The sequence below is a fragment of the Nonomuraea gerenzanensis genome, assembly GCF_020215645.1.
Taxonomy (GTDB): domain Bacteria; phylum Actinomycetota; class Actinomycetes; order Streptosporangiales; family Streptosporangiaceae; genus Nonomuraea; species Nonomuraea gerenzanensis.
Window position 1 is genome coordinate 11,832,900 of the sequence record NZ_CP084058.1, and the last position, 112,072, is coordinate 11,944,971.

Consider the following 112,072-nt stretch of genomic DNA (forward strand, 5'->3'; position numbering starts at 1 on the left):
AGCGGCCCGCTCTCGAAGATCATGGACGTCTTCGGCAGTGCCGCGTCGACGTTCGGGATGACGAAGAAGTCGTAGTCGGTGCCGGCCTTCATGCTGCGCGTGGTCATGCTCGTGTTGAACCAGGTGCCGAACGACACCATCGCCGCCTTGCCGGTCTTCAGCACGTCGCCGGGGTCGGTCTTGTCGCCCGGGTTGATGAAGTAGCCGGCGTCGATGAGCTGCTTCCACCGCTCCATCACCTGCACCACGCCGGGGTCGGTGTACTTGGCCTTGCCGGTGGACAGGCGGTCGTACAGGTCGGGGTCGGTGCCGGCCATGAGCTGCTCGAACCAGACGAACGAGAACAGCACGCTGGTGTGGTAGAACGCCTTCACGCCGTTCTGCTTGAGCGTTTCCGCCGTCTTGACGAGGTCGTCCCAGGTCTGCGGCGGCTTCAGGTCGTACTTGTCGAAGATCTTCTTGTTGTAGAACATGCCCCAGTAGGCGACGTTCATCGGCACGCAGTACTGCTTGCCGCCTACCGTGTAGTAGGGCGCGAGGTCCTGCGACAGGTCGCCCGCCTTGATCGCCTCCTGCCAGACGGCCGTGGTCTCGGCCACCTGCTTCTGCTTGACGATCTCCTCCAGCATCCCCCCGGTCTGCCAGGTGAACAGGTCGGGCTTGACGTTCGTGCGGAACGACGCCTTGATGAAGGCCTGGTACTGCGCAGAGTCCGTGTATCCCGTCGGCTTCATGCCCAGGCCGATGCTCTGCTTGGACAGGGCGCCCATCTCGTCGAAGTACTTCGTCCAGGCACCCTTGTCGTTGTAGAGGGTCAGCTCCGTCTTCTTCTGCGGCGCCTCGGCGCCGTTGCCGCCGCAGGCGGCCAGGACGAGCGCCGCCACGCCGAGCGTGGCCACACGTGACCGGTACATGGGCCGGCCTCCTTGGTTCTCATCGGGGGGGTTGCATCCGGTGCTCGATCACCGTTTTGACGTCCACCAGGTGGGCCCGCATGCGCTGCTCGGCCTGCGCCGCGTCACGCGCCTCGATGGCCTCCAGGATGGCCAGGTGCTCCTCGTGGTCGCGGCGCCGGTCGTCGAAGATCTGCAGGATCTCGCGCTGCTCCGGCCCGTGGACCGTGAGCAGCGAGTCGACGACCTCGTGCAGCACGCTGTTGCCCGCCAGCCGGGCGGTGGCCCGGTGGAAGGTCATGTTCGCGTCGTGCAGCTCGGCGTCCTCGCCGCGCAGGTGCCTGCTCGCCTCGTCCAGCGCCTGCCGCAGCGCCGCCAGCTCCGCGTCGCCCGCCTGCTCGGCGGCCAGCGCCGCCAGCGGCGGCTCGATCAGGATCCGCGCGTCGAGCAGCTCCAGGAGCTGCGCGGTACGCACCTCGCGCATGTTGGGGTTGGGCAGGACCAGCCGCTCGATGGCGGCGCCGACGTAGATGCCGGAGCCGTGCCGCAGCTCGATGGCCCCGGTGGCCTCCAGCCTGCGTAGCGCCTCGCGCAGGGTCGGGGTGGTGACGGCGAAGCGCTGGGAGAGCTCCCTGGTCGAGGGCAGCCTGTCGCCGGGCCGGTGCCCTCCCGTACGGATGAGCTCCAGCATGCGCTCGGTCAGAGCGTCGGAAAGCGTCGGCCGCGCTACCTCGGACATATCAAGTGATCTAATCACTTAATGGGCACGGCGTCTATGCATCTTTTCGGCGGTGGCCGTCGCCTACTTCTTGATCAGGTCCATCATCATGTCGATCTGGCCCTTGCGGGAGCTCTGCACCTGGGCCGCCCACTGCTGCACCGTCGGGTTCGCCCCGCCCGCCACCTCGGCGGCGGCCATCTGCACGGCGTCGTCCTGGTGGGCGATGAGCAGGTTGCACAGGTCGTACTCGAAGTTCCTGGACTTCTGCAGCGACTGGATCTGCTTGAGATCCGTCTCCGGCATCCCGCCGTGGTGGTCGTGCGCGCCGGTGGGCGGGGTGAGCGGCTGGTCCCAGGAGTGCAGCCAGCGCAGCATCATCTCGACCTCGCTCTGCTGGGTGCTCTCGATGGCCGCGGTCAGCGTCTTGAGCTGGGGGTCGGTGGCTCTGGACGTGCCCACCTTCGCGATCTCGATGCCCTGGCGGTGATGTTGCACCATCATCTGGACGAACATCACGTCCTCGGCGTTGACCGGGGGGTCGTCGGTCGCCTGCTGGCCGCAGGCGGCGGCCGCCAGGAGGCTCAGGCCCGCCAGGACACGTCTTCCGCGCACCGGCCCTCCTCAACTGTTAGGAAACCTTCCTAAGAGTTGACCAAATCCACCGCAGGCGCAAGGGCCCGCGACCGGTTCTCACCTTACGACGATTGACCCCCATGTCTCGATATGTCGCCCCTTGACGTGAACCTAGGTCGAGGTTGCACCGTTGATCGCATGGACAGCTTCGAGATCGGCGTCATCCTGCCCGGGGTCGCCGTACAGCGCCGGGATGGTCTTACTCTCGCGGAGGCCGCCAGGCATGCCGAGCAGGCCGGGCTCGACGGGGTCTGGCACGGTGATCACCTGGCCGTGGGTGGTCCCGTTCTGGACGCGCCGATCGCCCTGGCCACCGCTGCCGCGGTCACCAGCCGGATCCGGGTGGGGACCAGTGTGTTCATTCCTGCGCTGCGGGCGTTGGTGTGGGCGGCCAAGCAGGTGGCGACGTTGCAGTACGTGTCGGGGGAGCGGCTCGTGCTGGGGGTGGGGTCGGGTGGCGGGGCGGCGCAGTGGGCGGCGGCGGGGGTGCCGTTCGGGGAGCGGGGGCGGCGTACGGAGGTGGCGTTGGAGGTGTTGCCGCGGTTGCTGGCGGGGGAGCCGGTGTTGTTGCCCGAAGTCGACGCGGTGGACGCGAACAGGGCCGGCCAGCCCGTTCAGCTCGCCCCCGCCGTCGCGATGCCGCCGGTGTGGGTCGGCAACGCCTCGATGGCGGCGATCCGGCGAGCCGCCCGGCTGGGGGACGGCTGGTTCCCGTCCCTGATCTCGCCGGAGGAGGTCGCCCGCGGCCGGGCCGGGCTGCACGAGCTGGCGGCCGGACACGGGCGGCCCGCGCCCGTCATCACCATCGGCGGTGCCGCGCACGTGGGCGGCGGGCCGGCCGCCCAGGCCGAGATCGCGGCCGGCATCAGCAGCGGCTACGGGCGCCCGCTGGCGGAGGTCGCCGGGATCCCGCTCACCGGGCAGCCCGCGGAGGTCGCCGAGCGGCTGGCCGAGTACCGCGCGGCCGGGGCGAGCCACGCGGTGATCGGGATCTCGGGCGGGGACTGGCGGGCGCAGGTGGAGCTGCTGGCTGAGGTCAAGGGGCTCCTGCTGCGGTAAGAGCACCGCCCGCTCGATCACCAGCGCCTGGAAGGCCCCTCCTGCTCAGCGCAGCTGGGCCGCGCTCCAGCAATCCATCGCCCCCGCCTGACCACACCCGGCCAGCCGATCCAGCACCCCCGCCAGCTCCCCCGTCCTGGGATGATCCGGATCGTTGGACTCCTGGTGCGGATCCGCCACGGTGTCGTAGTACTCCGGCCGCGGATCCCCTTCGTACTCCACGTACAACTCCCCGGCCGTCCGCACCCCCACATAACTGGGCGGCCCTGGGTTAGCAGGCGCCCGCACCTCCTCAGCATCGGGATCCGGCTCGCCGGGCGCGTTCGGATCGGGCCTGACGTGCTCGATCAACGCCACCTCCCGCCAGTCCTTCACCTGGTGCCCATGGATGAGCCGCAGCAGGCTCCGCCCGTCACGCACCTCACCCCGAACCCCCGCCATGTCGAGGAAGGTCGCGAACAGGTCCACGTTCTGCGCGATCGCCTCGACGGTGAAGTCACCGGGACGCCCCACCGTGGGCCGCTGGACCAGCAGCGGCACCCGGACATCATGATCGTAAGCAGTGCTCTTCCCCCGCAGCAGCCTGTGCTGCCCCAGGTGGAACCCGTTATCGCTGGTGAACACCACATACGTGGCCCGCCGCTCCTCGGGGCTCAGCGCCGCGAGCACCCGCTCCACCATGTCGTCCACCGACTGCACCATGCGGATCCGGTCGCGGAAATCCTTGCGCAACTCCTTGACCGCCTGCGCCCCGATCGGCTCCCGCCGTACCCAGGCGGGCTTGTCGGCGGTGTCCTCGTTGAACGCCGGCAGCTCCGCCACGTCAAGGGTGGTGCAGTCGGGCCCGCCGCAGTCACCGTGCGGGAACTCCCCCGCCGGGAACTGGTTCTTCGGCCGGTCCCGCCGTGCCGGCGGAAATCTCGGCTCCTTGTCCCCCGCCTCGGCGCCGATTCTCGAATGCGGCGAGAACGGCGAGACCTGCAGGAAGAACGGCTCCCCCGGCGCGTGCCGACGCGACCTGTCGATGAAGTCCACGGCCCGCTGCCCGAGCTCGTCCGTCAGATATTTCCCACCCGAGGGATCGAGCGGTTTCTCCTGCGCCGTCTCCTCCTTGATGTACCGGGTCAGCTGATACTTGAACTCGCTGTATCCGCCCCCGGCCGCCACGTGCCACTCGTCCCAGCCGACGGGCACGTGATAATCGGCCGACACGGGATATTCGTTGATGTACTTGCCCAGGTAACCCGTGCGATAGCCGGCCTGGTCCAGGGCCACCGCGTACGTCCGGCCCTCGTGTTTCTCGAAGGCCGCGTAACCGCCGCCGTCCGACCCCTTGTTCGTGGCCACTCCGGTGTTGTGCGGGAACTGGCCGGTGAACATGGAGGCCCTCGACGGGCAGCAGAGCGAGTTGGAGACGTAGTAGTCGCTGAACGTCGTGCCGTTCCTGGCCAGCCCGCTCACCGTGTCCATGTACGGGAGCAGGTCGGCCGACAGGTCATCGACGAGGAAGAAGATGATGTTCGGCCGCTTCGGCTTGCCGGCCGTCCCGGCCCCGGCCTGTGACGCCACCGAGGCCATGGCCAGGACGACGGCTAACGCCACCGCCACGGCCCTGCGAAAGTTCCCGGCCACGGACATGACCACCCCTTCTGACAGTGCTGCGAGATCGGAGTTGCGAGACGACGCTAATCCCCGCCCGCACGCCCCAGCAAGAACGGCACGTCACCCGAGTTGCGCCCGCCCACCGGCTCCAGCAGGATCTTCTCCTCCCGAGAAGAGGCAGCCGCGTGAACTTCACCGTTGCATACGAGCCCACCCCCGACGAAGTCGTCCGGGCGATGGAACGCGCCTTACGGCATCAACTCAGAGCCCTCTTCGTGCTCTTCCCAGCGTTCCTGGTGGTGTCCGGCATCGTCTTTCTCCTGCTCGACCTCTACAGCGTCGGCATCGGCATGCTGGTCGCGGCGGTCGTCGTCCCGTTCGTGGTGCCCTGGTCGCTGCGCCGGGCGGTGCGCAAGCAGGTGCCGCACATCTGCGTCCCCACCACGCTCCACGTGACCGACGAGGGATACGAGACACGCTCGGCGCAGCTCACCATGGAGCTGCGCTGGTCGCTGTTCTCCCGCGTCATTCCGACCCCGGAGTTCTGGCTGTTCTTCATCAACAAACAGGCCAGCGGCTTCCTCCCCAGAAGCGCCTTCACCCCGGAACAACAAGCGCAGCTCGACGCCCGCCTGTCCGCCTTGACCAAGCCCTAGAGGGCGCGCCGCAACGTCAGCGACTGGAACCGGTCCTTGTTCTCGCCGACGGGGTGGAAGTCCACGATCTCGAAGAACTCACGCGCGAACTGCCGCAACCGCTCGTCGTCACGGAAGGAGAAGAACCGGGGAGGCTCATGATGGTCCTCCTCGAACGTGCCTTCCCCCGTCAGGCCACCGCCGCCGTACACACCGAGAAAGAACAGCCCGCCGGGCCGCAGCACCGTGCGAATGGCGTCGAGCACCGCCGGGAGATCCCGGTCGGGCACATGCAGCAGGCAGTTGAACGCGTACACCGCGTCAAAGGACGCGGGCGCGAAATCGAGGCCCAGAAAATCCATGACACGGGCGTCGAGGCCCTTCTCCCGGCAACGATTCACCATGGCGGGCGAAAGATCGACGGCGACGACCTCCAGGCCGTTCTCCTGGAAATAGAGGCTGTCCTGGCCGGTGCCGGCGCCGACCTCCAGCAGCCGCCCGCCCCCGTGCTCCCGCAACCGCTCCAGGAACGCCTCCCGCTCCGCCAGCTTCCACGAGCTCTTGCCGGCGGAGTCCCGCCGCTCCACGTCCCCGTCGTAGGCCGCGCGGAGAGGGCCGATCACCTCGTCGTAACGCGTACTCATCCCGCCATCATGCCGAACCCGGCGGCCTGGCGGCGCAGCCGCGCATCGGTGATGCTGTGATGCGTGGAGTACGTGTCCCTGGTGCCGCGACCGCCGCTCGACGAGCTGATCGACGACCTCTACTACCTGGCGGGCACCCCGCCGTACCCCATGCTGATGTTGCCGCCGATGCCGTCGGCGCTGCTCGTCCTCAACCTCGGGGCGCCGTTCCGCATCCGTACCGGCGCCGAGACGAGCGGCTACGCCGACGGCTGCGTCATCACCACGCCCACCCGCGCCTTCGAGTTCGGCTACCCGCCGGGAACCCGCTCCGTCGGCGTGCACTTCAAGCCGTGGGGCCTGGCGCCGTTCGTGGGGATGCCCGCGGCCGAGCTGCGCGACCGGCCGGTGGCGGTGGAGCAGGTCTGGGGCCGCGCCGCCGCCGCCACGCTGCGCGACCGCCTGGCCATGGCGTCCGGACCGCACGAGATGCTCACGCTGCTGGAGGCCGAGCTGACCCGCCGGCTCAGCGAGACCGCCGGCCTGGCGCTGGTCCGCCACACGAGCGGCGTGATCGCCGCGGCCAGGGGCACGGTGCCGATCCGCGACCTGAGCATGGCGGCCGGCGTCAGCACCACCCACCTGGCCCAACGCTTCAGGGAGCTGATCGGCGTCACCCCGAAGCGGCTGGCCCGCACCTACCGCTTCGCCATCACCGTCCTGTCCATCGACCCCGCCGGCCCAGTCGACTGGACCGAGCTCGCCACTCGCGCCGGCTACTTCGACCAGGCCCACTTCGGCCACGAGTTCCGCACGTTCACCGGCCTCACACCGACCCGCTACATCGACGTCCGCCGCCGGTTCCTGCGCGAACACCCCGGCCACGTGCTGGACGGCTGGCCGCTGCCGGCCGATTGATTTCTTACAAGTGTCGCAGCCCTCGACCCGCTAACTTGGGGCACCCCTGAGCAGAGGAGAGCCCCGTGGGCAAGGTGGTCATGTACAGCTCGGTGTCGGTGGACGGCTTCATCGCCGACGACGACGACCTGCCCGGACCGCTGTTCGACTGGTTGTCCAGCGGTGACGTCCCGTTGGACGAGAGCGGCGGGCTGAAGGTGTCGCAGCCGTCCTACGACTACACCCGGCCGTACTGGAACCAGATCGGCGTCACGATCGTCGGCCGCCACGTCTTCGACCTGACGGACGGCTGGGACGGCAAGCCGCCGGGCGGCATCGATCACGTGGTCGTCGTGACGCACCGGCCGGCGCCCGACGGCTGGGACCCCGCGGCGCCGTTCCACTTCGTCGAAGGCATCGAGGCGGCCATGACCAAGGCGCAGGAGCTCGCCGGTGACCGCACGGTCGAGGTCGCCGCCGGCGACGTCGGCGGTCAGATGCTCGCCGCGGGCCTGGTCGACGAGGTGCGTATGGACGTCGTACCCGTCGTCTTCGGCTCCGGCAAGCGCTACTTCGGGTCGGTCCAGGCACAGCACCTGCTGGAGGACCCCGACGTGGTGATCCAGGGCAACCGGGTGCTCCACCTCCGCTACCGGGTACGCCGATGACCGTCGACCACTCCTGAGCCGATCACCGGCCCTTGATCACGGCAGCGACGAGAGGCGAGTCCAGCATCGCCCTGCAGAACGTCAGGCCGGTGATCCTCTTCGCCAGCGCGAAGCAGCGCGGGAACATACCGTCGATCCCAGGCCCGTCCCAGTCGTGCTCCGGATCCAGCCCCACCTCCCGCATCTCCCGCACCAACCGGTCCGGATCGGATCCCGCCCGCGTCTGAGGGCACAACGGGTCGAACCAGGTGACCTCTTCACCATCCACCACGTAGCAGAAGTAGTCGGTGGCATGGATGTTGCGGTGGACCACCACGAGCTCGCTCTCCCGCGAGAGGTCGCGCATCAGGTGGCGGTCCATGACGATCGATCCTGCCCAGAGCTGGATGAGAACCGTCCAGCCATGGGTCTCGATCGCCCCCACGTAGGTGCTGCGCAGGTTGTCGGTGTCGATCCACCACATCGTGCGCTCTTGGAATCTCTCGAAGGTCACCTGCTCCAAGTCGGCGACTTCCACGCCGAGGCGGGTCAACGCCTCAACCGGAGTGAGGGATCGGGCGAAGGACACACAGGAGATGTCGTAGAACGGGCCGAACTCACCGAGCCAGCGGAACTCTTCGCATGCGTCCGTCAGCGACTGCGAGCGCTGCAGACCATGTTCGTCAGGAATCCTCACGCAGCGCACCCCGTCCTGCCGCCGCACCAAGCGCAGCCATGGTATCCCCGACCGTTCGAGACGTGCTCTGCGGAGAACGTGACGTACTCAGCGACCCCGATGGACACCCGAAACAGCTGCCGGCGATACTCCGCCACAGCGGAGTCGACCCCGCCCGCAGCTCTTGCTTCATCTCCACCGCGTCGCCCGCTACTGGGTGATATCCGAGCACGCACAGCCGCTCATGCAGATCCGCGATTCGATGGGCAGATCGTCCCCTGAGGCGGGCGCCCGGGTCGGCGGTGGGGCCGGGCTCCCCGACAGATGGGTGCTTGTGTGATCGTGAACGCGATCAGAGCTTGCCTCTACAGTCCAGCTGAGTGCGTAGACAGCCAGTCTGCGTGGCGGTTCTTCAAGACGTCACGGTCGTGGGTGGTGGGGGCGATGACATCGGCTCCGCCGTCGTAGGGATGATGGAGCCACCGGAGATCCAATGGAGCGATGATCACGTCGAAGATCTCCCCGTCGGCCACACCCCGCAACAGCGGATCCAACGTCTGCCGGTCGAAGGAGGTCATGCTGACGTAGAGCCTCTGCGCGACCTCAAAGGGCGAGTCGTCGCCGGGCTCGATGGTCAGCCATGGGACGGCTCCCAGATGACGCGGATCGGGTGAGACCCTCCCCTCCTCATCCTCGAAGTAGGTAGCGATCACATAGAGATCCTCCTGCGCCCCGAGTTGGTCGAGCACCCGGTGATGACGATCAAGGATGATCTCGTATTCGTCCTCGGTGTCGGCGTACCGCTTGGATTCGGGAAGACTGTGGAAGCGGACCCAGCGGTCGGCATGCCAGCCGCGGAGCTGGTAGGCGATCGGGCTTCTGTCCCACCGCGTTCGCCATGCGGTGGTGAGCGACTCCACCTCCTCTTCCGTCACGAACGATCCCCTCTCGAGAGCGATGGCGGTGGCCCTATTCTCAGCCGCAGACGAACCATAGATCATCTAGCCTGAGTGCCGCCCACCTCCCGAGCCGGATCTGTCGCACGGATCCTGAGACCTGACACGGACGGCGCCTGTTCTGATCACACTCGGTGGGATGGCCGCTCTACCGTACGTGCCTCTGCAGCAGCGCCAGCCTTGACGGTGGAGAACCTGCATCTGTACGCCCATGCAAAAGGCCCTCCCGGATCATCCGGGAGGGCCTTTGAACTGGGAGCCGCCTTGGGGATTCGAACCCCAGACCCCTTCATTACGAGTGAAGTGCTCTGGCCGACTGAGCTAAGGCGGCGTGCGCTGTGCAGCTTGAAAGAGTCTACAGGAGCCGGAGAGGTTCTCGCTCCCATCGATCACCCGATGCCTGGACAGACCGCCCCATCCTCCGGCACCACCCCCGCCACCAGATACTCCTCCACCGCCTCATCCACGCACCTCGACCCGCTGGCGTAGGCGGTGTGACCATCGCCTTCGTACGTGAGCAACACCCCCGACTCCAGCCGCCCGGCCAGCCTGCGTGCCCAGGCGTAAGGCGTGGCCGGATCGCGGACGGTGCCGACGACCAGGATCGGCGCGGCACCCTTCGCGGTCAGCGGTCCGGCGGCGAGCGTCGGCGGATGCGGCCAGTAGGCACACGGCAGGGACGCCCACACCATCGACGCCCCGAACCGCGGCGCCCGCTCGCGCGCCACCGCCGCACTCCTCCCGTACGCTGCCGCCGTTCTCGGGTAGGCGCCGTCCACGCAGGTGACAGCCAGGTTGGCCGCGGTCTCACCGGAGTAGGTCCCGTCGTCACGCCGGCCGGTGAGCTGGTCGGCGTTGCGCAGCAGCAGCGCGCCATCGCCCTTGAACGCCCGGCGCAACGCCTCGGTCAGCTCCGGCCACAGGGCACGATCGTGCAGCGGCCCCAGCAACCCGAGGACGGCCACCGCCTGCGTCACCTCCCGCCGGCCGTCGCCGCGCAGCGGCCGCTTGTCCGTACGCCGGAGCAGACCGCTCACCTCCTCCAGCGCCCCGTTCACCGTGCGGCTCCGGAACGGGCACCCCGCCATCGCCACGCACTCCCCCGCGTACGCGCGCAGCGCCCGCTCGAACCCCACCGCGTGCTCAACACTGAGCCGCAACCGCGACGCGCCCGGATCCATCGCCCCGTCCAGCACCATGGCCCGCACCCGCCCCGGGTACAGCTCCGCGTACACCGCACCCAGCAGCGTGCCGTACGACTTGCCGAGGTAGGTCAGCCTCCGCTCCCCCAGCGCCTGGCGCAGCAGGTCCAGGTCGCGTGCCGCGTCCGCCGTGCCGAGGTGCGGCAGCAGCCCTCCCGAGTGTCTGCGGCAGCCCTCCGCGAAACGCCTGGCCGCTCCCTCCAGCGCCGACCGCTCCCGCGCCGAGTCGGGGGTGCCGTCGCTCATGAGGTACGTGTCCAGCTCCGCGTCGCTCAAGCACTCGACGGGGGCCGACCTGCCCACACCACGCGGGTCGAAGCCGACGATGTCGAAGCGCTCGCGTACCTTCTCGCCCAGGACGACCCGAGCCGCCCTCACGTACTCCACGCCCGAGATCCCGGGCCCACCCGGGTTGACCACCAAGGACCCGATTCGTGGCCCGCCGCCGGCAGGAAGCCGGATCACGGCCAGCTCCACCTGCTTCCCGGGCTGCCCGGCCGCCATCGGCACCCGCAAGGTGGCGCACTCGAACCCGTCACCACAATCCGTCCAGGCCGGCCCACCGACCGGCGCTCCCGCCCCTCCACCTCCAGCCAGCGCCCCCTCCACACCGGTCTGCCCACCCACCGGCGCCCCCTCCACACCGGTCCGCCCACCCACCGGCGCCCCCTCCACACCGGTCCGCCCACCCACCGGCGCCCCCTCCACACCGGTCCGCCCACCCACCGGCGTCCCTGCCGCGCCGGTTCGCCCACCACCGGCCAACGCCAGAGGCGGCTCCGAGCGCTGGCCGGCAGCGCCCGCCGGGCACGCCGCAGCCATCACCAGCACCCCGAACACAGCCGCCGCCCGCAGCCGCCTTCCCCGCATCAGCCGAGCCACGCCCTCAGGGGACCCCTGCAGCTCCCGCATCAGCCGAGCCACGCCCTCAGCGGCCCCTGCAGCCCCTGCGCCACGAACACGTCACACCGGCACCGCCGCGCCACCCCGGCGTCAGACCGCGTCTCCGTCCGTTTCACCCCCGTATGTGGTGTCGTACGCCTTCCGCGGCCCGCACACACTCGCCTTCGAGCACGAGCACCGCCGCCCTCCGTCGTTGAGCCGCACCACCACGGAGTCGGACGGCACGTTGTGCCCCACCACCGTCCCGGCCCCCTGCGGCGTCTCCACACTCGCCCCCACGCGCGGAGCCGAGGCGCGGAACTCCTGGTAAAGCGGGTGCTCGTACTTCAGGCAGCACATGAGCCGCCCGCACGCCCCCGCGATCCGCAGCGGGTTGACCGGCAGGTCCTGGTCCTTGGCCATGCGTACGGACACCGGCTCGAAATCCTTGAGGAACGTGGCGCAGCACAGGTCGCGCCCGCAGGGGCCGATGCCGCCCTGGAGCCGCGCCTCGTCCCTGGGGCCGATCTGCCGTAGCTCGACCCTGGCCCGGAGGTTGCGGGCCAGGTCGCGTACCAGGGCGCGGAAGTCCACCCGGTGCGGTGCCGAGAAGTAGACCGTGTAGACGTTGTCCTGGTCGAGGTAGTCGATGCCGACGACCTTCATCGGCAGCGTGTGCCGTTTGATCAGGCGCTTGGAGACGCTGCGGGCCTCGGCTCTGCGGCGCTTGTTCGACTCGTCGCGGGTGAGGTGTTCCTCGCCCGCCATTCCCGCGCACACCGGCAATCCGTCGATGTCCTCGCTCGTGTACTGCGGCGCCCACACGCACTCCGCCACCTCCGGACCGGAGTCCGTCGGGACGAGCACCTTGTCACCCACCTTGGGGCTGTGCTCGCCGGGGTCGAGGTAGTAGAGCCTCCCGTAGCGGGTGAAGCTCACGGCCATGATCATTCCCATGGGCTCGAGCTCGCCTCCTGACGGCCTAGGGGGTACGTACGGCCTTCCTTGCCAGATTACGTGTGTCCGAACGCCCGAAGTCAGAGGGCGGGAACGTGGATGCCACACGGTCACCTGCCTCAGGGACATACCTCTTTTTCATTGAGTAGCAACCCGAAACCGTCATAAACCTTCGCCACCTCGGTCGCGCACCGGTTGTTGACGACCTGGGCCACGCCTGGCTGCCTCTGGAGCCGGCTGGTCAACTCGCCCGCCGCGGCATCGTCCTCCAGCTTGATCCTGAACGATCGCGGCATGTCCCCCACCCGGGTCGCCTCCATGAGCGTCTTGTTGTCCTTGAACGCCTCCTTGAAGTTCTCGTACGCGGCCGCCTCGTCCTCGAAGACGACCTCCTCCACCCCCGGTGATTTCTGGATCAGCTCCTGGACCGCCTTCACCTGGGCGGGTGTCGCGGCTCGCCCTTCCTTGACCAGCTTGGTGTCGCCTTCCTTGTCGACGAGCTTCCCGCCGCATGCGGAGACGGCGCTTGCTGCCTTGCACAGGAAGACGCTGACGTCCCACTTCTGGCGCTCTTGCACCGCCGCCTGGGTGTAGGGGCTCGAAGCGTGATCGATGACAGTCAGCACCCCGGCCACCCCATGGAACGCCGCCATCACCTGCCGGCGGTCGGCCCCCTCCCGCAGCTTGAGCCGGTACGACGACGGCATGTCCGCGCTCTTGACCTCCTCCAGCACGGCCTGATTGTGGGCGAACCGCTCGCGGAAGTCGTCGTAGGCGACGGCCTGGCTCACCCACTGGCCGGCGGCGATCTGCTCGGTCTGCTCCAACAGCACCTGCTCGATCGCCTGGCGCTGCTCCGAGCTCACCGCCCCCTCGCAACGCGACTCCTTCGCCACGGTCGCCGTACACAGGAACACGGTCATGTCCGCGTCGTCCCGCCCGAACACCTCCGCGGCCGTCGCCGCCGTCACCCGATCCTGGTCGCCGGCTCCACCCGCGCCGCCGCCCACCAGCACGGCGGTCGCCGACCCCACGACCACCACGGCCGCCGCCGCTGTCAGCATCCGGAGATCCACCCGGAACCGCCTGCGCTCCGCCACCCGCAAGGGCCGCAGTGTGCTCGCGTCCACCGTCGCCCCCGCCTCGGCGAGAGCCTCCCGCAGTCTGTCTTCCACCGGGCTGCTCATGAATCCTCCCCAAGCGCTCTGGCGAGGGCCGCCAGCCCTCGCGCGATCGTCGATCTGGCCGTGCTGGCGCTGATCCGCATCGTGTCGGCGATCTCCTGGTCGGCGAGATCGAAGTAGTAACGCAGGGTCAGCGCCTCGCGCTGCCTGCGCGGCAGCCCGCGCAGCGCGAGCAGGACCTCGCGCCGCTCCTCACCCATCAGCACGGCGCTCTCCGCCGACCAGACCGGCGGCTCGTACGGCACCGCCCGTTTGAACACCGTCGCCCGCCTGCGCAGCACCGACCGGCATCCGTTGAGCACCGCCGAGCGCACATACGTCAGCATCTTGTCGGCGTCGCGCAGCCTGGCCCGGCCAGCGTGCGTGCGCTCGAAGGCCTCCTGCACGACGTCTTCGGCGGTGGCCTGGTCGCCGACCATGAGGAGGGCCAGGCGCACCAGGCCGACGTGGTGCTCGGCGAAGATCGACGCCACGTCGACCCGTTGCCGTGCCAGGGCTTCTTGCTGGGTGAGTAGTTCGACTTCCACGTATCAGAGACGTTTCAGGGTCTCGTCTGCTGCTTCGGGCACTGGGCTATCTTCTGCCTTGCGCCGCATCCGTTCACGGCCATGTCCACAGGCTGTGGATAACCGCCGGGGGTGCCATCGGGCGCCCGGGCGCCTCGCGCGTCAGTGCGGGTGGGTGGCAGCTGATCGCGAGGCCTGACGCAGCGCCGGCACGCCCCTCGCACATGGTCCGGTGGCGGGCCGCACGCAGTCCGGAGGCGGGCCGGTGGCGGTACACACACGCACCGGAGGCGAGCCGCACGCGAGCAGGAGGCGGACCGGACGCGGACCGCACAGGGCCAGAGACGCGGACCGCACAAGGCCAGAGACGCGAACCGCACAGGGCCGAACGCGAACCGCAGCACAAGGCCGGTCGAGAGCTAGAGGCGAACCGAAGGCGAGCGCGCCACATCAGGCGCCATCACGTCACAGCAAAACACGCCGCCCACCGAACCCAGCCCCCGAGACCACCTAAGCCCGCAACGCCAACATCATCGCCTCAACAGCCATCTGCGGATTCACATTCGCCGCCAACCGCTCCCGACACACCATGATCGCATCAACCCGCCGCACCGTCTCCTCAGCCGTAGACGACTTGGCAACCTGATCCAGATCAAACCGCAGATCATCATTGGCCAGCTCCACCCCAGCCGCCCCGAACTGCATCGCCAACACATCCCGATAGAACGACACAAGCTCCAGCAACGCCGCATCCAACGAATCCCGCTTGATCCGCGTGGCCCGAGACTTCTGCCGATCCTCCAGCTCCTTCAACGCCCCGGCCCCACCCCGCACCAACCCCCGGTTGAGCCCCTTCCCACTGGACCCCTCCCCGTACAGCTTGCGCAGCTCCGACGTCTCGTTCTCGTTGAGCGCGGCAGTGGCGGCGGCAGCCTCCTCCTCAGCGGTCTTCACCAGCCGCTCGGCGGCGGACACGCACTCGCCGACACCGGTCAGCGAGCGCGGGATGCTCAGCACCGCCTCGCGCCGCGCCCTGACGCCCTCGTCCAGCGCCAGCGCCCGCGCCCGGCCGATGTGCCCCTGGGCGGCCCGTGCCGCGAACCTGGCGGTCTCCCACGGCACGCTGTCACGGGTGGCCAGCACGTGGGCGACGGCCTCGGTGCCTGGGGTGACGAGGTTGACGACACGGCAGCGCGACCTGATGGTGATCATCAGGTCGTCGGGCGCGGGCGCGCAGAGCAGCCACACCGTACGCGGCGGCGGCTCCTCGATGGCCTTGAGCAGGGCGTTCGCGGCCGACTCCGTGGCCCGATCGGCGTCCTCGAACAGGATGACCCGCCACCGCCCCTGCGTCGGCGCCCCGGCCGCCCGCAGGATCAGCTCGCGGGTCTGCTTGACGCTGTAGGACAGACCCTCGGGACGTACGGACTCAAGGTCGGGATGGGAGCCGATGAGCGCCTGGTGGCACTGGTCGCAGTGGCCGCAGCCGCCGTCGGGGCACAGCAGCGCGGCGGCGAAGGCGCGCGCGGCCTCCTCCCTGCCGGAGCCCGGCGGGCCTGTGAACAACCAGGCGTGCGTCATGCCGGCGCCGCGCCCGCCCGCGACGACCTCGCCGGCGGCCGCCGCGGCTCGCGACAGCACGGCTGTCGCCTGGTCCTGCCCCACGAGGTCATCGAAAACCGTCACGCCCGTAAGGCTAGTCGCGCTTCACCCTGCGAGGGACGCCAAAGCCGGGATCACGGGAGGCTAGTCGCGGATGGCGGGCATCGTGCCTGTGATGTCCTCCGACTCGCGCGGCACCGGGTCAGGCAGGATCTCCCTGATGCGGTCCTGGACCTGCCGGGTGATCACGTCCTGCGGCAGCGTGCCGTCCACCACGAGGTAGCGCTCGGGCGCCGCCGCCGCCAGCGCGCGGAACTCCTTGCGCACCCGCTCGTGGAAGTCCATCGGCTCGGACTCGATCCGGTCGGCCGCTCCGCCCAGCCGGGTCAGCCCCACCTCGGGCGGCGTGTCGATGAGCACGGTCAGGTGCGGGACGAGCCCGCCCGTCGCCCAGGCGTTGATCTTGGAGACGTCTCCGGCGTCGAGGGCCCGCCCGGCGCCCTGATAGGCCAGCGACGAGTCGACGTAACGATCGGTGATCACGATCGAGCCCCGGTAGAGGGCCGGCCTGATCACCTTCTCCACGTGCTCGGCCCGGTCGGCGGCGTACAGCAGCGCCTCCGAGCGCGCCGACAGCCCCCGCTCGGCCGCGTCGAGCAGGATCGCGCGCAGGCGCATGCCGACCTTGGTGGAGCCCGGCTCGCGGGTCTGCACCACGTCGTAGCCCTGGTCGCGCATCCAGATGGCGATCATCCTGGACTGGGTGGTCTTGCCCGAGCCCTCGCCGCCCTCGAAGGCCACGAACAATCCCGGCACGTGCTCGGCCGCCTGGGCGGGGAACCGCTCGCCGCGCACCGCCGCGATCAGGTCGGCCGCCAAGGAGATGCCCTTCCTGTCGTCCATGTGCCGCAGCGCCAGCACCCCGACGCCCACCGCGAGCGCCCCGCCGATCACCAGCACCAGGTTGGTGCCGTCGAAACGGTAGCTGAACTCGCCCAGCCCCAGCACGTGCACCCCGAAGATCGCGGCCAGCGGGTTGGCCAGCGAGACCACGAGCAGCAGCGTCACCCGGGCGGTCGACTGCAGGAAGGAGAAGGTGCGGCCGCGCAGGGCGTCCTCGACCTCCAGGCCGATCAGCGTGTAGCCGATGATCCAGGCGATGCCCGCGCACGCCCCGAGCACCACGGTCAGCATGACCACGATGACCAGGTTGTGCACCAGCGCGATCGCGATCAGCACCAGCCCCGCCACGGTGATCGCCAGCCCGAACAGCCGCCGCCGCGACAGCTCGCGCAGCAGCCTCAGGCCGAAGAACATGCCCAGCGCCATGCCGACGAAGACCGCGCCGAACACCACGCCGTAGGCCGCGTCGCCGCCGCCGAGCGCCTCGACGTAGACCCGGGCCACGCCCACCACGGCCCCGCCCGCGGCGAACGCGCCGAGCATGCCGATGACCAGGCCGCGCACCATGCGGTTGCCGCCCACGAACCGCCAGCCCTCGACGATCTGCTTGAGCACGGAGGGCGTGGAGATGGCGCCGTCACGCTTGGGGATGTCGCGCAGGGTGAAGATCAGGAAGGCCGACACGAGGTACGCGCAGGCGTTCACGACCAGGGCCAGCCCCGTCGCGTCGCGCCCCAGCGGGAACGGCACGATGCCGGCGACCAGGTCGCCCGCCACCGACAGCGCGGCGAAGAGCATGGCCGCGATGGGCGCGGTGCCGTACGTGACCAGCAGGTTGAGCTGGTTGGCCGACTCGAGCTGCGCCTTGGGCACCAGGTTGGGGACCGTGGCCTCCTTGGCCGGCACCCAGAACAGGTTCACGCATTCGACCAGGACGGTCGCGATGATGACCCACTGGTAGCTGTCCACGAAGGGGATCGACAGCACCACGGCGAACCTGGCCAGGTCGGCGCAGAACATCGTCAGCCGCCGGTCGAACCGGTCGGCGAACACCCCCGCCAGCGGCCCCAGCAGCACGGCGGGCAGCATCTTGGCGAGGAAGACCCCGCCGACGGCCAGCGACTGCACGCGGTAGTCACCCTGCGTGAGGTTGCCCGCGAGGGCGGTCAGCGCCAGCAGGTTGAGCCAGTCGCCCAGGCTGCACACCGACATCGCCGTCCACAACCGACGGAACGGCGCATTGGCCAGCACATGAGTCGGGCGGCCGCGGCCAAGGGCAGTCATGATTTCAGCGTATCCAGGTGTTGACCAGAAGTGGGGCAGACAAGAGACGAGCCGGATATTCCCGGCTGCTCGTGGCCGAGGGTATTACGCGAACGGCCCCGGGCGCAGGTTACACACCTCGAATAGGCCCCCAAAAACATCATCAATTCATAACTCCGGACTCTTGCCGCGCCTCTTCCACCAATGGTCGCCACGCGCCCCTGATCTCGTCGGGCAGCACCAGCTCGTCCCACAGGTCGATGAGCAGCACCCCGTCGACGTGACCGAGCACCTCCTGCGGCCCTCCCGCGCACAACAACGCGGTGTAGGCCGAGCGCCGCTCGTCGCGGTCGGACAGGTCGTAGACCCGCTCGCCGAGCCGCACGACGCCCAGCGCCGCCGCCACCGGCAGCCGCCGCAACCTGCTCGGCACGTGGTACACGCGCCCGTCGCCGCACTCGTGCGCCGCGCACTCGACCTTGGCCTCCAGCACCAGCTCGAACCCGGCCGCGTCGAGGATGCGCCCCGCCGTCTCCAGCGTCGGCGACTTCCTGCCGTGCTCGTAGGCCGACAGCGTGGTGCGCGACGTGCCGCTCACGCTGGCCAGCGCCTTCTGATTGAGGCTCGCGGCGTGCCTCGCCTGCCTGAACAGCAGCCCGCCGCGCCTGGCCCAGAAGGCGACCTCCTGACCCAGCATCCGTTCCACAGGCGACGAGACCACGTACCACCTCCGCAAAGTATCCGGACGGATACTCTACGCCATCATGGCGCCCCGTGACCACCGGATTACCTCTAGTCAAGCACGCAATTCCAGCAAGGTGATCTCGGGCGGCGCCCCCACGCGCACCGGAGGCCCCCAGAAGCCCGCGCCCCTGGTCACGTACACCTGCGTGCCGTCCACCGTGGCCAGCCCCGACACCACCGGCTGCTGCAGCCCCACCACCAGGTTGAACGGCGCGATCTGCCCGCCGTGCGTGTGCCCGGAAAGCTGCAGGTCGACGCCGTGCCCGGCGGCCTGGGCCACCTGGATCGGCTGGTGCGCGAGCAGCACCGTGGAGCGGCTGGTGTCGCGCCCGCCGAGCGCCTTGGCGAAGTCGGGCCCGTCGCCGCCGGCGGCGCCGCCGACGTCGTTCACGCCCGCCAGATCCAGCACGGCTCCCTGGTGAGCGATCTCCACCCGTTCGTTGCGCAGCGAGCGTACGCCGAGCTCCTTGAGCTCCTCGATCCACTCGCCCGGGCCCGCGGCGGTGAAGTACTCGTGGTTGCCGGTCACGAAATAGGCCCCGTAGCGGGACTCCAGGCTCCGCAACGGCCGCGCCAGCGCACCGAGCTGGGCCACCGTCCCGTCCACGAGGTCGCCCACGATCGCCACCACGTCGGCCTCCAGCCCGTTGATCATCCGGACGATCCGCTCGGTGTGGCCGATCCCCGTGAGCGGGCCCAGGTGGATGTCGCTCACCACGGCGAACCGCAGGCCGCTCAGCCGCGGGTCCAGCTTCGGCAGCGTGACCTTGACCCGTTCGATCACCGGGTCACCGAGCGCGCTCGACATGCCGTACCCGACCGTGCCCAGCGCGCCGACCCCCGCGACGGCGGCGGTGGCCCGCCCGAGGAAGAGCCGCCTGCTCAGGGCCGGCGGCTCACCGCCCGCCACCACCGCGATCGGCTCAGCCGCCGTATCCGCCACCACCGCGACAGGCGCCGCGACCGCCGCCACCGGCTCGGCCGGCTCGGCCGGCTCGGCCGGCTCGGCCGGCTCGGCCACCGTACCCGCCGCGACGGGCGCAGGCGGCGCGACCGGCTCGGACGCCCGCTCGCGCCGCTCCACCCTGCGCAGGAGGTACGCGGCCACCCCGCGCGGCACCTCCAGCACCACAAGGATCACGACCAGGTAGAACATCACCGCCAGCCAGATGTACCCCGGCCAGGCCACCCAGCTCTCCAGCCCCATCCTCGTGCCCACGAACGTCGTCACGAGCACCGCGAGCAGCGCGACCAGACTCCAGGTCAGCACCTTGCGCACCCGCCCAGGACGGGTCGCCTGGCGCACCAGCCGATGCCACAGGTACCAGTGCGCCAGCAACACCAGAGCCACGAAGATCAGGACGAACACACCCACGATGCTACTTCCGGAAATTCCGGAAACAGCGCCCCACGTCCCTGTTCAGCGCGTGACCACGGCCACTCAGGACTTCGTCGCAGGTTTCTTCGCCGGAGCCTTCTTGGCAGGCGCCTTCCTCGTGGTGCTCTTCGTCGTCGTCTTCTTGGGCGCCGGCGCCCGCTCACGCCGCTCGGCCAGCAGCTCCGCCGCCCGCTCGATCGTGATGTCCTCGACCGTGTCACCCTTGCGCAGCGACGCGTTCGTCTCGCCGTCGGTCACGTAAGGCCCGAAACGCCCCTCCTTGACCACGACCGGCTTCTTGGAGTTGGGGTCGTCGCCCAGCTCGCGCAGCGGCGCGGCAGCCGCCGCCCGGCCCCGCCCGCGCTGCTTGGGCTGCGCGAACAGCTCCTTGGCCTGCTCGATCGTGACCGTCAGCAGCGCCTCCTCCGAGGCCAGCGAGCGGGAGTCGGTGCCCTTCTTCAGGTACGGGCCGAACTTCCCGTTGTGCGCGACGACCTCCTGGCCCTCCAGCTCACCCACGACCCGCGGGATCGACAGCAGCTTGAGTGCGTCGTCCAGCGTGATCGTGTCCAGCGACATCGACTTGAACAGCGAGCTGGTGCGCGGCTTGGGCGCGTCGGCCTTCTTCGTCCGCCGCTTCGGGGCGTCCTCGTCGGCGGCCGGCTCAGGCAGGACCTCCGTCACGTACGGCCCGTAGCGCCCGTCCTTGGCCACGATCATGTGCCCCGTCACCGGGTCCTGACCGAGCTGCCGGTCACCGGTCGGCCGCGAGAACAGCTCCTCGGCCTTCTCCGCCGTCAGCTCGTCGGGCGTCATGTCCTCGGGCACGTTGACGCGCGCGCCGTCCCTGTCGAGGTACGGCCCGTACCGACCGACCCGCAGCACGATGTCGGTGCCCTTGACCGGGAACGAGCTGATCTCCTTGGCGTCGATGTCACCCAGGTCGGTGACCATCTCCTTGAGACCCTCGTCGCCGTCGGCGCCGTAGTAGAAGCGCTGCAGCTCCGGCACCCGCTCCGCCCGGTCGTTGGCGATGTCGTCGAGCACCTTCTCCATCTCGGCCGTGAAGTCGTAGTCGACCAGGTTCCCGAAATGCTGCTCCAGCAGGTTGACCACGGCGAACGCCAGGAACGACGGCACCAGCGCCGTGCCCTTCTTGAACACGTAACCGCGGTCGAGGATGGTGCCGATGATCGAGGCGTACGTCGAGGGCCGGCCGATCTCCCGGTCCTCCAGCTCCTTGACCAGCGACGCCTCGGTGTAGCGCGCCGGCGGCTTGGTCGAGTGGCCGGCCACGTCGAGCCGCGTCACGCTCAGCGCGTCGCCCTCCGCCAGGTTCGGCAGCCGCTTCTCGGAGTCGTCGCGGTCGGTCGAGGGGTCGTCGGCCCCCTCCACGTACGCCTTCAGGAAGCCGTAGAACGTGATCGTGCGACCGGACGCGCTGAACTCGACGTTCTCGCCGGCCGACGACCTGCCGCCCACCTTCACCGTGATCGACTCGCCGACCGCGTCCTTCATCTGGGACGACACGGTGCGCTGCCAGATCAGCTCGTACAGCCGGAACATGTCGCCCGACAGCCCGGTCTCGCCCGGCGTGCGGAACTCCTCGCCCGACGGCCTGATCGCCTCGTGCGCCTCCTGCGCACTCTTGACCTTGCTGGCGTAGACGCGCGGCTTGTCGGGCACGTACGAGGCGCCGTACAGCTTGATCGCCTGCGACCGCGCGGCCGCCACCGCCGTCTCCGACAGCGTGATGCTGTCGGTACGCATGTAGGTGATGAACCCGTTCTCATACAGCCGCTGCGCGACCTGCATCGTGTACTTGGCGGAGAAGCCCAGCTTCCGGCTGGCCTCCTGCTGCAATGTGGTCGTCCGGAACGGCGCGTACGGCTTACGCGTGTACGGCTTGCGCTCGACCGACTTGACCGCGAACGAGACCCCCTGGAGCCGCCCTGCCAGCTCGCCCGCGGCGGCCTCCGTCAGGTGCAGCACGTCGGCGCCGCTCTTGAGCTGCCCGGTGCTGGCGAAGTCGCGCCCCTGCGCCACCCGCTTGCCGTCGACCCCGGTCAGCGTGGCGGTGAAGTCGCGCGGGCGCTCCTCCGGCTTGTTCGTGTCGAACAGCGCCTGCAGGTCCCAGTAGTGGGCGGGGGTGAACGCGATGCGCTCCCGCTCGCGCTCCACCACCAGCCGCGTCGCCACCGACTGCACCCGGCCGGCCGACAGCTTCGGCTTGACCTTCTTCCACAGGACGGGGCTGACCTCGTAGCCGTAGAGCCGGTCGAGGATGCGCCGCGTCTCCTGGGCGTCCACCAGGCGGAGGTTGAGGTCGCGCGGGTTGGCCACGGCGTCTCGGATCGCCTGCGGGGTGATCTCGTGGAACACCATGCGGTGCACGGGCACCTTGGGCTTGAGCACCTCGCGCAGGTGCCAGGCGATGGCCTCGCCCTCGCGGTCCTCGTCGGTGGCGAGGTAGAGCTCGTCGGCGTCCTTGAGCAGCTGCCGCAGCTTGGCGACCTGCGAGCGTTTGTCGTGGTTGACGACGTACAGCGGCTCGAACCCGTGCTCGACGTTCACCCCGAGGCGGGCCCATGGCGCGCCCTTGAACTTCTCGGGGATGTCGTCGGCCCGCTCCGGCAGGTCGCGGATGTGACCGATGCTCGATTCGACGATGTAGCCGCGCCCGAGGTACCCGGCGATGGTCTTCGCCTTGGCCGGCGACTCGACGATCACCAGGCGTGTTCCGCCGGCGCTGCCGTTCTTGGCTGGCACGCTGCTTCCTACCTCGCTGTTCGCTTGCAAATCCCCCTGCCGGGAGTCGGCACAGACTGAAAGGTAACCCGACTCGCGGAAATTTCCTTCCCCCGGGCTACCCACTCGCTTCCGGGTCCACCCACAAGCACGCAGAATAAGGCCCATCGAGCGGCATGGCGCCCTGACTCACCCTGGAGACTAATCGTTGTGCTCGACTACTCCTACATGGATATCTTCATTCCACGCGATCTCACTCGCGAAGCAGCACGTCAACTGCTCACCGAACACGCAGAGTACGGGAAGTGGGAGCTCGCGCGCGTCCGCGTGCACCCCGACGGCAGCCGCCACGTACGCCTGCGGCGTAAGATCATGCGAGTACGCAGCACCCTATGAACCCCGGACATGGCTTTGCCCGCCCCGGGCCGCGCCCCCGGAACGGGCAAAGCGTCTACGGCGGGCTACTCACGGACGGTGAGCAGCAACCGGATCGTGTTACGTATGCGCTGATTCCTTACTTACGGCCGAACCGGAACCGGCGGGCCGTCGCGAACATCGTCGCCGAGGCGGCGAGCATCGAGCCGAGCAGAAGCGCGAGCACCGAGCCGGTGTTCATGCCGGTCACGCCGGCGGGCTGCGCGGCGCTCATCAGGCCGACGTCCGGCACGGGCAGGCTGCGGGTGGCCGAGGACACCGCGCCGCCGGCCGGGGTGGAGGCGACCAGGTCGGTGGCCGGGGCCAGCGGGGAGGCCGAGCGCGAGGTGGCGCGGCCCTTGCCGTCGCTCGGGGCGGACATCGCCGTCCGCTTCGGCTGCTCGGGGCTCACGGGCAGGCCGGGCAGCTCGGGGAGCTGCGGCAGGCCGAACGTCCTGGAGGCGTCCTCGACGGCGGGCAGCTGCCCGGTGACGTTCCCCACCCCTTCGAGCTGCTTGGTGACCTCGGCGACGTTGCCGTAGCCCTCCGCCTGCTTGGCGACGGTGCTCACGCCCGGCACCCGCTTGGCCAGCTCGGCCGCGCTGCCGAGCTGCTGCACCTGCTGGGTGACCTCGCCGACCTTGCCGCCGACCTCCTGGGCGCCGCCCAGCACCGGCAGGCTGGGCGTGATGGGCAGCAGCCCGCCCTTGGCCGCCGCGACCTTGCTGTTGGCGCGGGCGAAGCGCTCGAACCCGTCAGGGCGCTCGAACCCGGGCGTGCCGACGTGCGAGCCGCCGAGGCATCCGGCGGCGGCGTCACCCAGGACGGCCGCCGCGTTGCCGCAGATGTTGACCGGCGCGGCGATCGGCGCGACCGCCTGGTTGCCGCTCAGCACGCCACCGGCGCCCGAGGTACGGTTGCCGCCCCCGCCGATGCCGTGGTGCGCCCAGACGCCCGCCCCGCCCCTGCAACGGGCGTGGGAGAGGCCGAGCACCGCCGCCGCGTTGCCGCAGACGTTGATCGGCGCCGCGATCGGCGCGACCGCCTGGTTGCCGCTCAGCACGCCACCGGCGCCCGAGGTGCGGTTGCCGCCCGCGTTCCTGCCGGACTTGCGGACGGTCGCGCCGCCCTTGCATCCGGCGAACGCGTGACCGAGCACGGCCGCGGCGTTCCCGCAGACGTCGATGGGGGCGCTGATGGGCGCGACCGCCTGGTTGCCGCTGAGCACGCCGCCCGTACCGGAGGTGCGGTTGCCGCCGGAGCCCGAGTGCTCCACCTTCGAGCCGCCCTTGCACCCGGCGGACGCGTTCCCCGCGGCGTTCCCGCAGACGTCGATCGGCAGGCTGACCGGGGCGACCACCTGGTTGCCGCTGCCGGCCCCGAAGCGCCCGTCGGTGTCGTTGCCCGTCGATCCGGCGGCCTGGTGGCGGGCGAAGTAGCGCTGGCCGGGGCCACCGTTGTTGGTGACGGTCGAGCCGCCGCGGCAGCCGGAGAAGGCCCGCCCGACCACCGCGACCGAGTTGCCGCAGATGTTGATCGGCGCCGAGATGGGCGCGACGACCTGGTTCCCGCCGAGCACACTGCCGTTGCCGGACGTACGGTTGCCGCCCACGCCCTGCCCGGTGTTGTGCACGGCCGAGCCGCCGACACACCCGGCCGTCGCGTCACCGAAGATCGCCAGTGCGTTGCCGCAGGCGTTGATCGGCGCGGAGATGGGCGCGGAGATCTGGTTGCCGCCGAGCACGCTGCCGTTGCCGGAGGTCTGGTTGCCGCCCGCGCCGCCCCTGCCCTGGGTACGGACGGTGGCCCCGCCCTTGCAGCCCGCGTCGGACTTGCCGATCAGCGAGACCGCGTTGCCGCAGGCGTTGACCGGGACGCTGATCGGCGCGTTCACCTGGTTGCCGCCGCCGACGGAGCCGTTGCCCGAGGTGTCGTTGGGGATGCCGGGACGGCCCTGGTTGATGACCTCGGCGCCGCCCTGGGAGGTGGCCTCCGACTTGCCGATGGCGGCGGCGGAGTTGCCGCTGATGTCGATCGGCACGGAGATCGGCAGGTCGACCTGGTTGCCGCCGGCGACGGACCCGTTGCCGGAGGTGTCGGCCAGCGCGGTGCCGCCGGCCCCGAACGACATGACGGCCACGGCCAGCAGGGCCGCGGGGCTCGTTGCCTTTGCCCACGTACGCATGATGAATGCTCCTAGTGGTTCTTGGGGGGATTACCTGAACGGGTCCGCGGGCAGCCCGAAGGCACGCGTCGAGCACGTGCACAGCGGGTATCGGGATGCGCGAACCGGTGGAACGAGGACTGACGTGTGTCACCCGCGGGCGGAGGGATCGATGCCGCACTCCGCCGCTCTACCGTTGACGATCGGACCACCGGAGGCTCGGGCCCCGGGCCGGCTGCTCTGGTGTGCGCAGGCCCGCTGAGGCGTCGCCCTGATGGGCGCCCTGAGCCGTCGTCGCCCCGGCCGGCTCGCATCGAGCCGAGGTCCAGGTGCGGGGATCAGTCAGGTGAGAAGGAAGGGTCGTCCGCCGCTGTGCGGACGACGGGGGGAAGCAGGCGCGCCACGGGGACGCGCCCGGCCTGGAGCCGCGGGTCGTAAGCAGACCGCACGGCATCCCCTGTCGCAGGCCCGAAGGGACCGCTGCCGCCGCCGTTGGGCACCAGACCATCGGTGTCCAGGATCTTCCCGGCGGAGGAAGGTGCGGGCAGGCCAGGGTCCCGCTGACTGTTGAGGCCGTCGACCGTGCGACCGGCCATGGCCTCGGCGTTGTCCGACGCCGAGACGGGGGCGGTGAGCCCGTGCTGCGCGGTGCCGCCCGAGCTCCCTGCCGCACCTGTCACGGCGGTGGCATCCGCCGTGCCGGTGTCGGTGGACCCGGTCGTGCCTGTCGCCGCGGTGGTATCCGCCGGGTTGGTGCCCGTGCTCCTCCCGGCCGCACCTGTCGCCGCGGTGGCATCCGCGGCCGCCGGAGCGGCGGCGAGCGTACCGAACACAACAGCAAGCAGCCACCCGGCGGCCACCAGGGCGCCAATCGCGACTGCCCGCACGACGACCCGCCGGGCACCGGCCGCGAACCGCGCCATCCGGTCACCCAGCCCGGTGGTCGGGCCCTGAGCCGGGACAGCCTGGACAGTCACGCGCGGGCGGCGCGCAGCACGGGCCTTCGCCCTCAGCCGCTGCACCGCCACGCGCGTCACTTGCCCTCCCGAGCTCCAGAACCGGCCTCACGTCGTGAGGCCGGTCCGTGGACTCACCCCTCAACGATCCGTAACCGTAGCAGCACCCAAAGTTGTCGCAAGGCCTTTTCCCCTGAGTCCCAGAAATTCACCAACTCCCCGGGCCGCGAACCCTCCCCAACCCCCACAACCCGTCCCCCTCGTCCCCACGCCGGCCCCATCAGGAGCCCCAGACGGGGTATCGGGGGGTGGTGAGAGGTCTCTCTGGCGGGGTACGGATTCTTGGTATGACGCACTCCTCAGAGTTTGCTAACCTTACGGAGCCGACGCGAGATGACGGTCTCGCGTGCAGGCACCAAGTCCGGGTGGCGGAATAGGCAGACGCGCTAGCTTGAGGTGCTAGTGCCCAGTGATGGGCATGGGGGTTCAAGTCCCCCCTCGGACACCATGAAGGCGCCAGGTCTCTGACCTGGCGCCTTTGCTTTCTCTCGGCCATGAGCCGTTCATCCGGGGCTGTCGGCTTGGGGCCATGGGCTCAACATGCAAGTCGCAGAGGAAGATGACGCATCTGGTACGCCATCGACGACACCGAAACGACCATCTGGCTCACCAAGGTCGCAACCGGTCACCTCAGGACGTCCGAGCGACGAAACCGCCAGGCACCGCGGAGAGGGCGGCGTCGGGAGAGACGGGATGACGGCAAGCCGGTCGTGCGCCCATGGTCGTGTGCAGTCGTTCCAGTGTCGCGACAATCGAGCCCTGTCTCGCGCGAGAATCTCCCGGTAGGCCCACCTACGAGGAAGAGGGCCCTACTTGCGGTGAGGAGGATTCCGCCGGCGAGCACGGCTGCCAGGGCCGGACGGCCGAGGTGCAGGTAGTGATTTTTCATGATCGAAGACCGTACGGTCCTTGATCGGGGTGGTCGAGCGGTTCCTGAAGGCTGGCGCATCCGCCACCGGCGACCTTACGCACCGCAGTGAAGGAGTGGCTCGCTGCGCGGACGCGAGCAAGGTCGCGGCGCGGAGATGAGCGACTCGCGACGCGGCGCGGAGGCGAGCAAACTCGCGACGCGACGTGGGCGGCTCACGGCACGCACGCGGCCGAGCTCGTCGCCCGGATGAACCGGTCGACGACCGCGGCGAGCTCCACCCCCGCATCCTCCTGCAGAAAGTGACCAGCACCGGCGATGGTGGGATGGACCAGGCCACGAGCACCGGGGATGCGCCCGCTGAGCGCGCTGTGGTCCCCGCGGGTGACGTGGTCCTGATCGCTGAACGCACACAGAAACGGCAGCTCCAACCTTTCCAGCACCTCCCAGGCCGCCCGCAGCACCGGCGTGTACGCATCCTCCGGAGAAATCGGGATGAGCAGGGGAAACTGCCGCACCCCCGTCACATACGACTCGTCCGGATAGGGCGCGTCGTAAGCAGCCAGCACCTCGGGGCCCGACTCGGTGACAGTCATCGCCTGCACGATGGCCGACGGCAGGAACGGATAGGTGCGCTGGCTCGACTGCAGCCAGGAAGCCATCATCGGCCAGCCGGCCCCGAGGTCCTCATCCCCGGTGCTCAGTCCGGTGTTGCTGGCAACCACGCGCCGGAACCGTTCCGGATGGGCGGCCAGCAAGGGGAGGCCGAGCGCCCCGCCCCAGTCGTGGCAGACCAGGGTCACCTCCCGCAGGCCCAGCCGGTCCAGCACGGCCTCCCGCAACCAGCCCAGATGCCGGTCGTAGGTGTACACGTGCCGGTCCACGAGCTTGTCCGACTTGCCGAACCCGATCAGGTCGATGGCCACGCAGCGGTGCCCGGCCTGGACGAGCGGCGGGATGACGTGCCGGTACAGGTAGCTCCACGACGGGTTGCCGTGCAGCAGCAGGACGGTCTCGCCCGAGGGGTGCTCGGGCGACTCGTCCAGGTAGTGCATCCGCAGCCGGCCGCCGTCCACGGTGAGGTAGTGCGGTTCGAAGGGGTAGTCAGGGAGGTCGGCGAAGCGCGACTCCGGGGTGCGCAGGATGCGCAGGTCCTGGGGGTCTGTCGTGGTCATGCCTCATGAGAGGGAGCACGGCAGCCAAGTGTGACGTTCAGGCGGACGGGCTCGTCCCGGACGTCTCGCGCAGGAACGAGACGATGAGGTCGGTGACCTCGGCCGGTCGTTCCATGCTCGGCAGATGACCGGCCCAGGGCAGCTCGACGTGGCGGGCGGCGGGCAGGAAGGTGGCGGTGTCGCGGAAGTCGGGCAGGTCGTGGGCGCCTGACACGGCCAGGCACGGCATCGTGATGCCCGCCGGGTCGACCTCGGGCTTGACCGGTCCTGCCACGCCCTCGGCCAGTTGCAGCTCGTAGGCCCGCAGCTGCATCTCGCGTACCAGTCGCTTGGCGTCTTCGCCCGCGTCGGGGCCGAGCGAGGTCTCGACCATGAGCTGCGCGGCCGCGGCGAGGTCGCCCGCCTCGACGAGCGCGTCCTCGCGATCCCCCAGCGCGCGCCGCTCGGGGGTGGGCTCGCGGCCGGGCAGGGCGGCGGCGAGCAGGATCAGTGCCGCCACCCGGTCGGGATGGGCGGCTGCGGTCTCCACGGCCACCTTCCCGCCGTAGGAGGAGCCGATCAGGGTCACCTGGTCGAGGCCAAGGCTGTCCAGCAGGTCCAGCAGGTCGCCCGAGTTGCTGTACGGCTGCGCCGGCAGCGGGCTCTGGCCGAAGCCGCGCAGGTCGCAGCGGATCACCTGGAAGCCCGCATCGGCCAGGGGCTGCCACTGGGGATCCCACATCCGCCGGTCGCACACTCCGGCGTGGAGCAGCAACACCGCAGGTCCGTGGCCGTTGATGTCATAGGGGAGAGTCATCCGGCAGACATTACCGGGGCGCAGGGGCCGATGCGCAGGGCGAGCAGGGCCACGTCGTCGGTGAAGTGGTCGCCGCGGTGGCGCAGGAGCTGGTCGCACATCTCCTCCAGGGGGAGGTGGCGCAGGTCCGAGGCTCGGTGGGCCAGGCTGTCGAGGCCGTCGTCGAGGCTGTGCGCGGGGTCTTCGACGAGCCCGTCGGTGTAGAGGAGCAGGGTGGAGCCGACGGGGATGAGCTGGGCGTGGTCCGGGCGGGACAGGTCGGTGGTGACGCCCAGCGGGTGGCCGCCGTCGGCGCGCAGGTAGTGGGCGGGGCCGTCGGCGGGGACCAGGAGCGGGGGCGGGTGGCCGGCGCTGCTCCAGCACAGCCGCCTGCCGGAGCCGGGGCACGGCTCCAGGCGGCCCAGCAGGACGGTGGCCATCGGGCCGCCGTGCAGGCCGTGCAGCACCTCGTCCAGCCGGCGCAGGATGTACGAGGGCGGCTCGCACTGCTCGTAGGTGATCACCCGCAGCATGGTGCTGATCCGGCTCATGATGGTGGCCGACTTCAGGTCGTGCCCCATCACGTCGCCGACCATGAGGCAGGGGACGCCGTCGGGCAGGATGATCACGTCGTACCAGTCTCCGCCGATCTTGGGCAGGGAGCTGGAGGGGCGGTAGCGGGCGCAGGCGTGCAGGCCGGATGGGTCGGGCATGTCCGGCAGGTCCGGGAGCAGGCTGCGCTGGAAGTCCTCGGTGCTGCGGCGGAGGCGGTCGTAGAGGCGGGCGTTCTCGATGGCGACGCCGGCCGCGCTGGCCAGGGCCGCGATGATGCGTTCGTCGTCGCCGGTGAACGGGCCGCCGGTGCGCTTGTCGGCGAAGTACATGTTGCCGTAGACGGTGCCGCGCACCAGGACGGGCGTGCCCAGCAGCGTCCGCATCACCGGGTGCCCGGCGGGGAACTCGCGGAAGGCCGGGTGGGCCTGCAGGTCGTCCACGCGCATGGGGCGGGGGTGGGCCACCAGCTCGCCGAGCAGGCCGTGGGTGGTCGGCATGCGGCCGATGGCGTCATACACCTCCTGCGAGACTCCGCATGTGAACAGGTCGGCGAACTGGCCGTCCTCGTCCAGCACGCCGAGGGCGCCGTAGCGGGCGTCCACCAGGTCGGCCGAGACCTCCACGATGGTGCGCAGCGCCGCGTTCAGCTCCAGCTCCGAGCTGATCGCCAGCACGGCCTCCAGCAGGTGCTTCATCCGGTCGTGCAGGTCGCGGATCTGGCCGAGGCTCTCCTGCAGCCGCTGCAGGTCCTCGGCGCCCAGCCGCCCCAGGAATCCGTCGAACGCGCCCTCTTGCGGCTCCCCTCCCACGTCAACCCCCGATGCTCTCGCCTGCCTCATGCCCCCCGGTCATCCGCATGACACCTGGCCGGACGGCAGGCTCTGGACAACACGCGCGTGACGTGATCTGACGGAAGTACAGCGCCGACGATCACAAACGGGAGCACTGGAACATGAGTGACACGCCGCGACTGCACAGAGCCGGCACGACCCTGCTGGATCGGGCTCGCGACCTGCGTACGCTGATCGAACGCGAGGCGGGCCGGGCCGAGACGGAGGGGAAACTGACCGCGCCCGTCGTGGACGCCCTGCACGAGGCGGGCGTCTACGGCTGCTGGGTGCCGGAGCCGCTCGGGGGCGCCGAGCTGTCCCCCCGGGAGCTGCTCGGCCTCTTCGAGGAGCTGACGTACGCCGACGCCTCGACGGGCTGGGTCGTCATGGCCACCACCCTGGAGAACGGCACGGCGGGCGCCTACCTGGGTGAGGACGCCGTGGAACGCCTCTTCAAGGGCCCCCGCATGCCGCTGATCGCGGGCCAGGGCACCCGGCCGGGCCTCGCCGTACGGCAGGAGGGCGGGTTCCGCCTGAGCGGGCGGTGGAGCTTCGCCTCGGGGATGTATCACGCGCAGTACGCCCACAGCGCCGCCGCCGTCGAGGGCACCGACGAGGTACGGATCTTCATCACCCCGATGGAGGACGTCACGATGCTCGGCAACTGGGACGTCCTGGGCCTGCGTGCCACGGGCAGCGTCGACTACACCATCGACGGGGCGTTCGTGCCGGAGTCGCAGTCCCACGACTTCCGCACGACCGAGCCGCTGCGCGGCGGCGCGATCTACCGCCTCGGGCTGCTCGACCAGGCGCTGATCTGCCACTCGGGCTGGGCGCTCGGCATCGGGCGGCGGCTGCTGGACGAGCTGGCCGGGTACGCGGCCGCGCGCAGCGGGCGGCCCGGCCAGCTCGCCGGCAGCGACGCCTTCCACGCCGGCTTCGCCCGCGCCGAGGCGAGCTTCCGCGCGGCTGCGGCGCTGATCAGGCAGACCTGGGACGGCGTGGAGCGCACGCTGGACGAGGGCGGGCGGCTCAGCACCAGGCAGGAGACGATGGTGCGGCTCGCGCTCAACCACATCACCTCGACGGTGACCGAGGTGGCCGGGTTCGTCTACGCCTCGGGTGGCACCACGGCGCTGCGCGACGGGCTGATCCAGCGGCTGTTCAGGGACGCGCAGGCGGGTGCCGCACACGTCCTGTGCGGGCCGCAGGCGCTGCGGGAGTGCGGGCGGGAGCTGGCGGGGCTCGCCCAGGGCCAGTCGTGGGCGGTGCTCGAGCTCTTAGACATTTAGCTAATGTGCTAAATATAGAGCCATGACCGGATCTCACGACGAGACGGGGGTCTTCCGGGCGCTCGCCGACCCCACCAGGCGCCAGATCCTGGAGGACCTGCGGGGCGGCGAGCTGGCCGCGGGGGAGATCGCCGGGCGCTTCTCGATCAGCGGGCCGTCCATCTCGCGGCACCTCGGCGTGCTCAAGGGAGCCGAGCTGGTCACCGAGCGGCGTGACGGCAACCGCATCCTCTACTCACTGGTCGAAGAGCGGCTGGCGAGCTGTGTCGGGCGGTTCCTCAGCGCCGTGTGCCCGGAGCAGATCGTGCTGCGCCACACCAGGTGGCGCCGTCCGCAGGAGAGTGAGGACTCATGAGACAACCCCGCCTGTCCAGTGTCGTCGAGCGCCGCCTGCTGGTGAACTACCGGGTCGATCCCGAGGCGGCGGCGCGGCAGCTGCCCGCGCCGCTGCGGCCCCAGCTCGTCAACGGCTACGCCGTGGCCGGCATCTGCCTGCTGCGGCTGGGCGGCATGCGGCCGGCGTGGGCGCCGCGCGGGGTGGGGCTGCGCAGTGAGAACGCCGCACACCGGTTCGCCGTCGAGTGGGACGGGCCGCGCGGGGTGGAGACCGGCGTCTACATCCCGCGCCGCGACACCGCCTCGCTGGTCAACGCCTGGGCCGGGGGCCGGGTGTTCCCCGGCGAGCACGGCCGGGCCGACTTCTCGGTACGCGAGACGCCGCACGAGCTGCACGTCGCCTACGCCACCCGCGACGGCGGCACCCGGGTCAGCGTCGAGGTGGAGGTGACGGCGGAGCTGCGCGGCAGCGAGCTGTTCGAGGACCTGGAGCGGGCTTCGGCGTTCTTCCGCGGGGGCGCCAAGGGATACTCGGCGACCGCGTCGGGGGTGCGGCTCGACGGCATGGAGCTGCGTACCGAGCGGTGGGCCGTGGACGCCTGCCGGATCCGCTCGGCCGGTTCCTCGTTCTTCGAGGATCCCGGCCGCTTCCCCGGCGGCAGCGCGGTGCTCGACTGCGCGCTGGTGATGCGCGGGGTGCCGGCGGTGTGGCAGCCGCTGCCCGCCATGGCGGCGTCCTGAGCGATGAGTTCCGGCGGCGGGCCGGGTCTGAACCTGCGACAGACGTACTCGGAGAGACGAGGTTCCGACATGACCGCCACCCACATCCTGCGGCGACCGGACGCGCGGCTGCGTTACGAGGTGCGCGGCTCGGGGCCGCTGCTGGTGGTGACCGGCGCACCGATGGCCGCGGCGGACTTCGCGCCGCTGGCCGAGGCGCTGGCCGCCGAGTTCACGGTCGTCACGCACGATCCCCGCGGCATCTCCGGCAGCGTGCTGGACGACCCCGAGCAGGACTCCACGCCCGAGCTGCGGGCCGACGACCTGGCGGCCATCCTCGACGACCTCGGGGCCGAGTCGGCCGACGTGTTCGGCAGCAGCGGCGGCGCGGTGACGGGGCTGGCGCTGGTCGCCCGGCATCCCGCGCGGGTGCGTACGCTCGTGGCGCACGAGCCGCCCTGCGTGGAGCTGCTGCCGGACGCCGCCGAGCAGCGGGCCGCGGTGGACGACATGATCGAGACCTTCCATCGCGACGGGCTCTGGGCGGCGTTCGCGAAGTTCATGGGCAACGCCGGGTTCGAGCAGGACGAGGCCGCGGGGCCGCCGCCGTCGGAGCAGATGGTGGCCGACAGCTCCCGCTTCTTCGCGCACGAGCTGCGGGGCACCACCCGATACGTGCCCGAGGTCGAGGCGTTGCGGGCCGGCCGGGTGGTCGTGGGGGTCGGGGCCGAGTCGGGGCAGCTCGTGACCTATCGGACGTCGGTGGCGCTGGCCGAGCTGCTCGGGGTGACGCCGGTGGAGTTCCCCGGGGAGCACGGGGGGTTCATGGGGCATCCGGAGGAGTTCGCGCAGGTGCTGCGCAAGGTGTTGTAGGCGGTCGTTCGGCTGCGCGAGGCGGTCATTCGATCGCGCGAGGTGCTGTAGGCGGTCATTCGCCGGGCAGACCGCGATCCGGTGACTCCCAAGTGACTTCCAAGCCACCGCTCCTAGGTTGGCGGCCATGAAGCTGATCTACCGGGAGCAGGCGCTGCGCGAGCGGGCCAGGGGGCGTGCGCCCGTACGGATGCCGCTGGTGATCAGCGGGCCGTCGTTCCTCGTCCTGTGGATCGCGGTGGCGATCGTCGTGACGGCCGGGATCGGCGTGACCGCGCTGGCGCTGGGGACGGTGCGATGAGGCGGCGCGTCCCCGTCGTGCTGCAGAACACCGACACCGAGTGCGGCGCGGCCTGCCTGACCATGGTGCTGGCCTGCCACGGCCACCGCACCACGCTGCACCAGGTCGCCGACCGGCTGGGGGTCGGCAGGGACGGGCTGAGCGCCAGGGCGCTCGTGGACGGCGCGCGCGAGCACGGCCTCCAGGCGCGGGCCTTCTCGCTGGCGCCGGAGGATCTGGCGCGGGTGCCGCTGCCGGCGGTGGCGCACTGGGAGTTCGGCCACTTCCTGGTGGTGGAGCGCTGGTCGCCCGACCGGGTGGACGTGGTGGACCCCGGGCAGGGGCGGCGGAGGCTGACGCCGGAGGAGTTCGGGGCGGGGTTCACCGGCGTGCTACTGGTGTTCCAGCCGGGCGAGGGGTTCCGGCGGGGGTCGTCGTCGATGGCGGGGGCCTGGCGGCGGGAGTTCGCGCGCACGCTGCTGCGGCGGCGCAGGGGGCTGCTGGCGCAGATCGTGGCCGCCTCGCTGCTGCTGCAACTGCTCGGGCTGGCGCTGCCGCTCTTCTCCGAGCTGCTGGTCGACACCATCGTCCCGGCGCGGGCCGAGCAGGTGCTGCCGCTGCTCGGGTTGTCGATCGCGCTGGCGGGGGCGGCGCAGTTCGTGATCGGGTACTTGCGGGCGGCGCTGCTGGTCGCGGTGCGGGCCAGAGCCGACAGGGAGCTCACCGAGAGCGTGGTGGGGCATCTGGTGGCTCTGCCGTACCGGTACTTCACCCAGCGCGCCAAGGGCGACCTGGTGACGCGGGCGGCCGGGGTGTCCACGCTGGGTGACATCCTGACGGGGCAGGTCGTCGCGGCGCTGCTGGACGGGCCGCTGGCCGTGGGCTACCTGGTGCTCGTCCATCTCTGGGATCCGGTGTTCGGGCTGGCGCTGACCGGCGTGGCCGTGGCGCAGTCGGTGTTGCTGCTGGCCACCACGGGCCGGATCGCCACGCTCACCCACCAGGAGCTGGCGGCGCTGTCGGCGGCGCAGAACAGCCTGATCCAGACGATCACCGGCATCGAGACGCTGAAGGCGTCGGGGGCCGAGCGGCAGGCCGTGGACCAGTGGTCGGCGCACTTCGCCAGGCAGCTCAACGCCGACGTGCGGGCCGGGCTGACCAGGGGCCTGCTGGAGGCGGCGCTGTCGGCGATCAGGGTGACGGCGCCGCTCGGCCTGCTGTGGCTGGGCGCCTGGCGGGTGCTGGACGGCCAGCTCACGCTCGGCACGCTGATCGCGTTGAACGCGGTCGCGCTCGGCGCGCTGACCCCGCTGGGCTCGCTCATGACGGGGCTGCAGAGCCTGCAGCAGGCCGGGGCGCACTTCGACCGGCTCTCGGACATCCTGGCCGCCGAGCCCGAGCCGAGCGACGGCATCGAGGTGCTGCGGCTGCGCGGCGCGGTGGAGCTGCGCGCGGTGAGCTTCCGCCACGGCCCCCGCGCCCCCTGGACGGTACGGGACGTCTCCGTCTCCGTCTGCCCCGGCCAGAAGGTCGCGCTGGTGGGCGCGTCGGGGTCGGGCAAGAGCACGCTGGCCAGGCTGCTGCTCGCGTTGCACGACCCGGTCGAGGGTGAGATCAGGTACGACGGCGTGCCAGCCGCCGAGCTGAACCTGCGCACGTTGCGCCGCCAGTTCGGCGTGGTCACCCAGGAGCCGTCGCTGTTCAACGGCTCGATCAGGGAGAACATCGCGCTGAACGATCCCGCCGCCACCATGGATCGGGTGGTCGCGGCGGCCCGGCTGGCGGCGCTGCACGAGGAGATCGCGGCCATGCCCATGGGGTACGAGACCGTGCTGACCGACGGCGGCGGCCTGTCGGGCGGCCAGCGGCAGCGCCTGGCCCTGGCCCGCGCCGTGCTGTCACGCCCGAAGATCCTGCTGCTCGACGAGGCCACCAGCAACCTCGACAGCGCCACCGAGGCCGTCATCGAGGCCAACCTCGGCACGCTCGCGCAGACCAGGATCGTGATCGCGCACCGGCTGAGCACGGTCAGGGACGCCGACCTGATCCTGGTGATCGACGGCGGCCGGGTCGTGCAGCGCGGCACCCACGACGAGCTGATCGCGGCAGGCGGCAGGTACGCCGAGCTGGTCGCCGCACAGACGGTGCTGACTTGATCTTCGTCTAGGAGAACACTGACGGCAAAGGCTCTCGGGGGACCCATTCCGTCAGGGGCACACGATGAAGAACATTCACCCCAAGGTCGAAGAGGCGCTCGACACCCTCCACCTCACCCCCGTCGCCAGGAGGCGGCTGCTCACCGGAGCCGGCCTGGCCAGCGCCTCGGCCGCGGCCACCGCGCTGCTGAGCGCCTGCTCGTCCGGGCAGAACCAGCCGGCGGCCACCGGCGGGGCGGGCACGGCCGGGGACTTCCCGGCCACGCCGAAGTGGAAGTTCGTCCTGGTCTGTCCATCGTGATCATCGCGCACAACCACGCCCAGGTCCTGGAGGTGTGCGACCGGGTGAACCTGCTGCAGCACGGCACGATCACGTTCGACCGGCCCACGGCGCAGACCTCGCTCGCCGAGCTGACGGAGCTGGTGGTGGAGGAGTATCGAAGAGCGCGGATCCGGGGCCGATCCCCGTGACGCGGTAATCCTGGGGCGTTCGGAGGGACTACTGGGTGTGGACGATCCCGAAGAACGATTCACCGACCTCTACGACCGGCACTACCGCAACGTGCTGGGCTACGCCCTGCTGCGGGCCGACCGGGACGTGGCCGAGGACGTGTCGAGCGAGACGTTCCTCGTGGCCTGGCGGCGGCTGGCCGACCTGCCGGAGCCGCCGCTGCCCTGGCTGCTCGGGGTGGCGCGCAACCTGCTGGCCAAGCAGCGCGACTCGCGCCACCGGCGGCAGGCCCTGGTCGATCGCATCGCCGCGCTGACCACCGCCCGCGACCACGAGGCGTGGGACGTGGCCGAGCACGTCGTCGACAGGGAGACCGCCCTGGCCGCGCTCTGCGCGCTGCCGGAGCAGGACGTGGAGGCGATGGTCTTCGCCACCTGGTACGGGCTGCCGCCCGAGCAGGCGGCCGGCGTCATGGGCTGCTCGGTGCGCACGTACAACGTCCGGTTGCACCGCGCCCGCAAGCGGCTGGCCCGCGCGCTGAGCCTCGGCGGCGGCCCGCGTCCGCGACTGCTCGACACACCCTTGGAGGACCCCCGATGACTGACCGTACGTTCGCCAGGCTCAAGCCCGAAGGGCTGGACGAGCTCGCGGAGGACGGTTACCGGCGACGCCGCGCGGCCGACCTGGCCCGCGCCTTCGCCACCCCGCGCACCTTCGCCGCCCCGCGCGCCTTCGCCACCCCGCGCGCCCACCCCGGGTCCACGCACCCGCGCCTGCGCCGGCGGCGCCCGTTCGTCCTGGCGGCGGGCACCGTCGCGGCCGGGCTCGCGGCCGTCGCGGCCACCTTCACGGCCACCTTCGTGGTCACCGGTGACCCCGCGCCCCGCCAGGCCCCGCCGTCCGCCCGGCCGGTGCTGGATGCGCGCTCGTTCCTGCTGGCCGCCGCCACAACCGCGCGCCGCGAGCCCGCCGAATCGGGCCGCTACTGGTACGTCAACGAGCGCGTGCTGCAGAAGGTGCACGTCGCGCCCGAGGAGTACGCGGCCGAGATCAAGAAGCTGGCCGCGACGTTCGAGCAGCGGGAACGGGAGCTCAAGGGCGACCTGAGGCGGCTCGAAGCGGCACGCGAGGAGTTCGAGCAGCAGGTCGGCGAGCTGAAGAGGCGCGAGCTGCCGTACACGGCCTACGCGGCCGACACCACCGAGAGCTGGCGGGCCATGCGTCCCGGCGAGGCCGGCCGCAGCGTGCGCGGGCAGGACGTGGCGGTCACGTTCGGCTCCCCGCAGGACGAGGCCGATTGGCGCGCGGCCGGCTCGCCCGCGCTGGTGGAGCGGGGGAAGCGGACGCACGAGGACAACACCCCCCGGGTGTTGTCCATCGACAACCCCGGCCTGACCCTCCAGAACGTCTCCGCGCTGCCCACCGGCAAGGACGAGCTCAAGCGACGCCTGGACGAGCTGTGGCGGCGCAGCCCCAACACGGCGGGCGCCGACAAGGCCGGCTACCTGTGGCAGACAGGCGTGGACCTGATGACCGCGCCGATCAGGCCCGGCACCCGCTCCGCCCTCTACCAGGTGCTGGCCGACCAGCCGGGCATCACCGCCCAGGGCGAGGTCACGGACGCGCTGGGGCGCGCGGGGGTCGCCCTGTCCTCGTCCACGGCCGACGGGGTCTCCTTCCGGCTCGTCATCGACCCGGAGACGGCCGAGTTGCTGGAGTACGACGTGGCGGATCAAGGGGTGACGCAGCTGCGGGTGGCGCTGGCCGGCATGGGCTTCACCGACGAGCTGGGCCAGCGGCCCTGACCTTCCGGGCTCAGCCGAATCGCACCGTGACCGTCACCGAGGCGCCCTCCTGATCGGCCGGCCGCTCGAACCTGAGCCCGCCGCCGGTCAGGAGCGCGGCGCCGTCCAGCAGCTCGGCCACCGGCCTGGCCCAGGTCAGCGTCAGCTCGTCCAGCTCGCAGCGGGGGTCGGCGACGGTCACGGCCGCGGTGCCGCCGGGCCGCTCGCGCACCAGGACGGCGCACGGGGCGGACGCGGTGAGGCCGCCCACCGTCCCGGCGTTCCAGAAGCAGGCGGACAGAAGCCCCAGCCCCGGCACCTGCACGGCCTGCAGCCGCGCCGTGTTGGCCAGCACCCGCACCAGACCGTCGGCGGGCCTGGGCTCGCTCGCGTCCGGCAGCACCAGGGCTCGGGCCTGGGTCTCCTCCCTCCCCGCACCCGGCAGCAGCAGGTAGGCGTAGGACGCCGCGCGCGGATCGACGCCGTGATCCAGCCACAGCGTCACGTAGTCACGACTCACCCCGCCACCGTCCCGCCGCTCCCGCGACGTACGCAGCTCCTGGCCGGGCACCACATAACCCCCGTGCCCTTCGAGATGCGCCCACCCGGCCCCCACCGTGAGCCGCGCGGCGGTCCTGCGGTTGTCCACGACGGTCTCGACAGCCACCCCGTCCTCCCCGGAGATCCCCGCACCCAGGCACACGATCGCGTCATCCAGGAAGAACCACGACTTGAACGCCTCCATCGTGCTCTCCAGCCCGCTCAGGTGCTGCCCCACCGCCGCGTACGTCCCGTCGCAGGCCCCGCCGACCCACCGCCACGGCGTGCGCGTGTCACCCCACCCCGCACCCGCCCCGTCGGGCAGCCGCAACGTGGACACGGTGGTGCCCGGCAGCCGGTAGGGGTCCACGGTCGGCCAGAAGGAGTCGGAGTACTGGTCGCCGTGCCCCTCGGCCCACCAGTAGAGCATCCCCGAGCCGGTGTGCCAGCCGCGCAGGTTCTCGCCGTTGCCGTGCTCGTAGTGGCCGACGCGGTGCGAGGCCATGCTGAGCGCCGCGCACCAGCCGGGCCGCCGGTGCACGGCCCTGGCGCTCATCGGCAGCAGCCGGTGCCCCACGGGCTCGGCCGCCGCGGCTACGGCGCCGTCCGCCATGACCGCCGCCAGGCGGGCGTGGAAGGCGGGCTCTGCGGCGTGCTCCAGCATCGGCCGGTACGTGCCGCGCACCGCCCACCCCTTGACCATGGCCTGCCAGCGCGCCCGCTGCTCCCCGGTGGCGCTCTCCCCGAGCAGCAGGACGGCGGCGGCGATCTCCCGCCCGCGCTCGTGGTCGCCGAACGGCCGCCTGCCGACGCTCCGCCCGCGTACCAGGTCCATGCAGGCCCCGTCGTGCACGAAAGGCGCGAACGAGCGCTCGACCGTCTCGAAGATCCGCCGGTCGGCCGGCTCCCACGGCGAGCCGCGCAGGACCGCGTACAGCGTGGCCAGCCCCGACAGCAGTGTCACCCCGTACGCGCCCTGGTAGGGCACCCACGAGTGCTGGATGAACGACCCGTCCCGGTAGAACCCGTCACCTTCCGAGACCGTCGCGAACACCGGCGACAGCGCCGACACCGCCAGCGCCGCCCTGCCGTGGTCGTCGTCCAGCATGGCCCGCAGCAGCGTCACCACACACAGGTCCACCCGGTTCGCGGCGGTGCTGTTGCCGGAGTAGCGGTGCAGGCGGCTCGGCGGCACGTAGTGATCCACCGACTCGGCCAGCGCCTGGCTCCACGTGCCCGCCAGTACGCAGGCGTCCATCAGCGCCTTCGGCACGCCGATCTGCCAGTGCCACCAGTTGCCCGGGGCGTCGCCGCCCGCCGCGTACACGTGCCGCCGGTAGTGCTCCACCCCGGTGGCGACGGCCTCGGCGAGGCCCGCGTCCGCGAGGCCCAGCGCGTACGCCTGCGCCATCACCCGCAGCCGCCTCGGCGTGGCCACGAACGACGGGAACGCCTGGTCGGGCCAGAGCGAGTCGGGCCCGGTCGCCATCGAGGCGCGATACCGCGCGGCCGCCCGGCCCAGCGCCGCCAGCCGGGCCCGGTAGCGCTCGGAGTCGTGCCCCGGCCCCGCCGTCACCTCCCGCCAGCGGCGGCGCAGCAGGACGAACGTCTCGTCGGGCGTGTGCGCCGCCCGCGCCGGCGCCAACGCGCCCGCCGTTCCGGCCACGGCCACGCCGCCGAGCCGGAGGAATAATCGCCTGGTTGGCAGCGGCACGCCCCGATTATCACGCGCCGGGCAACACGATCACCACGCCCGGCAAGCACCCACCCGCGCGGGGCGTGACACGAGCACCGGCCTCACGCCCCGCGCAGGGCGACGAACCAGTCGAGCACCTCGGGCAGCGACCGGCGGGCGGTCGTCGTGTGATCGACGTCACCCACGTCCTTCAACGCCGCCTTCACCCCGCTCACCCGCAGCTCCCGCAGGCAGTACCGCGAGTTGTCATAGGCCACGTCCTTGTCACCACGCCCCGCGTACAGCCGCACCGGCACCCCGGGACGCCACCCCGCGCACGTCACGTCCTTCACCTTCATCGCCCGCAGCAACGCCCCCGACGGTTTGGTGATCCGCTCCAGGTAGGCGGCGGTGACGAGATCGCGCGGCGAGCCCGGCAGCCCGGCCGCGATCTGCTCGAAGCTGTGGTCCCCCGTCGAACAGCTGCTCCACGGCCGGGTCACGGAACACCTCGGACGGCGAGCCGTAGAAGTGGTGCAACCGGTTCATCGAGACCGTCCCGTACGCCAGGTAGAAGGTCGCGCTGTGCGGATCGAGCCGGTCCTGGAGCAGCGCGGGCAGCTCGGCCGCGCGCACGTGGTACGGCCCGGAGATCGGCGCGACCCCCCGCAGCCGGTACGCCGGGTCCCCGCGCAGCGCCTTGCCCAGCGCCATGGCCGCGTGCCCGCCCTGCGAGAACCCGGTGACCAGCACGTCCCCGCTCAGCGACCGCCCCTGCCGCCCTGGCCAGCTTGCCGAGCAGCAGCGACTCGCGTTCGCGCGCCGTGCGTTGCAGCGTGCCCGCGGAGATCTCCGTGCCGCCGGACAGCAGGTGCACCCGGAACGTGTCGGGACCGCGCCGCGCGTGAGCCCGTCAGAGAAGGCGGCGGATCTCCCCGTACGCGCGGTAGAACCCGCCGCGTCCGGCCGAGCGCACCCCGTCCACCAGGTAACGGGCGCCCGGCTCGCGGATGTCCTTGGGGAACTGCACGTTCCACGACTCGTAGCCGGGGCTGATCACCCGCACCCGCAGCCGCTCGCCCTCCCTGACGCACTCCACCACCACGCCGTCGCCGGCCTCGCCCGCCGCCGCCGTAACGGTCTCCAGCACGACGGAGGGCTCGACCGCCTCCAGCGTCGCCGCCGCCTTGACGTCCACCGGCTGCGGCACGCTGCCGGTGCGGGCGGCGGCGATGGCGGCCTCTCCGGCGTCGATGCAGGCCAGTGTGCCGTCGGTGGTGACGATGTAGAGCCGCTCGTCCAGGTACTGCATGGAGAAGGCCGAGCCGCAGCCGGTGCCGAGCTTCCACAGCCGCTCGCCCGAGGCGTCGAAGCAGTAGACGGAGGAGTGGTTGTCACCGGCGAAGACGTGGCGGCCACCCGGCGAGGTGGCGCAGGAGTAGACGGCGCCGTCGCACTGGTAGACGGCCTCCACCCGGCCGTCGCCCTTGGCCAGGCGGTGCACGGTGCGGCGGGCGGTGCCCGCGTAGACCGCGTGCTCCTCCTGCCAGCCGAACAGCACCGCGTCGGCGACCTTGGTCTCCCAGATCGGGGTGCCGTCGGAGACGTCGTAGCGGGCGACGCCGCGCGAGTGACCGAAGTAGACGGAGTCCGCGTCGCACCTGACCATCCAGGCCGAGTCGCCGCCGCCGTTGCGCGCCCACTGGAACTCGTCCTCGTAGTCGATCGCGGTGACCCGGCCCGCGCGGTCGGAGACGCCGAGCACGCCGTCGTGGATGTCGAGCCAGTAGATGTCCACGTCGGCCGCGATCTCGTAGGCGGACCTCGGGACCTTGCCGCTCAGGTCGTACACGCGGCCGTCGTCGCAGCCGGCGTAGATCCAGAAGTCGTCGGCCACGATGCACTTCACGCCGTCGGGCAGCCGGAAGCGGCCGGTCACGGTGCCGGAGTGGCTGAGGGTGTAGACGTCGCCGCGCTGGTTGCCGACCCAGCAGCGCTCGCCGTCCACGAAGATGCCGAACGCCGAGGCCCCGCTGTCGAAGCGCCACAGCACCGGCGCCTGCTGGGCGGTCGAGCGGGTGCTGGTGATGGCCCTGCGGGTGATGGCCCGGCGCTGGCGCACGCCGCGCACGGCGGGCGCGTAGCCCTTGCGGGCCTTCTCGGCGAGCTTCTTGGCCGCCGCCGCTTGGGCCTTGGCCTCCGTGGGGAAGGCGGTGACCTTGGTCTGACCTGCCTCGCCGATCCGTCCGTACGTGATGGTGACCTGCGTGCCCGCCACGGCCACCTCGTAGAACTTGTGCGATCCGCCGCCGTCCTCAGACAGCTCCAAGTAGGTCATGTCCGCGCTTCTCCAGAAATCGGGCCGTGATCAATTGCTGGGGAGCGTAGAGGACAGCGGCGACAAAAGTCAGACGCCCGCCCTGATCGGCACCACGTTGCCGGTCGTGCGGGCGCGCGGCAGCGCGAACCAGGTGGCCTTGCCGACCAGGTCGGGCTGCGTGACGTAGCGCTGGGGGTGGCAACCGTAGAAACCCTCGGAGAGCCTGGCCACGATGCGCAGGCCGCGCCCGTGCTCGGCGCCGAGGTCGTGGGGCGCGGGGGCGGGCAGGATCGGGCTGCCGTCCACCACCACGAGCATGATGTCCCTCTCGTCCACATGAAGGACGAGTTCGTAGGGGTCGTCGCCGTACAGGAACGCATTGGTGATCAATTCGCTCACCATGAGAACGGCGTCGTCAACGAGATCGGAAGAAAGGGAGAGTTCTGACAATTCCGTGCGGATGAGGGCGCGAACCTGACCGACCGTCCGCGCGTCCGCGCGCAGCGGCCAAGCGTACTGCTTCCGGCTCGGGCGAGTCGATCGCAGCCTGGTCATGGCGTCTCTTTCCTGTGCTGAGGGGCAGCGGATGCGCCTTTCGCTTAACAAGAGGACCTGCCTATGGTTTGACGTACAACGCTGTCGAAACGTGTACGCACGAGAAGGCCCTCCGGGTCGAATTTCCGATGAAATATCACTCATTCTTTTAGAGTGATGTCCGTAAATCGGGAAACTGCGCGACCCCGGTCAGGGATGGCCCAGGCCGGCGCCGATCTCCTCGATCAATTCGTCCACCCGCCTGGCCAGCTCCACGTCCAGCGACGTCACGGCGCCCACCGACACCGTCCGCACCAGCAGGACGAGCCCGTCGGGGCGGTCGTGCAGCTGCGGCTGCCTGCCGTAGGTGATCTTGAGCCGGTCGAGTGCGCCGCGCACCGCGTGCAGGTTCTCCCTGGGCAGCGAGACTGCGCGGCGCAGCCCCGACCGGTCGCCGCTCCATCGGGGCAGCGTGCGCAGCGCCGCGGCGAGCTCGGCGTCCGTCAGCGGCGTGCTGTGCCTCTTGGGGCCTGTGACGCCACCGCCGCCGCCGGGCCGCTCGAACAGACCCGTCATGCGGCCGATGGCGTGCAGCAGCCCCCGGTGTTCGCCCATCGTCTCCCCCGATCCCCCTGGCTCAGCCTTCCCGTTCCCAGGCCGCCGGCCTCGACACCTGCAGCAGGGACCACACGGCGGCCGGGGTGAGGGGCACGTCGGTGATCCGGTCGGCGATCTCCGGCAGGGCGGCGGCGACCGCGTTGGCGATCGCGGCGGGCGGGCCGATCGTGCCCGCCTCCCCGACGCCCTTCATCCCGCCCGGCGTGACCGGCGAGGGCGTCTGCAGCAGCACGACCTCGATGTCCGGCACCTCGCGCGTGGTCGGCGGCAGGTAGTCGACGATCGGCTGGCCGTCGTCGGTGTAGACGATCTCCTCGGTCAGCGCCTGGCCGATCCCCTGCGCCACGCCGCCCATGATCTGGCCCTCGACCACGGCCGGGTTGACCAGCACGCCGGCGTCGTTGACCACCCAGTAGCCCTCCAGCTCCACCGCGCCCGTCTCCGGATCGACGGCCACGGCCGCCGCGTGCGCCCCGTAGGCGTAGGTGTAGCCGGGCGGGTCGTAGCTGTCGCGCTCCTCCAGGCCGGGCGCGACGCCCTCGGGCAGGTCCCAGCCGCGCCACGCCGCCGTCGCCAGCTCGCGCAGCGGCACCGCCGCCTGCGGGTCGCCCTTCACCCGCACCGCGCCGCCGGCCACCTCCAGGTCGCCGGGCGCCGCCTCCAGCCGGTGCGCGGCCAGGGCCAGCAGCTTGTCACGCAGCTTGCCGGCGGCCCGCGTGAGCGCGCCGCCGCCGACCACCAGCGAGCGGCTCGCGATCGACCCGATCGACGAGTACGGCGTCACCGCCGTGTCCCCCAGCACCACCCGCACCCGCTCGATCGGCACCCCGATCCCGTCGGCCGCGAGCTGCGCCAGCGCCGTCTCGATGCCCTGCCCGATCGCGACCACCCCCGCCGAGACCACCACGGACCCGTCCTGCTCCATCCGCAGGGCCACCGTCTCGTAGCCGCCCGACTCCGCCCCCATGGCCTTGAGGTCCATCGAGGGGCCCAGCCCGGTGGTCTCGACGTGGCAGGAGTAGCCCACGCCGCGCCTGCGGCCGTCGTCCGCGCGGCCGACCGGCCGCACCATGTCCAGCACCGTGCGCAGGGCGCGCGGGTAGTCGCCCGAGTCGTAGGTCTGGCCGACCGCCGTCGTGCACGGCAGCTCCTCCGGCCGCAGCATGTTGCGCAGCCGCAGCTCGATCCGGTCGAGGCCGAGCCGGCGCGCCGCCTCGTCGATCAGCCGTTCCCTGGTCAGGGTGGCCTCGGGCTGGCCGAAGCCGCGGTAGGAGCCGAACGGCGCCGTCGTGGTGACCACGCCGCGCACCCGCACGCCGAACTTGCCGAACCGGTACGGCCCCGGCAGCAGCGTGGCCGTGACCGCGAACGTGGAGGCCCCGGTGTTGGCCGGGTGCGCGCCGAGATCGCCGACCACGTCCACGTACATGGCCAGGAACCGCCCGTCACCGTCCAGCGCCAGCCGCGCCCGGTGCACGGCCTGCCGCGCCGGCAGCGTCGCGAACAGCCGGTCGCCCGGCGCCTCCATCCAGCGCACCGGACGGCCCGCGCGCATCGCGGCCAGGCAGGCGAGCGCCTCGTCGGGGTAGACGTGCTCCTTGGCGCCGAACCCGCCGCCCGTGTCGCGGCTGATCACGCGGACCCGGTCGTGCGGCAGCCCGAAGGTGTCCGCGAGGTGCTCGCGCACGTGGTGCGGCGCCTGCGAGGAGGTGTGCACGGTCAGCTCGCCGTCGGCGTAGGAGGCCAGCACGCCGCGCGGCTCCAGCGGGTACGGCGAGACCCTGCCCATCCTGAACACCATCTCCACCACGTGCTCGGCCCCCTCGACGGCGGCCAGGCAGTCCTCGTCCCCCATCCCGAAGTCGGTGATCACATTGCTGCCCAGCTCCGGGTAGAGCGGCTGGGCGGCCATGGCCCGCTCGGCGCCGACGGTCGCGGGCAGCTCGTCGAGGTCCAGGTCGAGCAGGTCGGCGGCGTCCCTGGCGGCCTCCGGCGTACGGGCGACGACCAGGGCGAGCGGCTGGCCCGCGTACCGGATGGTGTCGTCCAGCACCGGGTAGGAGGTGAGGCGCTGGCCCGGCAGCACGTTCACACAGGGCAGGCTGAGCCCGGCCGCGTCGGCGGGGGTGATGACGTCCACCACCCCTTCGACGGCCCAGACGGCCTTGGCGTCACAGCCGAGCAGCCGGCCGTGGGCGATGGGGCTGCGGACGACGTGGGCGTGCAGCGTGCCCGGCAGGCGCACGTTGCTCACGTACCTGCCCTTGCCGGTCAGCAGTCTGGCGTCTTCCCTGCGTGGCGTCCGTGCGCCGACATAAGGATCTCCCATGGCCCTGATTGTGAGCTTCGTATGCCGGGCGGTCTATACGATCCGGCGAGAAGGAGCACGTCAGCGGGGGTACAGATGCAAACGTTCCTGCCATATCCCGACTTCGCGGCGACAGCGGCGGTCCTCGACCCGCTGCGCCTGGGCAAGCAGCGCGTCGAGACCCTCCAGGTCCTGCGCGCCCTCACCGTCCCGAACTACGGCTGGCGGCACCACCCGGTCGTCAAGATGTGGACCGGGTACGAGGAGGCGCTCGTGCGGTACGGGCTGGAGATGTGCCGCCACTGGTGCTCCCTGGGGCGGGCCGACACCTGCGCCGGCACGATGACGGCCGAGCTGACCCAGCTCCGCGGCACGCCCGACATCCGGGTGCAGAACGAGCTGGCGGCGGCCGGCGAGCTGCCGCCGTGGCTCGGCGACGAGCGCCTGCACCTCAGCCACCGCTCGGCCCTGCTGCGCAAGGACCCGGGCTTCTACCGGCCCGTCTTCGGGGACGAGGAGCCGGACGACCTCGACTACGTCTGGCCCAGGTCCGACCGCCTGCCCGCCTGAGAGCCGGGTCAGACGACCTCGAACGCGGCCATCATGGCCATGTCCTCGTGCTCCAGGTTGTGACAGTGCAGCACGTACCGTCCCCGGTAGTCGGTGAACCGGGTGACGATCTCGACGGTCTGGGCGTCGCGCAGCTCCACGGTGTCCTTCCACTCCGGCGCCCCCTGCCGCCGCTCGCCGTTGACCGACAGCACCTGGAACTGGTCGAGATGCAGATGCACCGGATGCGCCACGTCGCTGGTCAGCCGCCAGACCTCGATGTCGCCCAGTTTCGGCCTGGCCTCCATGCGGGCGGCGTCGAACGGCCGGCCGTTGATCAGCCACCCCGTGCCCCCGTGCATGCTCCCGCTGCTGAACGCGAAGTCCCGCGTCACCGTCGCCCTGGCGGGATCGAGCGGCTCCACGGTGGACAGCCGCGCCGGCACCGCGGAGTCGTCCGCCTCGTCCCGGTCGACCGCGAAGCGCATCACCCGCGCCTGCGCCCCCTCCCCCGCCAGGTTCCGCAGCTCCACGTGCTGCCCCACCCGGTACGCCGAGAAGTCCACGACCACGTCGGCCCGCTCCCCCGGCGCCAGCCTGATCTGCCGCACCGTCCTCGGCGCGGCCAGCAGCCCCCCGTCGCTGCCGATCTGCACCATCGCACCCCCGGTGGACAGCTCGTACGCCCGCGCGTTCGAGGCGTTGCACAGCCGCAGCCGGTACCGCGCCCTGGCCACCCGCAGCTCCGGCCACGGCGCCCCGTTGACCAGGATCACGTCGCCGAGCACCCCGCCCATGTACGCCTCCCGCACCCCCGGCCGCCCCTCCAGCGCCGGGTACAGCAGGGTGCCGTCGGCCGCGAAGGACCGGTCGCAGATCAGCAGCGGCAGGTCCCGCTCCCCCGACGGCAGCGGCAGCGCCTCCTCCTCCGCGTCCCCGACCAGGAACATCCCGGCCAGCCCGCGCCAGACCTGCGGCCCGGTGTAGTCCATGCGATGGTCGTGGTACCAGAGCGTGGCGGCCCGCTGCTCCAGCGGGAACACGTACTCGCGCGTCGCGCCGGGCGCCACCAGGTCCGTCGGGAAGCCGTCCGACTCCGGCGGGGTGTGCCCGCCGTGCAGGTGCAGGACGGTCGGCTCGCCGAGCTGGTTGATCAGCTTGACGGCCGTGCGCCGCCCGCTGCGCGCCCTGATCGTGGGGCCGGGGAACGTGCCGCCGTACCCCCAGACGGGGGTGCGCAGGCCGGGCAGCAGCTCGGCCTGCGCTGCCCGCTCGGTCAGCTCGTAGTAGTCCACCTCGCCCGTGCTGCGGACCGGCCTGGCCACCTCGGGGATCGGCAGCGGCACCGCGTACGGCTGGGGCAGCGGTGCCGCGCTGGCCAGGAGCTGCGGCTGCGGGGTGCCGGCGAGCAGCGAGCACCCCTGGGCCCCGGCGGCGGCGACCGCCCCGAGCCCGAGCAGCCGCAGCACCTCGCGCCGGGTCGGGCTCATGCCCGTCCCGGCCGGGCCATGACGCGCAGGAGCTGGACCACCCCGCCGCCGAACAGCAACACCCCGAGCGGCAGGTGAACGGTCTTCACGTGCGCGACGCCGAGCACCGCCGCCACGACGGTGAACACCAGCAGCCCCGCGGCCGGCCCGATGAACCTGGCGGGCCCGCCGCCCGGCCGCCAGACCAGGATCGCGGCGACGAGGTGGAGCAGCCCGATGACGAGCAGGGCCATGGCCGAGGCCGCGTGCAGCGCCCGCCCGCCCGGCGAGGACAGCAGCATGCCCGCCGTGATCGCCTGGAACAGCAGCGCGACCACGTGCAGGACGGCCACGGCCTTGAGCGTCTGGATGGGCCAGGCCGCCGGGCGGGCGGCCGTGGTGGGGGTAGCGGTCATGATCGGCTCCTGGGACGGGTTCTCTCCATGGCCGCCATCGTGGTCCGCGGCCCGGCCCCCGGTCGTCGTGCGGCGGTCGAATCCTGCCGCTACGACAGGGGACGCAGCATCGGCACCTCTACTACGCCGGGAGTAGTAGCGGCGTCCGCCTCAGCGCCGACGACCGCCGCCGGACCAGGCTCTAATGTGCAGGAATGAGCTTCGTGCCCGGTTGGCGCTCCTTCGCCCTGGACGGCGTCCTCGCCGCCGTGGTGGCCGCCCTGCTCTCGCTCACCGTGCTGGCGACCCCCGCCGCAGGCGTCCTGGACCTGGTCGCGGTGCTCATCGCCGCGGCCTCGCTGGTGCTCTGGCGCCGGGCGCCCCTGGTGTCGCTGCCGATCAGCACGGCCTGCATGCTCGTCTACGCGGTGCACGCCCAGCCGGGGCCGCCCGCAGCCTTCCCCGTGCTGGTGTCGGTGTACGGCGCGGCCAGGGCCGGGCATCGCCTGCTCCCGGCGCTGGCCGGGCTGGTGTTCCTGGGCTCGAGCCTGGCGGCCGGGTTGAGCGGCGCGACCGGCGCGGACCAGGAGCAGCAGGTCTTCCAGGGCACGACGCTGCTGCTCGGCTGGTTCCTGGCCGCCGGGGTGGCGGGGACGGTGAGCATGCACCGGCAGGCGTACCTGGAGCAGGCCGAGCAGCGGGCCGCCGAGGCCGAGCGCACCCGCGAGGAGGTCGCCCGCCGCCGGGCCGGCGAGGAGCGGCTACGCATCGCCCGGGAGCTGCACGACTCGCTCACCCACAGCATCTCGGTGATCAAGGTGCAGGCGGGGGTGGCGGTGCACCTGGCGCGCAAGCGCGGCGAGGAGGTGCCCGCCTCGCTGCTGGCCATCCAGGAGGCGAGCGGCGATGCCATGCGCGAGCTGCGCACCACGCTGGAGCTGCTGCGCGACACCGGCGACGAGGGCGGCGCGGCCGGTCCCAGCGGCCTGGACAGGCTCGGCGACCTGGTGGAGCGGGCCCGCTCGACCGGGCTGCCCGCCACGGTGACCGTCTCCGGCACGCGCAGGGAGCTGCCTGCCGAGGTGGACAGGGCCGCGTACCGGATCGTGCAGGAGGCGCTGACCAACGTCTCCAGGCACGCGGGCGCGGCTGCCGCGACCGTGCGCATCGACTACGGCGGGCAGGAGCTGGTCGTGCAGGTGGACGACGACGGCGCGGCCACCAGGGCCGCCCCGCCCGTGCCCGGCGTGGGCCTGCTCGGCATGCGCGAGCGCGTCACCGCGCTCGGCGGCCGGTTGCTGGCCGAGCCCCGCGCCGAGGGCGGCTTCACCGTACGCGCCGAGCTTCCCCTTGGAGGACCCTCATGATCCGCGTCCTGCTGGTGGACGACCAGGCACTCATCCGCGGCGGCTTCCGCGCCCTGCTGGAGGCCGAGGACGACATCGAGGTGGTGGCGGAGGCGGCGAACGGGGAGCAGGCCGTCGCCCTCGCCCTGGCGCACCTGCCCGACGTGGCCCTGGTCGACGTCCAGATGCCCGTGATGGACGGCATCGAGGCGACCCGCCGCATCGCCGCCGACGACCGGCTGAGCGGCGTGCACGTGGTGATCCTGACCAACTACGGCCTCGACGAGTACGTCTTCAACGCGCTCAGGGCGGGCGCCGGCGGCTTCCTGGTCAAGGACACCGAGCCCGCGGACCTGCTGCAGGGCGTCAGGGTGGCGGCCAGGGGCGACGCGCTGCTGTCACCCGCGATCACCCGCCGCCTGATCGGCGAGTACGTGGCCCGCCGCCCCGAGCCCGAGCCCGAGGGCCTGGACGTGCTCACCAACCGCGAGCGCGAGGTGACCGCCCTGGTGGCCCGCGGCCTGTCCAACGACGAGATCGCCGCGCACATGGTGATCAGCCCGATGACGGCCAAGACGCACGTCAGCAGGGCGATGACCAAGCTGCGGGCCCGCGACCGCGCCCAGCTCGTGGTCTTCGCCTACGAGTCGGGCCTCGTCGTGCCACGGGCGGGCCGTTGACCGTGCTGGAACGGGCGCGTGGTGAAATGGCCTCGGGAGGGGTACATGAGCATCATTTCGCGCGGTTTCCGCGGGAGACGCAGAGACGACGGCGGCCGGGTGCCGCCGGGGCAGTACCTGGCCGACGACTTCCCTGTGCTGTCGGCGGGCCCGACGCCGCGGGTCCCGCTCGACCGGTGGGAGTTCGCCATCGACACCGAGGCGGAGCAGACGCACCGGTGGTCGTGGGAGGAGTTCATGGCGCTGCCCGCCGAGACTCCCACGGTCGACATCCACTGCGTCACCAAGTGGTCGAAGCTGGACACCACGTGGGAGGGCGTCTCGCTCGACGTGCTCTTCGAGGACGTGGAGACCGCCGCCGAGTACGCGCTCGTCTACTCCTACGGCGGTTACACCACGAACCTGCCGCTGGAGGACCTCCTGGACGGCAAGGCGTGGATCGTGCACCGCTTCGACGGCGAGGAGCTGGAGCCGCGCCACGGTGGCCCGGCCCGGCTGATCGTGCCGCACCTGTACTTCTGGAAGTCGGCCAAGTGGGTGCGCGGCATCAGGTTGCTGAACGAGGACTGGCCGGGCTTCTGGGAGACCGCCGGCTACCACAACTACGGCGACCCGTGGCGCGAGCAGCGCTACGAGGGCGACTGAGGTGCGCCGCCTGGCGTGGCGGCCGGCCGAGCTGGTGCACGCCGCCGCCGAGACCGAGACCGCCCGCACGCTGCGCCTCCGGGTGCCCGACTGGCCAGGTCACCTCGCGGGCCAGCACGTGGACGTGCGGCTGACGGCCGAGGACGGCTACACCGCGCAGCGCAGCTACTCGGTGGCGGGGCCCGCCGACGGTGACCTGATCGAGCTGACCGTGGAGACCGTGCAGGACGGCGAGGTGTCGCCGTACCTGACGGAGGAGATGCGGGTCGGCGACCAGGTCGAGATCCGCGGCCCGGTGGGCGGCTGGTTCGTGTGGCGGCCGGAGAGCCGGGCACCGGTGCTGCTGGTGGGCGGCGGGTCGGGGATCGTGCCGCTGATGGCCATGATCAGGACGCGCCGGCAGGCGGGCAGCCGCGTGCCGTTCCGCCTGCTGTACTCGGTGCGCGACCCCGGCCGCCGCTACTACGCCGAGGAGCTGCGCCGCCCCGAGCCCGGGCTGGACGTCTCCTACCTCTACACCAGGTCGGCGCCCGAGGGCCTGTCGCGGCCGGCGCGCCGCATCATGCTGGACGACCTGGCCGAGGGCGGCTGGCCGGCCTCGTTCGAGCCCGACTGCTACGTGTGCGGGCCGACCGGCTTCGTGGAGGCGGCTGCCGACCTGCTGCTCGCGCTGGGGCACGCGCCCGAGCGCATCCGAACCGAACGTTTCGGTCCCACCGGAGGCTGACATGACCGAACACCTGGACGGCAACGCGCTGGCGGGCCCGCTGGGCGAGCTGTTCGCCGTGGACGTGACCGCCGCGACCGGCCGCTGCGCGAGCTGCGGCCTGGCCGGGCCGGTCGCCTCGCTGCGCGTGTACGGCCCGGACCCGGGCCTGGTGGCCCGCTGCCCCGGCTGCGAGGAGGTCGTGCTGCGCCTGGTGCGCGGCCCGGGCACGGCCTGGCTCGACCTGCGCGGCACGGTGTCCCTGCGGGTGAACCTGCCCGACTGAGGACACGGCTGCCCGTCCGACTGAGTACACTCAGGCTCGATCAACGGCCGAGATCTGTACGGCGAGGCTCTTGGCCCTGGGCGGCGGCCCGCGGCCCCGTCCTGTGGGAGTCACGTGAGCAGCGGGCTTGCCGACGCGCCGCCCTCCGAGTCCGGCGCGCCGCCGCGGCGGCGACGCCGCTGGCTGCGCTGGGTGATCGCGGTCACGGTGACCGTCGTCCTCCTGGTCACCGGCGTGGCCGTCGGCGTGTACGCGCGCCTGACCGGCAACATCGAGCACGAGGACGTCACCGCCGAGGACCTCGGCGCCACCCGGCCGCCCAAGGTGGCCGGCACCGCCATGAACGTCCTGATCGTCGGCTCCGACCAGCGCAACGGCAAGAACGCCAAGTACGGCAGGGTCGCGGGCGAGCGCACCGACACGATCATGCTGGCGCACGTGTCGTCCGAGCGCGACAACGCGATGGTGATCAGCTTCCCGCGCGACTCGGTCGTCCAGCTGCCCGCCTGCCGCGCCACCAAGGGCCTGCCCGGTCAGCAGGCGCACGTCGGGATGATCAACGAGTCGTTCAACTCGGGCGGCATCGCCTGCACCTGGAAGACGATCGAGTCGCTCACCGGCATCCACATCGACCACTTCGTGAAGGTGGACTTCACCGGCTTCAAGGGCATCGTGAACGCCATCGGCGGCGTCGAGGTGTGCCTGCCCGAGGCGATCGACGACAAGAAGGCCCTGCTGCACCTGCCCGCCGGCCGGCAGACGCTCAACGGCGAGCAGTCGCTCGGCTACGTGCGCGCCCGCTACAGCCTCGGCGACGGCTCCGACATCGGGCGCATCCAGCGGCAGCAGATGTTCATCGCCTCGATGGTGAAGAAGGTGATGAGCAGCGAGACGCTCACCGACCCGGCCAAGCTGCTCGGCACCCTCGACGCCGCCACCCAGGCGATCACCACCGACCGGGGCCTGACCACCGGCGTCATGCGGGACCTGGCGGGCAGCCTTCAGGGCCTGGACATCAGCAAGATTCGCTTCATCACCACCCCGTGGCACTACTCGCTCACCCAGCCCGGCCGCGTGGAGTGGGTGCCCGACCAATCCAAGCGGCTGTTCCAGATCGTGGCCAGGGACCAGAGCGTCGACGGCGTCAAGGGCGGCCAGGCCAAGGTGGGCCGCTCGAAGATCCAGGTCGAGCTGCGCAACGGCACCTGGCGCGGCGGCCTGGCCACGGAGGTCGCGGCCTTCCTCGAACAGCGCGGCTACCACATCGCCAAGATCGGCGACGTGGCGACCAAGCCGCAGCCCAAGACGACGATCTTCTACGGCCCGAACGGCGAGACCCGGGTGCCCACGCTCGCCAACGACCTCAAGGGCTCCGCCACCCGCTCCGTGCCCGCCGCCAGGACCAACCGGCTGATCCTGGTGATCGGGGACGACTGGAAGGGGCTCAAGCCGCTGCGTACGGACGACACGGAGGCGATGAAGGGCTTCGACGCCACCCACGACTCCTGCGCGGCCTGACCGGGGGCGACGCGGGCGGCCCGGTCAGAGCGCGTCCGACAGGCCGCCTCCGTCGATGGCGGTGAAGCCGGCGTCCTCGATGAGCGGCACCACGGCCTTCTTGGCCTCGTCGTCGTCGCCCCAGTAGGGCATGTCGGCCCGCGCGCCGCCGCGCTGCCCCGCGATGCCCAGCTCCAGCAGCTCGTTGGGGTACTTGGTGTTGAACGTGCGCACCAGGCGCACGTCGGCGCCCAGCACGTGCTGCTGGTACTGGGGGCTGGTCAGCCCGCCGGGCACGGCCATCACGACCGCCGCGCCGTCACGCTCCCCGATCGGGTTGCTCGGATCCACGACGATCTTGCCGGAGAGCGAGCCGTCTAGCTCCGCCACCACCGCCGGGAACTCCTCCCAGCCGACCGCCATGATCACCACCTCGCCGAACCGCGCCGCCTGGCCCGGCTCGCCGTCCTGCGCCTGGCCGTCGGCGGCCCGCGCGGCGGCGTTCGCGCGGGCGGGATCGGCGTCGCTGAAGAACACGTCATGGCCCGCCACCGCGAGCAGTCGGCCGAGCGGCGAGCCCAGCCTTCCGGAACCCACGATTCCTACGCGCATGTCTTGATCTCCTCGTCATCCGGGGATGTGCCCACAGCCGCCGACGACATGCGCGTGTTCGCGGACCTTTGCCAGTTGATCAGGCGATGAGTGCCCCGAGGGTGGCGAGGGCCTCGACGACCTGCCGCGCGTCGGGGGTGGCGTCGGGGTCGAGCAGCCACTGCAGCATCAGCCCGTCGGTGATGGCCACCACCACCGACACCAGCACCTCGGGATCCAGCGGCAGCTCCACCCCCAGCTCCCGGCTCACCCGGCGCAACATGTCGGCCCCGGCCACCCTGGTCCTGGCGTAGGCGTCGGCCAGCTTCTCCCGCAGCACGGGCGCGCGCAGCGCCGCCGGATACCCCTCCACGCACAGGACGAGCACGGGCCGCAGCTCGTCGAAGACGTCCACCAGCTCGGTCATGGCCCGCTGCAGCATCTCGCGCGGGGAGCCGGGCGCGGCGCCGAACATGGCCCGCTCCACCCGCTCGGTCCACTGGTCGAAGACGGCCGCGATGGCCTCGTTGAGCAGCGCGTCCTTGCCGCCGAAGTGGTAGCCGATGGAGGCCAGGTTGGTGCCGGAGGCGGCCACGAGGTCGCGTGCGGTCGTGCGGGCGTAGCCCTTCTCCTGAAGGCAGCTCACCGCTCCGGCCAGCAACCGTTCGCGATATCCACCGGCGTCTGTTCGTGCCACGGGTCTATGCTACTGACGTATACGAGCGTCTATGACGTACGTACATTTACTAGGAGATACCACAATGATCCCTCCTGGCCCGAAAATGCCGGTGCTGGCGCAGACGGCCTGGTTCATGGCCGACGCGCCGGGCGCGTTCGAGAGCTACCACCGCCGGTACGGCCCGATCTTCACGGTCCGCAACTCCGGCTTCCCGCCCGAGGTCTTCGTGACCACCGCGGAGCTGGCCGAGCAGGTCTACCGCACCGACCAGAGCGGTCACGGCAGGGCCGGCGAGGCCCGGCGGGTCTTCCTGCAGCACATGGTCGGCGCGCACTCGGTGCTCACCCTCGACGGCGAGGCGTGGTGGCACCACCGCAAGACACTGAACCCGACGCTGCGCGCCAGGCAGGTCGCCGGCTACGAGGACGACATCGCGGCGATCGCGGCCGAGAAGATCGCGACCTGGCCGCTGCACCGGCCGTTCGGGCTGCGTGACCATCTGCAGGAGATCACGCTGGAGATCATCATCCGGCTGATCTTCGGCATCACGGACGCCGGGCGTGTCCAGCGGCTGCACGCGCTGCTGCCCGAGCTGATCGAGGTGGGCGGCTCGATGTCGGTGGTGATGCTGCCGGAGCGGCTGCGCGGGCTCGCGGAGCGGGCGCCGATCGGGCGTTACCGGAGGTTCGTGCGATTGCGGGCCGAGGTGGACGCCATCCTGTTCGACGAGATCCGCCGCCGCCGCGCGGCGCCCGGCGGGAGCGACGTGCTCGGCCGGCTGCTGGAGACGGAGCTGGGCGACCAGGAGCTGCGCGACGAGCTGATCACCATGCTCTTCGCCGGCCACGAGACGACCGCGACCGGGCTGGCCTGGGCCTTCGAGCGGCTCCTGCGCATGCCCGAGGTCCTGGAGCGGCTGCCGGACGACGAGCCCTACCTCGACGCGGTGGTCAAGGAGGTGCTGCGCGTGCGGCCCGTCGTCTTCGAGGCGCCGAGGCTGCTCGACGCCCCGCTACGGCTGGGCGGGTACGAGATCCCGGCCGGATGGTACGCCGGGCCGTACATCCCGCTCGTGCACCGTGACCCCGCCGCCTTCCCCGCGCCCGGGGAGTTTCGTCCCGAGCGCTTCCTGGACGGGCACCAGGGCAAGGCCTGGATGCCGTTCGGCGGCGGGCGGCGCTTCTGCGTAGGAGCGCAACTGGCGCTCCTCGAGATGCGCGTCGTCATTCGCGAGGTGCTGCACCGCCTGGAGCTCACGGCGCCCGATCAGGCGCCGGAGGCCAGGCGGCTGAAGAACGTCACCCTCGCCCCCGCGAAGCTGACCCGCGTCATCGCCCGCGCTCGGACTCCTGCTCGGACGGCGTAGGAGGGTACATCTCCTCGCGTCGCTCGTCTGCGCCCAGCTCCTCGCGGAGCCGGTCGTAGTCGATGTTGTGGTTGGCGTACTTCAGCTGGCGAGCGACCTTCGTCTGCTTCGCCTTGGCTCTTCCTCGGCCCATGGCAACTCCCTAGTCCCCGCTGTCATGCTATCCGACAACCTAGCGACTTGAAGAATTATGCAACTGCACTGGATTACTCTGACAATATGCACGTGGAGGTCTACCAGGCCAAGGCCGACTTCTTCCGAACCCTCGGCCACCCCGCTCGCATCCGAGTGTTGGAGCTACTCCAGGAAGGGCCACTGCCCGTAAGGGATCTACTGGCCCAGATCGACATCGAGGCTTCGAGCCTCTCACAGCAGCTCGCCGTCCTGCGCAGGGCGGGGATCGTCAGCGCGATCCGCGAGGGCAGCACCGTGGTCTACACCCTCGCCACGCCCGAGCTGGCGGATCTGCTGGGCGCCGCCCGGCGCATTCTCACCGACATGCTGGCCGACCAAGGAGAGCTGCTCGCGGAGTTGCGGGCCGAGGTGACATAGATCACGTACTTGATCAGCACTATTTGATCAGGGCTCGCCGCGCCCGCTTCGGATACCAGGCGGCGAACAGGGCGGGAAGGGCGAACGAGAGCGCCTTGATGGCGATGACCAGCGCGGTCGCGTGCGGCGCCGCGGCCGGCACGAACGCCAGGCAGAGCGCGGCGACGGTGAAGGCCGCCGCCCAGACGGTCGTGATGACCGCGTTGACGCGGTGGAACCACGGGCTCTCCCAGATGTCCCTGGGCGCCATCGTCCGCGCGATGCCGAGCGTGAACGGCCTGCGGATCACCAGCGAGCCCCACGCCGTGCCGGCCAGCCACAGGTTGACCAGCGCCGGCCCGTACGGGGTGAGCGGCGAGTGCGGCACCACCAGCGCGAACACGGTGAGACAGGCGAAGAAGACCGCGGCACTCGCCTCGATCACGATCTCGTCCCAGCCCTTGCCCGCCCTGCGGTCGAGGCCCACGAGCACGACGGCGATGACCAGGCCGGTGATGGCGCCCCAGCGCCACTCGTCGCCGGTGGCGACGAACGCGTAGACGATCCAGGGCAGGAAACCGAGCAGGCCGCGCATGCGGGAGCACCTCCGATATTCCAATTATGACATGTCGAAACTAGAACCTCCTGTAGAGATATGTCAACATAGGAACATGAGCCTTCGACACGCCGTGCTGGGCCTGCTCTCCGAGGGGCCCGCGAGCGGATATGACCTGATGAAGACGTTCGACGTCTCGCTCGCCAACGTCTGGCCGGCCACCCAGAGCCAGCTCTACTCCGAGCTGGGCAAGCTGGCAGAAGCGGGGCTCGTGGACGTGGCCGCTGAGGGGCCGCGGGGCCGCAAGGAGTACGCGATCACCGAGGAGGGCCTGGCCGAGCTGCGGCGCTGGGTCACCGAGGTGGAGCCGACCAGGGTGGCGCGCAGCGACATGTTGCTGCGGGTGTTCTTCCTGGCCCAGGTCTCACCCGAGCAGGCCCGCGACTACCTGCGCAGGCAGGCCGACGAGGCGGTCAAGGAGCTGGAGCACCTGGAGAGCATCCGCGAGTTCGTCGAGAGCGGCACCGACAACCTCTCCGTCTACGGCCGCCTCGCCCTGGAGTACGGCCTGCGCCTGGCCAAGGGGCAGCAGGAGTGGGCCGAATGGGCGCAAGGACGCATCCACTAGGCTCTGGCCCATGGTCTCCGAGCTGTTCGATCCCAAGGCGTGGCAGCCGGTCGAGGGATTCGACTTCACCGACATCACCTACCACCGGGCGGTGGACCAGGGCACCGTACGCGTGGCCTTCAACCGCCCGGAGGTGCGCAACGCCTTCCGCCCGCAGACGGTGGACGAGCTCTACCGCGCGCTCGACCACGCCCGGCAGACCACCGACGTCGGCTGCGTGCTGCTCACCGGCAACGGCCCCTCGCCCAAGGACGGTGGCTGGGCCTTCTGCTCCGGCGGCGACCAGCGCATCAGGGGCAAGGACGGCTACCAGTACGCCGACGGCACCCCCGCCACCGGCCGCCTGCACATCCTCGAGGTGCAGCGGCTCATCCGCTTCATGCCCAAGGTCGTCATCTGCGTGGTCCCTGGCTGGGCCGCGGGCGGCGGGCACAGCCTGCACGTCGTGGCCGACCTGACGATCGCCAGCGCCGAGCACGCCCGGTTCAAGCAGACGGACGCCGACGTGGCCAGCTTCGACGGCGGCTTCGGGTCGGCCTACCTGGCGCGGCAGGTCGGGCAGAAGTTCGCCCGCGAGATCTTCTTCCTCGGCGACACCTACAGCGCCGCCGACGCGCACCGGATGGGCATGGTCAACGCGGTGGTGCCGCACGAGGAGCTGGAGAGCACGGCGCTGGAGTGGGCCCGCAAGGTCAACGGCAAGTCGCCGACGGCGCAGCGGATGCTCAAGTTCGCCTTCAACGCCGTGGATGACGGGCTGGTGGGGCAGCAGGTGTTCGCGGGGGAGGCCACGCGGCTGGCTTACATGACGGAGGAGGCGGCCGAGGGGCGCGACTCGTTCCTGGAGAAGCGCGAGCCCGACTGGTCGCCGTTCCCCTGGCACTACTGACCGCGCGGGCCGTTAGGCGCAGGCGCGGCCGATGGGCCCGGCGACGGTGAGGTGGCGCAGGTAGCGGTCGATGGCGTGCGGGGTGTCGCGGTTCTCGACCTCGACCTGGCTCAGCGGCGTCCCCCACCCCCGCTCCAGCGGATGCCCGATCGCCACGATGTCGTTCAGGTCGTACGTGGTCAGCCACCGCACCCCCGGATGCCGCGTCCCCCGGGCCAGCAGGTTGCGCTGGATGGTGGGCAGGCCGAGTGGCGACCCGGCCGTCACCCAGAGCAGCACCCGCCGCCGCACCGCGTCCTCCACGAGCAGGTCCCTGGCCACGACCGTCCCCAGGCTGTGGGAGACGAGCACGAGGTCGCCGGTTGGGGGCAGGTGGCGGCGCACCTCGTCGAGCACCGGTCTGCGGCCGTGGCTGAGGTAGACGGCCACGTCCTGCAGGAACATCTTGATGATCTCCTTGTCCACGCTGGTGTTCTTGGAGACCCAGGTGAGCAGGCGCCGGGCCAGCGTCCAGGACAGCAGGTCGGAGATGCCGAGCATCTCCTGCGGCACCCCCGTGCCGGCGGCCAGGTCGGCGACCAGGCGGCGCTCCAGCTCCCCGACGTCCTCGGGCAGGAACGGGTGGAACGGCACCTCCTCGGCCCCGTCGGCGGGCGTCGTCAGGACGTCGGACTGCTTGGCCGCCTGGGCGGTGACCCGGTGCAGGACGTTGCCGTAGTAGGGCAGCACGCACTGCGCGGTCAGCCTGGGGACGCGCAGCCCGGCGGCCAGGGCGGTGCACCACTCCCCCAGCAGCACCTTCGGGTCCTTGCCTTCCTGCCCCCGCCCATGGATGAACACGATCGTCGCCGCCATGGCCGCCTCCCTGACTCGGGCCGCCAGCGTAGGCACGGCTCAGCGGCCGAGGCGTCAGGGTGTGCCTCAGGGGAAGCCCTAGACTGCCGCCCTTGGCAGACTGGGGTCATGAGGATCAAGGTGCCGGAGGCGCTGACCGAGTCGCACATGAAGTTCGAGGCGGATGCCGGGCCCGGCTGGAACGCCGCGCTGCCCGCGCTGGCCGAACGTTACCTCAACGAGTGGGAGCTGCGGCTGGACGGCGAGCCCAGCCACGGGATCGTCGCGCTGGTGCTGCCGGTGCTGCGTGCCGACGGCACCCCCGCCGCGCTCAAGCTGCAGCCCGTGACCAGCGAGACCGTGGACGAGGCGCTGGCCCTGCGCACGTGGGCGGGCGACGGCTCGGTGCTGCTGCTCGACGACGATCCGGAGACGGGCAGCATGCTGCTCGAACGGCTGGACCCCGACCGGTCCCTGTCGGCCGTGCCGGACGTCATGGAGTCCCTGGACGTGCTGGCGGGCCTGCTGCGCCGGCTGTCCGCCCATCCCGCCCCCGCGGGCATGCGCCACCTCGGCGACCTGGCGCGGGGCATGCTGGAGCGGGTGGACGACGCCGTGGACCGGGTGCACGGCGAGCGTGACCGCTACTGGCTGCGCTGGTGCGCGGGGGCGGTCGCCGAGCTCGTCCCCGAGCCCGGCGACCGGCTGCTGCACTGGGACCTGCACTACGACAACGTGCTCGCGGGTGAGCGCGAGCCGTGGCTGGCCATCGACCCCAAGCCGCTGGCGGGCGATCCTGGGTTCGAGCTGCTGCCCGCGTTGTGGAACCGGTGGGACGAGGTGATCACGAGCGGCGACGTGCCGCGCGCGGTGCTGCGGCGCTTCGACTTCCTGGTGGACGCCCTCGGCCTGGACCCACGCCGCGCGGCCGGCTGGACGCTCGGCCGGGTCCTGCAGAACTTCCTGTGGGACGTGGCCGACGGCGACCGGGTGCTGGCCGAGATCCTGGTGCGGGTCGCGGAGGCCGTCCGCGCTAGGTGGTGAGGACGACCTTGCCCTGGCCGTGGCCGGTCTCGATCTCCCGGTGCGCGTCCGCGGCCTCCTCCAGCGGGTACGTCCTGCGTACCGGGAAGGAGAAGGCGCCCTCGGCGTACAGGGCGGCGTAACGCCCGAGCCGCTCGGCCGAGCGCTCCCCCTGGACCAGCCGCACCCCCAGCTCGGCGGCCCGGCCGTGCTCGACCAGCGTGACGATGCGGGCGCGGTCGGGCACCAGCTCCAGGGAGACCTCCAGCGCGTGCCCGCCGGCGCCGTCCAGGGCCGCGTCCACGCCGCCCGGCGCGAGCGCGTGCACCCGGTCGGCCAGGCCCTCGCCGTACGCGACGGGGACGGCGCCCAGCTCGCGCAGGTAGTCGTGGTTCACCTCGCGGGCGGTGCCGATCACGGTGGCCCCGCGCCTGCGCGCGATCTGCACGGCCGCCGTGCCCACCGAGCCGGCGGCGCCGTGCACGAGCAGCGTCTCACCCTCCGCCACGCCGATGCCGTCGATGGCCAGCTCCGCCGTCTGCACGCCCGAGGTGAGCCCGCCGGCCACCTCCCACGGCACCCCCGCCGGCTTGGCGGTCACATCGGTCGCGGGCACCACGATGTACTCGGCGTAGGCGAACAACCGGGAGAACCCGAGCACCTCGGCCCCCACCGCGATCCCGGTCACGCCCTCGCCCACCTGGTCCACCACACCCGCGAACTCGTTGCCGGGGATGCGCGGGTAGGGCACCGCGTCCAGGTAGGGCGGCAGCCACCCGGCCCGCACGGCCGTGTCGAACGGTTGCACCCCGGCCGCCCGCACCCGCACCCGTACCTGGCCCGGGCCCGCCTGGGGCGCCGGCACCTCCATCACCTTCAGCACTTCGGGGCCGCCGGGCTCGGCGAAGGCCGCCGCTCTCATCAGTTCGCTCATGCGGCCAGCCTGCTACCTCAACCAGACTTGAGGTCAAGTCACCAACCGTTTCGGGAACTTTCTCCTTTAGTCGCGCTTTATCTGTATATAGTCCGACAGGACACACAGGGGGATAGGTAGTACGAGGCGGGATGACCGACTTCTTACACATCGCACTGAGCTTTCCGACTGTCATTTTCACTTTCCTGCTCGTGGTGGTCGCCGGTTATTGGCTGACCGTCATCACCGGCCTCTTCGAGGCGGATGACGACGCCACGTGGCTGGGCCTCGGGGGAGTCCCAGCGGGGATCACGCTGTCGCTGCTCATCGCGCTGGCCTGGCTGCTCTGCCTCATCGGCAGTGTGCTGGCGCCCACCGGCGCGCTCATCGCCGTGCCCATCGCCGCTGCGGCCCTGGCCTGGCTGGCCGTGCGCGGCCTGCTGACGCCGCTGCGCAGGCTGTTCCCCGAGGGGGACACGCGCTCGCGCGGCGACTTCGTCGGCCAGATGTGCGTGATACGCACCGGCACGGCCACTCCGGACTTCGGCCAGGCCGAGGTCACCGCCGCCGACGGCTCGTCCGCGGTCGTGCAGGTCCGCACGACCGGCCAGGACCGCCTCGTCCGCGGCGACGACGCCCTCATCTTCGAATACGACAAAGACGGCGAATTCTTCTGGGTCATGCCGTACGAAAGTGAGCACTGATGGACGTCATCTCCACAGGTTTCGGGATTTTCCTGGCCGTCGTCCTGATCATCGTGATCGGCCTGCTGTTCGTCATCGGCCGCCTTTTCCGCAAGGTCGAGCAGGGCAAGGCGCTGATCGTCTCGAAGGTCAACAAGGTGGACGTGACGTTCACCGGCGCCGTGGTGCTGCCCGTGGTACACAAGGCCGAGATCATGGACATCTCGGTCAAGACCATCGAGATCGAACGAACCGGCCGCGAGGGGCTCATCTGCCGGGACAACATCAGGGCCGACATCAAGATCACGTTCTTCGTCCGCGTGAACAAGACCGCCGAGGACGTCATCAAGGTCGCCCAGGCCATCGGCACCGCCCGCGCCAGCGACGAGACCACGCTGCAGGAGCTGTTCAACGCCAAGTTCTCCGAGGCGCTCAAGACCGCGGGCAAGCACCTCGACTTCGTGGACCTCTACACCAAGCGCGACGAGTTCCGTGACGAGATCGTCCGGCTGATCGGCACCGACCTGAACGGCTACAGCCTTGAGGACGCGGCCATCGACTACCTGGAGCAGACCTCGCTCGCGCAGCTCGACAAGAGCAACATCCTCGACGCGCAGGGCATCCGCAAGATCACCGAGCTGACGGCCATCGAGCACGTGCGCACGAACGAGTACCGGCGCAACGAGGAGAAGGAGATCACCCGCCAGAACGTGGACGCCCGCGAGGCGATCCTGGAGCTGGAGCGCCGCCAGGCCGACGCCGAGCTCAAGCAGCGCCGCGAGATCGAGACCGTCAAGGCGCGCGAGGAGGCCGAGATCGCCCGCGTGCAGGCCGAGGAGCGGCTGCGCGCCCAGGCCGCGCACATGAAGACCGACGAGCAGCTCGGCATCCAGAACGAGAACAGGGCCCGCGAGATCGCCGTCGCCGAGAAGAACCGCGAGCGCGTGATCGCCATCGAGACCGAGCGCATCGAGAAGGACCGGATGCTGGAGGTCATCGCCCGCGAGCGGGAGACCGAGCTGTCGCTCATCGCCAAGAACAAGGAGGTCGAGACCGAGAAGCGGTCGATCGCCGAGGTCATCCGCGAGCGCATCGCGGTCGACAAGACCGTGGCCGAGCAGGAGGAGTCGATCAAGCGGCTGCGCGTGGTCGAGGAGGCCGAGCGCACCCGCCAGCAGGTGATCATCGCCGCCGAGGCCGAGGCCCAGGAGAACCTGGTCAAGGACATCAAGGCGGCCGAGGCCGCGGAGGCCGCCTCCAAGTTCAAGGCCCGCGAGGAGCTGGTGCTGGCCGAGGCGCGCCAGCAGGCCGCCGAGCTGGAGGCCAGGGCCAAGATGCGGCTGGCCGAGGGCATCCAGGCCGAGTCCGCAGCCTCCGGGCTGGCGCAGGTGCAGGTCAAGGAGCGCGACGCCGAGGCCATCGAGAAGGTGGGCCGCGCCGAGGCGCTGGTGCTGAAGGAGAAGCTGGCCGCCGAGGCCGACGGGGCCAGGGCCATGGCGCTGGTCGAGGGCGACCGGCTCAAGGCGCAGGCCGCGGGCGAGCAGGCGATGGCCCTGGCGGGCGCCGCCGCCGTGGGCGAGAAGCTCAAGGCCGAGGCCGAGGGCCTCACGCAGAAGGCCGCCGCGATGGCCGCGCTGGACGAGGCCAGCAGGGCGCACGAGGAGTACCGCCTGCGCCTGGAGGCCGACAAGGAGATCAGGCTCAAGCACATCGACGTCAACCGGCAGGTCGCCGAGTCGCAGGCCAGCGTGCTGGCGGCCGGGCTGGCCAAGGCCAACATCGACATCGTCGGCGGCGACACGATGTTCTTCGACAAGGTGGTCGGCTCGATCACCGCGGGCAAGGTGGTGGACGGCTTCGTCGGCCACTCCCAGGTCGCCGGGGCGATCGTGTCGCCGTACGTCAACGGCACCGCAAGCCTGGCGGCCGACCTCGCGAGCGTGGTCGGCGGCGTGCGGACCGAGGACCTGAAGAACCTGACCGTGTCCGCCCTGCTCATGCGGCTCATCCAGGACGGCGGCCCGCAGACGACGGCGCTCGGTGAGCTGCTGGAGACGGCCCGCAGGCTCGGCGTGGCCGACTCGCCGGTGGCGGCCCTGGCCGGCGCCAAGTGAGCGTGGTGACGCCCGAGCTGGAGGCGGGGACGTACGAAGTCCTGCGCAACCGCCTCCAGGCCCAGGCCAAGGCCCTGGAGGCGGCGGCCGGCACGCTCAACGACGAGCGGCTGAAGGTCTTCGGCGGGGCGGAGCTGCGCCTGCTGGGCACCGAGCGGATCAGGACGGAGAACAACTGCGTCCCCAGGGACATCGTCTCCGTGGGCGGCGTGATGCTCTTCGGCTACAACGTCTTCATCGGGCTCAAGCCGGAGACGACGGTGGCGGACGTGTTCGCGGTGCACCGGTTCGCCAGGGACGGCGAGCACTTCCGCTTCGACGCCGACAAGCTGGAGGCGCTGGACGACCCGGCGTTCAGGAAGGACTTCGCCGAGCTCTACCGCTACTACAAGGAGACCAGGCTCCAGCAGTTGCGGCGGGTCGAGGGCAAGCTGCTGGCCGTGTTCCAGACGGGCCCGGCGGACACGCGGGTGCTGCGCTGGACGGTCAGCAACAGTGGTGTCCCGAGATATCAGGACAATCGTGGGGAGCGGGACCACACGTTCCCCCCGTCCCACGACTTCGAGTGGACGCCCACCACCCGCGACGACCACGTACTCGGCCGCCACCCGCACATCTCCATCGGCGGCGAGGTGTTCGTCGAGACCGTCGGCGGCGACCTCACCATCAAGATCGAGGACAACACCGAGAGCGGGGCCGGCATCTACTCCGAGCCGGTCGCCGAGCCGTTGCAGAGCCTGGCGGACGCCGACGTCGAGTACGCCCGCGTGGGGCCGCTGATCCTCATGCGGATCAGGCCGTACAAGGAGACCGACCGGCGGCACCTGGTCTTCAACACCCGCACCAGGGCCGTCGTCCGGCTCGACGGCATCGGGCAGGCCTGCCAGCGGCTGCCCGAGGACCAGGGGCTGATCTTCCCCGGCGGGTACTACCTGGCCACGGGCGTCAGCAAGACGTTCGACACGGACGTGAGCGACCTGGAGTTCGAGCGGGTGGTCCGCTCCCCCAACGGCGAGGACGTGCTCTACGTCTTCCACGCCAGGGGTGACGGGCGCTCGTTGCTGCTGCCGTACAACGTGATCAGGAAGGAGGTGGCCAACCCCATCGTCTGTCACGGGTACTCACTGTTCGACGACGGCACGATGGTGGTCTTCCGGGCCACCTCCGACGAGCCGACCCGGGTGCACCCGATGCAGGTCTGGCAGACGCCGTACGTGTCGGACACCTACGCCGCCGCGCAGCCCGCCGGCACCGGGCCGCTGGAGCGCATCGGCAACGCCGAGCTGGTCCGCGGCATCTCCGACTGCCTGTCCGTGGCGCGCATGGTCGAGGAGATGGCGCCGTCGGCCGGCACGTTCGAGGGGCTGATCGCCGCCTGCACGCGGGCGTTCGACTCCTACCACTGGCTCGGCGAGCACGGCCTGCGCGGGCCGCTCTCCGACGTGCGCGCCACCGCCGAGCAGGTCCTCGACGAGTACGAGAACGTCGAGCAGCTCACCCGCCAGGCCGCGCAGACCCTGGCCACGGCCACCGAGGAGACCACCCAGCTCGTCCGCCACGCCAGGGCCGACACCCCGGCCACCGCCGACGCCTGGGTCACCCTGCTGGCCACGCTGCGCCGCGCCCAGGGGCACCTGGTGACGCTGCGCGAGATCCGCTACCTCGACCTGGACGCCCTGGCCGCGCTGTCCGCGTCCGTGCAGGAGGAGCTGGAGTCGGCGGGCAGGCGCGCCGTGGCGTTCCTGTCGGGCCAGGACGCCTTCACCGCCTACCACGCGGCCGTCGAGGCGCTGGCCGGCGACGCCGCCGCGATCGGCACCGTGGCCGAGGCCGAGCCCGTCGCGGACCGGCTGGCCGCGCAGGCCGAGGGGCTGGAGGTGGTCACGGAGGTCGTCGGGTCGCTGGACATCGCCGACGCCACCGTGCGCACCTCGATCCTGGGCCGCATCGCCGAGGTGCTCGGCGGCGTGAACCGGGCCAGGGCCGTGCTCGACGGGCGGCGGCGCGAGCTGCTCGGCGCGGAGGGGCGGGCCGCGTTCGCCGCCGAGTTCGCGCTGCTGGGGCAGTCCGTCACGGGCGCGCTGGCGATGGCCGACACGCCGCAGAAGTGCGACGAGCAGCTCGGGCGGCTGATGCTGCAGGTGGAGAACCTGGAGGCGCGCTTCGGCGAGTTCGACGACTTCGCCGCCCAGCTCGCCGCCAAGCGGGACGACGTCTACGAGGCGTTCTCCGCCCGCAAGCAGACCCAGCTCGACGACCTGGCCCGCCGCGCCGAGCGCGTCTTCGCCTCCGCGGAGCGCATCCTCGGCAGCATCACCCGGCGGCTGGGAACCCTGTCCTCGCTGGACGAGGTCAACACCTACTTCGCGACCGACCCCATGGTGGCCAAGGTGCGCTCGGCCGCGGCCGGGCTGCGGGAGCTGGGCGACGCCGTACGGGCCGAGGAGCTGGACGGGCGGCTCAAGTCGGCGCAGCAGGAGGCGGGGCGGGCGCTGCGGGACCGCCTCGACCTCTTCTCGGACGGCGGCGAGACCCTCCGGCTGGGCCACCACCGCTTCGCCGTCAACCAGCAGCCGATCGACCTGACGCTGGTGCCGCACGACGGCGGAATGCACTTCGCGATCACCGGCACCGACTACCGCGCGCCCGTGCCCGCCTCCTTCGACGACACCCGGCCCTTCTGGGACCAGGTGCTGGTCTCCGAGACCGCGCAGGTGTACCGGGCCGAGCACCTCGCCGCCTCGCTCCTCGACTCGGTCACGCCGGGCACGCCGCTGGAGGAGCTGGTCCGCCGGGCGGCCGAGCAGCGCTACGACGAGGGGTACGAGCGCGGCGTGCACGACCACGACGCCACCCGCATCCTCGACACGCTGGTGCGGCTGCGGGACGGAGCCGGGCTGCTGCGCTACCCCGCCGCGACCCGGGCGGCGGCGCAGCTCTTCTGGGCCTTCGGGACGGACGAGGTTTCACGTAAAACATTGGCCGCCCGCGCCACGTCGCTGGTCAGGGCCCGGACGGTCTTCGGGATCACGCCCGCCCTGGGCTCCCTCGCCGACGAGCTGGACGGGGCGATCACCGCGTTCCTGGCGGGCCTCGGCCTGCCCGCCGCGGACCTCGCCGGCGAGTACCTGGTCGAGGAGGTGGGCAGCGCGCCCGCCGGCTTCGTCACCGCCAAGCCGGCCCTCGACCTGCTCGACGGCTTCCGGCACGCGCTCGGGCCGGTCAGGACCCGCGAGTTCGAGGAGGACCTCAAGGCGCTGGCCCTGCCCGAGCGGGTGCAGCTCGCCCACGCCTGGCTCACCGCCTACCACCAGGGGCCGGAGGTGGCGGAGGCGCTCGCCGTCCAGCTCTGCGACCACCTGACGCGCTACGACTCCAGCGCCACCACCGCCGAGACCGTGGACGGCCTGCTCGGCGCCCACCCGCGCGTCCAGGACCGCAAGCTCGACGTCCGGCTCGACGAGATCCTGCCCAGGACCAGGCAGTTCGCCCGCGAACGGGTGCCGGCCTACCGGGCCTACCAGCGCCGCAGGAACGAGCTGGTCGAGGCGGAGCGCCGCCGCCTGCGGCTGGAGGAGTACCGGCCGAAGGTGATGAGCGCCTTCGTCCGCAACCGGCTGCTCGACGAGGTGTACCTGCCGCTCATCGGCGACAACCTGGCCAAGCAGCTCGGCGCGGCGGGAGCTGGCAAGCGCACCGACCAGATGGGCCTGCTGCTGCTCATCTCGCCGCCCGGTTACGGCAAGACGACGCTGATGGAGTACGTGGCCAGCCGCCTCGGCCTCGTCTTCGTCAAGGTGAACGGCCCGGCCCTGGGCCACGAGGTCACCTCGCTGGACCCGGCGGACGCGCCCGACGCGACGGCCAGGCAGGAGGTGGAGAAGATCTCGTTCGCGCTGGAGACGGGCAACAACACCCTGCTCTACCTGGACGACATCCAGCACACCTCGCCGGAGCTGCTGCAGAAGTTCATCTCGCTGTGCGACGCCCAGCGCCGCATCGAGGGCGTGTGGAACGGGCGCACGAGGACCTACGACCTGCGCGGCAAGCGGTTCGCGGTGTGCATGGCGGGCAACCCGTACACCGAGTCCGGTCAGCGCTTCCGCATCCCCGACATGCTGGCCAACCGCGCCGACGTGTGGAACCTGGGCGACGTGCTGTCGGGCAAGGAGGAGCTGTTCGCGCTCAGCTACGTGGACAACGCCCTCACCTCCAACCCGGTCCTCGCCCCGCTGTCCGGCCGCGACCGGTCGGACGTGGCGCTGCTCATCCGCCTGGCGAGGGGCGACACGACGGTCCGGCCCGACCAGCTCGCGCACCCCTACACCAAGCCCGAGCTGGACCAGGTGCTCAGCGTGCTGGCCAAGCTGGTCCGGGTGCAGGAGGTGGTGCTGGCCAACAACCGGGCCTACATCGCCTCCGCCGCCCAGTCCGACGCCGCCCGTACGGAGCCGCCGTACCGGCTGCAGGGCTCCTACCGCAACATGAACAAGCTGGCCGAGCGCATCGTGCCGGCCATGAACGACGACGAGCTGGAAGCGGTGATCGACGACCACTACCTCGGCGAGGCGCAGACCCTGACCTCCGACGCCGAAGCGAACCTGCTCAAGCTCGCCGAGCTCCGCGGCCGCCTGACCCCCGCCCAGGCGGAGCGGTGGGCGGCGGTCAAGGCCGCCTACCTGAAGGCGAAAGCTCTGGGCGGGGCGGAGGATGATCCGGTGGTGCGGGCCGTGGGGGCGATCGGGCTGCTGGCCGACCGGGTGGGCGAGGTCGGCACGGCCATCAGGGAGTCGGAGCGCTGAGCTCCAGGTGGGAGCCGATGAAGGCGGCGCGCATGCGGCGGTCGTGGGTGACGATCACCAGCGCGCCCCGGTACGTGGTCAGCGCCTCCTCCAACTGCTCGACGAGCTGCGGCGACAGGTGGTTCGTCGGCTCGTCGAGCAGCAGCAGGTCCACCGGCTCGCTCACCAGGCGGGCCAGCTCGACCCTGCGGCGCTGCCCGTACGACAGCTCGCCCAGCCGCAACCGCAGGTCAGAAGGCCGGAACAGGCCCAGGGCCAGCAGCGCGTCCGCGTGCTCGTCCAGCGAGCCCGGCCGGCCGGCGGCATAGGCCCCCAGCACGGTGCGATCCGGTGGCCCGACCTGCTCGTCCTGCCTGAGGTGGCCGACCCGGCCCGAGCGCCGTACGGTGCCCGCGTCCGGCTGCAGCTCCCCGGCCAGCACGCGCATCAGCGTGGTCTTGCCCGCCCCGTTCGGCCCGGTGACGAGCAGCCGCTCACCGAAGCGCACGGTCAGCCCGTCCAGCCGCAGCCGGCCCGCCACCCGCACCCCTTCGAGCGCGGCCACCACACCATCCATCGCGCGATCCACCGTGTCAGTCATCGCGGGGCCGGGCTCGAAGGCAGGGGTGAAGCGGAGCGGGTCGGGCGGCCGGGACGCCGGGTTGTCCCTGAGCCACCGCATCCGCTGCTGCGACTGCCGCACCCGCCCAGCCGCGCCGTGCGTACGGGACCGGGCGCGCCAGGCCCCGGTCCCCATGCCCGCCTGGGCCATCTTGCGCGGGATGGCGGCCATCCGCCCGGCGTTGGCGGCGACCAGCCCCGAGTGCCGGGCCAGCTCCAGCTTCCACTCCTCGTACGCCCGCAACCGCGCCGCCCGCTCGGCGGCCTTGGCCACGAGGTACCCGGAGTACCCGTCCCCGTAGCGGCGCACCCGCCCCTCCTCGACCTCCAGCACGGTGGACGTCACCCGCTCCAGGAACACCCGGTCGTGCGTGATCGCCACCACGGTGCCCCGGTGGGCGCGCAGCCGCTGTTCGAGCCAGGCCACGGCCCGGTCGTCCAGGTCGTTCGTGGGCTCGTCGAGCAGCAGCAGCTCCGGATCGGCGGCCAGGGTGGCGGCGAGGGCGAGGCGGGCACGTTCGCCACCGGAGAGCGTGCCGACCGGGCGCGCCCGGTCGAGCCCCGGCAGCCCGAGCCCGTGCAGCGCGGCGTCCACCCGCGCGTCGGCCTCGTACCCACCGCGCGCCTCGAACTCCGCCACCAGCCGCGCATAAACCTCCGCCGGCCCGGCGCCATCGCCGGCCCGCGCGGCATCGTCGGCCCGCGCGCCACCGTCGGCCCGCGCGGCGTCCGCGTTCTGGTCCAGCTCCGCGAGCGCCTGCTCGGCGGCCCGCATCCGGGCCTCCAGCTCACGCAGCTCGCCCAGCGCCAGATCGACGACCTCCGCCACCGTGGCGTGCGGCGGCAGCTCCAGCGACTGCGGCAGGTAACCGACGCCGCCGGGCGCGACGACGGTGACCTCGCCGTTGTCGGGCCGCTCGACGCCCGCCATGAGCTTGAGCAACGTGGACTTGCCTGCCCCGTTGTCCCCGATCACGCCGATCCGATCACCCGGTCTGACGGTGAAGGACACGCGGTCCAGGACGACGCGGGTGTCGTAACGCTTGGTGATCTCGTTGAATGCCAGTTGGGCAGCAGCAGTACGCATAAAGGGCCCACCCCCTCTTCTCGGCTCGGAAAACGACCGGTACGAGGCGGCACAGGCGGAGCTACCGGCTCAACGCGTGTGCGCCTCTGGCGCGAGAATCACAGGGAACCCATATCGCGAGAGAACCTAGCCCCTGACCGGACTTTCTGTCCAGCCCTATTTCACGGCGAGCGCCCGCGACACCGCGCCGGCGCTCGCGGGCAGGAGCGGCAGCCGCACGTCAGGAGTGGGAATGAGCCCCCGCGCGTGCAGCACCCCCTTGAGCACCGTCGGGTTGGGCTCGGCGAACAACGCCGCCGACAGCCGGGCCAGCCGGTGCCCGAGCGGTCTGGCCCGGGCGACGTCGCCCGCCTGCCAGGCCTCGGCCAGCTCCACGAAGCCGCCGGTCTCCACGTGCGCGGAGGCCAGGATGCCGCCGGCGGCTCCCAGGGCGAGCAGGGGCGAGATGAAGGGGTCGTCCCCGCACAGCACCTCGAACCCCTCAGGCAGGTCCGCGAGCAGTTCGACCGTCTCGGAGGTGATGCCGCCGGCCGCGTACTTCACCCCCGCGATCATCGGATGCGCGCCCAGCTCGCGCAGCGTGGCGGCGCCGACGGCCTGCCCGGTCCGGTAGGGGATGTGGTAGATCACCAGCGGCACCGGCGTCTCCTCCGCCAGCGCCGCGAAGTGCGCGACGACCCCGCGCTCGCCGGGCCGCAGGAAGGACGGGACCGTCACCAGCGCCGCCCCCACCCCCGTCGGCAGCTCGCGCAGCGCCCGGGCCGTGGAGCGGGTGTCGCCGCCCGTCACCCCCACCGTCAGCAGCGCCTGCCGCTCGGCGCAGACCTGCGCGCACACCTCGATCACCCGGGCGCGTTCGCCGGGGTCGAGCGCGGCCACCTCACCGGTGGTGCCCAGCGCCACCAGGCCGGCGGCGCCCTGGTCCAGCACCTGCCGGCCGAGCTTGTCGACCGTGTCCGCGGCCACCGCGCCCGACGCGTCGAACGGCGTGACCAGCGGTACGTGGATTCCTCTCAGCATGCTCCGAGCTTGACCGACGGAAACCCGTTAGCACCAGCGCGGATTTCTACGTTCGAGCTTAAGCTGAACTTATGCTCGACCCTCGCAAGCTGCACCTCCTCCGCGAGCTGGCCAGGCGGGGCACGATCGCCGCGGTCGCCGAGGCGGTCACGTTCACGCCGTCGGCCGTCTCCCAGCAGCTCAGCGCGCTGGAGCGGGAGGCCGGGGTGCCGCTGCTCGAACGCACCGGCCGCACCGTGTCGTTGACGCCCGCCGGGCACCTGCTCGTGGAGCACGCCCAGGCCGTACTGGAGCAGCTTGAACGGGCCGCGGCGGCGCTCGCCGCCGCGCGGGGCGGGCCGTCGGGGCCGCTGCGGATCGGCGCGTTCCCCACGGCGGCGCGCGTGCTGCTGCCGCCCGCGCTGGCCGGCCTGACCGGCGCCCATCCCGGGCTGGAGCCGATGGTGGCGGAGATCGACCCGGCGGACGTCTCCGCGGCGCTGCGTGCCGGGGAGCTGGACGTGGCGCTGGTGCACGAGTACGACTTCGTGCCGCCGGTCACCGACGCGTCGATCGAGACCGAGCCGCTGTTCAGCGAGCCGATGTACCTCACGGACCGGCCCTCGATCGCGGCCGCCAGGGCCGACGCGTGGATCACGAACAAGCCCGGCACGTTGTGCCACACGATGGCGATCAGGGCCTGTCAGGCGGCCGGGTTCGAGCCGGTGGTGCGGCATCACCTCGACGACTTCGACACCGTGCTCGCCTTCGCCGCGGCCGGCCAGGGGGTCGCGCTGGTCCCCCACCTGGCGGCGGCGAACCCGCCGCCCGGCGTACGGCTCACCCGCCTGCCGCTGAGCCGCCGCACCCTGGCCGCCTACCGGAGGGGGAACGGCGCCCACCCGGCGATCGTCGCCGCCGTCACCGCCTTCCGCACCGCCGTCGCCCACCTCCCCCTCTGACCGCCCGCACGCTCCCCCTGGCCCAGGCCGCGGACGCCCACCGCCTCCTGGAGAGTCGCACCCTGATCGGCCACGTCCTCCTGACCCCGTGAGAGCGGGCCGGCGTCACAGTAGTGCCACCGCATGCCCGCCTCCTCCAGCACGAACCGGTGCCGTCGGGCGCCAACTCCATCGCGATCTCGCTGTTGGCGGGGTCGGTGCAGGGCAGCGTCTCGTCACACTCGATGCCGAGGGCCACGAGCCACCCTCACACGGTGTCAGCCGCAAGTCAGGCACGCAGCTCCGCCAGCGCCCGCCGCCAGGGGTCGTCGCCGGGGTCCAGCACGACCCGCACGCCGTCGGCGCGCAGGTCCTCGATGCTGCGACGGTACGGCGTGCGCGCGGCCAGCGCGTCGTTCACGAACGGCAGCACGACGACGGGGATGCCCAGCCCCGGCGCCTCCGCCAGCACGCCCAGCGCGTAGGTGTCGGTGATGCCCTGGGCGAACTTGTTGATCGTGTTGAACGTGGCAGGCGCCACGATCATGGCGTCGGCCCTGGGCGGCTTCGGCTCGTGCGGCTTGCGGTAGCGGCTGCGGATCGGCCGCCCGGTCCGGCGTTCCAGCTCGGCCACGTCGATGAAGTCCAGCGCGGAGGGGGTGGCCACGATCTGCACGACCCAGCCCTCGTCCTGGGCCAGGGAGACGAGCCTGCCGACCTCCGCCGCCGTCTCCGCGGCACTGACGACGACGTAGAGGACCTCGCCGGATGATTCGGTCACGCGATGCACTCCTCGGGAGGATGGTTCACTGCGGTCAAGCATTCCCGTACCCGAATCCTCTGTGACGGCCGGCGCCTCTCATAGGTGTCGAAACGCGAAACAGGGAGGTTGTCGTGTCCGTTGCCACCATCGCCGTCGCCGTCGTCGTCGCCGTCGCGGCCGTGCTCGTCTGCGCCTACGTCGTGGCGCTGCGCAGGAAGGGCCGGTCGCGTGGCTGAGGGGAGCTGGCCGGGCGAGCGGCTGATCGTCGGGGCGCAGCGCGGGGACGTCGAGTCGATCTCCGCGCTGGTGTCCGGCTCGCACCCGCACGTACGGCGCTTCGCCCGTACGTTGTGCGCCACGCCCGAGGACGCCGAGGACGCCGCCCAGGAGGCGCTCATCATCCTCTACCGGAAGATCGGCACGTTGCGGGCCACCGGCGCGCTGGCGTCGTGGATGTTCCGCATCGTGCGCAACGAGTGCCTGCGCCGGGCCCGCCTGGCGCTGCGGCCACCGGAGCCCGCCGGTGAGACGCGCACGCTGTCGGCCGAGGACGAGGTGATCCGTCGGCTGGAGGCCGACAGGGTCGCGGCGGCCGTCGCCGCGCTGCCGGCCGATCAGCGCACCGTCCTGGTCATGCGCGACATCCAGGGGCTGAGCGGCCGGACGGTGGCCGCGGCGCTGGGCCTGAGCGTCGCGGCGATGAAGTCGCGGCTGCACCGCGCCCGCGCGGCGGTGCACCGCTCGCTCCAGCACGGGGCCCGAGGGGGCGACGATGGCTGACGACCGGGGCTTCGCCGCCGCGTCCCTGCCCCGGCACCTGCTGCGCGGCGCCGCCGGGTTCGGCGCGCTGATCGGCGCGCTCGCGCTGATCCCGGCGCTGGGCCCGGTGAGCCTGGTGCTCGCCCCGCTCGGCCTGTGGGCCCTGCGCGGCTGCCCGGCGTGCTGGGTGATCGGGCTGGTGCAGCTCCTCTCGCTGGGCCGGTTGCGGCGGCGGTGCGTGGACGGCAGGTGCGAGCTCACCCGGGCACCGCGTTCCGGTGGTTCCGGTACGCGCTGAGAGCCTCCTCAGAGTTTCTCAGGGCCCACACAGCCGCCGGGACGCAGGCTGAAGGCCATGGATCAACTACTGCGCAACCCGGCCGTCGCCGCCGGGCTGGCCAAGGTCGAAGCCAGGATCCGGCGGCTGAGCGGCTCGTCCGCGCTGCCCGCCATCAACGCCGGCGCCGGGCGGGTCGTCTCGGCGGGCGGCAAGCGGCTGCGGCCCGCCCTGACGCTGGCCGCCGCGCTCGCCCTCGGCAGGACGCCCGACCGCCGCCTGATCACGGCCGCGGCCTGCGTCGAGCTCATCCACGCGGGCTCGCTCGTGCACGACGACCTCATGGACCGGGCCACGGAGCGCCGGGGCGCCAGGACGCTCAACGCCGAGCTGGGCGACGGCAAGGCGCTGGTGATCGGCGACTTCATGCTGGCCAGGGCCGGGCTGGCGGCGATCACGCAGGTGTCGAGGCCGGTGGCCGAGGTGCTGGCGGCGACGGTGGTGGAGCTGGCGGAGGGGCAGTACCTGGAGACGGCCGACCTGTTCGACACCACGCGTACGCCGGAGAGCGCGCTGCGCTCGATCACCGGCAAGACCGCCGCGCTCTTCAGGGCCGGTTGCCTGGTGGCGGCGGTGTGCGCGCACGCGCCGGCCGAGGACAGGGCGCGGATGGGGACGTACGGGGAGAAGTTCGGGCTGATCTTCCAGGTGCTCGACGACCTGCTCGACCTGACCGCCACCAGCGAGCAGCTCGGCAAGCCCGCCGGGAACGACCTGCGGCAGGGCGTCTACAGCCTGCCCCTGCTCCTGTCGGGGATCGAGCCGGCCGAGCTGCCGGGCCGGGGCAGCACGGACGAGCAGGTGGCGCAGGTGCTGCGGCGGGTGCGGGCGAGCGGCATGACGGCCGACACGATCGCGTACTGCCGGGGGCTGGCGGCCGACGCGGTGGCCGCCCTGCCGGTGATCCAGGACCCGGAGATGGCGGGCCTGCTGCGCGGCCTCCCGTCGGCGTACATCGACCAGGTGGCACGTCTGACGCACCTGACTTCGGTGAGTTGAGATTTGTTGGAACAATTGGTAGAAATCCCGGCCCCATTCCCGAAAAATGCGCTCATACTGGAGTTACAGCTACCAGGAGCACGCACATGCGGAAGATCCCCCAGCGCATGGTCAAGGAGGAGGACGACCTGGCGCCGAGCCAGTTCCTCCAGCTCGCCGCAGTGGACTTCAACGGTGTCTACGCGGTCCACCTCGCCGCCAAGGAGGAGCGGCTGAAGATGACCAGGCTCGCGCTGAGCCTGCTCGCCGGCCCCTTCTTCGCCGCGATCGCGCTGGCCAGTGCCAAGGTGGTCGATCCGCAGCGCCTGACCGAGTGGCAGTCCGTGCCGTGGTATCTGTTCGCCCTGGTCATCGCGTTCGGGGTGCTGAGCGTGCTGCCGTTCCTGCGCCTCATCGAGGCGGTGGACGCGCACGCCCGCACGGCCCGCGCGATCAACAACTTCCGGCTGCTGTACTCCACCAGGCTCAGGGACGACCTCGACTGGAGCCCCAACCTGCCGGTCGATCCGCGCTTCCCCGAGACCTACGCACCACTCGCCTGGCCCGGCATCAACGTCATGGTGCTGGCCACGGTGAACTCGACGTACCTGACCGTCGGCGTCACCGGCCTCAGCGGGCAGGAGCCGAACCTGCTCCTGCTCCTGACCGGCATCCTGCTGGTCGCGCTGGTCCACTACGCCGTCTACTACATCCGCTGCAACGTCTCCAGGCGGCGGCGGCTTCCTCGCAACCGGTACCAGATTCCGACTATGGAGGGATAAATGCCCGGCCCAGCACTTTGGGCGTCGTGTGGGGAGGCGTGGATCAGGTTGATGCGCCATGTCTGGTCGGCGGGGACCCTCGCCGACGACGATCGGGGCCCCGTCATAGAGGCGCCGTCCGTGCTGTTCGAGATCGCGAGGGTCAGCGGGGACGATCCGATCATCGCGCGGTACGGCGACGCGGACCGGCTGGCGCTCTACCGCAGGAAGTTCAGCGAGCAGACGGTGGTGCCACCGTTCAAGTACAGCTACGCGGCCAGGATCGGCGGCCAGCTCGGCTGGGCGGCCGACCTGCTGCGGCTCAAGCCGTACAGCAAGAGCGCGTGGATCTCGCTGACCACGCCGGGCGAGGCGTACGACGCGGTGCCGTGCCTGATCGGGCTGGCGTTCCGGATCAGGGAGGGCGCGCTGCTGATGACCGCGACCTTCCGCTCCCAGAACGCCTACACCAGCTACCTCAACTACCTGCCGCTCGCCGACGTGCACGCGGCGATGGCCGCGAAACTGGAGGTGGAGCGGGGGCCGATGCGGGTGTTCGTGGACGTGCCGCACCTGTACCTGTCCGACAGCCCGAGGGTGTTCCCCGTCATGTGGCGGCCCCTGTCATGACGTGCTGCTCGCGGTCGAGAGCGGGGCCGCGATGTCCTCCAGCCCCTTGCGCTCCGCCTTGACCCCGAGGAACAGCTCCACCAGCCCGGCGGCGATCATGATGATCGCGCCGACGCTGAACGCGAGCGCCGTGTCGCCCGGCACCCCGCTCTCCACCAGCGAGGAGAACACCAGCGGCCCCGCGATGCCGCCGGCCGCCGTGCCCACCGCGAAGAAGAACGCGATGGCCATCGCCCTGGTCTCCATCGGGAAGATCTCGCTCACGGTGAGATAGGCCGAGCTGGCCCCCGCCGAGGCCACGAACAACACCACCGACCAGCACGCCGTCAGCGTGACCGCGTTGAGCATGCCCTCGTTGAACAGCCAGGCCGTGCCCAGCAGGAGCACCCCCGACCCGATGTAGGTGCCCGAGATCATGGGGACTCTGCCCACGGTGTCGAAGAGCGGGCCGAGCAGCAGCGGGCCGAGGAAGTTGCCGATCGCGATGACCGCGAAGTAGTAGCCCGTGTGCGTGTCGATCTTGAAGAAGGTGGACAGGATCTGCGCGTACCCGAAGGTGATCGCGTTGTAGAGGAACGCCTGCCCGATGAAGAGCGAGAGCCCCAGCACCGTGCGCTTGGGATAGAGGGCCACCATCGTGTGCGCGATCCGGACGAACCCGATCGACTTGCGCTGGTGGATGGTGATCGACTGCTCGGGCTCCGGCAGGCTCTCCTTGCCGATCTGGTGCTCGATGTCGTCCACGAGCTCCTCGGCCTCGCGGTCCCTGCCGTGGATGAACAGCCAGCGCGGGCTCTCCGGCACGTGCCGCCGGACGAGCAGGATGGCCAGGCCCAGCACCACGCCCAGGCCGAAGGCGACCCGCCAGCCGATGTTGACCGGCAGGTCGTTCAGCAGCGGCACCGTCAGCAGCGCGCCGCCCGCCGCGCCGAGCCAGTAGCTGCCGTTGATGATGATGTCGATGCGCCCCCGGTGCCGGCTCGGGATGAGCTCGTCGATGGCGGAGTTGATGGCCGCGTACTCGCCGCCGATCCCGAACCCCGTCATGAACCTGAACAGGAAGAACCACCACGCGCTGAACGAGAACGCGGTCAGCAGCGTCGCCACCAGGTACACGACCAGCGTGATGATGAACAGCTTCTTCCTGCCGTACCGGTCGGTCAGCCAGCCGAAGAACAGCGCCCCGGTGCAGGCCCCCGCGACGTAGAGCGCCGCGGCCACGCCCGCGACCTGCGTCTGTGTGATGTCCAGGCCGCTGCCCGGCTTGGCTAGCTGCGCCGACAGGTTCCCGACGATGGTCACCTCGAGGCCGTCGAGGATCCACACGGTGCCGAGACCGATGACGATCATCCAGTGCCAGCGGGACCACGGAAGCCGGTCCAGCCGCGCGGGCACCTTGGTGGTGACGGTGCCGGTTCCCACGTCGCTCATAGGCTCCTTCGGATACCCGGCGAGCGGCGGGTAAACGCTTGCTACCCGGCGGGCTTGCGTGCCTCGACGAAGGTCGTCCTGAACCAGGGCCCGCCGTGCCAGAACCGCCAGCCCGCGTCCCGCCGCCGCACGTCTACCACGCCCAGCCCGCGCAGCGTCTCCTCGTAGTCGGCGGTGTGCTGGAAGTCGGCGATCAGCAGCAGCCCTCCGGGCCGCAGCACCCGGTACGCCTCCCGCACGGCCTGCTCGCGCCCCTCGGCGGCCGGGATGTCGTGCACGGCCAGGCTCGACACCACCGCGTCGAACGCCGCGTCCCCGAACGGCAGGTCCCGCAGATCGCCCGTGACCAGCTCCACCCGCTCCGATACCCCTTCCGCCTCGGCGTTCGCCCTGGTCACCGGCTCGGCGTCGCCCGACTGGCCCTGGGTGCGCCACAGGTCCACGCCGGTCGCCCTGCCCTGCTCCAGCCGCTCGGCCGCCAGCAGCAGCACCGCCCCGCGCCCGCACCCGAGGTCGAGCAGCCGCTCGTCGCCACGCAGCCGCCCGAGTTCCTCGGCCCAGACCGCGAACCTGCCGCGCCGCGTCGTGTAGAGGTGACTCGCCGCGCTGGCGAGCGTGTAGAGCGCGCCGAACAGGAACGCCAGCCCGGCCGCGAGGATGTCGAGCGCGAACGACGCCGCCGCCAGGCCCGCCAGCACCAGCGCGCCGAGGATCAGGCCGGTCAGCGCCCAGGGCGCGTCGAAGCCGTAGCTACCGTGTCGCTTGCTCACCTTCACGCCATATCTCAATGTGGTCTTGACGGGTATTTGACCGAAGCATTCCCTTACGCACCGCCTATCACGCACATCCCCTCACTAAGGTCACTTGGATGGGCACACAATGGGGGTTTGACCAGGGATGACGGGAGAAGATCGACGGTTCGGCCTGGGCGCGAGCCTCGCGCTGACGCTCGCCTCGACCGTGTTGTGGGGGGTCGCGCACCTGGCCGCGGAGCGCCGGAGGACGGGCCTGGCGCTCATGGCCGCCTACGTCCTGATGCTGGCCGCCGTGCTGACCGTCTTCACCGCGTTCAGCGCCAACCTCCTGTCGCTGGCCGTCCAGCCCCACTGGCTCGGCTGGCTCACGGTCGCGCTGGTCGTGATCGCGCTGGCCTGGACGGGTGTGATCATCTGGTCGTTCCTCCTGGTACGACCCGCCCGCTCCGACACCGTCGGCCGCTTCCTGACCACCACCCTGGCCATCGCCCTGTGCGCGCTGGTGCTGGGGCCGACGGTGTACGCCACGCGGCTGGCGTACCTGTCGCGTGACGTCGTCAACACCCTGTTCTCCCCCAGCAACACCGCCACCCCGGTGCTGGCCCAGGACCCGTGGAGCGGCGCCGAGCGGGTGAACTTCCTGCTCCTCGGCGGCGACTCCGCACCCAGCCGGCCGGGCGTGCGCACCGACAGCATGACCGTGGCCAGCGTGGACGTGGAGACGGGCGCCACCGTCCTGTTCGGCCTGCCGCGCAACCTGCAGCAGGTGCAACTCCCCGAGGGTCCGGCCAGGGACCACTTCCCGTACGGCTTCACCGGCGGCGGCCCCGACACCCCCGGCCTGCTCAACGAGGTCTTCCAGTACGCCGAGGACCACCCCGAGCTGGTGCCGGGCGTGCAGAAGGGCAAGCGCGGCCCCACCCTGCTCAAGCAGACCGTCTCCGAGATGCTCGGCCTCACCGTGGACCACTACGCCATGGTGGACATGAAGGGCTTCGCCGAGATCATCGACGCCATGGGCGGCGTGCAGGTCACCATCAAGGAGCCCATCGTGTACGGCCGCCGCCGCGAGGGCCTCCTGCCGGCCGGCACCCGCAAGCTGTCCGGCGAGGAGGCCCTCTGGTACGGCCGCTCGCGCACCGACAGCGACGACTACGTCCGCATGGGCCGCCAGAAGTGCCTGCTCAACGCCGTGGCCAAGCAGGCGGACCCGATCACCGTGCTCAACAGCTTCGAACGCCTGGCCGCCGCCACCAAGCGGGCCATCTCCACCGACCTGCCTCAGGAGCTGCTGCCCGCCGTGGTGGACCTGGCGCAGAAGGTGAAGAACGCCAAGATCCGCAGCCTCAACTTCGTCCCGCCGCTGATCAACACCGCGGACCCGGACTGGTACCTGATGCGGCGCAAGGTCTCCGACGCCCTGGAGGAGCACGCCTCCACCAAGACCGCGCCCGCCCCGAGCCCGTCCACCACCGCCAGCCCCGACTCCCCGGTGAGCCTGGACGCCACCTGCGCCTGACACCAGGTCCCTCAGGCCCCTGCACCCCCGCCGCACGCACGCCCACGGCGCGTACGCCTGCCCACCGCCAGGAAACCACGCCAGAGTGCGGTACCGGGACCGCCGTCGCCCGACCTGCGACCACCGGCCGTCCCCGCAGCGGCCCACAAGGCACGCGGATCCCCCTTCGCCCAACAAGCCCCCCGCCGAGCGCGGGCTGTGGCATGATGGTGATCGTCCGAAACGGAAACGATTTTCATCCTCACCGGGAGCCAGCAGTGAGAGTGGCGTTCGTCGGAAAGGGCGGCAGCGGCAAGACGACGATGTCGGCCCTGTTCGCCAGGCACGTGGCAGCCCAGGGCGCCCCCGTGGTGGCCATGGACGCCGACATCAACCAGCACCTGGCCCTGGTGCTGGGCCTCGACAGGCAGCCGGAGCCCCTCGGCGCCCACCTCACCGAGATCAAGGACCGCCTGCGCGGCACCAACCCCCGCATCACCTCGGCCGCCACCATGGTCAAGACGACCCCGCCCGGCCGTGGCTCGACGCTCCTGCGCTTCGGCGACCTGGCCGCCGACCCCTACGGCCTGACCACCCCCGACGGCGTGCGCCTGCTCGCGACGGGCCCGTTCAGCGAGGACGACCTGGGCGTCGCCTGCTACCACTCCAAGGTCGGCGCGGTCGAGCTGCTGCTCAACCACCTGATCGACGGCCCCGGCGAGTACGTCGTGGTCGACATGACCGCCGGCGCCGACTCCTTCGCCTCGGGCCTGTTCACCCGCTTCGACCTGACGTTCGTGGTGGCCGAGCCGACCAGGCAGGGCGTCAGCGTCTACAAGCAGTACCGCGAGTACGCCGCCAGGTACGACGTGGCGCTGGCCGTGATCGGCAACAAGGTGCACGACCAGGCCGACGTCGACTTCCTGCGCGAGCACGCGGGCGACGACCTGCTCACCTGGATGGGCCACTCCGCGGCCGTCCGCGCCATGGAGCAGGGCCGCCACTGCACGCTCGACGACCTGGAGCCGGCCAACTCCGACGCGCTGGCGCTGCTCCGCAAGACCCTGGACGAGCAGGAGAAGGACTGGGCCCGCTTCGGCCGCCAGACCGTGGAGTTCCACCTGCGCAACGCCCGCGCCTGGGCCAACGAGCGCACCGGCGCCGACCTGGCCGAGCAGGTGGACCCTGACTTCGTCTACGGCCCCTGACGCGGCTGTCAAGACCACACGACTGTCCCCGCAAGGACTCTGGAGCGCTTCCCTGCGGTGACCTAGCGTCAAGATGACCCCTTCGAGAGGAGACAGCATGTCGCTGACCGTTCCGAACGATCTGCTCGACCAGGCCAGAGCCGGCGAGGTGGACGACGCGGCGTTCCTCGACTGCGTCCGTGACTCGCTGCCGTACGCGTGGTCGCTGATCAGCGAGCTGGTCAAGCAGCGTGAGCACACCGGGGCCGAGTTCGCCGACAACCAGGTGCCGCCGCCGTCGGAGGAGGCCCGCGGCCAGCTCCTGCGCTGCCTGGCGAGCGACTCGATGCGTGGCGCGCTGGAGCGCCACTACGGCGTGCGCCTGGCCTTCCAGAACTGCCACCGGGTCGCCGTGTTCGACCCGACGGCGACCAGGGCGCTGGCCGACTTCGTCACCCCGCGCGCGCAGATCCTCAACCAGAAGCCGGAGCTCGTCGACTGCTGAGCCCCGCCCCGATGAGCCGGGCGCCCGCCCGGCTCATCCGCGCAGCAGCGGCAGCACCTCGGCGCCGAACCGCCTGATGTTCGCCAGCGTCCGCTCGTGCTCGCCGAGCCCCTCCACGAGCAGCACGAAGTGCTCGATGCCGGTGTGCCGCGCGGTACGCAGCAGCGTCTCGGCGCAGTGCTCGGCCGAGCCCACCGGGTGGATCCGCGTCAGCAGGTCCACGTAGTCGTCGGCGTCCCGCACCGGGCGCGGCCGGCCGTCGACCGGCACGTACCCGGCCAGCCCCGGCCGCAGCCAGGCCGGCATCGCGGCCTTCAGGTCGCGCACCGCCTCGGCGGTCGAGTCGGCCACGTACGCCAGCCCCGCCGCCACGTGCCCGCGCTGCGCGCTGCCGTACCGCTTGACCAGGGCGGCCTTGTCCTCGTCCCCGATGTGCAGCCCCAGCAGCATGGGCAGCCCGCGGGCGGCGGCCAGCTCCACGGTGACCTCGGAGGTGCAGGCGACCACCGGCCGCAGCCGCGCATGCGGCACCATCGGCACCCGCCTGAACCGGAAGAACTCCCCGTCGGCCGCCACGGACTCGCCCGACAGCGCCTCCACCAGCAGGTCGAGCGACTCGGCGAAGCCGCGCTCGTACCGTTCGAGCCCGGTACCGAACACCTCCAGGTCCACCCACGGCCCGCCCCTGCCCACGCCGAGCGTGAACCGCCCGCCGGACAGGTGGTGCAGCATCGCGGCCTGCTCGGCCAGCGCCACGGGGTGCTGCGTGGACAGCACGCTCACGGCCGTGCCGAGCCCGATGCGCGCCGTCCTGCCGATCGCGACCGCGGCCAGCGTCGTGGGTGACGGGCACACGCCGTACGACATGAAGTGGTGCTCGGCGATCCACGCGTCGTCGAACCCGGCCTCCTCGGCCGCGACGATCCACTCGACGGCGTCCGCCAGCACCCGCCCGGGCCGCTGCCCGGGAAACTGCCCCGCGACGACAAAGATCCCGATCCGCATGCCCCGAATGATGGCCGATCCCCATCGGGATCGCGGCCGTGATGCGCCAACCTTGACCAGGTCAGGCGAAGAGAGTCTCCTGTCCCTCGCCCGCGAGCGGATCACGGTGACGCTTGAGATGCCGCCATTGGGGCAGTTCATCCAGATATGACCATGAAAGTCGATGATGCGAGGTCGGGCCCAGCCGGGCGAGGGCCGCCTGGTGCACAGGCGACGGGTAGCCGGCGTTCTCGGCGAAACCGTACTCCGCGCAGCCGATCGTGGCCATGTACGCATCGCGCCGCACCTTGGCCAGCACGGAGGCGGCGGCCACCGAGACGCTCGCCGCGTCACCCTTGACCTCCAGCCGCACCGGCCACGGCGGGCCGATGTAGTCGTGCTTGCCGTCGAGGATCACCGCGTCGGGGCGCACGGGGAGCGACTCCAGCGCCCTGCGCGCCGCTCTGCGCAGCGCCTCGGTCATGCCGAGCGTGTCGATCTCCTCGTGGCTCGCCTCGCCGTAGCCGACGCCGGCGGCCCAACCGGCCAGTTCGAGTGCCAGCGGCCCACGCTTGGCCTCGGAGACCTGCTTGGAGTCGGTGAGCCCGGCGGGCGGCTCGGTGAGGTCGGTGACGACCGCGCACACGGTGACGGGCCCGGCCCACGCGCCACGGCCCACCTCGTCGACACCCGCGACCGTACGGATGCTGGGCTGGGAGAGCAGGAGCTGCTCGATGTCGTACGTCGGCGCCATAGGCGCAGACGCTATCGCGTCCGGCGGCGACCGTTCACCCGCCGGGATCGCGTCCGGCTCACTCCCCGAAGGAGCGGCCCACCACGTCGCTCGCCGAGCGCACGGGATCGCGCGGCAGCTCCTCGCCGGCGGGCCCGCCGTCGCGGGGCCGTTCGGCGGGACGCACGGGGTCCAGGTCGGCCGCCAGATAGCGCGCGGCCACGTGGATGGCCCGCAGCGTCACCGACACCGACGGCCGGTGCACGCTGGAGCCGCGCGCCACGGCGTGCACGTCCCGCCCGACCGGGTTGCCGGGGAACTGCCGCACGGCCAGGCCCCGCACCCCCGCGGCGAGCGCGAGCGCGGGCACGGCGGCGATGCCGATGCCCTTGGCGACCAGCGACAGAATGGTGCCGAGCCCCTCGAACTCCCACGGCGTCGGCCGGGTGCCGCCCACGTCCACCAGCAGGCGGTCCACCGCCAGCCGCGAGGGCTCGCCGTCGGGCGTGGCCATCCACGGCTCGTCGCGCAGCTCGTGCAGGTCGAGGGGCACGTCGGGGTCGGCGAGGCGGTGCTTGCGCGGCACCACCAGCACCATGGGGTCGCGCAGCAGCGGGAAGACCCGCATGTTCTCGCTGTCGCGCACGCCGCCGTACCAGTCGTCCACGAGCGCGATGTCCACCTCGCCCGACTGCACCTCGCGCATGCCGCGCCCGGACCTGCTCTGGCCGAGCCGGAGCGTCAGCTCGGTGTGGCGGCGCAGAGAGCGGGCCAGCGCGGGCGCGAACGCCACGGCCGCCGTCGGGAAGGCGGTGACCACCACGCGCCCGGCGGGCTTGCCCGCGTGCGCGGACAGGTCGGACTCCGCCTCCTCCACCATCGAAAGGATGCGCTCGGCATGCAGGACCAGCCGCCGGCCGGCGTCGGTCAGTTCGGCGCTGCGCGCCGTCCTGTCGATCAGGGCCGTGCCGGTCTCGCGTTCGAGCGCGGCCAGTTGCTGGGAGACCGCCGACGGGCTGTACCCCAACGACTCGGCCGTCGCGGAGATACTTCCCTTTCTCGCGAACTCGCAGATCAGGACCAAACGCCGCAATTCGAGCATCAGACTTCCTTATGCCTACCCACAAAAAGCCTCGCTTGTGCTGATGCCTTCATCCAACCACCCTGGGAACGTGACAAACATGACCGTAACCTTGTCCGCCACTCTGGCGGCGAATGAGGACATCGAACGAAGACGACGCGCCGGGGAACGCGTGCTGCACCTGGCCTTCGGTGAGGCCGGTCTGCCCGTCCACCCGGCGCTGCGCGACAGGCTGGCCGCCGCTTCCGAGCACAACGGCTACGGGCCGGTCGCGGGGGCGGCCGGGCTCCGGGCCGCGGCGGCGGGTTACTGGACACGACGGGGGCTCCCCACCGACCCCGAGCTGGTCGTCAGCGGACCGGGCAGCAAGTCACTGCTGTACGGCCTGCTGCTGGCGATCGGCGGAGACATCGTCCTGCCCATGCCCAGCTGGGTCAGCTATGCCGCGCAGGCCGATCTGGTCGGCTCGCGTCCGATCCTGGTGCCCGCACCACCAGGAGAGGGCGGGGTGCCCGATCCGGATCTGGTGACCGCCGAGGTCGTCCGGGCCAGGGCGCAGGGCAGAACCGTCAGCTCGATCCTGGTCACCCTGCCCGACAACCCGACGGGGCGGCTGGCCCGGCCGGCCACCGTCGCCCGCCTGGTCCAGGTGGCCCGCGAGCTCGACCTGACGATCATCTCCGACGAGATCTACCGCGACCTCGTGCACGACCCGGCCCTGCCGTACACCTCGCCGGCCGAGCTGGCGCCCGAGCGCACGATCATCACCACCGGGCTGAGCAAGAGCCTGGCGCTGGGCGGCTGGCGGATCGGCGTGGCCAGGCTGCCGGAGCGGGACCAGGCGCTGCGCACGCGGCTGCTCGCCGTGGCCAGCGAGATCTGGTCGGCGCCCGCGGCGCCCGTCCAGGAGGCCGCCGCCTACGCCTTCGGCGACCCGCCCGAGCTGACCGAGCGCATCGCCCGCAGCCGCCGGCTGCACGGCCTGGTCGCGCAGGCCGTGTACGAGCGGTTCGTCGAGGCGGGCGCCGACGTGCCCAGGCCCCAGGGCGGCTTCTACCTCTATCCCGACCTCGGGCACCTGCGGCTCGGCGGCTCCGCCGAGATCACCAAGCTCCTGCTGGAGGAGCACGGCATCGGGGTGCTGCCGGGGCACGCGTTCGGCGACGACCCCTCGGCCGCCCGGGTACGCGTCGCGGTGAGCCTGCTCTACGGCGACTCCGCCGACGAGCGCCTGACCGCGCTGAACAGCCCGGATCCGCTCGGCCTACCGTGGATAGCCGACAATCTCGACTTCCTCTCGGCGGGCCTTCGAGAGCTGTCGTCGAGCCGTCACGCGATGCCGCCGAAGCCGCGTGCCGCCCTCTGCGGCGGCTAGGGTCACGGTTAGGCGAATCTTTCCCCAAGAGCGGGTTTACCATCCCCCAAAAGGGGCCTCTGACCTGCGAAAACTCCGCAGCGGCAAAACCCGCGGAAAGTTGGGTCGCACGGCCTGGTTACGTGCACGTCAGGCAACCCCCATCATGTGCTCATGCCCGCTCTTGTCACCCTGTCCGGACGCCTCGTGCGTCTGGAGCCTCTCAGCCTCGCGGCGGTCGATGACCTGGTCGCCGCGGCGAGTGAAGACCGCACCACCTACACCTTCACTCGCGTCCCGAACGGCCGGGACGAGGTGGTCTCCTACGTGGAGGCGGCCATGGCTGAGCAGGCGGAGGGCCGCACGTTGCCCTTCGCCATCCGGTGGCTGAACACCGACCGCGTGGTCGGTGCCACCCGTCTCATGCACCTGGAGTACTGGCAGGGCCCCATGCCCTGGCCGCCGGGTACACGCGGTGCGGTGGGCGACATTCCGTCCGTGGCGGACATCGGATACACCTGGCTGGGCGCCGGCGCCCAGGGCACGGGTGCCAACCGGGAGAGCAAGTTCCTCCTGCTCTCACACGCCTTCGAGACGTGGAACGTCCATCGCATCACCCTGAAAGCAGACGTACGCAACACCAGATCCCGGGCCGCCATCGAGGCACTCGGCGCACACTTCGACGGGGTGCGGCGAGCGGATAGCCGAGGCGCCGACAACACGGTCCGAGATACCGCGTTCTACTCGATCCTGAACTCCGAATGGCCGCTCGTCCGCGAGCGGCTGCTCATGAGGCTCGGACTGGTCGAGGCAGCCTGAAACCCGTTCACCGACGGCCCCGCCCGAGACAGGAGGGCGGGGCCGGTATTTTTTCCGCTCTATACGCCCTCTACATGACACACGCCCCCGCGATGTGTGTCACGTACGGCTCCGGCCATCAGCATCCAGGGACGTACTCAACACCGGATTAACGGCTGATCAACGCAGAGATGAACGATCTGCCCGAATCTAGGTGAGGAGCAGTGGTGGATCTATCATTTGGTCACATATCGTTCCATTGGCTTGGAGACAGACGGCATGGCTGCTCAGAGCGTTGAGAGTGGGCTGCGGTTCGCCGTGCTCGGTCCTGTCCGCGCGTGGCGTGACGGCCGGGAACTCGACCTGGGCACCCCGCTGCAGCGCTCCATCCTCGGCATGCTGCTCCTGCGGGAGGGCCACGCGGTCACCCCCAACGAGATGATCGACGCGGTGTGGGGCGAGGAGGCCCCGCCACGGGCCCTGGGCGCGCTGCGCACGTACGTCTCCAGGCTGCGCACCGTGCTGGAGCCCGACAGGCCCGCCCGCTCCCGCCCCGAGCTGCTCACCTCGATCGGCCGCGGCTACGCGCTGCGCCTGCCGGAGGGCTCCCTCGACCTGACCCGCTTCGAGCGCGGCATCCACCAGGCCGAGTCCGCCCGCAAGGCCGGCAAGCCGGCCGAGTGCGCGCGCGCCCTGCGGGCCGCGCTGGCCCTGTTCGAGGGCGAGCCACTGGCCGGCACCGTCGGCCCCTACTCCGAGCACCAGCGCGACCGCCTCGTGGAGCGGCGCATCAGCGTCATCGAGACGCTCATGGACGTGGACCTGGAGCTCGGCAACCACGCCAAGGTCGTCTCCGAGCTGATCGCGCTCACCGCCGACCATCCGCTGCGCGAGCGGCTGCGCGCCCAGCTCATGCTGGCCCTGTATCGCTGCGGCAGGCAGGGCGACGCGCTCAGCGTCTTCACCGAGACCCGCGAGGCGCTCATCGACGAGCTGGGCATCGAGCCCGGCCCCGAGCTGTCGGCCCTGCACCAGCGCATCCTCGCCGCCGACCCCACCCTCGCCGCGGTGGAGGTGCCCGAGGAGGAGGAGCCCGCGGCCGAGGAGGAGGCCCAGCAGCAGCAACAGCAGCCGGCGCTGGAGCTGCCCCGCCCCGCCCAGCTCCCGGCCGCCGTCAGCGACTTCACCGGCCGCAAGGAGGTCGCGGTACGCCTGCGCACGCTCCTGTCGGCCCAGTCGTCGGCCGAGGGCGTGCCCATCGCGGCCATCTCCGGCATCGGCGGCGTCGGCAAGACCACGCTGGCCGTGCACGTCGCGCACCTGGTGGACGAGGTCTTCCCCGACGGCCAGCTCTACGCCGACCTGCGCGGCTACACCGACCAGGCCCTCGCGCCCGAGTCGGCGCTGGGCGGCTTCCTGCGCGCGCTCGGCGTGCCCCCCGACGTCATCCCCGACGCCCCGGCGGAACGCTCCGCGCTCTACCGCTCGATCCTGGCCGAGCGCCGCATCCTGGTGCTGCTCGACAACGCCCGCGACGCCGCGCAGGTCAGCCCGCTGCTGCCGGGCACGCCCGGCTGCGCCGCCATCGTCACCAGCCGGGGCAAGCTGGCCGACCTGCCGTCGGCCAAGCTGGTGGACCTCGACGTGATGGAGCCGGACGAGGCGCTGTCGCTGTTCTCCTCGGTCGCCGGCGCCGAGCGGGTCGCGGCCGAGCACGGCGCGGCCATGGACGTGGTGGCCGCGTGCGGCTTCCTGCCGCTGGCGGTGCGGATCGTCGCCTCCCGGCTGGCCGCGCGCCCCTCCTGGACGGTCGCCTCGCTGGTGCCCAGGCTGGCCGACGAGCAGCGCCGCCTCGACGAGCTGCGAGTCGGCAACCTGGCCGTGGAGGCCACGTTCGCCCTCGGGTACGGGCAGCTCACCCCCACCCAGGCCCGCGCCTTCCGCCTGCTGTCGCTGCCCAACGGCCCCGACATCTCCGTCGGCGCCGCCTCGGCGGTGTTGTCGATGAGCATGTTCGAGGCGGAGGAGGTGCTGGAGTCACTGGTGGACGCCAGCCTGCTGGAGGCGCCCGCGCCCGGCCGCTACCGCTTCCACGACCTGCTCAAGCTGTTCGCCCGCCGGGAGCTGGAGCGCGGCGAGCGGCCCCAGGCCCGGACGATGGCGCTGCGCCGGCTGCTCGGCTTCTACCTGGCCTCGGCCCAGTCGGCGCACACGCTGGCCTACGAGGGCAGCATGATCCCCGCCAACCTGGTCGTCGTCGGCAGCGGGCTCACCTTCACCAGCGTGGATGAGGCCGTGGCCTGGCTGATCGCCGAGGGCGACTCGCTGTTCGCGGCCATCGACCAGGCCGCCGACACGGCGCGTACCAGCGAGCACCTGCTGCCCGCCGCCGACCTGCTGGTCGCGATGGAGCCGCTGCTGGAGGCGGGCACGCACACGCGCGAGTTCGACCACAGCACCAGGGCCGTGCTGGCCACCGCGCAGAGCAACGACGACCAGGCCGGCGAGTTGCGCGCCCGCTACGTGCTGGGCCGGGTGCTGTTCGCCGACAACCGGCTCAAGGACGCCGAGCAGCACTTCAGAGTCGTGCACGAGCTGTCGCGGGCACGCCGGGAGAAGATCGTCACCGGCGAGGTGCTGAACGCCCTGGCCGTCGTCGTCGGCCGCCAGCGCCGCCACACCGAGGCGCTGTCGCTGTTCGAGGCGGCCATGCGCTGGTACCGCGAGAACGGCGTGCCGGCCGGCGAGGCGCTGGTGCTCAGCTACTCGGCCCGCGACCACCTGGGCCTGGGCCGCCCCGACGACGCGATCACGGCGGCGGAGAAGGGCCTGGCCATCTTCACCGAGATCGGCAGCGGCGCCGGCACCGCCCGCGCCCGCTACCACCTGGGCATCGTGCTGAGCAGGGTGGGCCGCCTCACCGAAGCCGTGCACCACCACGCCGAGTGCCTGGCCTTCTTCCGCGCCAGCAGGCAGCGCGTGTGGGAGCAGCGGGTGTGCTCCCGGCTGGCCGAGACGTTCATCGCCGCCGAGCGCTACCCCGACGCCGTGCGCCACGCCGAGCAGGCGCTGGTGGTCGCCCGCGAGATCGGCCACCCGTACGGCGAGGCGCTCTCCCTCACCGTGCTGGGCAAGGCGCTGCGCGGCCTGGGCAGCACGACGAGAAGCCTGGACTGTCTACGGCAGGCCTTCGACATCTTCTCCCGGCTCGGCGCTCCCGAGGCCGGTGATCTCAAGGTCCTGCTCGACAGCCTCTCCACTCCCGAACCCGCCGGCGATGGGCCCGTCGTCGAGTCCTGAGTACAGCTCGTCGTCCAGACGTGTCATCCACACATGGTTGATCAAGGCTGTCCCTAGGAAATCGGATGTGTTCAGCCCGGCCGGCCATCCTGACCGTCACGCGTCGCTAGGGGGCCCGGTTATCCGGATGCTCCGCGCAACGGCTAGCCGCCTCACATTCGGACGACCGGCCGGACCTGACACGGCCCTCGAACCCCCCAGGTCCGTGTCCTGGCCCACAGCATCCACCGGCGGGGTTGACGTCCAATCAACACCCGATTAAAGGAGGAAGTAGCCCTCCGCGATCAGCGGCCTGACCGCGTCGGAGTCGGGGATCTCACCGTCTCCGACCAGCTCGGCGATCACGTTGAGCAGCGGCCCGAGCGCCAGCTCGCCGTCGCACACGCCGGCCAGCGCGGCCTCCACCGTGCCGACCTCCCTGCTGCGCCGCAGCCCCTGCGTCTGGCGCAGCACGATGCGGATCGGGTCCTCGGCGCCCGGCAGGCCGATGCGCTCGTCGAGCAGCCCGCCGGCGGTGCGCAGCAGCGCGGAGTCCAGCCCCCGCGCCCGGTGCGCGGTGGCGATGGCGTCGACGACGGAGTCCACGTAGTCGCCGACCGGCAGCGAGACCTGGTGGTCGAGGTGCTCGACGCGGACGACGGGGTCGAGCGTGCCGGAGTTGCGCATCGTGATCCAGCCGAACCCGATGCCCTCGATCCGCCGCTCGTCGAACCAGGCCAGCCAGCGGTCGTAGTGCTCGGTGTACGCCCGCGTGCCCTGCTCGGCCGCGTCTCTGAGCCACAGCTCGACGTACTCGGCCGGGTCCTGCACGTCGCGCTGCACCACCCAGGCGTCGCAGCCGGTCTCGCCCAGCCAGCCGCCCACCCGGTCGTGCCAGTCCTCGCCCTCGACGTGCAGCCAGTTGGCCAGGAAGTGGGCCTGGCCGCCGGGGTTGAGGTGGCGGGGGGTGGTGCGGACGAGGTCGCGGCAGAAGTCGTCGCCCTCGCGGCCCGACTCGCGGTAGGTCAGCTTGCCCTCGCGGGCCGGCGCGACGACGAACGGCGGGTTGCTCACCACCAGGTCGAACAGCTCGCCCTCGACCGGCTCGAACAGAGAGCCGGCCCGCGCGTCCACGTCGCGGACCCCGGACAGCTCCCAGCTCAGCGCGGCCAGCTCCAGGGCGCGCGGGTTGAGGTCGGTGGCCACGATCTGCTCGGCCCGGCCCGCCAGGTGCAGCACCTGCACCCCGCATCCGGTGCCGAGGTCGAGCGCGCGCCCGACCGGGCGGCGGGTGACGAGCTGGGCCAGGTTGGCCGAGGCGCCGCCGGCTCCCACCACGTGGTCGGGCCGCAGCGCGGGGTCACCGGGCCGCACCTTCCTGTCGGAGACGAGGTAGCCGCCGGTCTCCCACGGCTGGAGGTGCACGGTGGCCACCACCTGGTCGCCGTCGGTCTCGACCAGCCCCGACTCGAGCACCTCCGGCGCCAGCGACTTGGCGGGGACGGGAACGCCGAGCCACCAGAGCCTGATCAGCGTGCCGAGCGGGTCGCCGTCGGCGGTCGCGCGCAGGGCCGGTATCAGCTCCTCGCGGGCCAGGGCCGAGGCCGCCATGCTGCCCAGGCGTTCGCGTACGCCGTCGATCGAGTATCCGGTTTCGAGGAGGTGATGGCGCAGTCGTTCCACAGGAGCATCCTTTCACCGCCGGCCCACGAGCATGATCTGATACCGACAGTGCTCATACTGTTACTTAAGCACCCAAGCATTCTGCAAGCGGCGGACAAGTGACGCGCGGTATCTCTATGCGTACCGAAATATGCGTACCGACCGTGCGTGCCGAACGTCCTGAGGAGCGGACCCATGCTGATCCCTTGCTTGGCCTGCGAGTCCCGATTCAGGCCCGACGAATACTTCAGCGCCTGCTCCGACTACAACCGCGGCATGGACCTTGTCTCGTGGACGTGCCCGCGCTGCGGCAACCGTGACGACCTGCGGGTGTTGCCGGGCGAGCTGGGGTTCGGCTATCCGCATCGCGGCAGGTTCGACGTGCACGACAGGGTGCGGGTGCCGGGTCTGCGCAGGCAGCGGGGTGACCTGCGGCTGGACATCTCACTCGACCGCGCGAGCTGGCGGGTGCCGACGCGGGTGCGCCAGGCCGCCTGAGCCCCGTCACGCGGGGACGTAGGCGTGTGTGGGCCGCTCCCCGCGCAGCAGCCGCCCGATGTCCTCCACCAGCGCCTCCGCCAGCTCCTCCCGGCTCTCCCCCGTGGCCTCGCCCAGCCTGGGAGTGAGCACCACGTTCGGCAGGCGGGTCAGCGGATGGGCCCGGTCGAGCCACTCGCCCTCGAAGTGGTCGAGCCCGGCGCCGCCCACCTGACCGCCCCGCAGCGCGTCGACCAGTGCCCGCAGGTCGTGCAGCGCGCCGCGCGAGGTGTTGAGGTAGATCGAGTCCGGCCGCATGGCGCCGAACTCGGTGTAGCCGAAGAACCCGCGGGTCTCCTCGGTGAGCGGCACGTGCAGGGAGACCACGTCGGCCTCGGCGAGCAGCGCGGGCAGCGTGTGCGTGGCCTCGGCCACGAACGGGTCGCAGACGATCACCTTCATGCCCAGGCCCTCGCAGCGCCAGCGCAGGGCCCGGCCGACGCGGCCCAGGCCGACGATGCCGACCGTGCGCCCGGTCAGCCTCCGGCCGCGGTGGCGCTGCGCGGGAGGCATCCTGTTCTGGTGGACGGGGGCGTGGTAGACGCGCCCGCGCCGTACCTCGCGGTCGGCGCTGACGATGTTCCTGCTCACCGCGAACAGCAGCGCGAGCGTCAGCTCGGCCACCGCCTCCGAGTCGCGCTCGGGAGCGTGCAGGACGGTCACGCCGCGCTCGGCGGCCAGCGCGAGGTCCACGCTCGCGGGCGGGCCCATGCTGGCCACGACGTCCAGGTGCAGCCCGAGCACCGACGTGCGCACCTGGTCGCCGTCGGTGATGAGCACCGTGGCGCCGGTCTCGATGACCAGGTCGGCCAGTTGCTCGTCGGTGAAGCCGAGGCTCGGTCGGGCGGGAACCTCGGTCAGGTCGGCGATCTCACCTAGGCGGGCGAGCGCGCTCTCCGGCAAGGCGGGCAGCACCAGCGCCCGAGGTCGTCTCACATTTGGACAATAACACCACAGACGGTGCTCAGATCATCGCTCCCCGCGCAGGGTCCGGCCGGGGGGTCATTCGGCCCGCTGGCGCAGGCTCTGCCAGGCCGCCTCGCCCAGCCCCTTGATCTCCTCCTCCGCCGGCGTGTGCGCCCCGGCGAACCACAACCGGCACATCTCCTGCGCCGGCCCGAGCCACAGCACGTAACACATGGTCGCGTGCACGGGCTGGAGCAGGCCGTTCTTCATGTGCGGCCGCCACCAGTCGGAGACCTGGCGGAAGAACGCGCGCCGCGCCTCGGCCACCTCCGCGCCGCCCGGCTCGTGCTTGCGCGGCGGCCGCTCGCTGATCAGCAGCCTGGCCCGCTCGGGGTGCTCGCCCGCCCACCGCATGTGGAAGGAGACGATGGCCTCGATGCCGTCGCGGGCGTCGTCGTGGCGGACCAGCTCGGCCAGGAAGGCCGCCTGGTAGGCGTCGAGGATCTCGCCGTACAGCACGCCGAAGACGTGCTCCTTGCTGGCGAAGTGGTGGTAGAAGCTGCCGACGCTGACGCCGCTTTCCTCACGCAGACTGGCCAGGGTGGTGGCGGAGACGCCGTCCTGGCTGAAACGGCGGAGGGCGCCCTCGATGATGCGGGTGCGGCCGTCGCGTCCGTTCTTGACACTCTTCACACTGTCAATGGTGTGGCAACAGAACCTTGTTCCGCAAATAGGCCAGCCTGATCAATCATAGCGGTCACCTCCACCGACCCGGACGCGACCTTCATCGTGGCGTCCGGCCAGAGCCGCCGGATGAGCCTGAGCACCCGCCTGTTCTCCCCCAGGACGTCCATGCCCACGGTCCTGGCGCCGCGCACGGAGGCGCGCAGCAGCAGCGTGTCGACCAGTCGCGGGCCCAGGCCGCGCCCCTGCCACTCGTCCGCCACGACCACGGCGATCTCCACGTCGGCCTCCCCGTCGGCCTCCACGTCGGTGCTGCTGCTGCGGAAGCTCATCGCGTGGGCGACGATCTCGCCGCACGCGGTGGTCGCCACGAGCGCGTCGCGCCGCTCGTCCAGGCAGAGCAGCGTGCGGACCAGGCCGGGGGCGGGCTTGGAGACGCCGGTGAAGAACCGGAGCGTCTGCGTGTGCAGCGACAGGCCCGCCAGGAAGCGTCTGATCCGCTCCTCGTCGTCGGGACGGGCCGGGCGGATCTGGGTTCCCTGCATAGACCCAGCCTGCTCCTCGACTGCTGAGTCTGTCAACTGAACTCAGGTATAATGCAAAAATGAACGTTCCCTTCCGGGTGAACAACTGCTCGATCGAGCGCACCCTGGACATCGTCGGGGAGAAGTGGACCTTCCTGGTGCTGCGCGAGGCGTTCAGCGGCGTGCGCAGGTTCGCCGACATGCAGGCGATCACCGGCGCCCCCCGCCAGGTGCTCAGTGCCCGCCTGGCCCGCCTGGTCGACGAGGGCCTGCTGCGCAAGGAGCCGTACCGTGAGCCGGGGCAGCGGCAGCGCGACGAGTACCGGCTCACCGAGAAGGGCCGCGACCTCTATCCCCTGCTGGTCGCGCTGATGCACTGGGGCGATCGCTACCTGACGGGCGACGAGGGCCCGCCGGTGATCCTCACCCACCGCGACTGCGGCGCCCCCATCGAGCTGCACTTCCGCTGCGCGGACGGCCACGAGGTGGGCGGGCCGCGCGAGGTCACGCCCGTTCCCGGGGAAGGAGCCGACGTCCGGAGCGCCTGAGTGCGGGACCACCGGTGCGGGTGCCTAACCTGGAAGGCGTGTACCGGTTCCTGCTGACGCCCCGATGGCTCGCGCTCCACGTGGTGGTGCTCCTGGTCATCCCCGCCTTCGTGTTCCTCGGGCGCTGGCAGTTCGGGCGCTTCGAGGAGCGCTCGGCCAACAGCGAGCGGGTGACCGCCAACATCGAGGCCGCGCCGGTGCCGCTGGAGCGGCTGGCCGGCGCCGGGCAGCAGGTCAAGGAGGACGACCGGTTCCGGCGGGTCACGGTCGCCGGCACCTACGACGCGGCCCACGAGCTGGTCGTGCGCCGCCGCCCGCAGGAGGGCCGCAACGGCTACTACGTGCTGACCCCGCTGGTCACCGGCGGCGACACCGCCGTGATCGTCAACAGGGGCTGGGTGCCCGCCGGCGCCACCGCCGACGCCCACCCCGAGGTGCCCGCCGCCCCCACCGGGCAGGTAACTGTAACGGGGCGGCTACGCCCCAGCGAGACCGAGGCCGGCAGCGGCATCACCGACCGCGCCGGCCTGCCGCCCGGCCAGGTGCTCCTGATCGACGCCGCCAAGATCGGGCAGGGCCTGCCCTACCGCCTCGTGGGCGGCTACGTCGAGCTGACCGAGCAGCAGCCCAAGCCCGCTGCCGCGCCCGCCCCGGTGCCCGAGCCCGACGTCGGCGCGGGGGGCGGGCTGAATCTCGCGTACGGCGTCCAGTGGTGGCTGTTCATCGGCATCGCGCTCGCCGGCTGGGTGCTGCTGATCAGGCGCGAGCTGGCGGAGCGCAGGACGCGGGAGGCGCAGGAGACACCCGGGGTACAAGGGGCGACGACTCCCGCCAATTAGTGTGTGGAGGGTGATCCGCCACATTGAGTTCACGAACCTCTGCAACTTCCGCGACGTAGGTGGTTATGCCGCCAAGGACGGGCGCACCGTCAGGTGGCAGCGGCTCTACCGGGCCGACTCCCTGGGCTGGCTGGCCGGCGAGGACCTGACGGCCTTCCGGGCGCTGCGCGTGCGCAGCGTCATCGATCTGCGCCATCCGTACGAGGTCGAGAAGTCCGGGCGAGTGCCCGAGTCCGAGGGCCAGCTCTACCAGAACCTGCCCATCGAAGGGCGCCGCTGGGACACCGCCGCCTACAGCGAGCAGCTCGGCGTGGCCCGCTACCTCGCAGACCGCTACCTGGAGGTCACCGAGGACGGCGTCGAGAACCTCAGGATCGCGCTGGAGACGATCGCCGGAGCCGACAACGCGCCCGTGGTCGTCCACTGCGCGGCGGGCAAGGACCGTACGGGGGTGCTCACCGCGCTGGTGCTGTCGCTGGCGGGGGTGGGCGAGGACGACATCGTGGCGGACTACGCGCTCACCGGGCTGGCCACCGAGCGCTTCGTCGCCGACTGGACGAGAAGGCATCCCGACGCTCCCCTGTGGCCGGGCTTCGGGCTCGCGCCCGCCGAGGCGATGCGGCTCTTCCTCACCGACCTCACGGCCCGGCACGGCTCGGTCGAGAACTACGTCGCGCAGGTGATCCGGCTCCCCTCGGCGGCGGTCACCGAACTTCGCCGGCATTTGCTGACTGAACAGATCCCGCCGGGGTAGTGGGCGATCGGACCCGTCCCTGCGCGAGGCGGGTTCGTCACTCCCGGGATCGCCAGCCATCCCCCTCCCGGCGGTCCCGGGTCAAATACCCCCTCGGATACCCAACGGATACGTCGCAGCTTGTTCGACGTTATCCCGCCGTCGTACGGTTACCTGCGTGACTACGCCGCTGCTCCCCGACCCTGACCCCAGGCGGCGCGACTATGTGATCATCTCAGCCGATGATCACCTGATCGAGCCTCCCGACCTGTTCGACGGCCGCCTGCCGGAGAAATACGCCGAGGTCGCACCGAAGGTAGTGGAGACGGAGGCGGGTCACCAGGTGTGGCGCTACGGCGGGGCGACCTACCCGTGCGCCGGCATCGACGTGGGCGCGGGCCTGCCCCGCGAGCAGCGCACGCTCGATCCGGTCCGCTTCGAGAACATGCGCCCCGGCTGCCACGACATCGAGGCCCGCATCCAGGACATGGACGTCGCCGGCATCTGGGCCGCGCTGTGCTTCCCCGGCATGCTCGCCGGGCAGGCCGGCATGCCCTTCGCCAGGACCCGCGACCAGGAGCTGGGCCTGGCCCTGGTCAAGGCGTGGAACGACTGGCACATCGACGTCTGGGCCGGCACCTACCCCGAGCGCATCATCGGCCTGCAGCTGCCGTGGCTGCCCGACCCCGACGTGGCGGCCAAGGAGATCCGCGCCAACGCCGCCAGGGGCTTCAAGGCCGTCGTCTTCCCCGAGTTCCCCACCCGGCTGCGGCTGCCCTCGATCCACACCGGCCACTGGGACCCGTTCTTCGCCGCCTGCGAGGAGACCGGCACCGTGGTCTGCCTGCACACCGGCGACTCCTCCTGGTCGCCCGTGCCGTCGCCCGACACGCCCATCGAGGCCATCACCACGCTGATGCCGACCAGCGCCATGTTCGCCTGCGCCGACTGGCTCTGGTCAGGGGTGCCGCTGCGCTTCCCGTCGCTGCGCATCCTCATCGTCGAGGGCGGCGTGGGCTGGCTGCCGATGCTGGCCGAACGCGCCGACTACGCCCTCGACCACCCGGTCGCCGGCGAGGCGTCGTGGGAGGGCGGCATCAAGCCCAGCGAGGTGCTGCGCCGCAACTTCTTCTTCGGCACGCTCGACGACCACGCCCTGTCGGGCGTGCGGCTCGCGGTCGGCCTCGACCACGTGCTGCAGGAGAGCGGCTACCCGCACTCCGACTCGACCTGGCCCGACACGCAGAAGTCGGTGGCCCGCAACCTCGGCACCCTGCCGCCCGCCGACATCGCCAGGGTCGCCTACGGCAACGCGGCCCGCCTCTTCGGGCACCCGCTGCCCTCGCGGGCCTGGCTGCGGATGGAGGAGATCTAACTCTCTTCCAGCCTGGCCTGGATCACGTGGCGCTCGTGCTCCACGTAGCGGCCGCTCTCGCCGAGCAGCGAGGCCATCAGCCACAGGAAGACGCCGAAGTCGTCGGCGACACCGATGAGCATGAGAAAGTCGGGCACGACGTCGATCGGGGAGATGAGGTAGACCACGCCGAGACCGAGCATGGCCAGCTTGCCCTTGCCCAGGCCGGCGTACTGGCCGCGCATCACCGCGCCGACCATCCGCGGGATCGCCCGGAGCCTGGCCGTCAGTTTGGGCGACCCGGGCCTGGTCACCTCGCGGTAGGTCCGCCACGCCGCCGCTGCCCGTGCTGCCTTCGCCATCATGTGGATCCCCCTACCCCCGGCTTTTCACGACATAACGCGTCACCGGGGGCAGGAGTTCCTCTGTCACGGCAGGGCCAGGTGCTCGAACGGCCTGACCTGCTCGATCTGCGCCGCCACCCGTACCAGGAGATCCTCCCGGCCGGCCGCGGCCACGAGCTGCACGCCCACCGGCAGCCCCGCCGCGGTCCTGTGCAGCGGCAGCGACACGGCGGGCTGGCCCGTGGCGTTGATCGGCGAGGTGAAGGCGACGGCGTGCGCGGTGCGGCCGAAGGCGAGGCTGAGGTCGTCGGGCGGGATCCAGCCCAGCTCGAAAGGCGCCACCCCCAGCGACGGCATGAGCAGCAGGTCGTGGCCCTGGCTCCACCAGGCGGCCATGCGGCGGCGGAAGCCGTCCACCCACTGCACGGACCTGATGTGGTCGGGGGCGCTGCGCCGGCGCGCCGCCAGCACCATGGCGGCGTTGCGCGGCTCCAGCTCCTCCGGCTCCACGGGCTTGCCGCGCAGCTCGCTCAGCGCCGCGACGTGCGCGGCCAGGTTGTCGGCCACGATCGCGCCGAAGTGCAGCGGGAAGTCGGGCTCGGCCAGCGCGCCGGGGCCGCCGGGGGCCACGTCGTGGCCGAGCGACTCCAGCAGCGCGGCGGCCCCCGTGACGGCCTCGGCCAGCTCGGGCACCTCCGGCACGTCACCCCTGGGATGGGCGGTCAGGAAGCCGATCCGCAGCCTGCCGGGCTCCCGGCCCGCCTCGTCGGCGAGCCTGCCGGGCAGGGGCGGCGCGCCGTACGGGTCACCGGGGTAGGTGCCCGCCACGACGTCCAGCGCCGCGGCCGTGTCGCGCACGCTCCTGGTGACGAAGCCGGGGCAGGAGAAGCCGCTCCACCCCTCGCCCAGCGCCGGGCCGAGGCTCACGCGCCCGCGTGACGGCTTGAGCCCCACCAGGCCGCACAGTGACGCCGGGATGCGGATGGAGCCGCCGCCGTCGCTCGCGGTGGCCAGCGCGACCATGCCGGCCGCGACCGCCGCCGCCGAGCCGCCGCTGGAGCCACCCGGCGAGTACGCCGGGTCGTAGGGGTTCCTGGTCGGCCCGAACGCCGCCGGCTCGGTGCTGATCGTGCTGCCGAACTCCGGCGTGTTCGTCCGCCCGAGCAGCACGAAGCCCGCCTCGCGCAGCCGTACGACGCCGAAGCCGTCGGCGGCGTCCACCAGGCCGTCGCGCACGGCGGAGCCCGCGCTGTACGGCTCCGCCCCCTCCCGCCAGCCCAGGTCCTTCAGCAGGATCGGCACCCCGCGGAACGGCGCGCCGGCCGGGATGGTGTCGAGCTCGGCCAGCGCGCGCTCGAAGCGGCGGTGGACGACCGCGTTCAGCTCGCCGTCGGCGGCCTCGATGCGGGCGATCGCGGCCTCGGTCAGCTCCCGCGCCGACACCTGGCCGTCCCTGATCGCCCGGGCCTGGGCGACGGCGTCCAGATTGAGGATCTCGCGCATGGCCGCTACCTCTCCGGTGCCAGCTCGCGTACCGCCTGGTCGATGGGGATGTCGCCGCCCGGAATGGGGGCCAGGACCGGGGTGTCGAGCCCGTTGGCCATGTACTCCTTGATCCGGGCCCGGCAGGTGGCGGCGTCGCCGTGCACGATCAGGTCGTCCACCACCTCGTCGGGGATGGCCTTGAGCGCGGCCTGCCGGTCGCCGGCCGCCCAGGCCTCGTGCATCGGGCGCAGCACCTCGCCGCGGCCCAGCCAGTCGTGGAAGGCCGCGTACACCGGGACGGTCAGGTAGCTGGCCAGCATCCACCTGGCGGTCTCGCGGACCCGCTCGGCGTCGGTGTCCACGCAGACGAACAGGCGCGCGATCAGCTCGGTGTCGGGGGCGATCTCGGCGCGCACCTTGCGCACGTCGGCGGGCGAGAGCCAGTTGGTGATGGCCCCGTCGGCCTCCTGCGCGGCCAGACGCAGCATCCTCGGCCGCAGCGCCGCCAGCACGATCTTCGGCGGCGTCTTGGGGGCGCGCTCCAGCTTGAAGCCCTTGACCTCGAACGTCTCGTACGCCTGCGAGACCTTCTCCCCCGCCAGCGCGCTCTTCAGGAAGCGCAGCGTGTCGCGGGTGCGCGCGTACGGCTTTTCGAACGTGCCCGCGTTCCACCGCTCGACGATCGCCGGCGAGGAGGCGCCGATGCCCAGCACGAACCTGCCCGGCGCCAGGTCCGCCAGCGTGGCCGCGGACATGGCCAGCAGGCCGGGGCCGCGCGTGGAGACGGGCACGATGGCGCTGCCCAGCCTGGCCTCCGGCGCCCACTGCGAGGCCAGCGCCAGCGGCACGAAGCCGTCCACGCCGTTCACCTCGGCCGACCACAGGTCGGTGTAGCCGAGCCCGGGCAGCTCCGCGATGAGGTCCTGCGACCTGGCCAGCGAGCGGTCGTAGAAGGGAATGGTCATGCCCCAGTTCATGCACGGCCTCCAGATCCTCGGGGTACGGCGACCTTACCAACCGACCGGTATGTTCCCCTAGGCCCGCAGCTCGTGAACCGCCGCGATGAAGTCCTTCGTGATCCCGCGCAGCCCCGGCAGGTGCGACAGTCCCACGAGCCGGTCCACCAGCGGCACCGTCACCTCGATCAGCCGGTACGTACGCGCGCACCCCGGCGAGGTGTCGTGCACCCAGAACAGCACCATGCCCATCGACAGCAACCACAGCAGCTCGGGCAGCTCCTCGCGCAGCTCGGCGTTCATCCGGTCCCGTGACCCCTCCACGACCTCCCGGTAGATGGCGATCGACGCCTCGCGCGCCGGGGAGGACTGCTTGCTGAACGGGCTCAGCGGATTGGTCGGCTCGGCCGCGTGCTTGAAGAACTTCACGGCGAACTCGTGGTACGGCTCCGACACGCGCACCCATTCGCGCAGCACCCCGCTCAGCCGCTCCGCGAACGACGTCTCCGTCGCCAGGAACTCCCGGCACGCCTCCTCGTGCTCGGCCTGGGCGCGGTCGTAATACGCCTGGATCAACGCCTCTTTGCTGTCGAAGTAGTAGTAGGCGTTGCCCACGGACACCCCGGCCTCGGCGGCGATGGCACGCATCGTGGTCGCGTCGAAGCCGCGCTCCCTGAACAGTCGCAAGGCCGTCTCGACGATGACCTCTCGGGTGCTCTCCGATCCACGGTTTCGGGCTTCGGACACGTTCGTCACTTTACGTCGTCGAGCGACGTTAGGTCATGGAGCCTCACGGTGATCACCGCCACAAGGCAAAGTTGCCCTCGCGGCACGAGTTATCTCCTGTGAAAGGTGGGATTGTCGTTTCAGGCGGAAGGGCTATTTCCGCGAAAAGGCATCGACATGTGGATACGTGGAACAGTGCGGCTGATCATCGTCGCGCTCCTCGGCATTGAGATCACCATAATCGCGCTGGCCTCGGCCGCCTCCGCCGCCACCCACCCCGAAGGGACACCGGCACAGAGCGGCCTGTACGAAGGGCTGCCCATGCACGGGTCCGGCCCCTCGGCGGCCGAGATCATCGCGGGCACGTACGAGATGGGGCCGCACCCCTGGGCGTACGAGGAGCTGATGCTCCTGGAGATGGGCGACTGGCCGGCGCTCGACCAGCGCTGGCCGCTGGCCGCCGTCGAGCGCGCCCAGGTGATCCGTGAGCGCAGGGCCGACGCCGCCGCCTCCTCGAAGGTGGAGCAGGCCGAGCGGGCCGCCGATCGGGCCGAGCAGCGTGCCGAGGAGGCCGCCGAGGAGGCCGAGAGGTCCGGAACGCGGGAAACGGCCACGCAAGCGGTGAAGCGCATCGTACGCACCGGGGTGGCCCAGATGCCCCAGGCACGGCCCCGCGTGGCTTACAAGCGCGCTCAGGTCGATCTGACGCGGGCTCTGCCGAGGAAGGCCGCCATCCGGATGTCCCACGCGACCGCCAGCGGGTGGCTGAGGAGCGCGGGGCTGCGCACGAAGTCCACCGGGAACTGCGCCAGCAAGCACATGCACCACTGCACCTCGCTGGACCGGGTACGCACCGGGACGATCGCCAGGGCGATCGAGCTGAAGCAGGAGAGCGGCTGCCCGATCATGGTGACCGGCGGCACCGAGCGGGGCCACGCGCCCGGCCACTTCAGCCACGGCAACGGCTACAAGCTCGACATCTCCCACAACGCCTGCATCGACCGGCACATCACCAAACACCATGACAAGGCCGGGGTACGCAGCGACGGAGCCACGATCTACAAGGCGAAATCAGGCACGACGTTCTTCGACGAGAGCGACCACTGGGACATCCTGTTCCGGTGACAGAGCCACGGCGCACGCCCACGAAAAAGGTGTGACGCCGCACGAACGAACGCACGACGCCACACCCTGACGGAACTGCTGGAACGACGAACTGCTGGAACGACGAACTGCTGGAACGACGAACTGCTAGAACTCCGCTGCGACCAGCTCGGCGATCTCCGCCGCGTTGAGCGCCGCGCCCTTGCGCAGGTTGTCACCGCACACGAACAGGTCGAGCGTGTTCGGGAAGTCGATCGCCTGACGGATGCGGCCCACGTACGTCGGGTCGTTGCCCACCACGTCGAGAGGCGTCGGCCAGATCCCGTTCTCCGGGTCGTCCATGAGGACCACCGTCGGAGCCGCTTCCAGGATGCGGTGCGCGTCGGCGACCGTGATCTCACGCGCGAAGCGCGCGTGCACGGCCAGCGAGTGCGTCGTGACCACCGGGACACGGACGCAGGTCGCGGAGACCTTCAGGTCCGGGATGCCGAGGATCTTGCGGGACTCGTTGCGGAGCTTGAGCTCCTCCGAGGCCCAGCCGTCGGCCTTCACCGAGCCCGCCCACGGCACCACGTTGAACGCGATGGGCGCGGGGAACGGCGACTCCTCCGGCAGCTTGTTGGCCAGCACCTTGCGCACGTCACCGGCGCTCTGACCGATCGTGCGGTCACCGGCCAGCGCCTCGATCTCGTCGTACAGCCGCGCGGAGCCCGCCACCCCGGCGCCGGACACCGCCTGGTAGGAGGCGACGACCAGCTCGGTGAGCGTGAACTCGGCGTGCAGCGCCCCCATGGCCGCCATCATCGACAACGTCGTGCAGTTGGGGGTCGAGATGATGCCCCGCGGCCTGTTGCGCGCGTCGAGCGGGTTGACCTCGGGCACGACCAGCGGAACGTCGGGCTCCATGCGGAACGTGCCGGACTTGTCGACCACGATCGCGCCGCGGCCGGCCGCGATCGGCACCCACTCGGCCGACACCTCGTCGGGCACGTCGAAGATGGCGATGTCGATGCCGTCGAACACCTCGGGCGCCAGGGCCTGCACGACGACGTCCTCGCCGCGTACCCGGAGCACCTTGCCCGCCGAGCGCGGGGAGGCGACGAGACGGATCTCGCCCCAGATGTCCTCGCGCGACGACACGATGTCGCGCATGACGGTGCCGACGGCGCCGGTCGCGCCGATCAGTGCCAGACTGGGCCTCTTGCTCATCGTCCTGAACCTCCGTACACCACGGCTTCGACCTGGTCGGCGTCGAGATCGAAGGCTCGGTGCGCGGCGGCCACGGCCGCGTCGACACCGTCCTGCTCGACGATCACTGAGATGCGGATCTCCGAGGTGGAGATCATCTCGATGTTGACCCCCGCGTCGGCGAGGGCCGCGAAGAACGTCGCCGTGACGCCGGGGTGCGAGCGCATGCCCGCGCCGATCAGCGACACCTTCCCGATCTGGTCGTCGAACAGCAGCGACTCGAAACCGATCCGGGGCTGGATCTTCTTCAGCGACGTCAGCGCCGTCTGGCTGTCGGCCGTGGGCAGCGTGAACGAGATGTCCGTGCGACCCGTGGCGGCGGCCGAGACGTTCTGCACGATCATGTCAATGTTGATCTCGGCGTCGGCCAGCGTTTTGAAGATCGTGGCAGCCTCGCCGACCTTGTCGGGCACCCCGACAACAGTGATCTTGGCCTCGCTCCGGTCGTGCGCGACGCCGGAGATGATCGGCTGCTCCATCTCGGTTCCTTCGGTGTAAGGGTCGGAGACGACCCACGTGCCTTCCTTGGTGCTGAACGAGCTGCGTACGTGGATCGGCAGGTTGAACCGTCGAGCGTATTCGACGCAGCGCAGATGCAGGATCTTCGCGCCGCACGCGGCCATCTCCATCATCTCGTCATACGAGATCTTGGGGATCTGCTGCGCCGCGGGCACGATGCGCGGGTCGGCGGTGAAGATGCCGTCGACGTCGGTGTAGATCTCACAGACGTCGGCGTTGAGCGCCGCCGCCAGCGCCACGGCCGTGGTGTCGGAGCCACCCCGGCCGAGCGTGGTGATGTCCTTGGTGTCCTGCGAGACACCCTGGAACCCGGCCACGATCGCGATGTGGCCCTGGTCGATCGCCTCCTGGATGCGGCTGGGCGTCACGTCGATGATGCGCGCCTTGCCATGCGTGGAGTCGGTGATCACACCTGCCTGCGAGCCGGTGAACGAGCGGGCCTCGTGGCCCAGGTTGGCGATCGCCATCGCCAGCAGGGCCATCGAGATGCGCTCGCCCGAGGTCAGCAGCATGTCGAGCTCGCGGCCCGGAGGCAGCGGCGACACCTGCTCGGCCAGGTCGAGCAGCTCGTCGGTCGTGTCGCCCATGGCGGAGACGATCACGACCACGTCGTTGCCGGCTTTTTTCGTCGCGACGATCCGCTGCGCGACCCGCTTGATGCAGGACGCGTCGGCGACGGACGAACCACCGTACTTTTGCACAACGAGCGCCACGAGAGTCTCCCGGTTAGGACTGTGAGCTGCCAGTCTACTGGGGGCCTCTGATGCGCCAGTTGGTTCGTACCACTATGTGGATGATCAGACCGTGGTCGCTTCCTCGGCCACGTCGAGCCTCGAGTGCGCTGCCAGGGCCTGGAGCGCGCGCATCGCCGCGCCCGCGTGGTTGCCCCAGGTGTTGAAGTAGGAGAACTGCCACCACCACAGGGCTTCGTGCGGGCGCCCCGCGTGGTAGTGGCGCAGCCCGTGGATGAGGTCGGCGGCCACCGCGGTCAGGTCGTCGGACAGCCGGTACGGCGTGACGCTGGTGTCCTTGTACGGGTCGAACACCTCGGCGTAGTCGTCGACCGCCTCCAGCCGCTCGGCCAGCGCCGTGCGGACCCCGTCGATGTCGGGATCCTCGCTCATCGGCGGCTCGTAGTTGCCGGCGAGGATGACGTCGCGGTTGGCGCCGAGCTTGGCGCCCGCCAGGCTCATCTGGGCGACCTCCACGAGCAGGATCGACCAGATGGCGTCGCCGCCCTCGCCGCCCGCGACCCTGGTCAGGCCGTCCACGTAGTTCTGTGCGTGCCCGGAGATCTCTTCCGCCAGCGCGCTCCACTGGTCAGACATCCAGCAGCCTCCGTCCTTCGAACGCGCGGCCCAAGGTGACCTCGTCGGCGTACTCGAGATCACCGCCCACAGGCAGACCGCTGGCCAGTCGTGTCACTTTGATGCCCATCGGCTTGACCAGACGGGCGAGGTAGGTAGCCGTCGCCTCGCCCTCGAGATTGGGGTCGGTGGCGAGGATGAGCTCGGTGACGCGGCCGTCGGCCAGCCGCGTCATCAGCTCGCGGATGCGCAGGTCCTCGGGGCCGATGCCGTCGATCGGGCTGATCGCGCCGCCGAGCACGTGATAGGTGCCGCGGAACTCGCGCGTCTTCTCGATCGCCACGACGTCCTTGGACTCCTCGACCACGCAGATGACATGGGTGTCGCGGCGGGTGTCGCGGCAGATGCGGCACTCCTCCTCCGCGGCCACGTTCCCGCAGACCCGGCAGAAGCGGACCTTGTCCTTGACCTCCAGCAACGCGTGCGCCAGCCGTTTGACGTCGGCTGGATCGGCCGCCAGCAGGTGGAACGCGATCCGCTGCGCGCTCTTGGGACCGACGCCGGGCAGCAGGCCCAGCTCGTCGATCAGGTTCTGGACGACCCCTTCGTACATGCCTAGAACCCTGGCAACTGTCCGAGGCCGCCGCCACCCAGCCCCTGGGCCAGCGGGCCGAGCTTCTCCTGCTGCAGATCGGCTGCCGCCCGCACGGCGTCGCGCACAGCCGCGATCACCAGGTCGGCGATCGTGTCGGCGGTGTCCTGCGCGTCGCCCGCGTCGATCACACTCGGGTCGATCTTGAGCTCGAGCAGCTCGCCCGAGCCGTTGACGACGGCCGTGACCAGGCCGCCGCCCGATGAGCCCTCGATCTGCGCGTCGTTGAGCTCCTGCTGGGCGCTCACAAGCTGCTGCTGCATGAGCTGTGCCTGCTCCAGCAGCTGCTGCAGGTTGACATCCCCTGGGTTCACCGTCGTGCGCTCCTCGTGGCTCCGCGTTCTTGACTGCCACGAGCCTACGGGGTTTGGGCGGAGTCCTGTACTGGCGGAGCACCCCGGTTTCCGTCCGCGACATCCCATCCCGTTTCCATGTGCCGCGTGAGGCGGCCGTTGCCGGCCCCGTACCGCCGCCCTGACCTGGCCCCCGCGGCCGTGTTCCGACGTGTTCCCCGCCGGGCCCGCGTCCGACACCTTTTGTCGTGGTCTGTCGAACATCGGAGTGTTTTGGCCGGGTCTCGGCCCCCCTCCAGTGTCCGAGACCCGGCCATCACGCCGGCGGAGCGGCCGCACCACGCCGACGCGTTGGCAAAGGACGTTACGCAGAGGAACGTTGCACACACGTTGCGTTCATTCAATCACCCTCTGCAATCCCCCTGAACGGGTTGCGCTGGGCGGGCGCAAGACGGATGCTCTAATTGACTACTTGGAGTGACCGATGAGTTACGCCCATCTTGACGCGTACTCCCGCCTTCTACGCGGAGCGCACGAAGCCGTAGCGACAGGTGGGGCCTGGCCGGCGTCGCCCCGCCATCTGATCAAGGCGTCCTGGCGCCGTTCGCTGGACGCGGGGATCGACCTTGAGGGCAAGAGTGCCCCACTTGTCTGCGACCCCACCTCGATAAGAGACATCAGGGAAATCCACCCCCTGCAACCCTTGCTGCCCCTGCTCGCCCAGACCCTGTCCGGACTGGCCGACGAGACCGGCCACATCATGATCGTCACAGACAGCGACGGACGGGTATTGTGGCGCGAAGGCAACTACTCGGTCATGTGCCGCGCCGACCGCGTCGGCCTGGCCGCCGGCCACCAGTGGGGCGAGCCCGACGTCGGCACCAACGGCATCGGCACCGCCCTGGCCACCGGCAGGCCCGTGCACGTGTACTCCGAGGAGCACCTGATGCGGGTGCTGCACATCTGGTCCTGCAGCGCCGCCCCCATCACCGACCCCGACTCGGGGCGCGTCATCGGCTGCGTGGACGTCAGCGGCACCGCCCCCAGTCTGCACCCCGCCACGGTCGCCCTCGTGGCCGCCACCGCCAAGCTCGCCGAGACCCAGCTCGCCCTGCGGATGCACGAGCGCGACGAACGGCTGCGCCGCCGGTACGAGTCCCTGCGCGGCCGGCCCGGCATCCTCCTGTCGTCCACCGGCCGCGTCATCTCCGGCGACCCGGGCGGCGACCTGGGCGAGCGCGTCCACCTCGGCGGCCCGCTGGGAGAGCGCCTCCACCCCGCCCCCACCGATCGGGGCGGGCGGCGCCTGGTCCTGCGGGACGGCACCGCCGCCTTCCTCGAACCCTTCGCCGGCGGCTTCCTCCTGCGCCCCACCCCGTCCGCCGCCCCGCCCACCCTCACCCTGTCGCTCCTCGGCGAAGGCACCCCGACCGCCTCCTTCGGCGACGACACGCGGCCCCTGTCGCTGCGCCACGCCGAGCTCCTCGCCCTCCTCACCCTCCACCCGCACGGGCTGACGGCCGAGCAGCTCTCCTTCCACCTGTACGGGGACGACGGCAACCCGGTGACGATCAGGGCCGAGATCCACCGGCTGCGCGGGCAGCTCGGGGAGGCCATCGCCGCCAAGCCGTACCGGCTGGCCTGCCCGGTGGAGGCCGACTTCATGACCGTGCGCCGCCTCCTGACCTCCGACGATCCGGCGGGGCTGGCCCGGGCTTATCCGGGTCCGCTGCTGCCCCGCTCCGAGTCGCCCGAGATCCGGCGGGAGCGGGATGAGCTGGAGGCTCAGGTACGGGCTTATCTGTTGCGGCGTGGGGGGCCTGAGGAGTTGTGGGCTTATGCGCAGACGTGCAACGGGCGGGATGATTACGAGGTGCTGGAGCGGCTCGCCGCCCTGCCTGCCACCGATCTCCGCTCCGCCGCCGCCCGCTCCCGGCTGCTCTCCTGAGCGGCTGCCTTCGGCTGCGCTCCTGCGCGCCCGCCACTGCGCGCGCTCCCCGCCGTACGCCGCTACGCCCGTCGGCGGCCGATCAGGGGCGGCCGATCGGGGGCGGCCGATCGGGGGCGGCCGATCGGGGGCGGCCGATCGGGGGCGGCCGATCGGGGGCGGCCGATCAGGGGCGGCCAATCGGGGGCGGCCGATCAGGGGCGGCCAATCGGGGGCGGCCGATCAGGGGCGGCCAATCAGGGGCGGCCGATCTAACCGATCAGGTGTGGTCGATCTCCCCGATCACCTTCGCACCGAGCTCCCGCTCCAGCAGCGCCATCCCCGAGACGGCATCCACGTCGGCATCGGCGTCGTTGAGCGGATCCACCTCATCGGTCTCAGCCCCCTTGTCCCGCCCGGGGATCGCGTCAGGCCAGGCAGCAGCGGCACCGCTACGGGCAGCGGGCACGCGCGGCCCGGCCTGAGCCGCCGCCTTGGCCGCCGACCGCGCCGCAGCCAGCCCGGCGCCCGTCTGCGCACCACCCGCCGCCGCGTCACCCGGGTGCTGGGCCGCGCTGACCGTCCGCGTGGGATCGGGGCTGGGCGGGGACCCAGGACCGAAGTCGTCGGGAGCATCGGGCCAGGACTCATCCGTGGTCTGACGTCCCGGCGCACCGGCCGGAGGCTGGTCGGCCTCCTGACCACCCCGGTCCTCGTGGGAAGCGCCGTGCGAGGCCGTACGCCCCTGAGAGCCCCCAGAACCCTGACCGCCCTGCGGCCCCGGCACGCCCTGCGCCACCACCTGCGGCCCTGACACACCCTGCGGCCCTGACACACCCTGCGGCCCTGACACACCCTGCGGCCCGCCGGGCCCGTGGCCGCCACCCGCCTGAGACGGCGCGGCACCCTGGGACGGGGCGCGGGCCGGTCCGCGAGGCGCGGGAGAGCCACCGACGACCGCCTCGACACGCCAGGTGCCACCGAGCACCTCGCCCAGCACCCCGGCCACCACGACGTCCTTGCCGCCGCCGGTGAAGTTCTTCATCGCGCCGACCTGGCTGAACCCGAGCGTGACCAGGTTCCCCTCGACGCCCACCACCTGGGCGTTGGTGCTCACGTTCGCCCAGACGACGATGCTGCGCTGCTTGAGCGCGGCCAGCACGGCGGCCCACTGCGACTGCACGACACCCGCGCCCCCGGCCGTCGGAGCCCCGCCCCCAGGGCCCGGCGAAGGCTGGTACGTGCCACCGGCGGGTGCGGCAGCCGCTGGAGCAGGAGAAGGCGTCGCCGAGGCGGCACCGGGACGCACCGGCTCTGGCCAGTCGTCGCCACCTCCGCCCGTACCGGCGGGGGCGTGCGCCTGAGCGCCGGAAGCGGCGGAAGCCTGCGCGGCCGGAGCCGCATGAGCCTGCGGCGCGGCCGGATCCCCATGTGTCTGCGCGGCGGGAGCGCCGTGAGACGGCGTCTGAACGCCACCCCCAGAGGCCCCCGCGCTGTCATCGACCCCTGCCACCTGCGCCGGACCCGCGACGGACGCCGCCGCAGCGCCCGCCGGCACTGGGGCTCCATGCCCACCGCCGGCGGCGATCTGCGCCCCTACGGCGCTCACCGTCCCGAGCCCCACCGGAGAACCCCCCGCAGGAGCGACAGCCGCACGGGCCGCCGCCATCTGCGCGACGGCACCCCCACGTTCGAGCCGTTCGAGCCGCGCCAGCAGCGCCGCCTCGCCCTGCGCCGCCCCGGGCAACAGGACGCGGGCGCACATCAGCTCCAGCAGCAGCCGCGGCGAGGTGGCGCCGCGCATCTCGGTGAGCCCGGCGTTGAACACCTCGGCCGCACGGGTCAGCTCGGCCGGGCCCATGGAGGCGGCCTGCCGTACGAGCCGCTCCAGCTCGTCGGCGGGACGGTCGAGCAGGCCGCTGGAGGCGGCCTCGGGCACGTTGGCCAGGATGACCAGGTCGCGGAAACGTTCGAGCAGGTCGGAGGCGAACCGGCGCGGGTCGTGACCGCCCTCGATCACCCGGTTGACCGTGTGGAAGACCCGGCCGCCGTCCCGGGCCGCGAACGCCTCGACGACCTCGTCGAGCAGGTCGCCGTCGGTGTAACCGAGCAGGGACACGGCCTTGGCGTAGGTGATGCCGTCCTCCTCCGCCCCGGCGAGGAGCTGGTCGAGGATCGACAGCGAGTCACGCGCGGACCCGGCCCCCGCGCGAACGACCAGGGGCAGCGCGGCCGGCTCGAAGGGCACGCTCTCGGAGCTGAGGATCTCCTCCATCAGCGCCTTGAGCGTCGCGGGCGGCATCAGCCGGAACGGGTAGTGGTGCGTACGCGACTTGATGGTGCCGATGACCTTTTCCGGCTCCGTCGTCGCGAAGATGAACTTCAGGTGCGGCGGGGGCTCCTCGACGAGCTTGAGCAGCGCGTTGAAACCCTCGCGGGTCACCATGTGCGCCTCGTCGATGATGTAGATCTTGTAGCGCGCGGAGACCGGGGCGAAGAACGCTCGCTCCCGCAGGTCACGCGCATCGTCCACGCCACCGTGGGAGGCGGCGTCGATCTCGATGACGTCGAGGTGCCCGGGCCCGGTCGGGGCCAGCGCGACACACGACTCGCACTCGCCACACGGATCGGGCGTGGGGCCCTGCTCGCAGTTGAGAGAACGCGCCAGGATGCGGGCGCTGGAGGTC

Annotated in this window: 106 protein-coding genes and 2 tRNA genes (2 of these 108 only partly in view); 50 read left to right on the forward strand and 58 right to left on the reverse strand. The window is 71.4% G+C overall.

What is annotated here, in order from left to right; translation table 11 throughout:
- The 3 genes from LCN96_RS55190 to LCN96_RS55200 all read right to left on the reverse strand — a co-directional run.
- A protein-coding gene (locus tag LCN96_RS55190) for an ABC transporter substrate-binding protein (protein WP_225270360.1) crosses the window boundary here: on the reverse strand, positions 1-914 show its 5' portion. Its footprint begins 337 nt before the window's first position; 914 of the gene's 1,251 nt are visible here — the first part of the coding sequence; its start codon is at positions 912-914; its stop codon lies off the left edge, out of view.
- A gap of 19 nt (positions 915-933) precedes the next feature.
- Positions 934-1,632 (reverse strand): FadR/GntR family transcriptional regulator, encoded by a 699-nt coding sequence (locus tag LCN96_RS55195; RefSeq protein WP_225270361.1) that lies wholly within the window; start codon positions 1,630-1,632, stop codon positions 934-936.
- A gap of 63 nt (positions 1,633-1,695) precedes the next feature.
- Positions 1,696-2,226, reverse strand: a complete 531-nt coding sequence (locus LCN96_RS55200; RefSeq protein WP_225270362.1) for a DUF305 domain-containing protein — start codon at positions 2,224-2,226, stop codon at positions 1,696-1,698.
- A gap of 159 nt (positions 2,227-2,385) precedes the next feature.
- On the opposite strand from LCN96_RS55200, the gene LCN96_RS55205 reads away from it, so the two are divergent.
- Complete coding sequence (locus LCN96_RS55205) at positions 2,386-3,306, forward strand: LLM class flavin-dependent oxidoreductase (protein WP_225270363.1); 921 nt, start codon at positions 2,386-2,388, stop codon at positions 3,304-3,306.
- A gap of 45 nt (positions 3,307-3,351) precedes the next feature.
- Here LCN96_RS55205 and LCN96_RS55210 read toward each other — a convergent pair whose 3' ends face one another.
- Positions 3,352-4,944, reverse strand: coding sequence for a sulfatase family protein (locus LCN96_RS55210; protein WP_225270364.1), 1,593 nt, complete (start codon positions 4,942-4,944; stop codon positions 3,352-3,354).
- A gap of 149 nt (positions 4,945-5,093) precedes the next feature.
- Between LCN96_RS55210 and LCN96_RS55215 the strand changes: the two genes are divergently transcribed.
- Positions 5,094-5,564, forward strand: coding sequence for a YcxB family protein (locus tag LCN96_RS55215; RefSeq protein ID WP_225270365.1), 471 nt, complete (start codon positions 5,094-5,096; stop codon positions 5,562-5,564).
- Here LCN96_RS55215 and LCN96_RS55220 read toward each other — a convergent pair.
- Positions 5,561-6,187, reverse strand: a complete 627-nt coding sequence (locus tag LCN96_RS55220) for a class I SAM-dependent methyltransferase (protein ID WP_225270366.1) — start codon at positions 6,185-6,187, stop codon at positions 5,561-5,563. The genes LCN96_RS55215 and LCN96_RS55220 overlap by 4 nt on opposite strands.
- Positions 6,188-6,250: 63 nt before the next feature.
- Here LCN96_RS55220 and LCN96_RS55225 point away from each other — a divergent pair, with 63 nt between their 5' ends.
- On the forward strand, positions 6,251-7,084 hold the full coding sequence (locus LCN96_RS55225) for an AraC family transcriptional regulator (RefSeq protein ID WP_225270367.1): 834 nt from the start codon (positions 6,251-6,253) through the stop codon (positions 7,082-7,084).
- 65 nt (positions 7,085-7,149) lie between these two features.
- Complete coding sequence (locus tag LCN96_RS55230; RefSeq protein ID WP_225270368.1) at positions 7,150-7,731, forward strand: dihydrofolate reductase family protein; 582 nt, start codon at positions 7,150-7,152, stop codon at positions 7,729-7,731.
- 22 nt (positions 7,732-7,753) lie between these two features.
- Here LCN96_RS55230 and LCN96_RS55235 read toward each other — a convergent pair whose 3' ends face one another.
- The 12 genes from LCN96_RS55235 to topA all read right to left on the reverse strand — a co-directional run bounded on the left by LCN96_RS55235 (position 7,754) and on the right by topA (position 22,732).
- A complete protein-coding gene (locus tag LCN96_RS55235; RefSeq protein WP_225270369.1) occupies positions 7,754-8,407 on the reverse strand; it encodes a DUF6461 domain-containing protein in 654 nt (217 codons plus the stop codon).
- Positions 8,408-8,751: 344 nt separating this feature from the next.
- Positions 8,752-9,321 (reverse strand): DUF3885 domain-containing protein, encoded by a 570-nt coding sequence (locus tag LCN96_RS55240; RefSeq protein ID WP_225270370.1) that lies wholly within the window; start codon positions 9,319-9,321, stop codon positions 8,752-8,754.
- 278 nt (positions 9,322-9,599) lie between these two features.
- A tRNA-Thr gene (locus LCN96_RS55245) sits at positions 9,600-9,673 on the reverse strand.
- A 58-nt stretch (positions 9,674-9,731) separates the two neighbouring features.
- On the reverse strand, positions 9,732-11,171 hold the full coding sequence (locus tag LCN96_RS55250) for an alpha/beta hydrolase (protein ID WP_225270371.1): 1,440 nt from the start codon (positions 11,169-11,171) through the stop codon (positions 9,732-9,734).
- 366 nt (positions 11,172-11,537) lie between these two features.
- The gene (locus tag LCN96_RS55255) at positions 11,538-12,383 is read right to left on the reverse strand and encodes a PSP1 domain-containing protein (protein ID WP_404823920.1); all 846 of its coding nucleotides are present in this window, start codon (positions 12,381-12,383) and stop codon (positions 11,538-11,540) included.
- A 119-nt stretch (positions 12,384-12,502) separates the two neighbouring features.
- A complete protein-coding gene (locus tag LCN96_RS55260; protein ID WP_263657423.1) occupies positions 12,503-13,570 on the reverse strand; it encodes a permease-like cell division protein FtsX in 1,068 nt (355 codons plus the stop codon).
- Positions 13,567-14,094, reverse strand: coding sequence for a sigma-70 family RNA polymerase sigma factor (locus LCN96_RS55265; protein WP_225270372.1), 528 nt, complete (start codon positions 14,092-14,094; stop codon positions 13,567-13,569). The genes LCN96_RS55260 and LCN96_RS55265 overlap by 4 nt, the downstream gene beginning before the upstream one ends.
- A 489-nt stretch (positions 14,095-14,583) precedes the next feature.
- Positions 14,584-15,759, reverse strand: coding sequence for a DNA polymerase III subunit delta' (locus LCN96_RS55270; RefSeq protein ID WP_225270373.1), 1,176 nt, complete (start codon positions 15,757-15,759; stop codon positions 14,584-14,586).
- 60 nt (positions 15,760-15,819) lie between these two features.
- Positions 15,820-17,862 (reverse strand): dTMP kinase, encoded by a 2,043-nt coding sequence (tmk, locus tag LCN96_RS55275; protein WP_225270374.1) that lies wholly within the window; start codon positions 17,860-17,862, stop codon positions 15,820-15,822.
- A gap of 142 nt (positions 17,863-18,004) precedes the next feature.
- Positions 18,005-18,538, reverse strand: a complete 534-nt coding sequence (locus tag LCN96_RS55280; protein ID WP_225276271.1) for a helix-turn-helix transcriptional regulator — start codon at positions 18,536-18,538, stop codon at positions 18,005-18,007.
- Between the two features lie 99 nt (positions 18,539-18,637).
- The gene (locus tag LCN96_RS55285) at positions 18,638-19,954 is read right to left on the reverse strand and encodes a metallophosphoesterase (protein ID WP_225270375.1); all 1,317 of its coding nucleotides are present in this window, start codon (positions 19,952-19,954) and stop codon (positions 18,638-18,640) included.
- 72 nt (positions 19,955-20,026) lie between these two features.
- Positions 20,027-22,732, reverse strand: coding sequence for a type I DNA topoisomerase (topA, locus tag LCN96_RS55290; RefSeq protein WP_225270376.1), 2,706 nt, complete (start codon positions 22,730-22,732; stop codon positions 20,027-20,029).
- A 189-nt stretch (positions 22,733-22,921) separates the two neighbouring features.
- On the opposite strand from topA, the gene LCN96_RS55295 reads away from it, so the two are divergent.
- Positions 22,922-23,107, forward strand: coding sequence for a DUF5703 family protein (locus LCN96_RS55295; protein WP_138709921.1), 186 nt, complete (start codon positions 22,922-22,924; stop codon positions 23,105-23,107).
- Positions 23,108-23,225: 118 nt separating this feature from the next.
- On the opposite strand, the gene LCN96_RS55300 is transcribed toward LCN96_RS55295, so the two are convergent.
- The gene (locus LCN96_RS55300) at positions 23,226-25,310 is read right to left on the reverse strand and encodes a chaplin family protein (RefSeq protein WP_225270377.1); all 2,085 of its coding nucleotides are present in this window, start codon (positions 25,308-25,310) and stop codon (positions 23,226-23,228) included.
- Positions 25,311-25,627: 317 nt separating this feature from the next.
- Positions 25,628-26,326 carry a hypothetical protein gene (locus tag LCN96_RS55305; protein WP_225270378.1) on the reverse strand — a complete coding sequence of 233 codons (699 nt, stop codon included), beginning with the start codon at positions 26,324-26,326 and terminating at the stop codon, positions 25,628-25,630.
- Positions 26,327-26,664: 338 nt separating this feature from the next.
- On the opposite strand from LCN96_RS55305, the gene LCN96_RS55310 reads away from it, so the two are divergent.
- A tRNA-Leu gene (locus LCN96_RS55310) sits at positions 26,665-26,753 on the forward strand.
- 635 nt (positions 26,754-27,388) lie between these two features.
- On the opposite strand, the gene LCN96_RS55315 is transcribed toward LCN96_RS55310, so the two are convergent.
- Genes LCN96_RS55315 through LCN96_RS55325 form a run of 3 tightly spaced genes read right to left on the reverse strand, consistent with a single transcriptional unit; the run spans position 27,389 to position 30,487 of the window.
- A complete protein-coding gene (locus LCN96_RS55315) occupies positions 27,389-28,348 on the reverse strand; it encodes a haloalkane dehalogenase (RefSeq protein ID WP_225270379.1) in 960 nt (319 codons plus the stop codon).
- Positions 28,349-28,385: 37 nt separating this feature from the next.
- Complete coding sequence (locus LCN96_RS55320) at positions 28,386-29,144, reverse strand: alpha/beta fold hydrolase (RefSeq protein ID WP_225270380.1); 759 nt, start codon at positions 29,142-29,144, stop codon at positions 28,386-28,388.
- Positions 29,141-30,487, reverse strand: coding sequence for a PP2C family protein-serine/threonine phosphatase (locus tag LCN96_RS55325; RefSeq protein ID WP_225270381.1), 1,347 nt, complete (start codon positions 30,485-30,487; stop codon positions 29,141-29,143). The genes LCN96_RS55320 and LCN96_RS55325 overlap by 4 nt, the downstream gene beginning before the upstream one ends.
- Before the next feature lie 143 nt (positions 30,488-30,630).
- Between LCN96_RS55325 and LCN96_RS55330 the strand changes: the two genes are divergently transcribed.
- The 10 genes from LCN96_RS55330 (at position 30,631) to LCN96_RS55375 (ending at position 38,421) form a co-directional block, all read left to right on the forward strand.
- The gene (locus tag LCN96_RS55330) at positions 30,631-31,800 is read left to right on the forward strand and encodes an acyl-CoA dehydrogenase family protein (protein WP_225270382.1); all 1,170 of its coding nucleotides are present in this window, start codon (positions 30,631-30,633) and stop codon (positions 31,798-31,800) included.
- Between the two features lie 22 nt (positions 31,801-31,822).
- Complete coding sequence (locus LCN96_RS55335) at positions 31,823-32,155, forward strand: metalloregulator ArsR/SmtB family transcription factor (protein ID WP_225270383.1); 333 nt, start codon at positions 31,823-31,825, stop codon at positions 32,153-32,155.
- A complete protein-coding gene (locus LCN96_RS55340) occupies positions 32,152-32,877 on the forward strand; it encodes a DUF2071 domain-containing protein (RefSeq protein WP_225270384.1) in 726 nt (241 codons plus the stop codon). The genes LCN96_RS55335 and LCN96_RS55340 overlap by 4 nt, the downstream gene beginning before the upstream one ends.
- A gap of 69 nt (positions 32,878-32,946) precedes the next feature.
- Positions 32,947-33,729 (forward strand): alpha/beta fold hydrolase, encoded by a 783-nt coding sequence (locus LCN96_RS55345; protein ID WP_225270385.1) that lies wholly within the window; start codon positions 32,947-32,949, stop codon positions 33,727-33,729.
- Positions 33,730-33,856: 127 nt separating this feature from the next.
- On the forward strand, positions 33,857-34,030 hold the full coding sequence (locus LCN96_RS55350) for a hypothetical protein (RefSeq protein ID WP_225270386.1): 174 nt from the start codon (positions 33,857-33,859) through the stop codon (positions 34,028-34,030).
- Positions 34,027-36,165, forward strand: coding sequence for a peptidase domain-containing ABC transporter (locus LCN96_RS55355; RefSeq protein ID WP_225270387.1), 2,139 nt, complete (start codon positions 34,027-34,029; stop codon positions 36,163-36,165). The genes LCN96_RS55350 and LCN96_RS55355 overlap by 4 nt, the downstream gene beginning before the upstream one ends.
- Positions 36,166-36,229: 64 nt before the next feature.
- Complete coding sequence (locus LCN96_RS55360; protein WP_225270388.1) at positions 36,230-36,466, forward strand: hypothetical protein; 237 nt, start codon at positions 36,230-36,232, stop codon at positions 36,464-36,466.
- Positions 36,463-36,636: a hypothetical protein gene (locus LCN96_RS55365; RefSeq protein ID WP_225270389.1), complete on the forward strand. Its 174-nt coding sequence runs from the start codon at positions 36,463-36,465 to the stop codon at positions 36,634-36,636. The genes LCN96_RS55360 and LCN96_RS55365 overlap by 4 nt, the downstream gene beginning before the upstream one ends.
- 37 nt (positions 36,637-36,673) lie before the next feature.
- Entirely contained in the window at positions 36,674-37,216 is a 543-nt protein-coding gene (locus tag LCN96_RS55370) for an RNA polymerase sigma factor (RefSeq protein WP_225270390.1), read from the forward strand.
- Positions 37,213-38,421, forward strand: a complete 1,209-nt coding sequence (locus tag LCN96_RS55375) for a CU044_5270 family protein (protein WP_225270391.1) — start codon at positions 37,213-37,215, stop codon at positions 38,419-38,421. The genes LCN96_RS55370 and LCN96_RS55375 overlap by 4 nt, the downstream gene beginning before the upstream one ends.
- A gap of 10 nt (positions 38,422-38,431) precedes the next feature.
- Here the strand turns inward: LCN96_RS55375 and LCN96_RS55380 are convergent, their stop codons facing one another.
- The 6 genes from LCN96_RS55380 to LCN96_RS55405 form a co-directional block, all read right to left on the reverse strand.
- A complete protein-coding gene (locus tag LCN96_RS55380; protein WP_225270392.1) occupies positions 38,432-40,654 on the reverse strand; it encodes a polysaccharide lyase 8 family protein in 2,223 nt (740 codons plus the stop codon).
- An 83-nt stretch (positions 40,655-40,737) separates the two neighbouring features.
- Entirely contained in the window at positions 40,738-41,118 is a 381-nt protein-coding gene (locus LCN96_RS55385; RefSeq protein ID WP_225270393.1) for a hypothetical protein, read from the reverse strand.
- Positions 41,119-41,528: 410 nt separating this feature from the next.
- On the reverse strand, positions 41,529-42,953 hold the full coding sequence (locus tag LCN96_RS55390; protein ID WP_225270394.1) for a WGR domain-containing protein: 1,425 nt from the start codon (positions 42,951-42,953) through the stop codon (positions 41,529-41,531).
- Positions 42,954-43,022: 69 nt separating this feature from the next.
- Positions 43,023-43,634, reverse strand: a complete 612-nt coding sequence (locus tag LCN96_RS55395) for an ATP-binding protein (protein ID WP_311132165.1) — start codon at positions 43,632-43,634, stop codon at positions 43,023-43,025.
- A gap of 45 nt (positions 43,635-43,679) precedes the next feature.
- The gene (locus LCN96_RS55400; protein WP_225270396.1) at positions 43,680-44,084 is read right to left on the reverse strand and encodes a 4a-hydroxytetrahydrobiopterin dehydratase; all 405 of its coding nucleotides are present in this window, start codon (positions 44,082-44,084) and stop codon (positions 43,680-43,682) included.
- 22 nt (positions 44,085-44,106) lie between these two features.
- Positions 44,107-46,416 (reverse strand): xanthine dehydrogenase family protein molybdopterin-binding subunit, encoded by a 2,310-nt coding sequence (locus tag LCN96_RS55405; RefSeq protein WP_225270397.1) that lies wholly within the window; start codon positions 46,414-46,416, stop codon positions 44,107-44,109.
- 75 nt (positions 46,417-46,491) lie between these two features.
- Between LCN96_RS55405 and LCN96_RS55410 the strand changes: the two genes are divergently transcribed.
- On the forward strand, positions 46,492-46,965 hold the full coding sequence (locus tag LCN96_RS55410; RefSeq protein ID WP_225270398.1) for an MSMEG_6728 family protein: 474 nt from the start codon (positions 46,492-46,494) through the stop codon (positions 46,963-46,965).
- A gap of 8 nt (positions 46,966-46,973) precedes the next feature.
- Here the strand turns inward: LCN96_RS55410 and LCN96_RS55415 are convergent, their stop codons facing one another.
- Together LCN96_RS55415 and LCN96_RS55420 are read right to left on the reverse strand one after the other, a co-directional pair.
- Entirely contained in the window at positions 46,974-48,434 is a 1,461-nt protein-coding gene (locus LCN96_RS55415) for a multicopper oxidase family protein (protein ID WP_225270399.1), read from the reverse strand.
- The gene (locus tag LCN96_RS55420) at positions 48,431-48,829 is read right to left on the reverse strand and encodes a hypothetical protein (protein ID WP_225270400.1); all 399 of its coding nucleotides are present in this window, start codon (positions 48,827-48,829) and stop codon (positions 48,431-48,433) included. The genes LCN96_RS55415 and LCN96_RS55420 overlap by 4 nt, the downstream gene beginning before the upstream one ends.
- A gap of 194 nt (positions 48,830-49,023) precedes the next feature.
- Between LCN96_RS55420 and LCN96_RS55425 the strand changes: the two genes are divergently transcribed.
- The 6 genes from LCN96_RS55425 to LCN96_RS55450 all read left to right on the forward strand — a co-directional run bounded on the left by LCN96_RS55425 (position 49,024) and on the right by LCN96_RS55450 (position 53,989).
- Positions 49,024-50,175 carry a sensor histidine kinase gene (locus tag LCN96_RS55425; RefSeq protein ID WP_225270401.1) on the forward strand — a complete coding sequence of 384 codons (1,152 nt, stop codon included), beginning with the start codon at positions 49,024-49,026 and terminating at the stop codon, positions 50,173-50,175.
- Positions 50,172-50,834, forward strand: a complete 663-nt coding sequence (locus LCN96_RS55430; protein WP_225270402.1) for a response regulator — start codon at positions 50,172-50,174, stop codon at positions 50,832-50,834. Before LCN96_RS55425 ends, LCN96_RS55430 begins: the two co-directional genes overlap by 4 nt.
- Positions 50,835-50,879: 45 nt before the next feature.
- Entirely contained in the window at positions 50,880-51,479 is a 600-nt protein-coding gene (locus LCN96_RS55435) for a sulfite oxidase-like oxidoreductase (protein ID WP_225270403.1), read from the forward strand.
- A gap of 1 nt (position 51,480) precedes the next feature.
- Entirely contained in the window at positions 51,481-52,206 is a 726-nt protein-coding gene (locus LCN96_RS55440) for a ferredoxin reductase (protein WP_225270404.1), read from the forward strand.
- 1 nt (position 52,207) lies between these two features.
- Positions 52,208-52,471, forward strand: a complete 264-nt coding sequence (locus tag LCN96_RS55445) for a DUF6510 family protein (RefSeq protein WP_225270405.1) — start codon at positions 52,208-52,210, stop codon at positions 52,469-52,471.
- A 114-nt stretch (positions 52,472-52,585) separates the two neighbouring features.
- Positions 52,586-53,989, forward strand: coding sequence for an LCP family protein (locus LCN96_RS55450; RefSeq protein ID WP_225270406.1), 1,404 nt, complete (start codon positions 52,586-52,588; stop codon positions 53,987-53,989).
- A gap of 24 nt (positions 53,990-54,013) precedes the next feature.
- On the opposite strand, the gene LCN96_RS55455 is transcribed toward LCN96_RS55450, so the two are convergent.
- Positions 54,014-54,580, reverse strand: a complete 567-nt coding sequence (locus tag LCN96_RS55455; RefSeq protein WP_225270407.1) for an NADPH-dependent F420 reductase — start codon at positions 54,578-54,580, stop codon at positions 54,014-54,016.
- Positions 54,581-54,659: 79 nt separating this feature from the next.
- Positions 54,660-55,256, reverse strand: a complete 597-nt coding sequence (locus tag LCN96_RS55460) for a TetR/AcrR family transcriptional regulator (RefSeq protein WP_225270408.1) — start codon at positions 55,254-55,256, stop codon at positions 54,660-54,662.
- A gap of 64 nt (positions 55,257-55,320) precedes the next feature.
- Between LCN96_RS55460 and LCN96_RS55465 the strand changes: the two genes are divergently transcribed.
- A complete protein-coding gene (locus LCN96_RS55465) occupies positions 55,321-56,604 on the forward strand; it encodes a cytochrome P450 (protein ID WP_263657424.1) in 1,284 nt (427 codons plus the stop codon).
- On the opposite strand, the gene LCN96_RS57625 is transcribed toward LCN96_RS55465, so the two are convergent.
- A complete protein-coding gene (locus LCN96_RS57625; protein WP_311132166.1) occupies positions 56,567-56,737 on the reverse strand; it encodes a DUF3073 domain-containing protein in 171 nt (56 codons plus the stop codon). The genes LCN96_RS55465 and LCN96_RS57625 overlap by 38 nt on opposite strands.
- Before the next feature lie 86 nt (positions 56,738-56,823).
- Here LCN96_RS57625 and LCN96_RS55475 point away from each other — a divergent pair, with 86 nt between their 5' ends.
- A complete protein-coding gene (locus LCN96_RS55475; RefSeq protein WP_043615149.1) occupies positions 56,824-57,156 on the forward strand; it encodes an ArsR/SmtB family transcription factor in 333 nt (110 codons plus the stop codon).
- Positions 57,157-57,175: 19 nt separating this feature from the next.
- Here the strand turns inward: LCN96_RS55475 and LCN96_RS55480 are convergent, their stop codons facing one another.
- Positions 57,176-57,730, reverse strand: coding sequence for a hypothetical protein (locus LCN96_RS55480; RefSeq protein WP_225270409.1), 555 nt, complete (start codon positions 57,728-57,730; stop codon positions 57,176-57,178).
- A gap of 76 nt (positions 57,731-57,806) precedes the next feature.
- On the opposite strand from LCN96_RS55480, the gene LCN96_RS55485 reads away from it, so the two are divergent.
- On the forward strand, positions 57,807-58,319 hold the full coding sequence (locus tag LCN96_RS55485) for a PadR family transcriptional regulator (protein ID WP_225270410.1): 513 nt from the start codon (positions 57,807-57,809) through the stop codon (positions 58,317-58,319).
- Between the two features lie 10 nt (positions 58,320-58,329).
- A complete protein-coding gene (locus LCN96_RS55490; RefSeq protein WP_225270411.1) occupies positions 58,330-59,208 on the forward strand; it encodes a 1,4-dihydroxy-2-naphthoyl-CoA synthase in 879 nt (292 codons plus the stop codon).
- A 12-nt stretch (positions 59,209-59,220) separates the two neighbouring features.
- Here the strand turns inward: LCN96_RS55490 and LCN96_RS55495 are convergent, their stop codons facing one another.
- Positions 59,221-60,063 carry a hypothetical protein gene (locus tag LCN96_RS55495; protein WP_225270412.1) on the reverse strand — a complete coding sequence of 281 codons (843 nt, stop codon included), beginning with the start codon at positions 60,061-60,063 and terminating at the stop codon, positions 59,221-59,223.
- 108 nt (positions 60,064-60,171) lie between these two features.
- On the opposite strand from LCN96_RS55495, the gene LCN96_RS55500 reads away from it, so the two are divergent.
- Positions 60,172-61,086 (forward strand): aminoglycoside phosphotransferase family protein, encoded by a 915-nt coding sequence (locus LCN96_RS55500; RefSeq protein WP_225270413.1) that lies wholly within the window; start codon positions 60,172-60,174, stop codon positions 61,084-61,086.
- Here LCN96_RS55500 and LCN96_RS55505 read toward each other — a convergent pair.
- The gene (locus tag LCN96_RS55505) at positions 61,076-61,999 is read right to left on the reverse strand and encodes an NADP-dependent oxidoreductase (protein ID WP_404823922.1); all 924 of its coding nucleotides are present in this window, start codon (positions 61,997-61,999) and stop codon (positions 61,076-61,078) included. The two genes, LCN96_RS55500 and LCN96_RS55505, sit on opposite strands and share 11 nt — an antisense overlap.
- Positions 62,000-62,193: 194 nt before the next feature.
- On the opposite strand from LCN96_RS55505, the gene LCN96_RS55510 reads away from it, so the two are divergent.
- The 3 genes from LCN96_RS55510 to LCN96_RS55520 are packed head-to-tail and all read left to right on the forward strand — an operon-like array spanning position 62,194 to position 69,577.
- Complete coding sequence (locus tag LCN96_RS55510) at positions 62,194-62,682, forward strand: OB-fold-containig protein (protein ID WP_225270414.1); 489 nt, start codon at positions 62,194-62,196, stop codon at positions 62,680-62,682.
- Positions 62,682-64,775, forward strand: coding sequence for a flotillin family protein (locus LCN96_RS55515; protein ID WP_225270415.1), 2,094 nt, complete (start codon positions 62,682-62,684; stop codon positions 64,773-64,775). The genes LCN96_RS55510 and LCN96_RS55515 overlap by 1 nt, the downstream gene beginning before the upstream one ends.
- Complete coding sequence (locus LCN96_RS55520) at positions 64,772-69,577, forward strand: DNA repair ATPase (RefSeq protein ID WP_397351843.1); 4,806 nt, start codon at positions 64,772-64,774, stop codon at positions 69,575-69,577. The genes LCN96_RS55515 and LCN96_RS55520 overlap by 4 nt, the downstream gene beginning before the upstream one ends.
- Here the strand turns inward: LCN96_RS55520 and LCN96_RS55525 are convergent.
- Together LCN96_RS55525 and LCN96_RS55530 are read right to left on the reverse strand one after the other, a co-directional pair.
- Positions 69,558-71,264, reverse strand: coding sequence for a TlrC/CarA/OleB/SrmB family ABC-F type ribosomal protection protein (locus LCN96_RS55525; protein WP_225270417.1), 1,707 nt, complete (start codon positions 71,262-71,264; stop codon positions 69,558-69,560). The genes LCN96_RS55520 and LCN96_RS55525 overlap by 20 nt on opposite strands.
- A gap of 156 nt (positions 71,265-71,420) precedes the next feature.
- Positions 71,421-72,284: a dihydrodipicolinate synthase family protein gene (locus LCN96_RS55530; RefSeq protein WP_225270418.1), complete on the reverse strand. Its 864-nt coding sequence runs from the start codon at positions 72,282-72,284 to the stop codon at positions 71,421-71,423.
- A gap of 71 nt (positions 72,285-72,355) precedes the next feature.
- On the opposite strand from LCN96_RS55530, the gene LCN96_RS55535 reads away from it, so the two are divergent.
- Positions 72,356-73,225: a LysR family transcriptional regulator gene (locus tag LCN96_RS55535; RefSeq protein ID WP_225270419.1), complete on the forward strand. Its 870-nt coding sequence runs from the start codon at positions 72,356-72,358 to the stop codon at positions 73,223-73,225.
- 268 nt (positions 73,226-73,493) lie between these two features.
- On the opposite strand, the gene LCN96_RS55540 is transcribed toward LCN96_RS55535, so the two are convergent.
- Positions 73,494-73,985, reverse strand: a complete 492-nt coding sequence (locus LCN96_RS55540) for a flavoprotein (RefSeq protein WP_225270420.1) — start codon at positions 73,983-73,985, stop codon at positions 73,494-73,496.
- Between the two features lie 210 nt (positions 73,986-74,195).
- On the opposite strand from LCN96_RS55540, the gene LCN96_RS55545 reads away from it, so the two are divergent.
- The 5 genes from LCN96_RS55545 to LCN96_RS55565 all read left to right on the forward strand — a co-directional run bounded on the left by LCN96_RS55545 (position 74,196) and on the right by LCN96_RS55565 (position 77,432).
- Positions 74,196-74,747 (forward strand): RNA polymerase sigma factor, encoded by a 552-nt coding sequence (locus tag LCN96_RS55545; RefSeq protein WP_225270421.1) that lies wholly within the window; start codon positions 74,196-74,198, stop codon positions 74,745-74,747.
- Complete coding sequence (locus LCN96_RS55550; RefSeq protein WP_225270422.1) at positions 74,740-75,024, forward strand: hypothetical protein; 285 nt, start codon at positions 74,740-74,742, stop codon at positions 75,022-75,024. The genes LCN96_RS55545 and LCN96_RS55550 overlap by 8 nt, the downstream gene beginning before the upstream one ends.
- 57 nt (positions 75,025-75,081) lie before the next feature.
- Entirely contained in the window at positions 75,082-76,062 is a 981-nt protein-coding gene (locus tag LCN96_RS55555) for a polyprenyl synthetase family protein (protein ID WP_225270423.1), read from the forward strand.
- 86 nt (positions 76,063-76,148) lie between these two features.
- Positions 76,149-76,823, forward strand: coding sequence for a hypothetical protein (locus tag LCN96_RS55560; protein WP_225270424.1), 675 nt, complete (start codon positions 76,149-76,151; stop codon positions 76,821-76,823).
- Positions 76,824-76,874: 51 nt separating this feature from the next.
- Positions 76,875-77,432 (forward strand): thymidylate synthase family protein, encoded by a 558-nt coding sequence (locus LCN96_RS55565; protein WP_225270425.1) that lies wholly within the window; start codon positions 76,875-76,877, stop codon positions 77,430-77,432.
- On the opposite strand, the gene LCN96_RS55570 is transcribed toward LCN96_RS55565, so the two are convergent.
- Both LCN96_RS55570 and LCN96_RS55575 read right to left on the reverse strand, forming a co-directional pair.
- Positions 77,427-78,863, reverse strand: coding sequence for an MFS transporter (locus LCN96_RS55570; RefSeq protein WP_225270426.1), 1,437 nt, complete (start codon positions 78,861-78,863; stop codon positions 77,427-77,429). The two genes, LCN96_RS55565 and LCN96_RS55570, sit on opposite strands and share 6 nt — an antisense overlap.
- Before the next feature lie 41 nt (positions 78,864-78,904).
- Positions 78,905-79,633 (reverse strand): class I SAM-dependent methyltransferase, encoded by a 729-nt coding sequence (locus tag LCN96_RS55575; RefSeq protein WP_225270427.1) that lies wholly within the window; start codon positions 79,631-79,633, stop codon positions 78,905-78,907.
- A 127-nt stretch (positions 79,634-79,760) separates the two neighbouring features.
- On the opposite strand from LCN96_RS55575, the gene LCN96_RS55580 reads away from it, so the two are divergent.
- The 3 genes from LCN96_RS55580 to LCN96_RS55590 all read left to right on the forward strand — a co-directional run bounded on the left by LCN96_RS55580 (position 79,761) and on the right by LCN96_RS55590 (position 82,808).
- Entirely contained in the window at positions 79,761-81,137 is a 1,377-nt protein-coding gene (locus tag LCN96_RS55580) for an LCP family glycopolymer transferase (protein ID WP_225270428.1), read from the forward strand.
- Between the two features lie 257 nt (positions 81,138-81,394).
- Entirely contained in the window at positions 81,395-82,324 is a 930-nt protein-coding gene (locus LCN96_RS55585) for an ATP-binding protein (protein ID WP_225270429.1), read from the forward strand.
- Positions 82,325-82,421: 97 nt separating this feature from the next.
- Positions 82,422-82,808 carry an SCO5389 family protein gene (locus LCN96_RS55590; RefSeq protein WP_225270430.1) on the forward strand — a complete coding sequence of 129 codons (387 nt, stop codon included), beginning with the start codon at positions 82,422-82,424 and terminating at the stop codon, positions 82,806-82,808.
- 33 nt (positions 82,809-82,841) lie between these two features.
- Here LCN96_RS55590 and LCN96_RS55595 read toward each other — a convergent pair whose 3' ends face one another.
- The 3 genes from LCN96_RS55595 to LCN96_RS55605 form a co-directional block, all read right to left on the reverse strand.
- On the reverse strand, positions 82,842-83,813 hold the full coding sequence (locus LCN96_RS55595) for an LLM class flavin-dependent oxidoreductase (RefSeq protein ID WP_225270431.1): 972 nt from the start codon (positions 83,811-83,813) through the stop codon (positions 82,842-82,844).
- A gap of 61 nt (positions 83,814-83,874) precedes the next feature.
- Positions 83,875-84,546, reverse strand: coding sequence for a ribonuclease HII (locus LCN96_RS55600; RefSeq protein ID WP_225270432.1), 672 nt, complete (start codon positions 84,544-84,546; stop codon positions 83,875-83,877).
- A 58-nt stretch (positions 84,547-84,604) separates the two neighbouring features.
- A complete protein-coding gene (locus LCN96_RS55605; RefSeq protein WP_225270433.1) occupies positions 84,605-85,627 on the reverse strand; it encodes a LysR family transcriptional regulator in 1,023 nt (340 codons plus the stop codon).
- A gap of 79 nt (positions 85,628-85,706) precedes the next feature.
- On the opposite strand from LCN96_RS55605, the gene LCN96_RS55610 reads away from it, so the two are divergent.
- The 3 genes from LCN96_RS55610 to LCN96_RS55620 all read left to right on the forward strand — a co-directional run bounded on the left by LCN96_RS55610 (position 85,707) and on the right by LCN96_RS55620 (position 91,058).
- Entirely contained in the window at positions 85,707-86,981 is a 1,275-nt protein-coding gene (locus LCN96_RS55610; protein WP_225270434.1) for a pyridoxal phosphate-dependent aminotransferase, read from the forward strand.
- A gap of 153 nt (positions 86,982-87,134) precedes the next feature.
- Complete coding sequence (locus LCN96_RS55615; RefSeq protein WP_225270435.1) at positions 87,135-87,779, forward strand: GNAT family N-acetyltransferase; 645 nt, start codon at positions 87,135-87,137, stop codon at positions 87,777-87,779.
- A gap of 258 nt (positions 87,780-88,037) precedes the next feature.
- On the forward strand, positions 88,038-91,058 hold the full coding sequence (locus LCN96_RS55620) for an AfsR/SARP family transcriptional regulator (protein ID WP_225270436.1): 3,021 nt from the start codon (positions 88,038-88,040) through the stop codon (positions 91,056-91,058).
- Positions 91,059-91,316: 258 nt separating this feature from the next.
- On the opposite strand, the gene LCN96_RS55625 is transcribed toward LCN96_RS55620, so the two are convergent.
- Positions 91,317-92,720, reverse strand: coding sequence for a N5-glutamine methyltransferase family protein (locus tag LCN96_RS55625; protein ID WP_225270437.1), 1,404 nt, complete (start codon positions 92,718-92,720; stop codon positions 91,317-91,319).
- Between the two features lie 255 nt (positions 92,721-92,975).
- Here LCN96_RS55625 and LCN96_RS55630 point away from each other — a divergent pair, with 255 nt between their 5' ends.
- A complete protein-coding gene (locus LCN96_RS55630) occupies positions 92,976-93,197 on the forward strand; it encodes a hypothetical protein (protein ID WP_225270438.1) in 222 nt (73 codons plus the stop codon).
- 6 nt (positions 93,198-93,203) lie between these two features.
- Here the strand turns inward: LCN96_RS55630 and LCN96_RS55635 are convergent, their stop codons facing one another.
- The 3 genes from LCN96_RS55635 to LCN96_RS55645 form a co-directional block, all read right to left on the reverse strand.
- Positions 93,204-94,172 (reverse strand): NAD(P)-dependent oxidoreductase, encoded by a 969-nt coding sequence (locus LCN96_RS55635; RefSeq protein ID WP_225270439.1) that lies wholly within the window; start codon positions 94,170-94,172, stop codon positions 93,204-93,206.
- Positions 94,173-94,238: 66 nt separating this feature from the next.
- Positions 94,239-94,835, reverse strand: a complete 597-nt coding sequence (locus LCN96_RS55640; RefSeq protein WP_225270440.1) for a TetR/AcrR family transcriptional regulator — start codon at positions 94,833-94,835, stop codon at positions 94,239-94,241.
- Entirely contained in the window at positions 94,832-95,371 is a 540-nt protein-coding gene (locus LCN96_RS55645) for a GNAT family N-acetyltransferase (RefSeq protein ID WP_225270441.1), read from the reverse strand. The genes LCN96_RS55640 and LCN96_RS55645 overlap by 4 nt, the downstream gene beginning before the upstream one ends.
- A gap of 59 nt (positions 95,372-95,430) precedes the next feature.
- Between LCN96_RS55645 and LCN96_RS55650 the strand changes: the two genes are divergently transcribed.
- From LCN96_RS55650 to LCN96_RS55665, 4 genes are all read left to right on the forward strand, one after another.
- Positions 95,431-95,898 carry a winged helix-turn-helix transcriptional regulator gene (locus LCN96_RS55650; RefSeq protein WP_225270442.1) on the forward strand — a complete coding sequence of 156 codons (468 nt, stop codon included), beginning with the start codon at positions 95,431-95,433 and terminating at the stop codon, positions 95,896-95,898.
- 38 nt (positions 95,899-95,936) lie between these two features.
- Complete coding sequence (locus LCN96_RS55655; protein WP_225270443.1) at positions 95,937-96,737, forward strand: SURF1 family cytochrome oxidase biogenesis protein; 801 nt, start codon at positions 95,937-95,939, stop codon at positions 96,735-96,737.
- Positions 96,738-96,747: 10 nt separating this feature from the next.
- Positions 96,748-97,491, forward strand: coding sequence for a tyrosine-protein phosphatase (locus tag LCN96_RS55660; RefSeq protein WP_225270444.1), 744 nt, complete (start codon positions 96,748-96,750; stop codon positions 97,489-97,491).
- A 157-nt stretch (positions 97,492-97,648) separates the two neighbouring features.
- Complete coding sequence (locus tag LCN96_RS55665; RefSeq protein WP_225270445.1) at positions 97,649-98,845, forward strand: amidohydrolase family protein; 1,197 nt, start codon at positions 97,649-97,651, stop codon at positions 98,843-98,845.
- Here LCN96_RS55665 and LCN96_RS55670 read toward each other — a convergent pair.
- The 4 genes from LCN96_RS55670 to LCN96_RS55685 all read right to left on the reverse strand — a co-directional run bounded on the left by LCN96_RS55670 (position 98,842) and on the right by LCN96_RS55685 (position 102,356).
- Positions 98,842-99,189 carry a YkvA family protein gene (locus LCN96_RS55670; RefSeq protein ID WP_225270446.1) on the reverse strand — a complete coding sequence of 116 codons (348 nt, stop codon included), beginning with the start codon at positions 99,187-99,189 and terminating at the stop codon, positions 98,842-98,844. The two genes, LCN96_RS55665 and LCN96_RS55670, sit on opposite strands and share 4 nt — an antisense overlap.
- 63 nt (positions 99,190-99,252) lie before the next feature.
- Positions 99,253-100,671 carry an amidase gene (locus LCN96_RS55675; protein WP_225270447.1) on the reverse strand — a complete coding sequence of 473 codons (1,419 nt, stop codon included), beginning with the start codon at positions 100,669-100,671 and terminating at the stop codon, positions 99,253-99,255.
- 5 nt (positions 100,672-100,676) lie between these two features.
- The gene (locus tag LCN96_RS55680) at positions 100,677-101,618 is read right to left on the reverse strand and encodes an LLM class F420-dependent oxidoreductase (RefSeq protein WP_225270448.1); all 942 of its coding nucleotides are present in this window, start codon (positions 101,616-101,618) and stop codon (positions 100,677-100,679) included.
- 69 nt (positions 101,619-101,687) lie between these two features.
- Positions 101,688-102,356, reverse strand: a complete 669-nt coding sequence (locus LCN96_RS55685) for a TetR/AcrR family transcriptional regulator (protein ID WP_225270449.1) — start codon at positions 102,354-102,356, stop codon at positions 101,688-101,690.
- Positions 102,357-102,530: 174 nt separating this feature from the next.
- Here LCN96_RS55685 and LCN96_RS55690 point away from each other — a divergent pair, with 174 nt between their 5' ends.
- Positions 102,531-103,460, forward strand: coding sequence for a hypothetical protein (locus tag LCN96_RS55690; protein ID WP_225270450.1), 930 nt, complete (start codon positions 102,531-102,533; stop codon positions 103,458-103,460).
- A 126-nt stretch (positions 103,461-103,586) separates the two neighbouring features.
- Here LCN96_RS55690 and LCN96_RS55695 read toward each other — a convergent pair whose 3' ends face one another.
- The 5 genes from LCN96_RS55695 to LCN96_RS55715 all read right to left on the reverse strand — a co-directional run bounded on the left by LCN96_RS55695 (position 103,587) and on the right by LCN96_RS55715 (position 107,479).
- Entirely contained in the window at positions 103,587-104,648 is a 1,062-nt protein-coding gene (locus tag LCN96_RS55695; RefSeq protein ID WP_225270451.1) for an aspartate-semialdehyde dehydrogenase, read from the reverse strand.
- Entirely contained in the window at positions 104,645-105,919 is a 1,275-nt protein-coding gene (locus LCN96_RS55700) for an aspartate kinase (RefSeq protein WP_225270452.1), read from the reverse strand. Before LCN96_RS55700 ends, LCN96_RS55695 begins: the two co-directional genes overlap by 4 nt.
- Before the next feature lie 84 nt (positions 105,920-106,003).
- On the reverse strand, positions 106,004-106,534 hold the full coding sequence (locus LCN96_RS55705) for a DUF5063 domain-containing protein (protein ID WP_225270453.1): 531 nt from the start codon (positions 106,532-106,534) through the stop codon (positions 106,004-106,006).
- Positions 106,527-107,126 carry a recombination mediator RecR gene (gene recR, locus LCN96_RS55710; protein WP_225270454.1) on the reverse strand — a complete coding sequence of 200 codons (600 nt, stop codon included), beginning with the start codon at positions 107,124-107,126 and terminating at the stop codon, positions 106,527-106,529. The genes LCN96_RS55705 and recR overlap by 8 nt, the downstream gene beginning before the upstream one ends.
- Before the next feature lie 2 nt (positions 107,127-107,128).
- Entirely contained in the window at positions 107,129-107,479 is a 351-nt protein-coding gene (locus LCN96_RS55715) for a YbaB/EbfC family nucleoid-associated protein (protein WP_139629532.1), read from the reverse strand.
- A gap of 682 nt (positions 107,480-108,161) precedes the next feature.
- Here LCN96_RS55715 and LCN96_RS55720 point away from each other — a divergent pair.
- Positions 108,162-109,406, forward strand: coding sequence for a GAF domain-containing protein (locus LCN96_RS55720; RefSeq protein ID WP_225270455.1), 1,245 nt, complete (start codon positions 108,162-108,164; stop codon positions 109,404-109,406).
- 259 nt (positions 109,407-109,665) lie between these two features.
- Here the strand turns inward: LCN96_RS55720 and LCN96_RS55725 are convergent, their stop codons facing one another.
- Positions 109,666-112,072 carry the 3' portion of a DNA polymerase III subunit gamma and tau gene (locus LCN96_RS55725; RefSeq protein WP_225270456.1) on the reverse strand. 149 nt of this gene lie beyond the right edge of the window, so 2,407 of the gene's 2,556 nt are visible here — the last part of the coding sequence; its start codon lies off the right edge, out of view; it ends in the stop codon at positions 109,666-109,668.

Excerpts from the sequence above, each read along its gene's own strand:
- LCN96_RS55195 (WP_225270361.1), bottom strand. The coding sequence starts at position 1,632 with ATGTCCGAGGTAGCGCGGCCGACGCTTTCCGACGCTCTGACCGAGCGC.
- LCN96_RS55205 (WP_225270363.1), top strand. The coding sequence starts at position 2,386 with ATGGACAGCTTCGAGATCGGCGTCATCCTGCCCGGGGTCGCCGTACAG.
- LCN96_RS55210 (WP_225270364.1), bottom strand. The coding sequence starts at position 4,944 with ATGTCCGTGGCCGGGAACTTTCGCAGGGCCGTGGCGGTGGCGTTAGCC.
- LCN96_RS55220 (WP_225270366.1), bottom strand. The coding sequence starts at position 6,187 with ATGAGTACGCGTTACGACGAGGTGATCGGCCCTCTCCGCGCGGCCTAC.
- LCN96_RS55255 (WP_404823920.1), bottom strand. The coding sequence starts at position 12,383 with ATGGGAATGATCATGGCCGTGAGCTTCACCCGCTACGGGAGGCTCTAC.
- LCN96_RS55260 (WP_263657423.1), bottom strand. The coding sequence starts at position 13,570 with ATGAGCAGCCCGGTGGAAGACAGACTGCGGGAGGCTCTCGCCGAGGCG.
- tmk (WP_225270374.1), bottom strand. The coding sequence starts at position 17,862 with ATGACTGCCCTTGGCCGCGGCCGCCCGACTCATGTGCTGGCCAATGCG.
- LCN96_RS55280 (WP_225276271.1), bottom strand. The coding sequence starts at position 18,538 with ATGCTGGGTCAGGAGGTCGCCTTCTGGGCCAGGCGCGGCGGGCTGCTG.
- LCN96_RS55300 (WP_225270377.1), bottom strand. The coding sequence starts at position 25,310 with ATGCGTACGTGGGCAAAGGCAACGAGCCCCGCGGCCCTGCTGGCCGTG.
- LCN96_RS55315 (WP_225270379.1), bottom strand. The coding sequence starts at position 28,348 with ATGACCACGACAGACCCCCAGGACCTGCGCATCCTGCGCACCCCGGAG.
- LCN96_RS55320 (WP_225270380.1), bottom strand. The coding sequence starts at position 29,144 with ATGACTCTCCCCTATGACATCAACGGCCACGGACCTGCGGTGTTGCTG.
- LCN96_RS55330 (WP_225270382.1), top strand. The coding sequence starts at position 30,631 with ATGAGTGACACGCCGCGACTGCACAGAGCCGGCACGACCCTGCTGGAT.
- LCN96_RS55335 (WP_225270383.1), top strand. The coding sequence starts at position 31,823 with ATGACCGGATCTCACGACGAGACGGGGGTCTTCCGGGCGCTCGCCGAC.
- LCN96_RS55340 (WP_225270384.1), top strand. The coding sequence starts at position 32,152 with ATGAGACAACCCCGCCTGTCCAGTGTCGTCGAGCGCCGCCTGCTGGTG.
- LCN96_RS55345 (WP_225270385.1), top strand. The coding sequence starts at position 32,947 with ATGACCGCCACCCACATCCTGCGGCGACCGGACGCGCGGCTGCGTTAC.
- LCN96_RS55350 (WP_225270386.1), top strand. The coding sequence starts at position 33,857 with ATGAAGCTGATCTACCGGGAGCAGGCGCTGCGCGAGCGGGCCAGGGGG.
- LCN96_RS55355 (WP_225270387.1), top strand. The coding sequence starts at position 34,027 with ATGAGGCGGCGCGTCCCCGTCGTGCTGCAGAACACCGACACCGAGTGC.
- LCN96_RS55360 (WP_225270388.1), top strand. The coding sequence starts at position 36,230 with ATGAAGAACATTCACCCCAAGGTCGAAGAGGCGCTCGACACCCTCCAC.
- LCN96_RS55375 (WP_225270391.1), top strand. The coding sequence starts at position 37,213 with ATGACTGACCGTACGTTCGCCAGGCTCAAGCCCGAAGGGCTGGACGAG.
- LCN96_RS55390 (WP_225270394.1), bottom strand. The coding sequence starts at position 42,953 with ATGACCTACTTGGAGCTGTCTGAGGACGGCGGCGGATCGCACAAGTTC.
- LCN96_RS55395 (WP_311132165.1), bottom strand. The coding sequence starts at position 43,634 with ATGAGTGATATTTCATCGGAAATTCGACCCGGAGGGCCTTCTCGTGCG.
- LCN96_RS55400 (WP_225270396.1), bottom strand. The coding sequence starts at position 44,084 with ATGGGCGAACACCGGGGGCTGCTGCACGCCATCGGCCGCATGACGGGT.
- LCN96_RS55405 (WP_225270397.1), bottom strand. The coding sequence starts at position 46,416 with ATGGGAGATCCTTATGTCGGCGCACGGACGCCACGCAGGGAAGACGCC.
- LCN96_RS55410 (WP_225270398.1), top strand. The coding sequence starts at position 46,492 with ATGCAAACGTTCCTGCCATATCCCGACTTCGCGGCGACAGCGGCGGTC.
- LCN96_RS55415 (WP_225270399.1), bottom strand. The coding sequence starts at position 48,434 with ATGAGCCCGACCCGGCGCGAGGTGCTGCGGCTGCTCGGGCTCGGGGCG.
- LCN96_RS55420 (WP_225270400.1), bottom strand. The coding sequence starts at position 48,829 with ATGACCGCTACCCCCACCACGGCCGCCCGCCCGGCGGCCTGGCCCATC.
- LCN96_RS55425 (WP_225270401.1), top strand. The coding sequence starts at position 49,024 with ATGAGCTTCGTGCCCGGTTGGCGCTCCTTCGCCCTGGACGGCGTCCTC.
- LCN96_RS55430 (WP_225270402.1), top strand. The coding sequence starts at position 50,172 with ATGATCCGCGTCCTGCTGGTGGACGACCAGGCACTCATCCGCGGCGGC.
- LCN96_RS55435 (WP_225270403.1), top strand. The coding sequence starts at position 50,880 with ATGAGCATCATTTCGCGCGGTTTCCGCGGGAGACGCAGAGACGACGGC.
- LCN96_RS55445 (WP_225270405.1), top strand. The coding sequence starts at position 52,208 with ATGACCGAACACCTGGACGGCAACGCGCTGGCGGGCCCGCTGGGCGAG.
- LCN96_RS55455 (WP_225270407.1), bottom strand. The coding sequence starts at position 54,580 with ATGCGCGTAGGAATCGTGGGTTCCGGAAGGCTGGGCTCGCCGCTCGGC.
- LCN96_RS55465 (WP_263657424.1), top strand. The coding sequence starts at position 55,321 with ATGATCCCTCCTGGCCCGAAAATGCCGGTGCTGGCGCAGACGGCCTGG.
- LCN96_RS57625 (WP_311132166.1), bottom strand. The coding sequence starts at position 56,737 with ATGGGCCGAGGAAGAGCCAAGGCGAAGCAGACGAAGGTCGCTCGCCAG.
- LCN96_RS55475 (WP_043615149.1), top strand. The coding sequence starts at position 56,824 with ATGCACGTGGAGGTCTACCAGGCCAAGGCCGACTTCTTCCGAACCCTC.
- LCN96_RS55480 (WP_225270409.1), bottom strand. The coding sequence starts at position 57,730 with ATGCGCGGCCTGCTCGGTTTCCTGCCCTGGATCGTCTACGCGTTCGTC.
- LCN96_RS55485 (WP_225270410.1), top strand. The coding sequence starts at position 57,807 with ATGAGCCTTCGACACGCCGTGCTGGGCCTGCTCTCCGAGGGGCCCGCG.
- LCN96_RS55490 (WP_225270411.1), top strand. The coding sequence starts at position 58,330 with ATGGTCTCCGAGCTGTTCGATCCCAAGGCGTGGCAGCCGGTCGAGGGA.
- LCN96_RS55495 (WP_225270412.1), bottom strand. The coding sequence starts at position 60,063 with ATGGCGGCGACGATCGTGTTCATCCATGGGCGGGGGCAGGAAGGCAAG.
- LCN96_RS55500 (WP_225270413.1), top strand. The coding sequence starts at position 60,172 with ATGAGGATCAAGGTGCCGGAGGCGCTGACCGAGTCGCACATGAAGTTC.
- LCN96_RS55505 (WP_404823922.1), bottom strand. The coding sequence starts at position 61,999 with ATGAGCGAACTGATGAGAGCGGCGGCCTTCGCCGAGCCCGGCGGCCCC.
- LCN96_RS55515 (WP_225270415.1), top strand. The coding sequence starts at position 62,682 with ATGGACGTCATCTCCACAGGTTTCGGGATTTTCCTGGCCGTCGTCCTG.
- LCN96_RS55525 (WP_225270417.1), bottom strand. The coding sequence starts at position 71,264 with ATGCGTACTGCTGCTGCCCAACTGGCATTCAACGAGATCACCAAGCGT.
- LCN96_RS55530 (WP_225270418.1), bottom strand. The coding sequence starts at position 72,284 with ATGCTGAGAGGAATCCACGTACCGCTGGTCACGCCGTTCGACGCGTCG.
- LCN96_RS55535 (WP_225270419.1), top strand. The coding sequence starts at position 72,356 with ATGCTCGACCCTCGCAAGCTGCACCTCCTCCGCGAGCTGGCCAGGCGG.
- LCN96_RS55550 (WP_225270422.1), top strand. The coding sequence starts at position 74,740 with ATGGCTGACGACCGGGGCTTCGCCGCCGCGTCCCTGCCCCGGCACCTG.
- LCN96_RS55555 (WP_225270423.1), top strand. The coding sequence starts at position 75,082 with ATGGATCAACTACTGCGCAACCCGGCCGTCGCCGCCGGGCTGGCCAAG.
- LCN96_RS55560 (WP_225270424.1), top strand. The coding sequence starts at position 76,149 with ATGCGGAAGATCCCCCAGCGCATGGTCAAGGAGGAGGACGACCTGGCG.
- LCN96_RS55565 (WP_225270425.1), top strand. The coding sequence starts at position 76,875 with ATGCGCCATGTCTGGTCGGCGGGGACCCTCGCCGACGACGATCGGGGC.
- LCN96_RS55570 (WP_225270426.1), bottom strand. The coding sequence starts at position 78,863 with ATGAGCGACGTGGGAACCGGCACCGTCACCACCAAGGTGCCCGCGCGG.
- LCN96_RS55580 (WP_225270428.1), top strand. The coding sequence starts at position 79,761 with ATGACGGGAGAAGATCGACGGTTCGGCCTGGGCGCGAGCCTCGCGCTG.
- LCN96_RS55590 (WP_225270430.1), top strand. The coding sequence starts at position 82,422 with ATGTCGCTGACCGTTCCGAACGATCTGCTCGACCAGGCCAGAGCCGGC.
- LCN96_RS55595 (WP_225270431.1), bottom strand. The coding sequence starts at position 83,813 with ATGCGGATCGGGATCTTTGTCGTCGCGGGGCAGTTTCCCGGGCAGCGG.
- LCN96_RS55600 (WP_225270432.1), bottom strand. The coding sequence starts at position 84,546 with ATGGCGCCGACGTACGACATCGAGCAGCTCCTGCTCTCCCAGCCCAGC.
- LCN96_RS55605 (WP_225270433.1), bottom strand. The coding sequence starts at position 85,627 with ATGCTCGAATTGCGGCGTTTGGTCCTGATCTGCGAGTTCGCGAGAAAG.
- LCN96_RS55610 (WP_225270434.1), top strand. The coding sequence starts at position 85,707 with ATGACCGTAACCTTGTCCGCCACTCTGGCGGCGAATGAGGACATCGAA.
- LCN96_RS55615 (WP_225270435.1), top strand. The coding sequence starts at position 87,135 with ATGCCCGCTCTTGTCACCCTGTCCGGACGCCTCGTGCGTCTGGAGCCT.
- LCN96_RS55620 (WP_225270436.1), top strand. The coding sequence starts at position 88,038 with ATGGCTGCTCAGAGCGTTGAGAGTGGGCTGCGGTTCGCCGTGCTCGGT.
- LCN96_RS55630 (WP_225270438.1), top strand. The coding sequence starts at position 92,976 with ATGGACCTTGTCTCGTGGACGTGCCCGCGCTGCGGCAACCGTGACGAC.
- LCN96_RS55645 (WP_225270441.1), bottom strand. The coding sequence starts at position 95,371 with ATGCAGGGAACCCAGATCCGCCCGGCCCGTCCCGACGACGAGGAGCGG.
- LCN96_RS55650 (WP_225270442.1), top strand. The coding sequence starts at position 95,431 with ATGAACGTTCCCTTCCGGGTGAACAACTGCTCGATCGAGCGCACCCTG.
- LCN96_RS55670 (WP_225270446.1), bottom strand. The coding sequence starts at position 99,189 with ATGATGGCGAAGGCAGCACGGGCAGCGGCGGCGTGGCGGACCTACCGC.
- LCN96_RS55675 (WP_225270447.1), bottom strand. The coding sequence starts at position 100,671 with ATGCGCGAGATCCTCAATCTGGACGCCGTCGCCCAGGCCCGGGCGATC.
- LCN96_RS55680 (WP_225270448.1), bottom strand. The coding sequence starts at position 101,618 with ATGACCATTCCCTTCTACGACCGCTCGCTGGCCAGGTCGCAGGACCTC.
- LCN96_RS55695 (WP_225270451.1), bottom strand. The coding sequence starts at position 104,648 with ATGAGCAAGAGGCCCAGTCTGGCACTGATCGGCGCGACCGGCGCCGTC.
- LCN96_RS55705 (WP_225270453.1), bottom strand. The coding sequence starts at position 106,534 with ATGTCTGACCAGTGGAGCGCGCTGGCGGAAGAGATCTCCGGGCACGCA.
- recR (WP_225270454.1), bottom strand. The coding sequence starts at position 107,126 with ATGTACGAAGGGGTCGTCCAGAACCTGATCGACGAGCTGGGCCTGCTG.